This window comes from Streptomyces sp. NPDC059788 (assembly GCF_042732265.1).
GTDB lineage: Bacteria > Actinomycetota > Actinomycetes > Streptomycetales > Streptomycetaceae > Streptomyces.
Genome location: NZ_JBHWHY010000004.1, coordinates 115,344 through 228,602 on the forward strand (window position 1 = coordinate 115,344; position 113,259 = coordinate 228,602).

102 protein-coding genes and 2 pseudogenes (2 of these 104 running past the window's edge) are annotated in these 113,259 nt (G+C 73.1%); 49 read left to right on the plus strand and 55 right to left on the minus strand.

Going from position 1 to position 113,259, the window contains the following annotated elements; genetic code table 11:
* The 8 genes from cysC to ACFV57_RS05110 all read right to left on the minus strand — a co-directional run.
* A protein-coding gene (gene cysC / locus ACFV57_RS05075; protein ID WP_385225815.1) for an adenylyl-sulfate kinase crosses the window boundary here: on the minus strand, window positions 1-72 show its beginning. Its footprint begins 549 nt before the window's first position; only the first 72 of its 621 coding nucleotides appear in the window; it begins with the start codon at window positions 70-72; its stop codon lies beyond the left edge, outside the window.
* On the minus strand, window positions 54-761 hold the full coding sequence (locus tag ACFV57_RS05080) for a phosphoadenylyl-sulfate reductase (RefSeq protein ID WP_385225816.1): 708 nt from the start codon (window positions 759-761) through the stop codon (window positions 54-56). The genes cysC and ACFV57_RS05080 overlap by 19 nt, the downstream gene beginning before the upstream one ends.
* Window positions 758-955: a hypothetical protein gene (locus tag ACFV57_RS05085; protein WP_385225818.1), complete on the minus strand. Its 198-nt coding sequence runs from the start codon at window positions 953-955 to the stop codon at window positions 758-760. Before ACFV57_RS05085 ends, ACFV57_RS05080 begins: the two co-directional genes overlap by 4 nt.
* Window positions 952-2,649 (minus strand): nitrite/sulfite reductase, encoded by a 1,698-nt coding sequence (locus tag ACFV57_RS05090; RefSeq protein ID WP_385225819.1) that lies wholly within the window; start codon window positions 2,647-2,649, stop codon window positions 952-954. Before ACFV57_RS05090 ends, ACFV57_RS05085 begins: the two co-directional genes overlap by 4 nt.
* Window positions 2,650-2,842: 193 nt before the next feature.
* The gene (locus ACFV57_RS05095; RefSeq protein WP_312024626.1) at window positions 2,843-2,926 is read right to left on the minus strand and encodes a putative leader peptide; all 84 of its coding nucleotides are present in this window, start codon (window positions 2,924-2,926) and stop codon (window positions 2,843-2,845) included.
* A gap of 179 nt (window positions 2,927-3,105) precedes the next feature.
* Complete coding sequence (locus ACFV57_RS05100) at window positions 3,106-3,672, minus strand: GNAT family N-acetyltransferase (RefSeq protein ID WP_385225821.1); 567 nt, start codon at window positions 3,670-3,672, stop codon at window positions 3,106-3,108.
* A gap of 40 nt (window positions 3,673-3,712) precedes the next feature.
* Window positions 3,713-4,564 (minus strand): LLM class flavin-dependent oxidoreductase, encoded by an 852-nt coding sequence (locus tag ACFV57_RS05105; RefSeq protein ID WP_385225823.1) that lies wholly within the window; start codon window positions 4,562-4,564, stop codon window positions 3,713-3,715.
* 259 nt (window positions 4,565-4,823) lie between these two features.
* Window positions 4,824-6,101: a GAF domain-containing protein gene (locus tag ACFV57_RS05110; protein WP_385225825.1), complete on the minus strand. Its 1,278-nt coding sequence runs from the start codon at window positions 6,099-6,101 to the stop codon at window positions 4,824-4,826.
* Window positions 6,102-6,264: 163 nt separating this feature from the next.
* Here ACFV57_RS05110 and ACFV57_RS05115 point away from each other — a divergent pair, with 163 nt between their 5' ends.
* Entirely contained in the window at window positions 6,265-6,474 is a 210-nt protein-coding gene (locus ACFV57_RS05115) for a hypothetical protein (RefSeq protein ID WP_385225826.1), read from the plus strand.
* A 185-nt stretch (window positions 6,475-6,659) separates the two neighbouring features.
* Here ACFV57_RS05115 and ACFV57_RS05120 read toward each other — a convergent pair whose 3' ends face one another.
* On the minus strand, window positions 6,660-8,330 hold the full coding sequence (locus ACFV57_RS05120; RefSeq protein ID WP_385225828.1) for an acyl-CoA dehydrogenase family protein: 1,671 nt from the start codon (window positions 8,328-8,330) through the stop codon (window positions 6,660-6,662).
* 18 nt (window positions 8,331-8,348) lie between these two features.
* On the opposite strand from ACFV57_RS05120, the gene ACFV57_RS05125 reads away from it, so the two are divergent.
* Window positions 8,349-9,545 (plus strand): YihY/virulence factor BrkB family protein, encoded by a 1,197-nt coding sequence (locus ACFV57_RS05125; protein WP_385225830.1) that lies wholly within the window; start codon window positions 8,349-8,351, stop codon window positions 9,543-9,545.
* A 109-nt stretch (window positions 9,546-9,654) separates the two neighbouring features.
* Here ACFV57_RS05125 and ACFV57_RS05130 read toward each other — a convergent pair whose 3' ends face one another.
* A complete protein-coding gene (locus ACFV57_RS05130) occupies window positions 9,655-9,816 on the minus strand; it encodes a hypothetical protein (RefSeq protein WP_385225832.1) in 162 nt (53 codons plus the stop codon).
* Between the two features lie 210 nt (window positions 9,817-10,026).
* Here ACFV57_RS05130 and ACFV57_RS05135 point away from each other — a divergent pair, with 210 nt between their 5' ends.
* From ACFV57_RS05135 to ACFV57_RS05150, 4 genes are all read left to right on the plus strand, one after another.
* On the plus strand, window positions 10,027-10,608 hold the full coding sequence (locus tag ACFV57_RS05135; protein ID WP_385225833.1) for an XRE family transcriptional regulator: 582 nt from the start codon (window positions 10,027-10,029) through the stop codon (window positions 10,606-10,608).
* A 29-nt stretch (window positions 10,609-10,637) separates the two neighbouring features.
* Window positions 10,638-10,937 (plus strand): hypothetical protein, encoded by a 300-nt coding sequence (locus ACFV57_RS05140; RefSeq protein WP_385225835.1) that lies wholly within the window; start codon window positions 10,638-10,640, stop codon window positions 10,935-10,937.
* A 90-nt stretch (window positions 10,938-11,027) separates the two neighbouring features.
* The gene (locus ACFV57_RS05145; RefSeq protein WP_385226108.1) at window positions 11,028-11,717 is read left to right on the plus strand and encodes a restriction endonuclease; all 690 of its coding nucleotides are present in this window, start codon (window positions 11,028-11,030) and stop codon (window positions 11,715-11,717) included.
* 226 nt (window positions 11,718-11,943) lie between these two features.
* Window positions 11,944-12,912 carry a ribosome-inactivating family protein gene (locus ACFV57_RS05150; protein WP_385225837.1) on the plus strand — a complete coding sequence of 323 codons (969 nt, stop codon included), beginning with the start codon at window positions 11,944-11,946 and terminating at the stop codon, window positions 12,910-12,912.
* Between the two features lie 61 nt (window positions 12,913-12,973).
* Here ACFV57_RS05150 and ACFV57_RS05155 read toward each other — a convergent pair whose 3' ends face one another.
* Window positions 12,974-14,668 (minus strand): IclR family transcriptional regulator C-terminal domain-containing protein, encoded by a 1,695-nt coding sequence (locus tag ACFV57_RS05155; RefSeq protein ID WP_385225839.1) that lies wholly within the window; start codon window positions 14,666-14,668, stop codon window positions 12,974-12,976.
* 189 nt (window positions 14,669-14,857) lie between these two features.
* Here ACFV57_RS05155 and ACFV57_RS05160 point away from each other — a divergent pair, with 189 nt between their 5' ends.
* From ACFV57_RS05160 to ACFV57_RS05190, 7 genes are all read left to right on the plus strand, one after another.
* Entirely contained in the window at window positions 14,858-15,673 is an 816-nt protein-coding gene (locus tag ACFV57_RS05160; RefSeq protein WP_385225841.1) for a CoA transferase subunit A, read from the plus strand.
* Window positions 15,670-16,464 carry a CoA-transferase subunit beta gene (locus tag ACFV57_RS05165; protein ID WP_385225843.1) on the plus strand — a complete coding sequence of 265 codons (795 nt, stop codon included), beginning with the start codon at window positions 15,670-15,672 and terminating at the stop codon, window positions 16,462-16,464. Before ACFV57_RS05160 ends, ACFV57_RS05165 begins: the two co-directional genes overlap by 4 nt.
* Window positions 16,465-16,687: 223 nt before the next feature.
* On the plus strand, window positions 16,688-17,551 hold the full coding sequence (gene pcaH, locus ACFV57_RS05170; protein ID WP_385225845.1) for a protocatechuate 3,4-dioxygenase subunit beta: 864 nt from the start codon (window positions 16,688-16,690) through the stop codon (window positions 17,549-17,551).
* Window positions 17,551-18,243: a protocatechuate 3,4-dioxygenase subunit alpha gene (gene pcaG, locus ACFV57_RS05175; protein ID WP_385225847.1), complete on the plus strand. Its 693-nt coding sequence runs from the start codon at window positions 17,551-17,553 to the stop codon at window positions 18,241-18,243. The genes pcaH and pcaG overlap by 1 nt, the downstream gene beginning before the upstream one ends.
* On the plus strand, window positions 18,230-19,735 hold the full coding sequence (gene pcaB, locus ACFV57_RS05180) for a 3-carboxy-cis,cis-muconate cycloisomerase (RefSeq protein ID WP_385225849.1): 1,506 nt from the start codon (window positions 18,230-18,232) through the stop codon (window positions 19,733-19,735). The genes pcaG and pcaB overlap by 14 nt, the downstream gene beginning before the upstream one ends.
* A complete protein-coding gene (pcaD, locus tag ACFV57_RS05185; RefSeq protein WP_385225852.1) occupies window positions 19,732-21,006 on the plus strand; it encodes a 3-oxoadipate enol-lactonase in 1,275 nt (424 codons plus the stop codon). Before pcaB ends, pcaD begins: the two co-directional genes overlap by 4 nt.
* 5 nt (window positions 21,007-21,011) lie before the next feature.
* Window positions 21,012-22,271 carry a 4-hydroxybenzoate 3-monooxygenase gene (locus tag ACFV57_RS05190; RefSeq protein ID WP_385225854.1) on the plus strand — a complete coding sequence of 420 codons (1,260 nt, stop codon included), beginning with the start codon at window positions 21,012-21,014 and terminating at the stop codon, window positions 22,269-22,271.
* On the opposite strand, the gene ligD is transcribed toward ACFV57_RS05190, so the two are convergent.
* From ligD to ACFV57_RS05230, 8 genes are all read right to left on the minus strand, one after another.
* The gene (gene ligD, locus ACFV57_RS05195; protein ID WP_385225856.1) at window positions 22,217-23,293 is read right to left on the minus strand and encodes a non-homologous end-joining DNA ligase; all 1,077 of its coding nucleotides are present in this window, start codon (window positions 23,291-23,293) and stop codon (window positions 22,217-22,219) included. The two genes, ACFV57_RS05190 and ligD, sit on opposite strands and share 55 nt — an antisense overlap.
* Complete coding sequence (locus tag ACFV57_RS05200) at window positions 23,290-23,967, minus strand: DNA polymerase ligase N-terminal domain-containing protein (RefSeq protein WP_385225858.1); 678 nt, start codon at window positions 23,965-23,967, stop codon at window positions 23,290-23,292. The genes ligD and ACFV57_RS05200 overlap by 4 nt, the downstream gene beginning before the upstream one ends.
* A 15-nt stretch (window positions 23,968-23,982) precedes the next feature.
* A complete protein-coding gene (locus tag ACFV57_RS05205) occupies window positions 23,983-24,315 on the minus strand; it encodes a plasmid stabilization protein (RefSeq protein ID WP_385225859.1) in 333 nt (110 codons plus the stop codon).
* 180 nt (window positions 24,316-24,495) lie between these two features.
* Window positions 24,496-25,128, minus strand: a complete 633-nt coding sequence (locus ACFV57_RS05210; RefSeq protein WP_385225861.1) for a diguanylate cyclase — start codon at window positions 25,126-25,128, stop codon at window positions 24,496-24,498.
* Window positions 25,129-25,208: 80 nt separating this feature from the next.
* Complete coding sequence (locus ACFV57_RS05215; protein WP_385225863.1) at window positions 25,209-27,017, minus strand: thiamine pyrophosphate-requiring protein; 1,809 nt, start codon at window positions 27,015-27,017, stop codon at window positions 25,209-25,211.
* Window positions 27,018-27,141: 124 nt separating this feature from the next.
* On the minus strand, window positions 27,142-27,831 hold the full coding sequence (locus ACFV57_RS05220) for an HAD family hydrolase (RefSeq protein ID WP_385225865.1): 690 nt from the start codon (window positions 27,829-27,831) through the stop codon (window positions 27,142-27,144).
* A complete protein-coding gene (locus ACFV57_RS05225) occupies window positions 27,828-28,850 on the minus strand; it encodes an SDR family NAD(P)-dependent oxidoreductase (RefSeq protein ID WP_385225867.1) in 1,023 nt (340 codons plus the stop codon). Before ACFV57_RS05225 ends, ACFV57_RS05220 begins: the two co-directional genes overlap by 4 nt.
* A 55-nt stretch (window positions 28,851-28,905) precedes the next feature.
* Window positions 28,906-30,096 (minus strand): zinc-dependent alcohol dehydrogenase, encoded by a 1,191-nt coding sequence (locus ACFV57_RS05230; protein WP_385225869.1) that lies wholly within the window; start codon window positions 30,094-30,096, stop codon window positions 28,906-28,908.
* A 294-nt stretch (window positions 30,097-30,390) separates the two neighbouring features.
* Between ACFV57_RS05230 and ACFV57_RS05235 the strand changes: the two genes are divergently transcribed.
* On the plus strand, window positions 30,391-31,347 hold the full coding sequence (locus ACFV57_RS05235) for an LLM class F420-dependent oxidoreductase (RefSeq protein ID WP_385225871.1): 957 nt from the start codon (window positions 30,391-30,393) through the stop codon (window positions 31,345-31,347).
* A gap of 49 nt (window positions 31,348-31,396) precedes the next feature.
* Here ACFV57_RS05235 and ACFV57_RS05240 read toward each other — a convergent pair whose 3' ends face one another.
* On the minus strand, window positions 31,397-31,804 hold the full coding sequence (locus tag ACFV57_RS05240; protein ID WP_385225873.1) for an ANTAR domain-containing response regulator: 408 nt from the start codon (window positions 31,802-31,804) through the stop codon (window positions 31,397-31,399).
* Window positions 31,801-32,202 (minus strand): STAS domain-containing protein, encoded by a 402-nt coding sequence (locus ACFV57_RS05245; protein WP_385225875.1) that lies wholly within the window; start codon window positions 32,200-32,202, stop codon window positions 31,801-31,803. Before ACFV57_RS05245 ends, ACFV57_RS05240 begins: the two co-directional genes overlap by 4 nt.
* Before the next feature lie 55 nt (window positions 32,203-32,257).
* On the opposite strand from ACFV57_RS05245, the gene ACFV57_RS05250 reads away from it, so the two are divergent.
* On the plus strand, window positions 32,258-32,854 hold the full coding sequence (locus ACFV57_RS05250; protein WP_385225877.1) for a TetR/AcrR family transcriptional regulator: 597 nt from the start codon (window positions 32,258-32,260) through the stop codon (window positions 32,852-32,854).
* Window positions 32,855-33,450: 596 nt separating this feature from the next.
* Here ACFV57_RS05250 and ACFV57_RS05255 read toward each other — a convergent pair.
* A complete protein-coding gene (locus ACFV57_RS05255) occupies window positions 33,451-34,338 on the minus strand; it encodes an alpha/beta fold hydrolase (RefSeq protein ID WP_385225879.1) in 888 nt (295 codons plus the stop codon).
* Window positions 34,339-34,682: 344 nt separating this feature from the next.
* Complete coding sequence (locus tag ACFV57_RS05260) at window positions 34,683-36,161, minus strand: MFS transporter (RefSeq protein ID WP_385225881.1); 1,479 nt, start codon at window positions 36,159-36,161, stop codon at window positions 34,683-34,685.
* Between the two features lie 573 nt (window positions 36,162-36,734).
* Between ACFV57_RS05260 and ACFV57_RS05265 the strand changes: the two genes are divergently transcribed.
* Together ACFV57_RS05265 and ACFV57_RS05270 are read left to right on the plus strand one after the other, a co-directional pair.
* On the plus strand, window positions 36,735-36,935 hold the full coding sequence (locus tag ACFV57_RS05265; protein ID WP_385225883.1) for a hypothetical protein: 201 nt from the start codon (window positions 36,735-36,737) through the stop codon (window positions 36,933-36,935).
* Window positions 36,899-37,321, plus strand: a complete 423-nt coding sequence (locus ACFV57_RS05270; protein WP_385225885.1) for a zinc-binding dehydrogenase — start codon at window positions 36,899-36,901, stop codon at window positions 37,319-37,321. Before ACFV57_RS05265 ends, ACFV57_RS05270 begins: the two co-directional genes overlap by 37 nt.
* A gap of 35 nt (window positions 37,322-37,356) precedes the next feature.
* On the opposite strand, the gene ACFV57_RS05275 is transcribed toward ACFV57_RS05270, so the two are convergent.
* The 4 genes from ACFV57_RS05275 to ACFV57_RS05290 form a co-directional block, all read right to left on the minus strand.
* Complete coding sequence (locus tag ACFV57_RS05275) at window positions 37,357-39,567, minus strand: tetratricopeptide repeat protein (RefSeq protein WP_385225887.1); 2,211 nt, start codon at window positions 39,565-39,567, stop codon at window positions 37,357-37,359.
* 154 nt (window positions 39,568-39,721) lie between these two features.
* Window positions 39,722-41,635 (minus strand): phenylacetate--CoA ligase family protein, encoded by a 1,914-nt coding sequence (locus ACFV57_RS05280; protein ID WP_385225889.1) that lies wholly within the window; start codon window positions 41,633-41,635, stop codon window positions 39,722-39,724.
* On the minus strand, window positions 41,632-42,045 hold the full coding sequence (locus ACFV57_RS05285) for a hypothetical protein (protein WP_385225891.1): 414 nt from the start codon (window positions 42,043-42,045) through the stop codon (window positions 41,632-41,634). The genes ACFV57_RS05280 and ACFV57_RS05285 overlap by 4 nt, the downstream gene beginning before the upstream one ends.
* Before the next feature lie 26 nt (window positions 42,046-42,071).
* The gene (locus ACFV57_RS05290) at window positions 42,072-44,468 is read right to left on the minus strand and encodes a TIR domain-containing protein (protein ID WP_385225893.1); all 2,397 of its coding nucleotides are present in this window, start codon (window positions 44,466-44,468) and stop codon (window positions 42,072-42,074) included.
* A gap of 349 nt (window positions 44,469-44,817) precedes the next feature.
* On the opposite strand from ACFV57_RS05290, the gene rsgA reads away from it, so the two are divergent.
* Together rsgA and ACFV57_RS05300 are read left to right on the plus strand one after the other, a co-directional pair.
* Window positions 44,818-45,948: a ribosome small subunit-dependent GTPase A gene (gene rsgA, locus ACFV57_RS05295; protein WP_385225895.1), complete on the plus strand. Its 1,131-nt coding sequence runs from the start codon at window positions 44,818-44,820 to the stop codon at window positions 45,946-45,948.
* A 140-nt stretch (window positions 45,949-46,088) separates the two neighbouring features.
* Window positions 46,089-47,687 (plus strand): DNA-3-methyladenine glycosylase 2 family protein, encoded by a 1,599-nt coding sequence (locus ACFV57_RS05300; RefSeq protein ID WP_385226110.1) that lies wholly within the window; start codon window positions 46,089-46,091, stop codon window positions 47,685-47,687.
* Here ACFV57_RS05300 and ACFV57_RS05305 read toward each other — a convergent pair.
* Window positions 47,639-48,136: pseudogene (locus tag ACFV57_RS05305) on the minus strand (DUF456 domain-containing protein); the annotation flags it as partial. The gene ACFV57_RS05300 and the pseudogene ACFV57_RS05305 sit on opposite strands and share 49 nt — an antisense overlap.
* Here ACFV57_RS05305 and ACFV57_RS05310 point away from each other — a divergent pair.
* From ACFV57_RS05310 to ACFV57_RS05320, 3 genes are all read left to right on the plus strand, one after another.
* Complete coding sequence (locus tag ACFV57_RS05310) at window positions 48,135-49,436, plus strand: protein phosphatase 2C domain-containing protein (protein ID WP_385225897.1); 1,302 nt, start codon at window positions 48,135-48,137, stop codon at window positions 49,434-49,436. The pseudogene ACFV57_RS05305 and the gene ACFV57_RS05310 sit on opposite strands and share 2 nt — an antisense overlap.
* Before the next feature lie 130 nt (window positions 49,437-49,566).
* A complete protein-coding gene (locus tag ACFV57_RS05315) occupies window positions 49,567-51,309 on the plus strand; it encodes a pyruvate dehydrogenase (RefSeq protein WP_385225899.1) in 1,743 nt (580 codons plus the stop codon).
* Window positions 51,310-51,483: 174 nt separating this feature from the next.
* Window positions 51,484-51,942 (plus strand): ATP-binding protein, encoded by a 459-nt coding sequence (locus ACFV57_RS05320; RefSeq protein WP_385225901.1) that lies wholly within the window; start codon window positions 51,484-51,486, stop codon window positions 51,940-51,942.
* Between the two features lie 35 nt (window positions 51,943-51,977).
* Here the strand turns inward: ACFV57_RS05320 and ACFV57_RS05325 are convergent, their stop codons facing one another.
* Window positions 51,978-53,102, minus strand: a complete 1,125-nt coding sequence (locus tag ACFV57_RS05325; RefSeq protein WP_385225903.1) for a DUF2637 domain-containing protein — start codon at window positions 53,100-53,102, stop codon at window positions 51,978-51,980.
* A gap of 196 nt (window positions 53,103-53,298) precedes the next feature.
* Entirely contained in the window at window positions 53,299-54,138 is an 840-nt protein-coding gene (locus ACFV57_RS05330) for a (2Fe-2S)-binding protein (RefSeq protein ID WP_385225905.1), read from the minus strand.
* A 328-nt stretch (window positions 54,139-54,466) separates the two neighbouring features.
* Here ACFV57_RS05330 and ACFV57_RS05335 point away from each other — a divergent pair, with 328 nt between their 5' ends.
* On the plus strand, window positions 54,467-55,234 hold the full coding sequence (locus ACFV57_RS05335) for a GntR family transcriptional regulator (RefSeq protein WP_385226112.1): 768 nt from the start codon (window positions 54,467-54,469) through the stop codon (window positions 55,232-55,234).
* 109 nt (window positions 55,235-55,343) lie between these two features.
* On the opposite strand, the gene ACFV57_RS05340 is transcribed toward ACFV57_RS05335, so the two are convergent.
* The 3 genes from ACFV57_RS05340 to ACFV57_RS05350 form a co-directional block, all read right to left on the minus strand.
* Window positions 55,344-56,222 (minus strand): hypothetical protein, encoded by an 879-nt coding sequence (locus ACFV57_RS05340; protein ID WP_385225907.1) that lies wholly within the window; start codon window positions 56,220-56,222, stop codon window positions 55,344-55,346.
* 330 nt (window positions 56,223-56,552) lie between these two features.
* A complete protein-coding gene (locus tag ACFV57_RS05345) occupies window positions 56,553-57,386 on the minus strand; it encodes a hypothetical protein (RefSeq protein WP_385225909.1) in 834 nt (277 codons plus the stop codon).
* Between the two features lie 417 nt (window positions 57,387-57,803).
* Window positions 57,804-59,483, minus strand: coding sequence for a PucR family transcriptional regulator (locus ACFV57_RS05350; RefSeq protein WP_385225911.1), 1,680 nt, complete (start codon window positions 59,481-59,483; stop codon window positions 57,804-57,806).
* A 317-nt stretch (window positions 59,484-59,800) separates the two neighbouring features.
* Between ACFV57_RS05350 and ACFV57_RS05355 the strand changes: the two genes are divergently transcribed.
* The 5 genes from ACFV57_RS05355 (at window position 59,801) to ACFV57_RS05375 (ending at window position 66,572) form a co-directional block, all read left to right on the plus strand.
* Complete coding sequence (locus tag ACFV57_RS05355; protein ID WP_385225913.1) at window positions 59,801-60,688, plus strand: FAD binding domain-containing protein; 888 nt, start codon at window positions 59,801-59,803, stop codon at window positions 60,686-60,688.
* The gene (locus ACFV57_RS05360; protein ID WP_385225915.1) at window positions 60,679-61,296 is read left to right on the plus strand and encodes a (2Fe-2S)-binding protein; all 618 of its coding nucleotides are present in this window, start codon (window positions 60,679-60,681) and stop codon (window positions 61,294-61,296) included. The genes ACFV57_RS05355 and ACFV57_RS05360 overlap by 10 nt, the downstream gene beginning before the upstream one ends.
* A gap of 2 nt (window positions 61,297-61,298) precedes the next feature.
* Window positions 61,299-63,683: a xanthine dehydrogenase family protein molybdopterin-binding subunit gene (locus ACFV57_RS05365; protein ID WP_385225917.1), complete on the plus strand. Its 2,385-nt coding sequence runs from the start codon at window positions 61,299-61,301 to the stop codon at window positions 63,681-63,683.
* 164 nt (window positions 63,684-63,847) lie between these two features.
* Complete coding sequence (locus tag ACFV57_RS05370) at window positions 63,848-65,305, plus strand: NCS2 family permease (protein WP_385225919.1); 1,458 nt, start codon at window positions 63,848-63,850, stop codon at window positions 65,303-65,305.
* A 34-nt stretch (window positions 65,306-65,339) separates the two neighbouring features.
* Window positions 65,340-66,572, plus strand: a complete 1,233-nt coding sequence (locus ACFV57_RS05375) for an XdhC family protein (protein ID WP_385225921.1) — start codon at window positions 65,340-65,342, stop codon at window positions 66,570-66,572.
* Window positions 66,573-66,590: 18 nt separating this feature from the next.
* Here ACFV57_RS05375 and ACFV57_RS05380 read toward each other — a convergent pair.
* Window positions 66,591-67,910 (minus strand): annotated as a pseudogene (locus ACFV57_RS05380) (MFS transporter); the annotation flags it as partial.
* A gap of 115 nt (window positions 67,911-68,025) precedes the next feature.
* Here ACFV57_RS05380 and ACFV57_RS05385 point away from each other — a divergent pair.
* Window positions 68,026-68,517 (plus strand): winged helix-turn-helix transcriptional regulator, encoded by a 492-nt coding sequence (locus ACFV57_RS05385; protein WP_385225923.1) that lies wholly within the window; start codon window positions 68,026-68,028, stop codon window positions 68,515-68,517.
* A gap of 14 nt (window positions 68,518-68,531) precedes the next feature.
* Here ACFV57_RS05385 and ACFV57_RS05390 read toward each other — a convergent pair whose 3' ends face one another.
* Window positions 68,532-69,530: an endonuclease/exonuclease/phosphatase family protein gene (locus ACFV57_RS05390; RefSeq protein ID WP_385225925.1), complete on the minus strand. Its 999-nt coding sequence runs from the start codon at window positions 69,528-69,530 to the stop codon at window positions 68,532-68,534.
* Window positions 69,531-70,140: 610 nt separating this feature from the next.
* Here ACFV57_RS05390 and mgtA point away from each other — a divergent pair.
* The 4 genes from mgtA (at window position 70,141) to ACFV57_RS05410 (ending at window position 75,582) form a co-directional block, all read left to right on the plus strand.
* A complete protein-coding gene (gene mgtA / locus ACFV57_RS05395) occupies window positions 70,141-72,876 on the plus strand; it encodes a magnesium-translocating P-type ATPase (protein WP_385225927.1) in 2,736 nt (911 codons plus the stop codon).
* Between the two features lie 69 nt (window positions 72,877-72,945).
* Entirely contained in the window at window positions 72,946-73,839 is an 894-nt protein-coding gene (locus ACFV57_RS05400) for an MgtC/SapB family protein (RefSeq protein ID WP_385225929.1), read from the plus strand.
* 32 nt (window positions 73,840-73,871) lie between these two features.
* Complete coding sequence (locus ACFV57_RS05405; protein ID WP_385225931.1) at window positions 73,872-75,080, plus strand: GNAT family N-acetyltransferase; 1,209 nt, start codon at window positions 73,872-73,874, stop codon at window positions 75,078-75,080.
* A 154-nt stretch (window positions 75,081-75,234) separates the two neighbouring features.
* Window positions 75,235-75,582, plus strand: coding sequence for a PRC-barrel domain-containing protein (locus ACFV57_RS05410; protein ID WP_385225933.1), 348 nt, complete (start codon window positions 75,235-75,237; stop codon window positions 75,580-75,582).
* A 63-nt stretch (window positions 75,583-75,645) separates the two neighbouring features.
* Here ACFV57_RS05410 and ACFV57_RS05415 read toward each other — a convergent pair whose 3' ends face one another.
* Entirely contained in the window at window positions 75,646-76,488 is an 843-nt protein-coding gene (locus tag ACFV57_RS05415) for a response regulator transcription factor (RefSeq protein ID WP_385225935.1), read from the minus strand.
* 93 nt (window positions 76,489-76,581) lie between these two features.
* On the opposite strand from ACFV57_RS05415, the gene ACFV57_RS05420 reads away from it, so the two are divergent.
* Together ACFV57_RS05420 and ACFV57_RS05425 are read left to right on the plus strand one after the other, a co-directional pair.
* Window positions 76,582-78,411 (plus strand): AMP-binding protein, encoded by a 1,830-nt coding sequence (locus ACFV57_RS05420; protein WP_385225937.1) that lies wholly within the window; start codon window positions 76,582-76,584, stop codon window positions 78,409-78,411.
* Complete coding sequence (locus ACFV57_RS05425) at window positions 78,408-80,126, plus strand: AMP-binding protein (protein WP_385225938.1); 1,719 nt, start codon at window positions 78,408-78,410, stop codon at window positions 80,124-80,126. The genes ACFV57_RS05420 and ACFV57_RS05425 overlap by 4 nt, the downstream gene beginning before the upstream one ends.
* A gap of 40 nt (window positions 80,127-80,166) precedes the next feature.
* On the opposite strand, the gene ACFV57_RS05430 is transcribed toward ACFV57_RS05425, so the two are convergent.
* The 10 genes from ACFV57_RS05430 to ACFV57_RS05475 all read right to left on the minus strand — a co-directional run bounded on the left by ACFV57_RS05430 (window position 80,167) and on the right by ACFV57_RS05475 (window position 90,087).
* A complete protein-coding gene (locus tag ACFV57_RS05430) occupies window positions 80,167-80,541 on the minus strand; it encodes an MmcQ/YjbR family DNA-binding protein (RefSeq protein WP_385225940.1) in 375 nt (124 codons plus the stop codon).
* 62 nt (window positions 80,542-80,603) lie between these two features.
* Window positions 80,604-81,647: a CopD family protein gene (locus ACFV57_RS05435; RefSeq protein WP_385225942.1), complete on the minus strand. Its 1,044-nt coding sequence runs from the start codon at window positions 81,645-81,647 to the stop codon at window positions 80,604-80,606.
* Between the two features lie 112 nt (window positions 81,648-81,759).
* Complete coding sequence (locus ACFV57_RS05440) at window positions 81,760-82,293, minus strand: GNAT family N-acetyltransferase (RefSeq protein WP_385225944.1); 534 nt, start codon at window positions 82,291-82,293, stop codon at window positions 81,760-81,762.
* 148 nt (window positions 82,294-82,441) lie between these two features.
* Entirely contained in the window at window positions 82,442-84,190 is a 1,749-nt protein-coding gene (locus ACFV57_RS05445) for a hypothetical protein (protein WP_385225946.1), read from the minus strand.
* Window positions 84,187-84,891: an ABC transporter ATP-binding protein gene (locus ACFV57_RS05450; protein ID WP_385225948.1), complete on the minus strand. Its 705-nt coding sequence runs from the start codon at window positions 84,889-84,891 to the stop codon at window positions 84,187-84,189. Before ACFV57_RS05450 ends, ACFV57_RS05445 begins: the two co-directional genes overlap by 4 nt.
* A 71-nt stretch (window positions 84,892-84,962) precedes the next feature.
* The gene (locus ACFV57_RS05455) at window positions 84,963-85,697 is read right to left on the minus strand and encodes a hypothetical protein (RefSeq protein WP_385225950.1); all 735 of its coding nucleotides are present in this window, start codon (window positions 85,695-85,697) and stop codon (window positions 84,963-84,965) included.
* 495 nt (window positions 85,698-86,192) lie between these two features.
* Window positions 86,193-87,662: a catalase gene (locus ACFV57_RS05460; RefSeq protein ID WP_385225952.1), complete on the minus strand. Its 1,470-nt coding sequence runs from the start codon at window positions 87,660-87,662 to the stop codon at window positions 86,193-86,195.
* Between the two features lie 71 nt (window positions 87,663-87,733).
* Window positions 87,734-88,294 (minus strand): thiamine pyrophosphate-binding protein, encoded by a 561-nt coding sequence (locus tag ACFV57_RS05465; protein ID WP_385225954.1) that lies wholly within the window; start codon window positions 88,292-88,294, stop codon window positions 87,734-87,736.
* A gap of 4 nt (window positions 88,295-88,298) precedes the next feature.
* The gene (locus ACFV57_RS05470) at window positions 88,299-89,192 is read right to left on the minus strand and encodes a 2-hydroxy-3-oxopropionate reductase (RefSeq protein WP_385225956.1); all 894 of its coding nucleotides are present in this window, start codon (window positions 89,190-89,192) and stop codon (window positions 88,299-88,301) included.
* A gap of 49 nt (window positions 89,193-89,241) precedes the next feature.
* Window positions 89,242-90,087, minus strand: a complete 846-nt coding sequence (locus ACFV57_RS05475; protein ID WP_385225958.1) for a TIM barrel protein — start codon at window positions 90,085-90,087, stop codon at window positions 89,242-89,244.
* Window positions 90,088-90,277: 190 nt separating this feature from the next.
* Here ACFV57_RS05475 and ACFV57_RS05480 point away from each other — a divergent pair, with 190 nt between their 5' ends.
* From ACFV57_RS05480 to ACFV57_RS05515, 8 genes are all read left to right on the plus strand, one after another.
* Window positions 90,278-90,538: a hypothetical protein gene (locus ACFV57_RS05480; RefSeq protein WP_385226114.1), complete on the plus strand. Its 261-nt coding sequence runs from the start codon at window positions 90,278-90,280 to the stop codon at window positions 90,536-90,538.
* Window positions 90,535-90,915 carry a helix-turn-helix domain-containing protein gene (locus tag ACFV57_RS05485; RefSeq protein WP_385225960.1) on the plus strand — a complete coding sequence of 127 codons (381 nt, stop codon included), beginning with the start codon at window positions 90,535-90,537 and terminating at the stop codon, window positions 90,913-90,915. The genes ACFV57_RS05480 and ACFV57_RS05485 overlap by 4 nt, the downstream gene beginning before the upstream one ends.
* A 162-nt stretch (window positions 90,916-91,077) precedes the next feature.
* Complete coding sequence (gene uraD / locus ACFV57_RS05490) at window positions 91,078-91,620, plus strand: 2-oxo-4-hydroxy-4-carboxy-5-ureidoimidazoline decarboxylase (protein WP_385225962.1); 543 nt, start codon at window positions 91,078-91,080, stop codon at window positions 91,618-91,620.
* Window positions 91,617-92,033 carry a hydroxyisourate hydrolase gene (gene uraH / locus ACFV57_RS05495; protein ID WP_385225964.1) on the plus strand — a complete coding sequence of 139 codons (417 nt, stop codon included), beginning with the start codon at window positions 91,617-91,619 and terminating at the stop codon, window positions 92,031-92,033. Before uraD ends, uraH begins: the two co-directional genes overlap by 4 nt.
* A gap of 5 nt (window positions 92,034-92,038) precedes the next feature.
* Window positions 92,039-92,962, plus strand: a complete 924-nt coding sequence (gene pucL / locus ACFV57_RS05500; RefSeq protein ID WP_385225966.1) for a factor-independent urate hydroxylase — start codon at window positions 92,039-92,041, stop codon at window positions 92,960-92,962.
* An 86-nt stretch (window positions 92,963-93,048) separates the two neighbouring features.
* Entirely contained in the window at window positions 93,049-94,455 is a 1,407-nt protein-coding gene (locus ACFV57_RS05505; protein WP_385225968.1) for a nucleobase:cation symporter-2 family protein, read from the plus strand.
* A gap of 70 nt (window positions 94,456-94,525) precedes the next feature.
* Entirely contained in the window at window positions 94,526-95,929 is a 1,404-nt protein-coding gene (locus tag ACFV57_RS05510; RefSeq protein WP_385225970.1) for an 8-oxoguanine deaminase, read from the plus strand.
* A gap of 350 nt (window positions 95,930-96,279) precedes the next feature.
* Window positions 96,280-97,695 (plus strand): nucleobase:cation symporter-2 family protein, encoded by a 1,416-nt coding sequence (locus ACFV57_RS05515; protein WP_385225972.1) that lies wholly within the window; start codon window positions 96,280-96,282, stop codon window positions 97,693-97,695.
* A 73-nt stretch (window positions 97,696-97,768) separates the two neighbouring features.
* Here ACFV57_RS05515 and ACFV57_RS05520 read toward each other — a convergent pair whose 3' ends face one another.
* The 3 genes from ACFV57_RS05520 to ACFV57_RS05530 form a co-directional block, all read right to left on the minus strand.
* Window positions 97,769-98,635, minus strand: a complete 867-nt coding sequence (locus ACFV57_RS05520) for a chitosanase (protein WP_385225974.1) — start codon at window positions 98,633-98,635, stop codon at window positions 97,769-97,771.
* 102 nt (window positions 98,636-98,737) lie between these two features.
* A complete protein-coding gene (locus tag ACFV57_RS05525) occupies window positions 98,738-99,607 on the minus strand; it encodes a GNAT family N-acetyltransferase (protein ID WP_385225976.1) in 870 nt (289 codons plus the stop codon).
* A 69-nt stretch (window positions 99,608-99,676) separates the two neighbouring features.
* The gene (locus ACFV57_RS05530) at window positions 99,677-100,258 is read right to left on the minus strand and encodes a TetR/AcrR family transcriptional regulator (protein ID WP_385225978.1); all 582 of its coding nucleotides are present in this window, start codon (window positions 100,256-100,258) and stop codon (window positions 99,677-99,679) included.
* Window positions 100,259-100,453: 195 nt separating this feature from the next.
* Between ACFV57_RS05530 and ACFV57_RS05535 the strand changes: the two genes are divergently transcribed.
* The 3 genes from ACFV57_RS05535 to ACFV57_RS05545 all read left to right on the plus strand — a co-directional run bounded on the left by ACFV57_RS05535 (window position 100,454) and on the right by ACFV57_RS05545 (window position 104,075).
* Window positions 100,454-100,699: a hypothetical protein gene (locus ACFV57_RS05535; protein ID WP_385225980.1), complete on the plus strand. Its 246-nt coding sequence runs from the start codon at window positions 100,454-100,456 to the stop codon at window positions 100,697-100,699.
* 434 nt (window positions 100,700-101,133) lie between these two features.
* Window positions 101,134-102,495, plus strand: a complete 1,362-nt coding sequence (locus ACFV57_RS05540) for a M20/M25/M40 family metallo-hydrolase (RefSeq protein WP_385226116.1) — start codon at window positions 101,134-101,136, stop codon at window positions 102,493-102,495.
* Entirely contained in the window at window positions 102,492-104,075 is a 1,584-nt protein-coding gene (locus ACFV57_RS05545) for a YfcC family protein (RefSeq protein ID WP_385225982.1), read from the plus strand. The genes ACFV57_RS05540 and ACFV57_RS05545 overlap by 4 nt, the downstream gene beginning before the upstream one ends.
* 37 nt (window positions 104,076-104,112) lie before the next feature.
* Here the strand turns inward: ACFV57_RS05545 and ACFV57_RS05550 are convergent, their stop codons facing one another.
* The 4 genes from ACFV57_RS05550 to ACFV57_RS05565 all read right to left on the minus strand — a co-directional run bounded on the left by ACFV57_RS05550 (window position 104,113) and on the right by ACFV57_RS05565 (window position 107,932).
* Window positions 104,113-104,379 carry an SCO5918 family protein gene (locus ACFV57_RS05550; protein WP_385225984.1) on the minus strand — a complete coding sequence of 89 codons (267 nt, stop codon included), beginning with the start codon at window positions 104,377-104,379 and terminating at the stop codon, window positions 104,113-104,115.
* Window positions 104,380-104,471: 92 nt separating this feature from the next.
* A complete protein-coding gene (locus ACFV57_RS05555; protein ID WP_385225986.1) occupies window positions 104,472-105,263 on the minus strand; it encodes a VOC family protein in 792 nt (263 codons plus the stop codon).
* Between the two features lie 161 nt (window positions 105,264-105,424).
* A complete protein-coding gene (gene aceB / locus ACFV57_RS05560; protein ID WP_385225988.1) occupies window positions 105,425-107,053 on the minus strand; it encodes a malate synthase A in 1,629 nt (542 codons plus the stop codon).
* Between the two features lie 225 nt (window positions 107,054-107,278).
* Window positions 107,279-107,932 carry an NTP transferase domain-containing protein gene (locus ACFV57_RS05565; RefSeq protein ID WP_385225990.1) on the minus strand — a complete coding sequence of 218 codons (654 nt, stop codon included), beginning with the start codon at window positions 107,930-107,932 and terminating at the stop codon, window positions 107,279-107,281.
* A 222-nt stretch (window positions 107,933-108,154) separates the two neighbouring features.
* On the opposite strand from ACFV57_RS05565, the gene ACFV57_RS05570 reads away from it, so the two are divergent.
* Window positions 108,155-108,472 carry a DUF5955 family protein gene (locus ACFV57_RS05570; RefSeq protein WP_385225992.1) on the plus strand — a complete coding sequence of 106 codons (318 nt, stop codon included), beginning with the start codon at window positions 108,155-108,157 and terminating at the stop codon, window positions 108,470-108,472.
* A gap of 27 nt (window positions 108,473-108,499) precedes the next feature.
* Here the strand turns inward: ACFV57_RS05570 and ACFV57_RS05575 are convergent, their stop codons facing one another.
* Window positions 108,500-109,303: an IclR family transcriptional regulator gene (locus tag ACFV57_RS05575; protein ID WP_385225994.1), complete on the minus strand. Its 804-nt coding sequence runs from the start codon at window positions 109,301-109,303 to the stop codon at window positions 108,500-108,502.
* Window positions 109,304-109,743: 440 nt separating this feature from the next.
* Here ACFV57_RS05575 and allB point away from each other — a divergent pair, with 440 nt between their 5' ends.
* Window positions 109,744-111,081, plus strand: a complete 1,338-nt coding sequence (gene allB / locus ACFV57_RS05580; protein WP_385225996.1) for an allantoinase AllB — start codon at window positions 109,744-109,746, stop codon at window positions 111,079-111,081.
* A 50-nt stretch (window positions 111,082-111,131) separates the two neighbouring features.
* Here allB and ACFV57_RS05585 read toward each other — a convergent pair whose 3' ends face one another.
* On the minus strand, window positions 111,132-112,529 hold the full coding sequence (locus ACFV57_RS05585) for an inositol monophosphatase family protein (protein WP_385225998.1): 1,398 nt from the start codon (window positions 112,527-112,529) through the stop codon (window positions 111,132-111,134).
* Between the two features lie 149 nt (window positions 112,530-112,678).
* Between ACFV57_RS05585 and ACFV57_RS05590 the strand changes: the two genes are divergently transcribed.
* Window positions 112,679-113,259: the 5' portion of an RraA family protein gene (locus tag ACFV57_RS05590; protein WP_385226000.1), read on the plus strand. The gene runs 127 nt beyond the window's last position; only the first 581 of its 708 coding nucleotides appear in the window; its start codon is at window positions 112,679-112,681; the stop codon falls past the right edge of the window.

Below are 113,259 nucleotides of genomic sequence, written 5' to 3' on the forward strand. Positions count from 1 at the left end.
GTCCTGGTCGTCCTTGTGGTCCGGCGCCCGATGGCCGGACCCCCCGGGGCCGCTCATCCGTGCAGCCCGCATTCGGTCTTGTCGCGGCCGGCCCAGCGGCCGGCCCGTGCGTCCTCGCCCGCCGCCACCCGGCGGGTGCAGGGCGCGCAGCCGACCGAGGCGTAGCCGTCGCTCAGCAGCGGGTTGATCAGGACTCCGTGCTCTGCCACGTACGCGTCCACGTCGTCCTGCGTCCAGCGCGCGATCGGCGCGATCTTCACCTTGCGGCGCCGCGCGTCCCAGCCCACGACGGGGGTGTTCGCGCGGGTCGGCGACTCGTCGCGGCGCAGCCCGGTCGCCCAGGCGTCGTAGCCGCTCAGGCCCTCTTCCAGCGGCTTGACCTTGCGCAGCGCGCAGCACAGGTCCGGATCACGGTCGTGCAGCCGGGGCCCGTGCTCGGCGTCCTGCTCGGCCACCGTCCGCCGGGGGGTCAGGGTGATGACGTTGACGTCCATCACCTCGGCCACCGCGTCGCGGGTGCCGATCGTCTCCGGGAAGTGGTAGCCGGTGTCGAGGAAGACCACGTCGACGCCGGGGAAGGCGCGCGAGGCCAGGTGGGCGACGACCGCGTCCTCCATGGAGGAGGTGACGCAGAAACGCTTCCCGAAGGTCTCGGCGGCCCAGGTGAGGATCTCCAGCGGGGACGCGTCCTCCAGGTCGCGCCCCGCCCGCTCGGCGAGCGCCGCCAGGTCGTGCTCCGTGTGGTCCTGAGTGGTCGTCATATCTGGCTGCCCCCTTGGCCGTTGTCGTGCTGCCGGGCCGCGGCGGTGACGCCCTTGGCCAGCAGCCCGAGGAACGAGAGCCGGAACGCCCGGTTGCACGCCCCGCATTCCCACGCGCCGTGTCCTTCCTCGGAAGGGCGCAGGTCCTCGTCCCCGCAGTACGGGCAGTAGAACGGCGCGGCCCGCCCGCTCACTTCAGCGCTCCCTCGTCGGCACGGGCGGCCCAGGTGGCGAACCGCTCGCCCTCCTCGCGCTGCTCCTGGAAGTGGGTCAGCACCCGCTCGACGTAGTCGGGCAGTTCCTCGGCGGTGACCTTCAGGCCGCGGACCTTGCGGCCGAAGCCCGCCTGCAGGCCGAGCGCGCCGCCCAGGTGCACCTGGTAGCCCTCGACCTGGTTGCCGTCGTCGTCCAGCACCAGCTGGCCCTTGAGGCCGATGTCCGCGGTCTGGATGCGGGCGCAGGCGTTCGGGCAGCCGTTGAGGTTGATCGTGACCGGCTCCTCGAAGTCGGGCATCCGGCGCTCCAGTTCGTCGATGAGCGAGGCGCCGCGGGCCTTGGTCTCGACGATCGCCAGCTTGCAGAACTCGATGCCGGTGCAGGCCATCGTGCCGCGCCTGAAGGGCGAGGGGCGGACCTGGAAGTCCAGCGCCTCCAGCCCGGCGACCAGCGGCTCGACCTGGTCCTCGGCCACGTCGAGGATGATCATCTTCTGTTCGACGGTGGTGTTCAGCCGGTCCGAGCCGTGCGCGGCGGCCAGTTCGGCGATCTTGACGAGGGTGGCGCCGTCCACCCGGCCGACGCGCGGTGCGAAGCCCACGTAGAACCGGCCGTCCTTCTGGCGGTGCACACCCACGTGATCGCGCCAGCGGCTGCTGGGCTCGGCGGGCGCCGGGCCGTCGGTCAGCTTCCGCTTCAGGTACTCGTTCTCCAGCACCTCACGGAACTTCTCCGGGCCCCAGTCCGCCATCAGGAACTTCAGCCGGGCGCGGTTGCGCAGCCGCCGGTAGCCGTAGTCGCGGAAGATCCCCACGACGCCGGCCCATACGTCGGCCACGTCCGCCAACGGCACCCAGGCGCCCAGCCGTTCACCCAGGCGCGGGTTGGTGGACAGCCCGCCGCCCACCCACAGGTCGAAGCCGGGGCCGTGTTCGGGGTGCTCGACGCCCACGAACGCGATGTCGTTGATCTCGTGCACCACGTCCTGCACCGGCGAGCCGGAGATCGCCGACTTGAACTTCCGCGGCAGGTTGGAGAACTCCTTGCTGCCGATGAAGCGCCGCTCGATCTCCTCGATCGCGGACGAGCCGTCGATGATCTCGTCGGCCGCGATACCGGCGACGGGCGAGCCGATGATGACGCGGGGGCAGTCGCCGCACGCCTCGGTCGTCGACAGGCCGACGGCCTCCAGCTTCTCCCAGATCGCCGGGACGTCCTCGATGCGGATCCAGTGCAGCTGGATGTTCTGCCGGTCGGTGATGTCGGCGGTGCCGCGCGCGTACTCCTGCGAGACCTCGCCGATGGCCCGCAGCTGCGCGACGCTCAGCCGTCCGCCGTCCACCCGGACCCGCAGCATGAAGTGCTTGTCGTCCAGCTCCTCCGGCTCCAGGACCGCGGTCTTGCCGCCGTCGATGCCGGGCTTGCGCTGGGTGTACAGGCCCCACCAGCGCATCCGTCCGCGCAGGTCGCTGGGGTCGATCGAGTCGAAACCGCGCTTGGCGTAGATCGTCTCAATGCGTGTCCGCACATTGAGACCGTCGTCATCCTTCTTGAACTGCTCGTTGCCGTTCAGCGGAGTGAAGTGACCTACGGCCCACTGGCCCTCACCGCGATGGCGTCCGGCCTTGCGGCGGGTCGTGGCGGAACCGGTTCGTTCTGGGGTGGCGGCCATGGCGGTATGTCCTTCTGGGCGGCTCGGTGAGGGCGGGGGCGGGCAGCGGCAGCCCGCCGTGACCTGCGCGGACGCGCCTCGTCACACAGTGGCGCGAGGTGCTGGCACAGGAGTGCCCGGGGCAGGTCGGATCAGGGGTGCCCGCGCGTCCGCGACGATGGGGACGGCGAAAAAGATGACGTTGCTGAGACTGTCAGCCCGCCGGACAGATGGCGCTGGACATGCGGCCGAGGTCGACGTGCCGCCGACTCACCAAGGCAATTCCAGCTGTAGACATGACGGAAGCGTGTCACGGCGCTCTTGGGCCAGTCCACCGTCTTCCGAAATATGGACATGAGTGTCCCGCATCATGGGACGATGTGGTGCCGGTCACATGATGGTCGGGTGCCGCGAGGGCGGGGGAGCGGCCCCCGCCCTCGCCTCTTTCCGGCTGCCGGCGCAAACCGCCGCGCCCGGTCAGGCGCCCGGCCACGGACCCGGAGTCGCCACCTCCGGTTCCTCGGTCACCTCGGTCGCGAACACCCGGAAGCCGCGGCGCCGGTAGTTCTCCAGCGCGTACGGACCGTCCTTGCTGCACGTGTGCACCCACACCCGCCGGGTCTTCGGCCGCTCCGGCCACCGGTCGGCCAGGTCCCAGGCCCGCCCGGTGGCGTACGCCAGCAGATGCCCGCCCACCCGCCGCCCCCGGAACGCCGGCAGCAGCCCGAAGTAGCTGATCTCCACGGACCCTTCGGCCTGTGCGTCCAGCTCGACGTAACCGGCCGGCGTGCCCCGCTCGTACGCCACCCACGTCTCCACACCGGGCCGCCCGAGGAACTCCTCCCACTGCCCGTACGACCACCCCAGCCGGTCGGTCCAGGTGATGTCCCCGCCGACGGACGCGTACAGGAACCTGCTGAACTCCGGCGAGGCCACCTCCGCCCGGTCGATGCGCACCCGCTGCTCCTCCGGGGGAGCGGTCGCGGGAGCGAGATCGTCGGGGGCGGTCTGTTCGAGGTACCAGGTGGTCACGGTGACAGTCATGGGGCCAGCACATCACAGGCCCCCGCGCGGCCCGGCCGGGCTACAGCACCGCGTCCGCGATGCGGTCCACCTGGTCCGGGTCGGTGGCCCAGCAGTAGAGCATGACCTCGTCGGCGCCGACGGCGCGGAAGGCGGCCACCGCGTCGCGGATGCCCCCGGCCGTGGTGAGCAGGCCCTTGACGACGTGGTCGGTGTAGCCGAAGTCGCCGTAGTACGCGCGGACCTCGCGCCGGGCCTCGTCGAGGACGGACTCCGGGCCGAGCGCCACGTTCACCTGCGCCACCAGCCGCGGACGGCCGGACCGGCCCGCCGCGTCCCAGGCCGCCTCCACCTCGCGGAAGAGCCCGTCCATCCGCGGCGCGGGCAGCGCGGCACCGAGGAAACCGTCGCCCCAGCGGGCGACCCGCCGGACCACGGCCGGCACGAAGCCGCCGAAGAGGACCTCCGGGCCGCCGGCGCGGGCCGGGGCGGGGCCGACCGGGCCGACGTCCTCGCCGTACGGCTCACCGGCCCAGACCGACCGCAGCCGGGACATCTGGCCGTCCAGCCGGCGGCCACGGGTGCGCTGGTCGACGCCCGCAGCCGTGTAGTCGTCCGCGCGCCCGCCCAGCCCGATGCCGAGGGTGAAGCGCGCGTCGGAGAGCAGGTCGAGGGTGGCGGCCTGCTTGGCGAGCAGCGCGGTGCGGTGCAGCGGCGCGAGCAGCACCTCGGTCTGCAGCCGTACGCGGGAGGTGGCGCCGGCGAGGGCGGCCAGGGTGATCAGTGGTTCGGGGTTGCCGTACGCCAGCCGGTCGAGTAGCGCGATGCTGCGGAACGGGACGGCGTCGGCACGCCGGGCCCAGGTCAGCAGGGATGCGGGGTCGCCGATGGGCAGGCCGAGGCCGACAGACATGAGAGGTCCTCCAGGAGGGCAGCGTCGAACGCGAAAGGTCGTGTCGCCCGCTCACCCGGCCGCACGCGCGCCTTGGCGTGGGCTGCTCCCGTTCTGCGACGTCCTCCTGGGGAGCTGATATTCGAAGCGCTGTCACGGTACCCGGGTGGCGCGTGGGGCCGCACCGTATTTATGCGGAGCACGGTTCCCTACGCCGCGCGGCCTTGTGCGGCGCACGGTGCGCAGGCCCCGGACGGCCCGCGCACCGTACGCACCCGCGTCACCCGTGCCGCGCCGCCACCACCGCCGGCGCCGTCGAATGCGGCAGCAGGTCCACCGGGCGCTGCGGCAGGCGCAGCTCCACGTCCACCCCGTCGGCGAAGCGGTACGGGCGGTGCGCCAGCACACTCGCGAGATGGCGGCGCAGCCGGGACAGCTCGGCCCGCACCGTGACCGTACGGGCGCGGTCCCCGAAGAGGTCCTGCGCCAGATCGGCCGCGCTGCGCCCGCCCGGCCGGTGCGCCAGCACGAACAGCACCTCGGCGTGGCGCGGACTCAGCTCGTGCGACCAGCTGCCCGCCGGGCCGGTGACCGTGACCGCCGAGCGGGTACTGCTCAGATCCAGCAGCACCCGGCTGGCCCGGGGCTCCTCGCCCTGCGGCGCGCCGACGCGGATCAGCCAGCCGCCGGGCAGCGGCTCCAGTGTGCACATCCCGTAGCGCGGCAGCCACAGCGGCCCGGCCTCCGGGGACTTGGGCAGCGCGACCCGGTCCGGCGGGGCCAGCCCGGTGACCGCGGCCGTCCAGCCGTCCTTGTCGACGGCCAGTGCCCGCCCGCCGAGCCGGGCCAGTACGGGTGCGGCGCTCGCCCGCAGCCGGTCCAGCGTGCTGTGGTGCCGCTCGCGCAGCTCGCTCTCCGCCAGCCGGGCCACCGCGGAGACCAGCGACAGGGTGGTCGGGTGGAAGCCGTGCGCCGGGCCGCTCACGTCGACGATGCCCAGCAGCCGTCCGTCACGCGGGTCGTGCAACGGCGCCGCCGCGCACGTCCACTGATGGTGCGTACGGACGAAGTGCTCGGCCGAGTGCACCAGGACGGGGCGGCGGGCCACCAGCGCGGTCCCGATGGCGTTGGTGCCGACGACCTCCTCGGTCCAGTCCGCGCCCTTGTCGAAGCCGTGCCGGTCGGCCATCCGCCGGACCGGCGCACAGCCCTCCCGCCACAGCACCCGGCCCTCGGCGTCCGTGACCACCATGATCTGCTGCGCGGCCTCCGCGGCCGGCAGCAGTCCGCTGTTGAACAGCGGCAGCAGGGACGCGAGCCGGGAGCTGTGCCGCCGGTGCTCCAGCTCCTCCACGGACAGCGGCCGTTCGCGGCGGTCCCGGTCCGGGTCGACCCCGCGGTCCAGCACCCGGCGCCAGGACTCGCAGATCACGGCACGGGGGGCGGCGGCCGCCGGGCCGCCCAGGAGCGCGGCATCGCGCAGCGACGCGAGCCGCCGCGTCGTCTCGCGTATCTCCTGGGCCGACCAGATACCCATGTCGATCGGTCTGTCGCTCACGCTGTTCTCTCCGTCGTGCACTGTCCGTGGGTTGCCGCCCATGGTGCCGTCACCGGGCCGCTCCGAACGCGGGATTGCGCCAATTGGTTGCAACCAGCTGCAACTGTTGTGGCGTATGACCGCGGCGAGGAAGGTGACCGACAGGGCGAGAGGAGGCAACGTCATGGTGACCGGCACTCCTCGCGTCGTCGTGGCCGGCGCGGCGGACGGCGTCCCCGCGGTCCGCGCCGCGCGCCCCGCCCGCCGACACGCGGTCCCGCGCGCGACGACCGCCGCCCCCGGAGCCCGTACCGGCGGATGCCGCCGCACTCCGGCGGCCTCGCACGAGCCGCCGCGGCAGCGGGCGGCGACAGACCTCGCGGGCCGGTCCTGAGGACCGGTCCGAGACCGGGGAGCGGTGCCGGGTCGGCGCGGCACCGATCCCCGCCCACACGGTGGCGGGCCCCCGACCCCACCCCCCTCTTGAGGGAACGGGGCCCGCCACCGCGCACGTCCCGCAGCCCACCCCCGTGCGCGTCCCGGGGGAGAGGCCCGCCCCTGCATACGTCCCGGGGCCCGTCACGGCTCCGCCACCGGACGCGCCCGCTCCACGATCGCGCGCAGGGCGAGCGTGTGCGGCAGGGTGCCGAACAAGGCGCCGTGGTCGGTGCCCAGTCGCGAGCCGCAGAACGCGTCGGCGACCTCGGGCGGCGCGTACCGCACCAGCAGCGAACCCTGCAGGACCAGCGCCATCCGCTCCGCCAGCCGCCGGGCGCGGGCCTCGACGCCCTCCAGGTCGGCCAGCTCGGTCAGCAGCCCCTTGATCGCGGCGTCCAGCCGGTGGTCCGCGCCCCGGGCTGTACCGATCTCCGTCAGGAACGCGTGCAGCGCCGCGGGCTCACGGCGCAGTGCCCGCAGCACGTCCAGGGCCTGGACGTTGCCCGACCCCTCCCAGACGGAGTTCAGCGGCGACTCGCGCAGCAGCCGCGGCATCCCGGACTCCTCCACGTAGCCGTTGCCGCCCAGGCACTCCAGCGCCTCCGCGGTCACCGGCGTGCAGCGCTTGGTCACCCAGAACTTGGCCGCCGGGACCGCCAGCCGCAGGAAGGCGCGCTCCTGGTCGGTGTCCGCGTCGTACGCCGCCGCCAGCCGCAGCGCCAGCGTCGTCGCCGCCTCCGACTCCAGCGCCAGGTCCGCGAGGACGTTGCGCATCAGCGGCTGGTCCGCGAGCGGCCTGCCGAACGCCTCCCGGTACGCGGTGTGGTGCAGCGCCTGCGCCACCGCCTGCCGCATCACCGCCGCCGAGCCCGTCACACAGTCCAGCCGGGTCGCCGCGACCATCTCGATGATCGTCGCCACCCCGCGCCCCTCCTCGCCGACCCGCCGCGCCCACGTCGTCCCGTCGAACTCGACCTCGGCCGACGCGTTGGAGCGGTTGCCGAGCTTGTCCTTCAGCCGCTGGATACGGAAGGAGTTGCGGCTGCCGTCCGGCAGCACCCGCGGCAGCAGGAAGCAGCTGAGCCCGTCCCCGTCCGCCCGCCGCGACACGTCCCCCGACGTCCGGGCCAGCACCAGGAACGCGTCCGACATCGGCGCCGAACAGAACCACTTGTGCCCGGTCAGCACGTACTCCCCGTCGGCCGACAGCGGCTCGGCGACGGTGCCGAGCGCCCGTACGTCGCTGCCGCCCTGCTTCTCCGTCATCGCCATCCCCGCCAGCGCGCCCGGCTTTTGCGCCACCGGCCGCAGCCCCGGCTCGTACACCCGCGAGGTCAGCAGCGGCTCCCACTGCGCCGCCAGCCCGGGATCGGCCCGCAGCGCCGGCACCGCCGCGTGCGTCATCGACAGCGGGCAGCCGTGGCCCGCCTCGGCCTGCGTCCACACCAGGAACCCCGCCGCGCGCCGGACGTGCCCGGCCGGCCGCGACCAGGCGTCGGTGAGCCCGGCCGAGACGGCGTGCCCGAGCAGCCGGTGCCACGACGGGTGGAACTCCACCTCGTCCACCCGGTGGCCGTAGCGGTCGTGGGTACGCAGGACGGGTGGACTGCCGTCGGCCTGCGCGCCCCAGCGCTGCGCGTGGGCGGAGCCCGCCGCCCGGCCCAGCTCGCCCAGCTCCCCGCGCACCTCGTCCCGCAGGGCGGGCGGAACATGCCGCGCGACGCCCTCGCCGAGCGCCGCGTCCGCCGTGAACACGTCGTACCCGACCAGGGGCGGAGGCTGGTTCGTGACCGTATGAGTGGTTGCTGCCATGGCAGATACGGTAAGGAGGTGCAGCCAGTGAAAGAAGCAGCGCAGCGGCCGGCCGGCCGTCTGCACAGGGCCCGGGTCCTGTACCGGAACGTCTCCAAACGCCGCCTCGCCTGGCTGCTGCTGAAGGACACCGTCAACTCCTGCATGGAGTACCGCGTCACCGGGCTCGCCGCCGAGGCGGCGTTCTTCTGCCTGCTGTCGCTGCCGCCCCTGCTCCTCGGCTTCATCGGCCTGCTCGGCTACATGGAGCCCTGGATCGGCCAGGAGACCATCGACCACATCCGCGAGAACATCCTCAGCGCGTCCGACACGCTCCTGTCCAGCAAGGGCGTCAACGAGATCGCCCGGCCGCTGCTCGACGACATCTTCACCGGCCGCCGCCCGGACGTCATCTCCCTGGGCTTCGCCATCGCCCTGTGGTCCGGCTCCCGCGCCGTCAACGTCTTCGTCGACACCATCACGATCATGTACGGGCTGGACGGGCGGCGCGGCATCGTCCGGACCCGGCTGCTGGCCTTCGTCCTGTACCTGGCCGCGCTGGTCGTCGGCGCCGTCGCGCTGCCGCTGATGGTGGTCGGACCGGACACCGTCGTCAGCTGGATGCCCGCCAGCGAGACCGCCATCCGCATCCTCTACTGGCCCGTCGTCCTCATCCTGTCCGTCGCCTTCCTCACCACCCTCTACCACGTGTCCGTCCCCGTCCGCTCACCCTGGCGCGAGGACATCCCCGGCGCGGTCGTCGCCCTCGCCATGTGGGTGCTGGGCAGCCTGCTGCTGCGCGTCTACCTCACCCAGACCGTCGAGGGCCCCACCATCTACGGCTCCCTGGCCGCGCCCGTCGCCGTCCTGCTGTGGATCGGCGTCTCCGCCTTCGCGGTCCTGGTGGGCGCGGCCATGAACGCCGCCCTCGACCGGGTGTGGCCCTCGGTCGCCACCGCCGCGGGCCGCGCCGAGAAGGAACGCCGGGCCCGCGAGGTGGCGGCGGCCCAGCGCGCCGCCCTGGCCGCCGTCGGCCTCGGCGGCGCGTCCCTGGAGGAAGCCGCCCTCGCCGACATGCCACAGCCGGACGACGAGGACGACGGCGACGATGACGAGGACGACGACCCGGGCGCCCCCGCCCCCGCCGAATACCCCGAACGCTGGGCCCACTTCCTGCCACCGGACGACTTCCGGGCGCGCCTGCATACGTACGCGAAGCGGCACCGGCGGCACTGAGGGCGCCACGGAGCCGGCGCCGCTGCGGGGCACCCAGCCGCCCGGCACCGGCGGAGCGAGCAGTTGGGTTCGGTGCCGGGACCATGCGGCGGGCCCGGCACCGACCGGATCAGATACGGGCCAGCCGCCGCTCGAACAGATCCCGCATCCGGTCGACGTCGGCGGCCCCGGCCGCACCGCGCTTGGGCAGGATCGTCATGTCCGTGACGTTCCGGTCCCCGCCCAGGAGCACGAACATCCGGGGTGTCTCGGCATAAGGTGGGTTGCTCACTGGTGGCCCTCCGAGTGGCGTCGTAGGTGGACGTCGGGGAATGGGGCCGGTCGACGAGGGTGGACTGCTCACAAGGACGAATCTGTACTTGGTCGGGGGCAGTTGGACCCTCGGAGCCTTACGTTCGTGAGACGGTCGGCCGACGCCGAACTGACACCCCATGCAAGAAATCGCGAGGACGCCTGTCGGGCGTTGGGAGTGGGTGAAGAGATGATCTGGCCGCAGTCGGTCAAGGACCGCGTCAAGAGTGGGTACGACCGGGAATTGGTACACAGCTATCCGTACAGGTCCGCCTGTCCTTCCGATGCGTGGGGCGAGCTGATCCGGGGCGCGGACAGGGAACTGCTCTTCGCGGGGTACACGAATTACTTCTTGTGGTCGCAGGTGCCGGCGTTCTCCGAGACCCTGCGGCGGAAGGCCGGTGCGGGATGCCGGGTGCGGTTCCTGATCGGTGATCCGGAAGGGGACGCCACTCGGGGCCGGGAGCGCGCGGAGAAGGTGACGCTGACGGTCTCGACACGTATCCGTACCACGCTTGAGCAACTGGACCGTATGGGGCCGGTGGACGGTCTGGAAATCCGGTTCAGTGCCGCCGAGGACGCCATGTATCACCTGGGTCTCTCGGTGTTCCGCTTCGATGACGACGCCTTCGTGACGCCGCACCTTGCCCGGCTGGTGGGGCACGATGCGCCGCTGCTGCATCTGCGCAGGCAGGCGGACGGCGGAATGTTCGACCGGTTCGCCGGGCACGCCGAGGAATTGTGGGGGCAGGGGAGCCGCGTGCCCGCATAGCCCGCACAGGGCCGTTCGCAGGGGTCCGTGTGCTGGATTCGGGTGATCGGGCGCGTGGGGTGGCGGTGGTGAAGGGCGGGGCGGTGTGCGGTGGCGCATGGTGCTTTTCGGGGCTGGGGAATTCCGGCGCCTTTCGTCGCCTGTTCCTTGGGAGATCCGTGCATCCGGTGCTGATGTCGTCGGCCGCGCTGGTGGCGGTGGTGTGCGTCGTGGTGGCGGTCGTGCTGGCTGTGGCGCGGGATCTGGAGAATGCCCGGCGGCGGCGCGTGCGGCGCCTTGGTGATCATGGATCGGCTTTCGCGGGGCAGAAGACGGGCGAGGAACCATGACCGTCCCGCGGAAGTCAAGGAGCACCGCCTGTGGCCGCACCCCTGAGAGTTGACGGACCGTCGGCTCGGCGTCGTGTCCGTACGTATCCGATGCGGCGGACGGTGTTCGTCCTGGGTGTCCTCGGCGCTCTGGTGACGGGTGGGTTCCTCGTCGTGCGCGAGATGTTCCGGTGGGCGGTGGAGCATCCGGGTGCGGCCACCCTCGTGACCGTCGTCGTCCTCCCGTTCGTCGTGGTGTTGGTCGTGTTGGCGGTCCGGGGCATGCCGCGCCTGCGCGAGCTGCGGCGGGCGGCCCGGGCGGGTAAGGCGGAGGCCGAGGCCGAAGTGGTCGCAGCGGCGGAAGCCGCCCCGGCTCCCGTGGCCGACTTCGCACCCACGACCGTCCGCTGGAGCAGCGTCGAGGACTTCCTCGCCATGGACGCGTACGCCTTCGAGCAGGCGATGGCCGACCTCTGTGAACGGGACGGCTGCCGGGACGTGCAAGTCGTCGGCGGTGCCGGGGATCTGGGGGCGGACGTGCTGGCCACCACGTCCGACGGCCGGCGGATCATCATCCAGTGCAAGCGCTACTGCGCTACGAACAAGGTCGGCTCCCAGGACATGCAGCGCTTCGGCGGCACCTGCTACGCGGTGCACGAAGCCGATATCGCGGCCGTCGTCACCACCAGCGCCTTCACCGAACCCGCCTCCGACTACGCCGACACCTGCGGCATCCGCTGCTTCGACGGCGATCAGCTGGTCGCCTGGGCGAACGGGACCGGGGCCACGCCTTGGGCGTGAAGGCGGACACGGCGACCGTCCGGGGTACCGCTCAGTCCGCTGACCGCTGACCGCTGACAACCGGGGCCGGTGCCGCGTTACATGAGCGTAAGGATCACGTTAGGTCCGACGCGAAGAGTGGGGGATGCAGCCCGGTGCCATGCGGCTGCCGACCGCAGCCGTGCCGCGCCTTCAAGGGCGCCGTCCGGTCGTCTTCCGAGTCCACTCCACGCTTTGAGAGGTACGTATGCTGACTGGCACAAAGGGGGTGTGGTGGCGCAGCGCGCGCACGCTGCTGGTCACCCTGCTCGCCGCACTGGCCTTCGTGGGCGGAGGGCTTGTTTCGCCTCCGCAAGCTCACGCGGCGACCAACAACGAGTTCAGTCGCGTCTACTTCGACATAACGGGCTGGAACGCGGCCGGCGCGAATGCGGGCGACGCGTACGCGTCGATGATCAATGACATCCGGCACCTGGTCGGGCAGAACATGCCCAGGAGTACCGGTGCCGTCCAGGAGACCACCACGGGGAGAAACCGGCTCATCGAGGTACACGTCATGGACAATGGTGACCTCGCGAATCCGCACCGCCTCTCGCTCTTCTTCTGGGCCCACAATCTCTACATGATCGGGATCAGTTCGGAAGGGCGCAACTACTCGTTCCGGGACGTCAACGACGCGGACCGGGGGGCGGCTCAGAACATCATGCGACGCCAGCCCCAGACTCGGAACTTCGCCGACTTCGCGCCCTTCGCGTTCAATGGCAGCTATACGGGAAGCAGAGGGCTGGACCGCGCCGAGGAGCGGGGCGGGTACGTGCTCGATGTGCCCACCATCGTCAGCGCGGCCAGGGGGCTCGGCCGTCTCTCAAGCACCAACGATGTGCCGACGGTGCGCCGTCAGCTGACCGTGATGATCGCTGCCATCGCGGAGGGCGCTCGCTTCGGCTGGATATCGCACCGCATCGAGGCGATCGTCAGGAACGGGGCGGAGTACGACGCTTCGGGCCGCCCTCAGACCACCCTGGGAGGTTTCGGAGTGGGGATGGAAACCGATTGGTCGGACATGACCAGGTGGGCCCGGGGCAGCCTGAACGGCAGTGACCCCTCCTGGTACTACGTCGACGACACTGCGCCGTATCGGAATGTGGAGCACATGCTGAACGGCGCCGGCGAGCGGAACATGCACTACTTCCTCGGTCTCGGCGGCAGTCACTGACCGGACCGGTGTGCGCCTGTGCGGGACCACCTGCTGTCCGGGGTGGCCCGCACGGGCCTTTTCAGGTGAGCGGCACTCGCAGGTACCGCCCCGCCGTGTGCAGATCCGCCTCGATGCGAGCCGCGGCCGTCCGCAGCGGAGGCAGGAGGGCGTCGCGGTCCTCGGCGGGGGAGCGGCGGCCCGCGTGGGTGGAGACGTTGACCGCGGCGACGACGCGGCCGTGGCGGTCGCGTACGGGTGCGGCGATCGACCGCAGGCCCTCCTCCAGCTCCTCGTCCACCAGCGCGTAGCCGTCCCCGCGCGCCTGCTCCAGGAGGGTGGCGAGGCGTTCGGGGGAGGTGACGGTGTGGCGGGTGAGGGGGGTGAGGCCGTCCGCGGGGACGTGGGCGGTGCGTTCCGCCGGGGGCAGGTCCGCCAGCAGGACGCGGCCCATGGACGTGGGGTACGCGGGGAAGCGGGTGCCCACGGTGATGTTGACGCTCATGATCCGTACGGTGGGGACCCGTGCCACGTACTGGATGTCCGTACCGGACAGCACCGCCATCGACGCGGAGTCGTGCACCCGCTCCACCAGCGCGGCCAGGTGGGGCTGGGCGATGTCGGGGAGTGTCAGGCCCGACAGCGGGGCGAAGCCCAGTTCCAGCACCTTCGGTGTGAGGCGGAAGAGCCGGCCGTCCGAGGCGAGGTAGCCGAGGTGTTCGAGGGTGATCAGGGCGCGGCGCGCGGTGGCGCGGGCCAGGCCGGTGGCCTCCGCGACGGCGGTCAGGGGGAGTTCGGCCCGGCCGGTGCCGAACGCGGTGAGGGTGAGCAGGCCGCGGGCCAGGGACTCGACGAACTCCGGGCCCAGTTCCTGCTTGGAGGCGCGCATCCAGGAGGCGTGCCGGGAGGGGGCCGGGCCGGGGCCGGCCGCCGAGTCGGGGGTGGCCGGGCCGGTCAGGGACCGCTCCATTTCGGCGACGGTGGCGCGCAGTCGGGGGAGTACGGCGCCGGGCAGGTCTCCGGCGGACAGGCGGCTGGTGTGGCTGACCACGCTCAGCGCGCACACCGGCCGGCCCCCGGCGTCGCGTACGGGCACGGCGATGGCGACCAGGCCGGGTTCGATCAGCTGGTCGTCCAGTGACCAGCCGGCGGTACGGGCGGCCTCGACCCGGGAGGCGAAGTCGGCGGCGGGGCCGGCCGGCCCCGTGCCGTCGTCGCCGTAGCGGCGTGGCGGTACGGCCGGGAACCCGGCGTCGGTGGGGTCCGCCGCGCGCCGCTGCCGCCAGCGCCGCCAGGCGTCCGCGTCCCAGTCGGCGGCGAACAGCGCGCCGGGCGCACCCCGCTCGGCGGGCAGCAGGTCGCCGATGCGGAAGGCGAGGGACATCGCGCGCCGCCGCGTCGCCTGGTGGACGAAGCGCACGCCGTCGCCGTCCGGCACGGCGAGCGAGACGGACTCGTCGAGCGCGTCGGCGAGCCGTTCGGCGGCCGGGCCGAGCCGGTCGGGCAGTTCGGAGGCGGCCAGGTAGGCGTTGCCCAGTTCCAGCAGGCCGGGCGCGAGCACCGCGTCCCGGCCCTCGACGCGTACGTGGCCGAGGCGGCCGAGGGTGCTCAGGACGCGGTCGACGGTGGAGCGGGCCAGCGCGGTCGTACGGACGAGGTCGCCGACGGCCTGCCGTCCGCCGCCGGCGGAGAGCGCGCGCAGCACGGACAGGCCGCGCATCAGCGGGCCCACCGCCTCCCGGGGTGGTGGCGGTGCGTCGGTGGCGGGGTGCGTCATGGGCTCTCCACGGTGCGGAAATCTCGTCGGAACCGTACCCGTTGCCCCGTTGACAGGGCCGGGAGAGGGGGACAGACTCGGGGCGCATTCGATCTGAACTTTAGTTCACCTGGCGAACGGTGCGGGTGTGGCCGGGCGGTGCCAGGCTCCGCCGGACGCGGCGCACCGGGACGACGCGAGGGCGAGGACATGGCCGACATCCGTTCCCTGCACGACGCCGTCGGGGCCCTGGTCCACGACGGGGACACCGTCGCGCTGGAGGGCTTCACCCATCTGATCCCCTTCGCCGCCGCGCACGAGATCATCCGGCAGGGCATCACCGGCCTGACCCTGGCCCGGATGACACCGGACGTCGTCTACGACCAGCTCATCGGCGTGGGCGCCGCCCGCAAACTCATCTTCTCCTGGGGCGGCAACCCCGGCGTCGGCTCGCTGCACCGCTTCCGCGACGCCGTCGAGAACGGCTGGCCGCGCCCGCTGGAACTGGACGAGCACAGCCACGCGGGCATGGCCAACCGCTACGTCGCCGGTGCCTCGAAGCTGCCGTTCGCGGTGCTGCGCGGCTACCGCGGCAGCGGCATCCCCGGCCGTACGGCCACCGTCTCCACGGTCACCTGCCCGTTCACCGGTGAGGAACTGGCCGCCGTGGCCGCCCTCAACCCGGACGTCACGGTCATCCACGCCCAGCAGGCCGACCGCGACGGCAATGTGCAGCTGTGGGGCCTGACCGGGGTGCAGAAGGAGGCGGTGCTGGCCGCCGGGCGGGTGCTGGTCACCGTCGAGGAGATCGTCGAGGGGGCGCTGGAGCCCCGGCCCGGCTCGGTGGTGCTGCCCGGCTGGGTGATCGACGCCGTCGCGCCGGTGCCCGGCGGCGCCCATCCCTCGTACGCGGCCGGGTACTCCGTACGGGACAACGACTTCTACCAGGAGTGGGACGCCGTCTCCCGCGACCGGGACACGTTCTCGCGCTGGATCGACGACAACGTGCGGAAGGCGACGCGATGAGCGGTACGGACGAGGGTACGGACGGCGGCGCGCGCTGCGGCCGCGACGAGCTGATGGAGGTCAGCGCGGCCCGCGCGCTGGCCGGCGCGCGGAGCTGCTTCGTCGGGATTGGGCTGCCCAGCACGGCCGCCAACCTCGCGCGCCGCACCGTCAACCCGGGCCTGGTCCTGGTGTACGAGTCCGGCACCATCGGCTCCCGGCCCACCCGGCTGCCGCTGTCGATCGGCGACGGCGAACTGGCCGACACCGCCGACGCCGTGGTGTCCGTGCCGGAGATGTTCAACTACTGGCTGCAGGGCGGCCGGATCGACGTGGGCTTCCTCGGGGCCGCCCAGCTCGACCGGTTCGCCAACATCAACACCACCGTCGTGGACCGCGGCCCGGACAGGCCCGAGGGCCGGCTGCCCGGCGCCGGCGGCGCCCCCGAGATCGCCGCGAACTGCGGCGAGGTGCTCATCGTGCTGCGGCACACCCGCCGCAACCTCGTCCCGGCACTCGACTTCGTCACCACCCTCGGGCACGGCGCCGGGCCGGGCGACCGCGCCGCCCTCGGAATGCGCGGCGCCGGACCCACCGCCGTCATCACCGACCTGGGCATCCTGCGCCCGGACCCGGACACCGCCGAGCTCGTGCTGACCGCGCTGCACCCCGGCGTGACGGCGCGGCAGGCACGCGAGGCGACCGGCTGGGAGCTGCGCACGGCAGCGGACCTGACGGTCACCCGGGCGCCGACCGACGCCGAACTCGCCGCGCTGCGTGCACTCAAAGCGGCCGGTGAGCGGGCAGCATGAGCACATCGGCGTGGGCCGGGTGCGCGCGCCGGTGCCGGGACGGCGACCGGTCCGCACGCGCTGCTCCGTCCGCGCCGGTCCGTCCGCGTCGACCGGCCCGTACGCGCGGCCCCGCCCGCAACCCCGCGCGTACGGACCGGCCCGCAGCCCGGAACCCGCCGCCCCGCCCCGCAAGGAGAGCAGGCCCGAAGCCGCCACCGGCCCTACGTCTGGAGAACTCCCGATGACTCCACCGAGCGCATCCGCCGCCCCGGCGCCCCCGGCCGCCCAGGGGCCCGCCGACCCCGCGGCGGCAAAGGAGCCGCCGACCCCGGGCCCCGAACCGCAGTCCGTCATCGACCGTGAGATCGCCGCCCTGCACACCGCCGCCGCCCGTGCCCGCGCGGCGGGCGGCCCCGTACCGGCGCATCCCGGCCGCGACTTCGCCCCGTACCGCAGCACCCGCCTGCGCCACCCCCGGCAGCCCCTGGCCGCGATCGACGCGCTGCGCGACCCGGAGGCCGTCGAACTGGCCGGGCCCGCCTTCGGCGGCACCGACGTCACCGCCCTGGACGCCGACCTCACCCGCCAGCACGCCGGCGAGCCGCTCGGCGAACGCATCACCGTCGCCGGCCGGGTCCGGGACCGCGCCGGGCGCCCGGTACGCGGCCAGCTCGTCGAGATCTGGCAGGCCAACGCCTCCGGCCGGTACGCCCACCGGCTCGACCAGCACCCGGCGCCGCTCGACCCGAACTTCACCGGCGTCGGCCGCTGCCTGACCGACGACGACGGCCGGTACGCGTTCACCACCGTGCGGCCCGGCGCCTACCCGTGGCGCAACCACCACAACGCCTGGCGCCCCGCCCACATCCACTTCTCCCTCTTCGGCACCGCCTTCACCCAGCGGCTGGTGACCCAGATGTACTTCCCCGGCGACCCGCTGTTCCCGTACGACCCGATCCTCGCCTCGTGCACCGACCCGCGGGCCCGCGAGCGGCTCGTCTGCGCGTACGACCCGGACCTCGCCCGTGCGGAACGGTCCCTCGGCTACCGCTGGGACATCGTGCTGGACGGGCCGTCCGCCACCCGGACCGAGGAGGACCACTGATGTCCGCCGCACCGCACGAGCACGACGGCGTACCGCAGCAGCCCGGTGCCGCCACCGAGCCGTCCGGGCTCCTCGACCCCACCCCGTCCCAGACCATCGGCCCCTTCTACGGCTACGCGCTGCCGTTCCCGGGCGGCGGGCAGGCCGCCCCCGCCGGGCACCCCGACACCGTCACCCTGCACGGCCGGGTCCTGGACGGCGCGGGGGAGCCGGTGCCGGACGCGCTGCTGGAGTTCTGGCAGGCCGGACCGGACGGGAGCCTGCACGGCGCGCCCGGTTCGCTGCGCCGCGACCCGGCGACCGGCGCGGTCGTCGGCCGCGACGGGGTGGACTTCACCGGCTTCGGCCGGGTGCCCACCGACGCCGACGGCCGCTACGTGCTGCGCACCCTGCCCGCCACGGCCCCGGCGGGCCGCCCGGTCGCGGCCCCGTACATCGCGGTGTGCGTCTTCGCCCGCGGTCTGCTGCACCACCTGTTCACCCGCGTCTACTTCCCCGGCGACGCCGCCGCCCACGCGGCCGACCCGCTGCTGTCCCAACTGCCCGCGCACCGGGCGCGCACGCTGGTCGCGCGCGCCGACGGCGAGCGCCGGTACCGCTTCGACATCCGTCTCCAGGCCGCCGACGCCGGGAGCGGGGCCGCGGAAGGCGGCGAGGAGTGCGAGGAGACGGTTTTCCTTGAGTTCCGCTGACCAGCCCGCCGGGCGCCGGCCCGAAGCGCCCGCCGTGTGTCCGGAGAGCGCCGATGTCGGTCTGCTGTCCCCGGGCCGGGCGGACTCGGCGGTCGAGGCCGCCACCGGCGACGCCGCGTACGTACGTGCCCTGCTGGACGCGGAAGCGGCCCTGACCCGGGCGCAGGCGGCCGTCGGCCTCGCACCGCGCGCGGCGGCCGAAGCGGTCACCGCCGCCGTCCGCGACAGCGGCCACTACGACATCCGCGAACTCGCGGTACGGGCCCGCTCCGGCGGCAACCCGGTCATCCCCCTCGTCGCCGCGCTCACGTCCGCCGTGGCCGCGCGCGACGGCGCGGCTGCCGCGTACGTCCACCGCGGCGCCACCAGTCAGGACATCCTCGACACGGCCACGATGCTGGTCTGCGCCCGCGCCCTGGAGGCCGTTCTCGGCGACCTGGACGACACCGCGGCGGCCCTGGGGCGGCTGGCGGCCGAGCACCGCGACACCCCGATGGCGGGCCGCACCCTCACCCAGCACGCGGTGCCGACCACGTTCGGCCTCAAAGCCGCCGGCTGGCGCGGGCTGGTCCTGGACGCCCGGGACCGGCTCGCCGCCGTACGGTCCGCGCTGCCCGCGCAGCTGGGCGGCGCGGCGGGCACCCTCGCCGCCTTTCACGCCTTCGCGGAGGCCGACGCCGATCCCGGTCCCTCGGACGCGGTCCGGAACGGCACGGACGCTCTCGGACCACGGCTGCTCGCCGCGTACGCCGCGCAGACCGGCCTGGCCGAACCCGTGCTGCCCTGGCACACCCTGCGCACCCCCGTCGCCGACCTGGCCGGCGCGCTCGCGCTCACCGCGGGCGCCCTCGGCAAGATCGCCGCCGATGTGCTGGCCCTGTCCCGTACGGAGACCGCGGAGCTGAGCGAGGGCAGCGGCGGCGGCTCGTCGGCCATGCCGCACAAGTCCAACCCCGTACGGGCCACGCTGATCACCGCCGCGGCCCGGCAGGTACCGGCCCTGGCCGGGGTGCTGTACGGGTCCCTGGCCGCCGAGGACGAACGGCCGGCCGGCGCCTGGCACGCGGAGTGGCAGCCGCTGCGCGACGCCCTGCGCCTGGTGGGCGGCGCGGCCCGGGACGCCGCCGAACTGTCCGCCGGACTGCGGGCGCACCCGCGGCGGATGCGCGCGAACCTCGACGCCACCGGCGGGCTGATCGTCACCGAGCGCCTGGCGGCCGTACTCGGCGCCCACCTCGGGCGGGACACGGCCAAGCGGCTGCTCACCGAGGTGGCGCGCCGCGCGGCGGACGACGGCACCGGCCTGGACGGGGCGCTGGAGCGTGCCCTTCGCTCGGACCACCCCGCCGCCGCGGCGGCCTTCCCCGCCGCGCGGCTGCGCGAACTGACCGACCCGGCCGCGTACACGGGCTCGGCCGGGGCCCTCGTGGACCGGGCCCTGCGCCGCCCCGGCGCCCGTCGCCCCGCACCGAGCCCGCAGGAGCACGCATGACCACGCCGCCCGGCCGGCCCGGCACCGCACACGCCGGCACCGCCCGACCGCTCCCGCACCACCGTGAGGACGGGCCCGCCGAGGCGCCCCCGCTCGTGCTCGGGCCGTCCCTGGGCACCACGCTCACCGTGTGGGACCCCCAGGCGGAGGTGCTGGCGCGCCGGTTCCGCGTCATCCGCTGGGACCTGCCGGGGCACGGCGGGACACCGTACGACGTGCTCGGGGACGGTACGGACGGACGGCCCCGCACGGTCGCCGGTCTCGGCGGGCTCGTCCTCGGCCTCGCCGACTCCCTCGGCATCGACCGGTTCGCGTACGCGGGCATCTCCCTGGGCGGGGCCGTCGGCGCCTGGCTCGCGGCGCACCACCCCGAGCGGATCGCCTCCCTCGCCCTGGTCTGCTCCGCCGCCCGCTTCGGCGAGCCCGGAGCCTGGCACGAACGGGCCGCCCTCGTACGGGAACAGGGCCTCGCGCCGGTCGCCGCCACCACCGCCGGCCGCTGGTTCACCCCGGCCTTCGCCGGCTCCCCGGCGGCGGACGCTCTCGTGGCCGGGCTGCGGGCGGTGGCGCCCGAGGGGTACGCGGCCTGCTGCGACGCGCTCGCCACGTACGACCTGCGCGGCGACCTGGGCCGCATCGGCGCGCCCACCCTCGTCGTCGCGGGCCGCGACGACCCCGCGACGCCGCCCGCGCACGCCCGCGAACTCGCCGACGGCATCCCGGCCGCGAGCCTGACCGAGCTGGCCGGGGCCGCCCACCTGGCCAACACCGAACGGCCCGCGCAGGTGCTCGCCGCGCTCCTCGGCCATCTGGCGGCGTACCCGGGGGACCACGACGGGGCGGTTCCGGACGACATCCCTGGCTGCGACCGCACGCAATCGCCCACCGACGACCGCACCCGGTACGCCGCCGGCACCGCGGTCCGCCGCGCCGTCCTCGGGGACGACCACGTCGACCGCGCGGCCGCCCGCACCACCGAATTCACCGCCGTCTTCCAGGACTTCATCACCCGCTACGCCTGGGGCGAGATCTGGACCCGCCCCGGCCTGTCCCGGCACACCCGCAGCTGCGTCACTATCACCGCCCTGGTGGCCCGCGGCCACCACGAGGAGCTGGCGCTGCACCTGCGTGCCGCCCTGCGCAACGGGCTGACCGCCGAGGACATCCGGGAAGTGCTGCTCCAGTCGGCCGTCTACTGCGGCGTACCGGCGGCGAACTCCGCGTTCGTGCTGGCCGACCGCGTCCTCGCCGAGCACCGCGAAGGAAGGTGACCCCGATGCGCCCCACACCCCCCGTACCCCTCACCCGCGCCCCCGCCCCGGCACCCGCCCCCGCCACGACCACGGTCGGCATCGTCGGCGGCGGCCCGGCGGGGCTGCTGCTGGCCCGGCTGCTGCACCGCTCCGGCATCGACAGCGTCGTCCTGGAGAGCCGTGACCGCGCGTACGTCGAACGGCGCCAGCGCGCGGGCATCCTGGAGCAGGGCACCGCCGACACGCTGCGCGAATGCGGCGCGGGGGAGCGCATGGACCGGCAGGGCCTCGTCCACCACGGCATCCACCTGCGCTACGACGGGCGCTCGCACCGCGTGGACTTCCCGGCCCTGACCGGCCGCAGCGTGCTGGTCTACGCGCAGACCGAGGTGGTCAAAGACCTCATCGCCCTCCAACTCGCCGACGGCGGACCGCTGGTCTTCGGGGCGCGGGCGCTCGCCGTGCACGGCGCGGACACCGCACGGCCCGTGATCCGCTATGCGCACGGCGGCCGTGAACACACGCTGACCTGTGACTACGTCGTCGGCTGCGACGGATTCCACGGCGTCACCCGCGACGCGGTGCCGGGCCGGGCGCGGCGCACGTACGAGCGCGGCTATCCCTACTCCTGGCTCGGCGTCCTCGCCGACGTGCCGCCGTCCTGCGACGAGCTGGTGTACGCCCACTCCGCCCGCGGCTTCGCCCTGTTCAGCATGCGCTCGCCCACCGTCAGCCGCCTCTACCTCCAGGTCCCCAACGGCACCGACCCCGCCGACTGGCCCGACGAGCGGATCTGGGACGAACTCGACGCCCGCTCCGCCACCGACGGCCCCTGGGAGCTGGCCCGTGGCCCGATCACCGCCAAGTCGGTCCTGCCGATGCGCAGCGTGGTCACCGAGCCCATGCGGTACGGGCGGGTGCTGCTCGCCGGGGACGCGGCGCACATCGTGCCGCCGACCGGCGCCAAGGGGCTGAACCTCGCCGCCTCCGACGTCACCGAACTGGCCCGTGCCTTCGCCCGCCTGAAGGACACCGGTGCCACGGACCTGCTGGACGGCTGGTCCGCCGGCTGCCTGCGCCGGGTCTGGCGCGCCGAGCACTTCTCGTACTTCATGACGACGACCCTGCACACCGACCCCGCCCAGAGCGCCTTCGACACCCGCCTGCAGATCGCCCAGCTCGACCGCATCGCGTCCGCCCCGCACGCCGCCGCCGAACTGGCCGAGAACTACACGGGCCTGCCGCTCGCCCGGTTCGCTCCGGCGGCCGTCGCCCCGGCCTGAACCGGCCGCTGTCCGCCGCCGGGCCGCTCCCGCACCACTTCCGACGGCTTCTTGTCGTCGCGCAGGCCCAGGAACCGCGGATGGCGCAGCTTGCCGTCGCGCGTCCACTCCGTGAAGCCGATCTGCGCCACCAGTTCGGGCCGTACCCAGTGCACCCGCTGCTCGCGCACCTCGTCGGCGAACGGGGACCGCTTCGTCTCCAGCGCGTCCAGCCGACCGCGCAGGTCCCGCAGCAGACGCCGGTCGTAGCCCGTGCCGACCTTGCCCGCGTACCGCAGCCGCCCGTCCCCGCAGTAGCCGACGAGCAGCGCGCCGAAGCCGACCCGGCTCCCGGCGGGCTCGGTGAACCCGCCGACCACCAGCTCCTGGCCCGCCTCGCACTTGAGCTTGAGCCAGTCGGGGGAGCGGCGGGGCACGTACCGCCCGTCGGCCCGCTTGGCGATCAGCCCTTCCCAGCCGCGGGCGCACGCCTGGTCCAGCTGCTCCTGACCGCCCTGGTTGCGGTGTGCCGTCAGCCGCAGCGGGCTGCGGAACTCCAGCGCCCGCCGCAGCAGCGACTTGCGGGCCCGCAGCGGCAGCCGGGTGGTGTCCTGTCCGTCCAGGCGCAGCAGGTCGAAGAGGTAGTAGGTGACGGCGACGCCGCTCGTGCGTGCCTGGTCCGGGTCGGTGAGCTGTATCCGCTGCTGGAGGCGGGCGAAGTCGGTACGCCCCCGGTGGAAGGCGACGATCTCCCCGTCCACGGTGAAGTCGGCGCACGTCTGCCGTGCCAGCGCGTCGATGATCTCGGGGTAGGTGCGGTTCAGCGCGTTGCCGTTGCGGGACAGCAGCCGTACCCGGCCGCCGTCGCGTACGGCCAGCACCCGGATGCCGTCCAGCTTGCGCTCGAAGACCCAGCCGCCGTCGAACTCCCGCCGGTCGCTGAGGACCGCGAGCATGGGGCGGGCGGCGAGGTCGGCGCCCGGGGGCGCGTCGGCCAGCAGCCGGCGCTGGGTGTCCGGCAGCCCGTCGAGCAGCGAATTCACCCGCGCCTCTTGCTGCCGGGCTTGCTCTCGCCCGTGCTCTTGCCGGGGGCGGACCCGCCGGACTCCGCCGCCACATCGGCGGCGACCTGCTTGAGCGTGTGCCCGCTCAGCGCCGAGCGGGCCCGCCGGGGATCGGGCGTGCCCTGACCTCCGGCCTGCGCGTCGTCCGCCTTCACCAGCAGCCAGGATTCCCGCTCGTCGCTGTCGGTACCACCGCGGAACCGGGTGAGGGCATAACCGCCCCGCAGCTTCCTGCCCTCCAGCCGGAAGGTCGCATGGCCCTTTTCCAGCGATTCGGCGAACGGTACCGGACGGCCTTTCCTGTCGTGCGACATCGGGCGATAGTGCCCCTGGTCCCAGACGATGACCGTGCCGCCCCCGTACTCGCCCGCGGGAATGACCCCTTCGAAATCCCGGTAGTCCAGCGGGTGGTCCTCGGTGGGCATGGCCAGCCGTTTGTCCTTGGGGTCCGTGGAGGGGCCCTTCGGTACGGACCATGATTTGAGGACCCCGTCGACCTCCAGCCGGAAGTCGAAGTGCATGGTGCTCGCGTCGTGGATCTGCACCACGAACCGCGGATTCCCGGACGAGGCCGCCGCATCGCCGCCCCGCGGCTCGGAGGTCCGGTCGAAATGCCGCTTGGACAGATAGGTCCGCAGCGGTTCCCTGCTCATGGCGGGCCCGCCGGGTCAGCGGCCGAGGGCCTTGGCGAGCTGGTCCTTGTTCATGTTCGACCGGCCCTCCACACCGCGCTGCTTCGCCTCGTTGTAGAGCTGGTCGCGCGTGGGGCCCTTGGCGCCGGTGCGGTTGCCCGAGCGCCGGCCGCCGCGCTCGGGCGCCGACATGCGGTCCTTGGTCGAGGTCCTGCTCGCCGTGCCGGACTCGCCGGAGCGGGCGCGCTCCTTGTTCACGGTACGGGCCGCGATCTCCTTCGCCCGGCCCGTGGACGTACCGCGCTTCTCGGCGCCCTCCTTGATGTGCTCGTACTGACGCTCACGCTTCTTGTTCGACCCTGCCGGCATGGAAATTCCCCTTTTTCTCGCACCCGCCCCGGACGCATACGGTGCAGCTGCCCCGGGCCTGCCGTGTTCGGCTTTCTGGAACTACCGTTACCCGTGAATTCCGGCCCGTAACGAAAGCCCTCCGCCACTGCTCCGACGGGCCGAACGCACGGAACGCACTCAGCGCGCCCGGCCCTTTTCTCACGCCCCGGACCTGCGGGCCCGTACGCACCGGATGAACTCCTCCGCATACGGCAGGGCGACACACGCGCCCACCCCGGCCGCGATACCGGCCAGGTATTTCCCGGGCAGCGGATGTTCCTTGGGCAGCAGTTTCCAGGCGTCCGGCCGCCGCCCGCCGTGTGCGAGATCCCGTACGGACTCCCAGTGCAGGCAGGAGGTGATGGCCACGGCCGCCGGCGGCAGCACCTCCAGGAAGCTGTGGATGTGCTGCTCCACCGGACGCACCTCGCGGTCCTCGGTGGCCACCGTCACGTCCCAGACCGCGGTCGCGCCGTGCACGGCGGCGGCCCCGCCCATCATCGTCAGCACCAGCGGGTTGACGCGCGCGACCAGGCCGGCCAGCACCGGCACCCCGGCCTCGGCCATCATCAGCGCGTGGATCGCCGACTCCTTGACGCCGGTGGTCCGCTCGATGTGTGTGCGCCGGTGCATCACCCAGTCGGCGACGGCCGGCACGAACCACATGGGCAGCACGCCGTACATCAGGACGCGCCGCGTCGCGTTCTCCACGTCGTCCGCGCCGGGGACGGGCCGCAGCGCCCGCCCCCGCCGCCAGTGCCGCCAGTCCTTCAGCGCCGTCAGCCTGGCCATGGGTCCTCCTTCTCGCTTCGGCTCGGTCGGTGTCGGCCGGGGCCGGCCCCGGCGTCCGCCGCCGGCCCCGGCCCCGCCGGTCAGTCCCGGTGCTCCCCGCGGTCCTTGCCGCCCGGCAGGAACTCCTGGATCTTCGCCTTGACGCCCTGTTTGAGCACCCCGGCCGTCTCCGGGTCGCCCTTGAGGACCGCGCTCGCCGCCGCCTCGATCTGGTCCAGCGTGGCGTGCGGCGGGATCGGCGGCACGTCGGGGTCGGTACGGAAGTCGATGACGAACGGCCGGTCCGCGGCGAGCGCCTGCCGCCACGCGCCCTCGACCTCCTCGGGCCGCTCGACCCGGACGCCGCCGAGACCGATGGAGCGCGCGAAGCCGGCGTACGGCACGTCCGGGATGCGCTGCGACTCCTCGAACTGCGGCGCCCCCGACATGGCCCGCATCTCCCACGTCACCTGGTTGAGGTCCTCGTTGTTCAGGACCGCGACGATCAGGCGCGGGTCGCTCCACTCCCGCCAGTACTTCGCGGCGGTGACCAGTTCCGCCATGCCGTTCATCTGCATCGCCCCGTCACCGACGATCGCCAGCGCGGGCCGCTCGGGGTGGGCGAACTTCGCGCCGATCACGTACGGCACGCCCGGCCCCATGGTGGCCAGCGTCCCGGACAGCGAACCGCGCATCGAGCCGCGCAGCCGCAGGTGGCGCGCATACCAGTTGGCCGCCGAACCGGAGTCCGCCGCCAGGATCACGTCGTCGGGCAGCAGCGCGTCGAGCGCGTGCACCACGTACTCCGGGTTGACCGGGTCGGCCGCCACGGCGGCGCGCCGCTCCATGACCTTCCACCAGCGCTCGACGTTCGACTCGATCTGCTCCCGCCACTTGCGCGCCTTCTTCTGCTTCAACAGTGGCAGCAGCCGCTCCAGCGTCGCCGACGCTTCACCGACGAGGTTGACCTCGAAGGGGTAGCGCAGCCCGACCATGAACGGATCGATGTCGATCTGCACGGCGCGGGCCTGTCCGTACTCCGGCAGGAACTGCGAGTACGGGAAGCTGGAGCCGATCACCAGCAGCGTGTCGCACTCCCGCATCAGCTCGTAACTGGGCCGGGTGCCCAGCAGCCCGATGGCGCCGGTCACATACGGCAGTTCGTCGGAGAGCGCGTCCTTGCCCAGCAGGGCCTTCGCCACCCCGGCGCCGAGCAGTTCGGCGGTCTCCCCGACCCGCTCGCGGGCTCCGCGGGCGCCCTGCCCGACCAGGATCGCCACCTTCTCGCCCGCGTTGAGCACCTCGGCGGCGCGCTCCAGCTCCCGGTCGGCCGGTACCGGCGCGTACTCCGATACGCCCAGGCTGGACGGCACCATCTTGAACTCGTGCGTGGGCGCGCTGTACTCCAGCTCCTGCACGTCGCCGGGGACGACGACCGCCGTGACGGTGCGCTTGGCGTACGCGGTGCGTATCGCCCGGTCGAGGACGTTGGGCAGCTGCTCCGGGACGGTCACCATCTCGCAGAATTCCGACGCGACGTCCTTGTACAGGCTCATCAGGTCGACTTCCTGCTGATAGGAGCCGCCCATGGCGCTGCGCGCGGTCTGGCCCACGATGGCCACGACGGGTACGTGGTCCAGCTTGGCGTCGTAGAGCCCGTTGAGCAGGTGGATGGCGCCCGGCCCGGAGGTCGCCGCGCACACCCCCACCTTGCCGGAGAACTTCGCGTATCCGACCGCCTCGAACGCGGCCATCTCCTCGTGCCGGGCCTGCACGAACTTCGGCCGGTTCCCGGCCCGTCCCCAGGCGGCGAGCAGTCCGTTGATGCCGTCCCCGGCGTAGGAGAAGACGTGCTCGACATCCCATTCGCGCAGGCGCTGGAGTATGTGGTCGGAGACTTTGCTGGACATGCGGTTCTTTCCTTTCACACATCGCGACGACGGGTACCGGCCCGGCCTCCCGTGTGCCCGCCCCGGCCCCGGTGAATGCACCGCCGGGCGGACGGTTCCCGGACGGGCATACGGTTACCGGCCGTCATCCGGCGCGCCGGCCCGGTTCCGCGAGCAGGCTGCTGTCCAGGCGTTCCGCCAGGTCGGCCGGCCCGCCGTACACCTCGTACGCGCCCGCCTCCCGCAGGTCGCGCTCCGGAAAGCCGCCGCTGAGCACCGCCAGGCACGGCACGCCGGCGCGCCGGCTCGCCCGTACGTCCCAGACGGTGTCGCCGACGAACACCGCCGCCTCGGCGCGGACGCCGCTGTGCTCCAGGGCGCTTTCGACCAGGTCCGGCGCGGGTTTGCTCGCCGACACGTCGTCCGAACCGGTGACCGCGGTGAGGACGTCCTCCGCGTCCAGCGCGCGGCGCATGGCGTCCAGTTCCGGGCCGTGCGCCGAACTGGCCAGCACCACCGTCCAGCCGCGCTTCGCGCACTCCCGCAGCAGTTCGGCCGCACCGTCGAGCGGGGCCAGCCGCTCCCAGTACTGCGCGAAGAGCGTGCCGTGCGCCGCCCGGACAGTCGCGTCCCCGTCGCGGTCCCGGTCCCGTCCCTCGCCGAGCAGGTGGTCGATCAGGTGGTCGGACCCCATGCCGATGGCGCGATGGATGTCCGCCATGGGCACCCGGTGGCCGGACTGCCGGAACGCCTCCCACCAGGTGACCGCGTGCAGGTAGGTACTGTCGATCAGCGTTCCGTCGACGTCGAAGAGCGCGGCTCCGCGTGGGCTCACCCGTGTTTCCTTCCGCGAAGGCCGGACAGCGCTGCCCGGCCGCGTTGGTTGAAGCGCCCGGCGGCCCGGTCGTTGAGGGCGCCGAGCGCCTTGCGCAGCCATGAGACGGGAGCGGCGGACGTCCCGCCGCCGCGCACCGCGACGCCCTCGGTGACGCCCGGCTCGCCGACGGCGTCCCGCGGCAGGACCCGCGCCAGCGCCGACGACAGCCGGGTGGTGGTCACCGGGGCCACGCCGTGCGCCTTGGCGGCCACCCGGGCGGCCGGTGTCAGGACCACGCGGGGGCGGCGGCGCTGCACCCCGGACACGATGCGCTCGGCGGCGCGTTCGGCGTTCATCGACAGGACGGGGGCGCCCGCCAGCGCCGAGAACCAGGCGAACTCGCGCGCCGCGTCCCCGCCGAACTGCGCGTGCAGATGCGAACCCGTCCGCATCAGCCCCGGATGCACCGCCGTCACCGACACGCCGTACGCGCTCTCCTCCGCGTGCAGCCCCTCGGCCAGCGCGGCGACGGCCGACTTGGCGCAGGAGTACGGCAGCAGATGCGGCACGGCCAGCAGCCCGCCGACCGAACCGATCAGCGCCAGCCGCCCGCCGGCCGGGCTGCGCCGCAGGTGGGGGAGGGCCGCCAGGGACGTGTTCAGCGCACCGTCGAAGATCGATGCCATGGCGTCGTGGAACGCCTCGTGCCCCATCGAGGCGGACGGGCCCACCTGGATGACCCCCGCGTTGCCGATGACGATGTCCAGTCCGCCTTCCCGCGCCGCGATGTCCTCGACGGCGGCCTCGACCGCCGCCCGGTCGCGTACGTCGCACACCGCCGTACCGACCGGCGGCCCGCCGGGGCGGCGCAGCGACCGGGCGGCCTCGGCGAGTTCCCCGTCGTCGCGCGCCATGATCGTCACGCGGCAGCCACGCGCCCCGAGCTGACGTGCCATCAGCAGTCCCAGTCCCCGCGACCCGCCCGTCACCAGGGCGCTCAGCCCGGCGATCGGCGGCGCGGCGGTGAATTGCGGCATGACCGGTCCCTTCCCCTCGCTTCGTGCCTGCTCCGGCGTGCCCGGTGCCGTCCCGTCACGGGGTGAACAGCACCTTGATCGCGCCGTCGGTCTTCTTCTGGAACATCTCGTATGCCTCGGGTGCCTTGTCCAGCGGCAGCCGGTGCGTCGCGAAGTCGTCCACGCCCAGCGGGTCGTCGTCCGTGAGCAGCGCAATGATGTCGTCCGCCCAGCGCCGTACGTTGGCCTGCCCCATCCGGAACGTGAGCTGCTTGTCGAACATCACCAGCATCGGCATCGGATCGGTCATCCCGCCGTACACGCCGCTGATGGAGACCGTGCCGCCGCGGCGCGCCAGCGAGATGGCCAGGTGCAGGGCGCTCAGCCGGTCCACACCCGCCTTGCTCATCAGCTTCTCCGCCCACCGCGACGGCATCAGCCCGGCGGCCTGCTGCGCCAGGCGCTCGGCCGGGCTGCCGTGCGCCTCGGTGCCCACCGCGTCGATGACGGCGTCCGGGCCGCGGCCGTCGGTCACGTCCTTGACGGCGTCGAGCAGCCCGTCCTCACCGTCGAAGGCGTCCAGGTCGAAGACGGTCGCCCCGTCGCGGCGGGCCCGTGCCAGCCGTTCGGGCACATGGTCGATGCCGATCACCTGCCCGGCGCCCAGATGCCGGGCGATCCGGCAGGCCATGGCGCCGATCGGGCCGAGCCCGAGGACGGCGACGCTGCTGCCCTCGGTGACGTCGGCGTACCGCACGGCCTGCCAGGCGGTGGGCAGGACGTCCGACAGGTAGACGAAGCGGTCGTCGGCCGGGCCGTGCGGCACCTTGATCGGGCCGTACTGGGCCTGTGGCACGCGCAGGAACTCGGCCTGCGCGCCGGGCACCTGGCCGTAGAGCTTGGTGTACCCGAACAGCGCGGCGCCGCTGCCGTGCTCGCGGACCTGCGTCGTCTCGCACTGTGTCTGGAGGCCGTCGCGGCACATCCGGCAGGTGCCGCAGGCGATCTGGAACGGGATCACCACCCGGTCGCCGGGACTGAGGTCCGTCACCTGTGACCCGGTCTCCTCGACGATGCCCATCGGCTCGTGCCCCAGGATGTCGCCGGGCGTCATGTAGGGCGTGAGCACCTCGTACAGATGCAGGTCGGAGCCGCACAGACCGCTGGACGTGATCCTGATGACGGCGTCCGTCGGCTGCTCGATCCGCGGGTCCGGGACGTTTTCCACACGGACGTCACGCTTGCCGTGCCAGACGTTCGCTCGCATTGCGGATCTCCTGGTTCTGGCGCCGTACGCCGGACGGACGGGGCCGGTCGAGGACGGCGACCGCCAGCAGCACAAAGGCCGCTTTTCAGTCTAAAGCGGTGTTCTTCGCCGTGGCAGCTCCAGTACCCGCATCGCCCGGTCCGAATCGTTTCCGTACAGCGGTCACACGGGTCCCGGCAGCCGCGGCTCGGGTTTTCCCCGCCGGGAATCCGGATACCCGCCGCAGTACCCAAGGGGGCGACCCACCAGCCACCCACCCCGGCCCGCGGGCCGTCGAGACCGCACGGAGCCCCGATGACCGAGTACGGATACTTCCTCTCCTGCGAGGAGCACAGCCCGTCGGAACTGGTCGAACAGGCCCGCATGGCGGAACAGGCCGGCTTCACCAGCCTGTGGATCTCCGACCACTTCCACCCGTGGAACGCCGAACAGGGCCAGAGCCCGTTCGTGTGGTCGGTGATCGGCGCGCTCTCACAGGTCACCTCGCTGCCCGTGGAGACCGCGGTGACCTGCCCCATCATGCGGCTGAACCCCGTCGTGACGGCGCAGGCGGCGGCCACCAGCGGCGTACTCCTCGACGGCCGCTTCCGGCTCGGCGTCGGCAGCGGCGAGGCGCTGAACGAGCACGTGCTCGGCGGCCACTGGCCGCAGGCCTCGGTACGCCTGGAGATGCTGGAGGAGGCCGTCCAGGTGATGCGGCAGCTCTTCGAGGGCGGCGAGGTCAGCCACCACGGCAAGCACTACACCGTGGAGAACGCCCGGCTCTACACCGTGCCCGCCGAACCGGTGCCCATCGACGTCTCCGCGTTCGGCCCCAGCGCCACCGAACTCGCCGCCCGCGTCGGCGACGGCTTCGTGACCATGACACCCGACGCGGACGCCGTCGAACGCTTCCGGCGGGGCGGCGGTGGCAACAAGCCCGTACAGGGCGGGGTGAAGGTCTGCTGGGGCCCCGACCGCGACGAGGCCGTGCGCACCGCGCACCGCCTGTGGGCCAACGAGCAGCTCCCCGGCGAGCTGCCGCAGATCCTCCCCACGCCCCGCCACTTCGAGCAGGCCTCGCAACTGGTCACCCCCGAACGCGTCGCGGAGGCGGTCACCTGCGGCGACGACGTCGACGCGCATGTGTCCGCGCTGGGCGCCTACGGCGAGGCGGGCTTCGACACCGTCCACGTCAGCCAGATCGGCCCGGAGCAGCGGGGATTCTTCGACTTCTACCGTACGAAGGTGCTGCCGCAGCTGGTCGGGTGAACCGCGGCCGGGGGAGGAGTGCGACCCTCCCGGGGCCCGCCGCCGCCCGTCACCCGGCCCGCCGCCGCCCGGCGGCCCGGTGATGCCGCGCCACCGCTGCCCGCAGCTGCGTCCGCACCGGCCCCGGCCCGGTGGTCCCGGTGGCGCCCGCCACCACCTCACCGGCGACCTCGCGGACCTTGATGTTCGAGTGCTGCGAGGTCTGCCGCAGGATCTCCCAGGCCTGTTCGGCGGTGCACGCCTCGGTGGCCATGAGGACGCCGCGGGCCTGGTCTATCAAGGCCCGGCTGTCGAGCGCCCGCCGCAACTGCGCGTTCTCCGCCCGCAACCGCTCGACTGCCGACTCGACGTGGCCCGCTGCCGCGGCGTCAGGGCCGCCACCCGCCTCCGCCGGTTTCGTACGGGACCCACGTGAGCCCGCGCTGAGCCGCAGGGCCGCCAGGGAGCCCCGCCTCACTGCGGCTCCTGGACCGTCGGCGCCCCGGCCGGCGCCGCGCGGCCGAGAAACCTGACCGTCGGCGGCGCGTCGGGCCACTTGCGGTCCAGTTCCATCACACGCTGCGGCTGCCTGCGGAGGTTGAGGGCACGCACCGGAATCCGCTGCCGCAGCCCGTAGGCCTCCAGGCGCCGCAGGAAGTGCAGTCCGGCCGAGTCCATGAACGTGACTCCGGTCATTTCGAGCACCACGCTCCCCAAGCCGGACGGTAACGCGTCGAGCGCCTCGTCGAGCACCGGCACGGTGCCGTAATCGATCTCGCCCCGCACGGTCAGGACGGCACAGGAGCCGAACAGTCCGGTACGGACCCCGAGGGCGTCCGGACCGGCCAGGGAAGACCGGTCTGTCTGTAGGGACATGGCCCCATCGTGGCAGGAGTCAATCCGCTCTGTCCACGCCTACACTGGGGCCACCATGACAACGCAGTGCGCGCCGGCAGCGTCGCACGCCGGGGCCCGGCCCGGCGCGCGCGAGCGGGTGCTGAGCGCCGCCTACGACCTGTTCTCGCGCCGCGGCATCCGCGACGTGGGCGTCAACGAGGTCATCCACCGCTCCCAGGTGGCCAAGGCCACCTTCTACCGGCACTTCCCCTCCAAGGACGACCTGGTCCTCGCCTTCCTCGACCGCCGCGAACAGCAGTGGACCCACGGCCTGATCGAGGCCGGCGCCCGGCAGCGCGGCAGCACCCCCGAGGAACGCCTGCTGGCCGTCTTCGACATCTTCGACGAGTGGTTCCACCAGGCGGACTTCGACGCCTGCACCTTCATCAACGTCCTGCTGGAAATGGGCTGGCAGCACCCCCTGGGCCGGGCCAGCATCCGCTACCTGGACAACATCCGCGCCCTCGTCCGCACCCTGGCCGAGGAAGCCGCCCTCCGCGACTGCGACGCCTTCGCCCGCTCCTGGCACATCCTCATGAAGGGCTCCATCATCTCCGCGGCCGAGGGCGACCACGACGCCGCCCGCCACGCGCGGGGGATGGCCCGTAGTCTGATCGAGCGGCATCGCTGAGCCCCGGCAGTGGCACGGGCGGCGGGACGCGCAGGAGACGGCCGTGGTCCTGCTGCACGGCGCTCCGGGGCTGCCGGACTGTCTGGGCGCGGTCGCCCATGGTCGCGGATCTGGCGCCTGTGTACCGGTACGACCAGCGTGGCACGGGCCGATCCCCGCCGCGGTGCTCCTGATGTGCGGGCCGTTCGTCGGCGAACGGAAGGACACGCAGATCCGCTCGATGAGCACGTGGCCGAGCTGCGCACGTGCCTGCCCACGCGAGCTGAGCTCCTCGGCGGGTGCGACGATCCCCGCCTGTGTCGGCACGTACTTGAATCACTCACGCTACGGCTTGCACTGCCGCTGACGCGGATCGAGGACGCTGGGCATGAGCCCTGGTTGGAGGGGCCCGATGCCGTGCGTGCGTGCCTTCGGCGATTCGTGCAAAGCGCAGTAGGTACATGAGGACTTGACGCTCGGCGGCGCGGATTCCGCCAACGGCGCCGGGACCGTCGGACGAGGCCCCGCGCCGCGGGGCCTCGTCGGCGGCCTACCCCACTTGAGGCGGCGGGGACGGGAAACGGAGCGTCAGTCCGCGCGCCCGGTCCCGCCCCTGCTCAGAGCCAGCGCTTCACGAACTCGATCGCCGCGGAGTCCACCTCCGCGGGGTTCGAAGCGCTCAAAAAGTGCTGCCCGCCCTCGATGACCTCCAGGCGCGCCTCAGGGGAGCGGGTGAACATCCCTATCTCCTCCCGGGCGTGCGTCACGGAATACACCTGGTCCGCGGTGCCGTGCAACCACAGGACGGGGCAGCCCACCTCGTCCAGCCTGCCGTGGAGCCCGTCGCGGTCCCGCAGGTTCACCGTGCTCAGGCGCAACCGGCGGCGCCCGGCGTCGCCGGCGTAGTTCGCCCGGTAGGCGGCGAGCCAGAACGCGCGTTCCTCGGCTGAGACGCCGCCCAGGGCCGTGTCGAACACGGCGTCCACCACCTCGTCCGGCACGACCCAGTCCTCGCCGACCGGGTCGGCGAGGGCGTCGATGAGCGGTGTGTTGAACGCGATCCCGTCCCAGCACCCCAGGTCGCGGCTGCGCGGGCTTTCGAAGTCCATCGACGTGCCGAGCGTGATGAGGCCCTTCACGGTGTCCGGGGCGAGCAGCGCCATGCGGACCGCCACCCAGCCGCCCTGCGAGGTGCCCAGCACGAAAGCCTCGCGGATTCCGAGGGCTTCGAGGGCTTGCAGGTTCGCGACCGCGCTGTCCCAGTAGGTGAAGTGCTGGTACGTGGCCCGCGTACGGCCGTGCCCGTAGGGCTCCAGGGCGAGCAGATTGACCGCCGACCCGAGCTCCGGGTCGGCGAACTGCGGCCGGTACAGCTCTGCAGAGGTGGTGTACGAGTTGATCAGGACCAGCGTCGGGAGCGCGGGATCGTACGGCTTGCCGAAGGTGTACCCGACGGTCGACCCGCCGAGGTGCGGGATCTCGACGGTCTGCTCGGTCTTGCTCATGGACTACTCCTCCATCTGTACACGCAGCTGTACGCGGGAGACCTCCGGGGATCGATGTCGCAGCGGCGGCCCGGAGCCCGGAGACGCCCGACGCCGCTGGGTACACCCCACGGCCCTGGTCACTCCTGCCCGAACACGACCCCAGCCCGGCACATTCCTGAACGGCGTTTTCGACGAGCAGTAGTTCGGCCCGGCCGCCCTGCTGCTCCCGTACCCGTAGGTGGCCGCACGGCCGGGGTGTCGGACGTGGACGTGAGGCTTCATCCCTGGCGGCCGCATGAGGTGTACGGGGAGAGGACGAGGCGGCGGCACCGGGCCGGGTGCCGCCGCCTCGGGGAACTGATCTACCCGGTCTGGCTCTTCGTGCGCTTGGGCAGGCAGAACATCAGGGTCCACATCAGGGCGAGGAGGCTGCCGACCCACCACAGCACGCTGATGAACGCGTCGCGGTTGAGTCCGGCGTCGGGCGAGCCGCCGGTGGTGGCGGAGAACACCAGGGCGGTCAGCGCCGTACCGAGGGCGATGCCCAGGTGAATCGCGGTGTTGAACAGGCCCGAGGCGGCTCCGGCGTCCTCGTGCGGGATCCGGGCCAGCGACAGGTCGGCGAGCGGGCCGCCGACCATGCCGAGGCCGAAGCCGATCAGTACCACCGGAGCGGTCATCGCCAGCAGGGTCAGGTCCCCCTGGCCTGCGTCGACCTGGAGCCCGTAGGCGGCCGTCGAGGCGAGCGTGATGAGGGCTCCGGTCTGGGGAAGGCGGCGGGCGAAGCGCCCGGCGCTCTTCGCCGCGATGGTCGCGCCGGCCAGCTCTCCCAGGGAGAGCAGGACGAAGGCCAGGGCCGCGTGGAAGGGGCTCATGCCCAGGCCGCGCTGGAGGTAGAGGGTCCAGGTCATGAAGAACAGCCCGCACAGCAGGCCGTGCATCAGCTGCGCGGCCATGCCGCCGGAGAACTGCCGGCCCCGGAACAGGGGCAGGGGCACGAGCGGGGCGTTGTCCTGCTTGCGCCGCTGGTGACGCAGGAAGACGCCCAGCGCAAGAAGGCCTGCGGCGAGCAGGGCGAAGCACCACAGCGGCCAGTGATGCAGGTGCCCCTCGGAAAGGGGGAAGACGATCAGGACGATGGCCAGTGCGGACAACGCCATGCCGGTCAGGTCGGGCCGGTCGGCCTTCTTCACGGTCGACTCGGGGATGAACTTGCGTCCCAGGAGGAGCACGGCGAGGCCGACGGGCACGTTGACCAGGAAGATCGGCCGCCAGGACAGCCCGGACAGGTCCGCCTCGGTGAGCAGGCCGCCCAGCACCGGGCCCAGGACATTGGCGAGCGACATGACGGCCCCGTACAGACCGAACACTTTGCTGCGGTTCTGCCCCTCGAAGGTGACATGGAGGGTGGCCAGGATCTGCGGGATCATCAGCGCGGCTGCCGCGCCCTGGAGCCCGCGGGCGCCGATGAGCACGCCGGGCCCGGCGGCGAGGCCGCACAGCAGCGAGGCCGTGGTGAAGACGACGGTGCCGATGAGGAGGATCCTGCGTCGGCCGTAGAGGTCGCCGAGGCGTCCGCCGGTGATCAGCCCGACGGCGATGGGCAGGGAATAGCCGGTGGTCAGCCACTGCACCGTGTCCGGTCCGGCGCCGGTCGACTCCTGGATCGCGGGCAGGGCGGTCAGGACGACCGACTGGTCGATCATGTCCATCAGCTCGGCGCCCAGCAGCACCAGGAGGGCGATCCAGGCAGCCGGGCCCATCTTCGGCAGTCCAGGTGTGGGGTGGGTCGGGGGCTGGGTGGTGTGCTGCGGCTCGTTGCCGAGCGCGGAGGAAGACACGACGGGAAACTCCTGATCCAAAGGAATCGGGGAGCCCTGCCGGCAGCCGCACCGGGGCCGGAAACACGGAACCCGGGGCAGACGGCAGAGCTGCACCCGGGAAGGAAAACTGCGGGGAAGGGTGACGCAACTCAGGCCAGCGCGACGTCCGCCCCGGACACGTGCGACGACTCAGCACGTGGGGAACGCGGACGACTACATGGCCTGGTTAATAGGACGTCACCTCAAGATCGGACCAGCTGGAACAGGGAATTCGGTTGCTGTCACCGATACCTCGGCACAGGAATTCGTCCACGATACGACACCCCAGGCCCCCGGCGCACACCGGATAGCAGATCGGCCCCTGTCGGTCCGGCCGGCGGACGGTCAGCCTCCGCTGTCAGAAACGGTACTTTGCCCGGACCAGATCAAAGAGGGCCGCACGGATATCACGGAGCGCCGTTCCGGTTCGCAGAACCCGTTCTCACTCAAAGACGGGTTCGGGTACTTCTGAGAATCGTCTGTGACAGCGGTGTGCTCGAAGTCGTCGGTGCTTGTTTCCGAACTGGGAGTGTCAGAGGTCAGGTGTGATTCTTGACAGACTCGGCGGGCAGGGTGCCGGCGCGGGCGTCGTATTCCACCGCGATAGAGGTCGTCGAAACCGACGAACCGACGGCCGATGCCGAGTCGGTCGTCATCGACGTGCACGTCGCCGGCGTGACGTACCCGGAGGTTGCGCCGGCGCCGACGAGGTCGTCGTGGCAGACGCCTTCGAGGACGCGGTGCGGGAGCTGACCGGCGATCGGGGCGTGGACATCGTCGTGGATCCGGTCGGAGCCGACCGGGTCTCCGGCTCAGTGCGCATCCTCGCGCGTGAGGGCCGCCTTCTGGTCATCGGCTCGGTCGGCGGTGACGTCGCCCAGGTCAAGGTCGACAGTCTTATGCGCAACAACCTCGATGTCTCGGGAGTCGGCTGGGGCGCGTTCTGGAGCGAGGAGCCTTCCTACCTGCAGGAGCAGTGGGCCGCGCTACTGCCTCTCCTGCGGGCCGGTCATCTTCAGCCCGTGATGGGGCGGCGCTTCCCGCTTGAGCAGGCATCGCAGGCTCTGCTCGAACTCGATCAGCGCCGCGCGCAAGGAAAGGTGCTGCTGGACGTCCGGGCTCACCGATCCCACGAATGACCGGCGTGGGCCCGCGCCAGAACGGTAGGACAGGCTCAGACCTCCGGCACCACTGTCGCGATCAGTGCGCGGATCTCCGCTGCCTCGGGCGAGCCGAGGTCCGTGTAATGGCGTAGGGCACTCTTCCAGTGGTGGAGGGCGAGGTGCGGGGCGCGCGACCGGGTGACCGAGCCCAGGCCGCGGCGGGCGCGGGCTTCCTCGTACTTGCTGCCGCAGGAGCGGCTCGCACGGAGAGCACGCAGCAGGTGCAGTCTCGCTGTGGCGAAGTCCCCGGCCTTGGCGAAGGCCTCACCCAGACCGTTGAGCGTCATCGCCGAGTCGAGGTGGAGCCCCAGCCTGCTGAAGACCGCACTCGCCTCCCGTAGGTGGTCCACGGCCTCGATGAAGCGGTCGAGTTCCGTTTCCGCCAGTGCCATGCCCCGCAGGGTGATGGCGCGGTTGCGTTCCGCGCCCAGTTGCTCGTACAGCCGCAGCGCACGCTGGTGGTCGGCCAGGGCCCCCGAGTAGTCCTCGGTGTAGTGCAGCACCCATGCATGGTTCTCCGTCGCATTGGCGATGCCATGGGTGTCGCCCGCGATCTCGAAATGGTGGGCGGCGGCCGAGTAGTGTCCGGATGCGGCGGCCAGGTCACGTTGTTCCAGGAGGGCCAGCCCCAGGCTGTTGTGCAGGATGCCCTGCTCACGGTGGGCACCGGCAGCCTCTGCCGCGTCAAGGGCCGACCGGTGGGTGCTCTCCCACGGCGTCCACGCCTTGGCGAGGAAGAAGTAGCCGCGCAGTACGTCGGCGAGCAGCCAACTGCGCGCCGGCTCGTCGGACACCGCCGCGGCCCGGCAGACGGCTGTGACGTTGTCCACCTCGACGGCCAGCCAGGACTGGGCGGCGGCGGGGGTGCTGAAGTCCGGCGCGACCCCCTGGGGGGAGGCCAGCTCGTCCAGCAAGCGGTGACGGTGCGGTGATACCAGCCGGTCGGCACGGTCCGCCGTGGCCAGGTAGTGGTCGATCAGTCGGCTCACGGCCGCCTCCCGCTCCGGCGCGGGCAGGTCCGCGCCTGCCCGCTCCCGGGCGTAGTCGTGGAGCAGGCCGTGCATCCGGTAGCGCCCCCGGCCCTCCTCCTGCAGCAGGTGCGCGCCACACAGGCCTTCCAGCAAGCGGCGGAGCCGGGGGAGGGGGAGGCCGGTGAGGGCGGCGGCCGCGTGGAGCCCCAGCCGCGGCGTGGGGTGCAGGCCGCACCGCGCGAACACGTCTCGCTGCTCCGCTTCCAGGTCTCGGTAGGAAACCGAGAACACCGAGGTCATACGGCGCTCCCCGTCGTCGAGTTCGTGCAGTCCGGTCTGTTCGTCCGCCAGCCATTCGGCGAAGTCGGCAAAAGCGGCCGTCCGCTTCCCGAGGAGCCGAGCCGCCGCGATGCGGAGCGCCAACGGCATGCCACCACACCGCTCGGCGATCCGCGACACGTGCTGTCCCAGTTCGTCTGTTGCCGATGCGTCCGGCGTGCCGAGGGCTTCGGCCCGCCCCGACACGCCGAGCAACAGCCGGACGGCGGCTTCGTGCGGCAGTTCGCCGAGGGCGGTGCGCCGGACATCGTCCAGCCGGGGGAGCAGCCGTCTGCTCGATACCAGTGCCATGCTCCTGCTCCGGGGCGGCAGCATGGGGCGGACCTGCTCGCTGTCGTGCGCGTTGTCCAGAACGACGAGCAGCGGTTGCTCGGTCAGGCGCTGGCGGTAGGCGGCGGCCCGGTCCTCAAGGTGTGCCGGCATCGCCTCTGCCGGTAGACCGAGTTGATGCAGGAGATGCCCCAGCGCTTCCCCGGGAGACAGCGGAGGCACATGGGCGGTGTGCCCCTGCAGATCGACGAAGAGCACCCCGCCGGGAAAGAGCCGTTTGCGCAGCGCGGTGTGTGCGGCTTGGAGCAGAAGCTCGCTCTTGCCCACACCGCCGGGTCCCGTCACCAGGTGGACGGGCGAACCGGTCGGTTCGCCCGTGCGTTCCAGGGCGGCGAGGAGTGAGGCCAACTGCACTTCATGACCGACGTAGAACGATGACGGGGCGGGCAGCCCGCAGGCCGGCCGGTCCACGGTTCGGTCCGGGGTGTTCACCGTGACGCGATCCGCCTGGATCACCGTGCCGTGGAAGATTCCACCCGAGATGGTGTTCCGTACACCGGATGCAGGCTCCCGGGGCGCCGCGGAATCCCCCGGCTCCTGTAGCGACGGCCGACGGACGCCGTCGTCCGCGTTCGTGTTCACTCCGGCTCTTCCTTCCGCCATGCCGACCGTTCTCGACCGGTTGCCGCACAGGGCAGTGAGGACAGTGTCGCGCGGCGAGTCCCGTACGGCCCGGCTCCGGGGGCGATGCCCCGTGCCCTCCGGCTCGTGCGGTACCCGCGGACGGGCGTACGCATCACAGGAACCCTCCCGTCCAGCGCACGGCGGCAAGTGCGGTGCGCAGAAACCCGTCGGCTTCCGGCGACCCGGGCACGGGCGGCGGCCGGTGCTCCCGTCCGACGTCGAAGGCGTGCCGGATGCCGCGTTCGTCGGGTGCGCCGAGTTGCGGGGCCAGCCGCAGAACCTGGCGGGCCGCAGTAACCCGGCCGCCTTCACACAACAGCCGGTAGCGCAGCGCGTCGAGACAGAAACGGGAGGCGAGCCAGGCATCGCGCACCGGATCGGTGCGGCCCCGGTCGGCCGACGTAAGTCGCGTCCACAGCACGTTCTCGGCGTTCTGCGCCCAGAATCTGCCCTCGCTCGCCAGGTCACCGACGGCAGGCCAAGCCACTCCCGCCGCCTCCAGTGTTCCCACCACCGGGTGGCGCTCCGCAAGGAGCCGGCCGGCGACCAGCGGGGCTTTCGCCAGCCCGGCCGCCTGGCTCACGTTCACCCGCAGTGTGGCTATGTGCCGGTTCATGGCCGCGGCCAGCGTGAACCACTGTTCCTGGCAGGGGTCACCGTCGATGACGATCGTCATATCGATGTCGCTGAACCGGCTGAGGGTGGATGGGTCGAGCGCGGAGCCGGTCAGGACAGCAGCCAGAACACCCGGCCGGCCACGGAGCTCTTCCCGCGCCCAGGCCGCGATGTCCTGTGGCGGCAGAATGGCGGGAGGGACCGGGGCGGGAGCTGCGGCTGAGCCGGCCGCGGGCGAACCGGTCACCTGGACCGTGCGGACCGTCAGGCCGGGCCCGATCGCGGACCGCAGTGCCGCGCCGATTGCGGTCCGCTGGACGTCCGTGGCGGGGTGCTCGTCACGGTGTTCGACCACGAGCTCGTCGCCGTCGCGGGTGATTCCGCAAACCGCGAGGTCGAGTTGCCGGCAGAGTTTCGCCAGATCGATGCTTCGCACACCTCGGTTGCCCGGCCCCCTCACCAGAGCGTGCTGGGTGCGGGAACCCAGCAGCCTCAGCCGCGGGCCGGACTGCCCGCAGCCACACGGGTCGTCGACGAGGACGCCCCGGTCACCGATGACGTAGCGCAGAAGCGGCATGGCGCGGTTCATCAGCGGGGTCACCGCAATGTCGCCGGACTCCCCGGCCGGAAGCGGGGACCCGTCGTCGCCCACGACTTCCAGGAAGACTCCCGTCTCCTCCAGGTGGTAACTCCGGGTCTCCCCGCATTCGTAGGCAACGATGCCCGCCTCGGCGAGGGTGTACAGCGCCGTCACCGGGCAGCCGAACGTATCCTTGACGCGTTCACGCAGATGCTCGGTGAACTGCTCGCCGGACAGCACGATCAGCCGTGGCCTCACTTCGGCCTTCGGTCCGAGGCGGGCGCACAAGGCCGCGGCGACGCTCGGCATCACCGTGACGACCGTGCCTTGCAACTCTTGGGCCACCCGTCGGAACTCCGTGTCGGTCAGCTGCCATGCGCGGCTCAGATTCCACTTGACCAGTCGTGTTCCGGAGGGTTTCGGGCCGGCGGACGACCGGGAGGCCGACGCCAGGTGCAGGGTCAAGTGAGCTACCGACAGGCCGGTGCTCTGCTGTGCGCAGCGTGCGACGTGCCGCATCAGGGCGCCGAGTTCCGCCTGCTGCGCCGCCTGATCGACCACGACCTCCAACGGCGCGCCGGTCGTCCCCGTGGTGTGTACCTTTCGCCACTGGCGCGCGTCTCCGTCGGCAGACCACAGGCGCGGCCGCTCCCGCCGGACGTCCGTGCGGTGCAGCAGCGGCAGTCGGCGCAGCGTGCTGACTGCGTTCTCGGCGGTCAGCGGGCCCGGCGGCACAACCGTCTGGTAGTACGGGACGTGGTGGCGGGCATAGCCGAGGAGACCGGCGAGCGCGACATCCTGCGCGCTGTTACCCGGAGCGGCGCCGCTCATCCCGGCAGCCAATCGGCGCCTTCGTCGTCGACATCAGCCAGAAATCCTGACAACTCCTCGATATCGTGCCCGCCGGCCGCCCAGAACCTGGCGAGCGCGTCGGGACCGTTGTCCCCGTCCGGTTCGACGTCCGCGGGCGCATGGAGCGCATGGGCTCGGTAGTCCACCATTTTGACGAGCTTGAGCAGGTCCGCCGCGTTCCCGCCCTCGGCCGCCCAGCGGCTGCGCAGTTCCGCGAAGGAGTCCGCAGTGTCCAGTGGCGGACCGTCCGATCGCGCGGCATGGACGAGCAGCCGCAGATGGCCTTGGAGCAGTGCTCCGGTCCCCTTGCTCATCCGCTCGGGGGTGGCACGCACGAACGCCTTGCTCAGATAGCGTGGTATGCCGACGCCGCGGACGGCCGATCTCATGGCCCGCGACGGTGACCTCCGCCCGATCACCGCGGCTTGCCTTCCGGATCGGAAGGGCCGGCCGTGGGCCGGGGGGCCGACGGCAGGTTCTCAAGACGCCACAGCATACGCTCCACGGCCTTGCGTACGGCGGGGTCCCGGGCGGGCGTCGCGGCGGCCTGCCTGACCTGCTCCAGCGCCCGGGACACCAGCCCCAGACGCTCGTACGCGAGGGCGAGTCCGTGCAAGGCACGCGGCAGATCGATGCTCAGGCGCAGGGCGCGCATGTCACCCACCACTGTCTCCAGTCGCCGTGCGGCCGTCTCGGGAGAGCCGAGGCGCAACTCGCACATCGCCAGGTTCGCCTGTGTGTCGAGCCGGTGCCGGTCGTCGGCCCCGTCGCCGCCCGCGTCCAGGGCCGTGCGGTAGGCCTCGGCGGCATCCTCGTACCTCCCGCGCCGCAGATGCACATTGCCTTCCAGCTTGTGCGCGATGAGCAGGCCGGTGGCGTCGCCGGTACGGGTCCGCAGGCTGACGCAGAGGTTCAGCTCGTGCAGTGTCGACCGGTCGTCCTCCTGAAGGTAGGAGAGGAAGGCTCGCTGCCCCGCGAGGTCGGCACGCAGTGCGGAGGAACCCGCGACACCGGCGACCGACTCGCACTCGCGCGCCAACTGCCAGGCGGACCTGATGTCACCCAGCTGAGCGATCTTGCGTGACAGCCGGACCCGCAGGTGAACCCGGTCCGCGCCCTCGTCCAAATGGTCGGCCGCCTCGATGAGGGCCTTGGTGAGCAGGACGTACTCCTTCCAGAATCCGCGCGCGTTGAGCCGGTCGAGCAACGTGTCGGGGACGACCTTGCGCAGCGCCCGCCACTCGCCGACGCTCACCGAGGCGAGGGCCAGTGGCGCAAGCACCTGTGCGAGCGAATCCAGAGCGCCGGTCTCTGCTCCGGCCACCGGCCCGGCCAGGCGGGCGAGGATGTCGTCCAACGCGTCCCTGCGGGCCGTCGGCGCCACGTCGTCCAGCGCCTGGACGACGAGTTGCGGTACCTCGACACCGCCGGCGACCTGCATCACGAGACAGCGGGGAACCAGGTCGGGGAGGGAGGCGGTGAACCAGGGCGGCAGCGCCAGTCCGGCCGTCAGGAGGTGCGCGAGCGGTACGCCGTCGAGCACGGCGGAGTGGGCGAGAGCCTGGCGGTGCACGGCCGGCAGCCGGGCGACGATGGCGGCCACGAGTTTCCGGGCCGAGAGCACGTCGGAGGGCAGGTCGGGGGCGACAAGCAGCGCCGCGGGGACATAGGCGGCGTGCGCCAGGAGGGTGCGCAGGGCGAGGGGGTGCGAGAGTACGTCGGCCGGGAGCCTGCTCGCGAGTTCCTCGGCGTCGACCGGCAGGTCCATACTCTGTGCCAGGTGTGCGAGGAAATCGGTGCCCTCTGCACGAGACATCGGTGGCACCAATACGTATCGGACGCCGGCGCTGTCCGCGAGGTGCTCCGGTGCGGTGGCCAGGACGAGGCAGTCCCGGAGGCCGCTGAACAGCCGCAGGACGGCGCATCCTGAGCGATCCGTACCGAGACCGTCCAACAGCACCAGCAAGGGCTCGTCGGCGACTCGGTCCAGGAGCACGGCGAGTGCGTCCGGCCAGTCACGCCGGTACAGATCCGCGGTGGGCAGACCCCGGTCGAACGTCTGCTGCAGCCAGTTGTTGACCGCATCCACGAGGTAGCGCGGTTCGACGGCTGCCGTTCCCCCGGCGGGCAGGGCGAGGACGGCCCGGTCACCGCGTAAGGCGTCCGCTGCGTCACACAGCACATGGGTCTTGCCGACCCCCGGCAGTCCGCACAGCACCACCGCGTCACCGTCCGCCCTGACCGCGGCGCAAGCCGCCTCCACGATGGAGCGCCGCTGCCAGCCACTGGCCTCGGCGTGGAAGACCGACCGGAAGCCGGTTTCCGCCCGTCGATCCGGCAGGGCCGGTGATACGGGCCTCGGTGGGCCGGGCGCCTCGCCGCGGATTCCGGCACAGAGACGGTCGAACGAACGTGGCTGATCCAGCCCGCCACGGAAGTCGCAGTAGGTGTAGCGATCCAGGAAGGCCAGGTGTTCAAGGGCGGTGTCCGGCGCATCCGGGAGCAGAACGGGGATCACGCGCATGGTGCGGCCGCTGACCCGCCGGTCGACCGCAAGCCGGACTTCCTCGTTCTGCCATGGGCCCAGTCCGCGTGAGCCGCACATGGCGAGACAGCACGGACTGCCGGCCAGTGCCTCGTTCTGACGTTCCTGCCAGGGCTCTCCCGCCACCAGGCACCAGTCGTCGAGGAAGACGTGGAACCCCGCGGCGTGCAGCATCTCGGCGATGCGGTGCACCACGGCCAGGTCCCTGGCGTTGTAGCTGATGAACGCGTCGTACGTAGGCGTACGGTCGCGGGCTTCGCTCGCCAACCTGCCCCCTCAGAGCGTGCGTTGCGCCGGTCCGCGCGAGTGGCCGCGGACAGGGTCATGATTATGCCCGCCGACTGCGGGAGACTCGGGCGGAGCCTCCCCCAGGAAAATGGTTGGCGGCCCCGGGCAGGGGTGGTCTAGGGTCGCTCACGTTCCGGACGGCAGCCTCGGCTGCCGTCACCAGCTGTGGAAGAACCAGGAGGTGTGACCGATGGCTGTCATTGCGGTGGGCGCTGCCCGCATCCAGAAGACCATCAGTTCCGCTTCCGTGGTCTCCGGCTGATCCTTTCTCACTTTCCGTCGCGCGTCGGGCGCGTGGGGCCGGGGCCACCCTTGTGAAGGGTTTCCCTTGCAATCGTCTTCCGCTTTCTCCTCCGCCGCGCCGCGCTCTCTCGCCTCCTACGGGTGGGACGACGGCTTCGCGGAGAGTTTCACCGCTTATGCCGGGCAGGGGTACGTGCCCGGCCGTGTCGTCCGCGTGGACCGCGGGCGCCTGGACGCCGTGGTGGCCGACGGGGACGGTGTCCGGACCGTGCTGGCGGACACCGCGCTGGTGGCGACCGGTGATCCGATGCGGGTGCCGTGCACCGGCGACTGGGCCGTGATCGACCTCGGCGAGGTCGGCGCGGGCCGGGACGGGGCGGTGCGGGCGCTGCTGCCGCGGCGTACCGCTTTCGTGCGGTCCACTTCCTCCAAGCGGTCCGAGGGCCAGGTGCTGGCGGCGAACGTGGACCACGCCGTGGTCGCGGTCTCGCTCGCCGTCGGGCCGGACCTCGGGCGCATCGAGCGCTTCGTCTCCCTGGCCTGGGAGAGCGGGGCGCAACCGCTGGTCGCGCTGACCAAGGCCGACCTGGTCGGTGACCCGGACGGACTGGCGCACCTGGTCGCGGACGTGGCGGCGGCCGCGCCCGGGGTGCAGGTGCTGGCGGTCAGTTCGGCCGCCGGTGAAGGGCTGGACGTGCTCGCCGCGGCGCTGACCGGCGGCACGTCCGTGCTGCTCGGACAGTCCGGCGCGGGCAAGTCGACGCTCGCCAACGCGCTGCTGGGCGAGGACGTGCAGGACGTACGTGCCGCCCGCGACCGCGACGGCAAGGGCCGCCACACCACGACCAGCCGGGACCTGCTGGTCCTGCCCGGCGGCGGCGTGCTCATCGACACCCCGGGGCTGCGGGGCGTCGGCATGTGGGACGCCGACGCCGGGCTCGCGCGGGCCTTCTCGGACGTCGAGGAACTGGCCGCGAGCTGCCGTTTCCATGACTGCGCGCACCGGACGGAGCCGGGGTGCGCGGTGCTGTCGGCCGTCGACTGCGGCGACCTCCCGGAGCGGCGGCTGGAGAGCTACCGCAAGCTGCTGCGGGAGAACGAGCGCATCGTCGCCAAGACGGACGCCCGGCTGCGCGCGGAGATCCGCCGGGACTGGAAGCAGAAGCAGGCGCTGGGCCGGCACATGGGGGAGAGGAAGCGGGGGGCTCGGGGGTGAGGGGAGGGGGCTGGGGGGTGAGGGGCCGGTCCCCGGGGTGACGGGCTCGTACCGGGGGAGGCGGGCCGGGCCCGCCGCCGACCGTGGTGTCCGATTCCCGCCGGTGTGCGCCCGCGCCGTGGCGCACACTGGATCACGTGATGGATGACGAGACCAGGTACGAGGCGGTGTCCAGCCGGGACGCGCGCTTCGACGGGGAGTTCTTCTTCGCCGTCGTGACGACCGGGATCTACTGCCGCCCGAGCTGCCCGGCCGTCACCCCGAAGCGCGCGAACGTACGGTTCTACGCGTCCGCGGCGGCCGCGCAGGGCGCCGGGTTCCGGGCCTGCCGCCGGTGCCGCCCGGACGCCGTACCGGGGTCGGCGGAGTGGAACGTGCGGGCCGACCTGGTCGGCCGCGCCGTGCGCTTCATCGGCGACGGCGTGGTCGACCGGGAGGGCGTCGGCGGCCTCGCGCGGCGGCTGGGCTACAGCGCCCGGCAGGTGCAGCGGCAGCTCACGGCCGAGCTGGGCGCCGGCCCCGTGGCCCTGGCGCGGGCCCGCCGCGCGCACACCGCGCGCCTGCTGCTCCAGACCACCGGCCTGCCGGTCACCGACCTGGCCTTCGCCGCGGGCTTCGCCAGCATCCGGCAGTTCAACGACACGATGCGGGAGATCTACGCCAGCACGCCGAGCGAGCTGCGCGCGGCGGCGGGGGTGCGCGGCGGCACGCGGCCGGGCACCCGGCAGGGCGCGTCCGGCGCGGCGCGGCACGGCGCCCCCGCCGGGGTACCGCTGCGGCTCGCCTACCGGGGCCCGTACGCGGCTGCCGAGATCTTCGACTTCCTCCAGGCGCGCGCGGTGCCCGGCGTGGAGGAGGTACGCGGCGGCCGGGGCGCCCGCACGTACCGCCGTACGCTGCGGCTGACCCACGGCAGCGGCATCGCCGAGGTCGACGAGCACGCCGGGTCCCGGCAGCCGCGCCGGCCGCGCGCCGGACTGGTGTGCCCGGCGGCCCGGGGCGCGGCCGGCGGCTGGCTGGAGTGCCGCCTGCACCTGACCGACCTGCGGGACCTGTCCACGGCCGTCCAGCGGATGCGCCGCCTGTTCGACCTGGACGCCGATCCGTTCGCCGTCGCCGAGCGGCTGGGCGCGGACCCGCTGCTCGGCCCGCTGGTCGCGGCCCGCCCCGGGCTGCGGTCGCCGGGCGCCGCGGACCCCGAGGAACTGGCCGTAAGGACCGTCCTCGGCGGACCGCCGGAGCGCGCCGCCGAGCTGGTACGGACGTACGGCAAGCCGCTGGACGCCGCGGACGGCGCGCTGACCCACCTCTTCCCCGAGCCTGCCGCCCTGACCGGCGCCGAGGTGCCCGGCGCGGTGCGCGCGCTGTGCGTCGCCCTGGCGGACGGCGCGGTCGCGCTGGACGCCGGCGCCGACCGGGACGCCGCTGAACGTGCGCTGCGCGCCCTGCCCGGGGTGGGCCCGGCGACGGCCGCGTACCTCAGGATGCGCGCGCTGGGCGACCCGGACGTGGGGCCGCTGGACGGCGGCGGGGCCTCCCCGGACGCCTGGCGGCCGTGGCGCTCGTACGCCCTGCACCACCTGTGGCAGGCGGCGGGCACCGGGCCCGGCGGCGGTCAGCCCGCGATGACCGCGCCCGTCCAGGCACCGACCACCAGCAGGCAGGCGAACAGCTCGATCAGCACGCCGAGCCCGATGCACCGCATGACCGTACGGGTGGCGGCCCACGCGTCGCCGTGACTGCCCAGCCGTGACCGTTCCAGCAGGTAGAGCACGCCGACCGAGCCCAGGACCAGCCCCACGAGGGGCACGAGGAAGAAGCCGGCGATCCCCGCGACGCCCGACAGGAGCAGCGTGCGGTACGGCGCGCCCGCGGCCTGCACGTCGCGGGGCGGCAGCAGCCACTTGAGGGCCTGGTTGAGCAGCAGCACGGCACTCGCGCCGATCAGGACGTACCAGGCCAAGGCGGTCCGCTCGGCCATCGCCCACCACAGCACGCCCGCCCAGACGATCGGCGGCCCCGGAACCCCCGGGACGAGCACGCCGAGCAGGCCGAACAGGAAGACGAGACCGACCGCGAGCAACTGCCACACGCCCATGGCCCCAGCCTGCCGGAAGCGGCGCCGGCGCGCCCCTCGGCCGACAGCGCCCTGTTTCCGCGCCGCAGGCCGGTGGACAATGCGGCCCATGGACCCACAGGGGGATCGGCGCCACCACGAGGACTCCTGGTGGCGGCAGTTGTACGAGGACGACAGCGCAGCGGTACGGGACACCGGCCCCGCGACGGCCCCGGACTCGCTCGACGACCGTGTGGACTCGGCCTTCCGGGCGGCGGGCCGGGCCCCCGGGCCCGACCCCGAGCCGATGGCCCTGCCCGCCGCCGACCCGGCCGCGCTCGACGACCTCATACCGGACACGGAGCTGGACGGCGCCGGGTACGGCCCGCTCACCCTGCGCGCCGCCTCGCTGCGCGGCGAGGCCGCCCGCCACCGTGCCGAGCCGCGCGGGGACGCCCTGCTCACCGCCCGGTTCGGCACCGGGCAGCACGCGCTGATCCTGGTCGCCGTGGCCACCGCCGCCCACGGCCACGGCAGTTCGTACGGCTACGGCGGCGTCCACCGCGCCGCACGCGACGCCTGCCACTGGATCGGCGGCGCCGTCGGCCGCAGCTACACCCGGCTGGCCGAGGACGTCCGTACGGGCGACCGCTGCGCCCTGAAGTCCGGCCTGCAGCGCCTCACCGACCGCAGCTACGGCAGGCTTCGCGCGTACGCGGGCGAGCACGGCATGGAGCCCGAGCAGTACACGGCCGCGCTGCGCTGCGTCCTGCTGCCCGCCGACCCGGCCTGCCGTACCCGGGTGTTCTTCGGGGTCGGCGCGGGCGGGTTCTTCCGGCTGCGCAACGGCGTCTGGCAGGACCTGGAACCCCCGCCGCCCCGGGAGGACGAGGCGGGCGGCCCGGCCGTGGGGTTCGGGACCGAACCGCCGGGGGACGAGTTCGCCGCGGGCGACGTACGGGACGAGAAGCCGCCCGGCGGCACGCCGCCGTGGCCGGTCCCGGACGATCCCGCCCTGGACGCGCCCCGCCAGGGTTCCCCGGGGCCGTCCGACACCCGCCCCGACCTCCCCCGGCCCACGCTGGACCTGGGCGGCGCCGTGCCCGGCCTGCCCCGCGCGCCGTCGGGGCAGGCGTGGCGCCCGCCGTACGAGTCGGCGCCGCGGTCGTGGCCCGAGCCGTTCCGCTTCCGGGCCTGCGCGGCGCTGCCCGGCGACGTGCTGCTGCTGTGCAGTTCCGGGCTCGCGGCGCCGCTGGCCGAGGCGGCGGGCTTCGCGGGCCGGCTGGCGGCCCGCTGGGCGGGCACCGGGCCGCCGGAGCTCGCGGCCTTCCTGGCCGACGTCCGGCTGCGCGCGGAGGGGTACGGGCAGGACCGTACGGCCGTGGCGGTGTGGGAGGGGACGGGGGCGGCGGAGGCGGTACGGCCCGGGTGACGCGGCAGGCGTAGTCCGGACGGACACCGGCCCGGGGGAGTGGTAGAACCGGGAAGGAATGCCGCGAAACGGGTCATTGCCGGGTGGTGGTGCCCGCCCGCGGTCCCCCCTCCGGAGGAGCGACAGCGACATGGCGAAACAGACCGTGGCCGGGCAGTTCGTCGACATCCTGGTGCGCGCCGGCGTCCAGCGGCTCTACGGAGTCGTCGGCGACAGCCTCAACCCCGTCGTCGACGCGGTCCGCCGCACCGCCGCGATCGACTGGGTGCAGGTCCGCCACGAGGAGGTCGCCGCCTTCGCCGCGGGCGCCGAGGCCCAGGTCACGGGCCGGCTGGCGGCCTGCGCCGGCTCCTGCGGACCCGGCAACCTGCACCTGATCAACGGACTCTTCGACGCCCACCGCTCGATGGCCCCGGTGCTCGCGCTCGCCTCGCACATCCCCTCCAGCGAGATCGGCACCGGCTTCTTCCAGGAAACCCACCCGGACCGGCTGTTCACCGAGTGCAGCCACTACAGCGAGCTGATCTCCAGCCGCGACCAGATGCCGCGGGTGCTGCAGACGGCCGTCCAGAACGCCATCGGGCTCAGCGGCGTCTCGGTCGTCTCGCTGCCCGGCGACATCGCCGACCAGGAGGCGCCCGAGCGCTCCATCGAACACGCGCTGGTCACCTCGCGGCCCTCCGTACGCCCCGGGGACGCAGAGATCGACCAGTTGCTCCGGCTGATCGAGGACGCCCGCAAGGTCACGCTGTTCTGCGGCAGCGGCACCGCGGGGGCGCACGCCGAGGTGATGGAGTTCGCCGAGCGCCTCAAGGCCCCGGTGGGCCACGCGCTGCGCGGCAAGGAATGGATTCAGTACGACAACCCGTACGACGTCGGCATGAGCGGCCTGCTCGGCTACGGCGCCGCGTACGAGGCCACGCACGAGTGCGACCTGCTGATCCTGCTGGGCACGGACTTCCCGTACAACGCCTTCCTGCCGGACGACGTCAAGATCGTGCAGGTCGACGTGCGCCCGGAGCGGCTCGGCCGGCGCTCCAAGCTGGACCTCGCGGTCTGGGGCGACGTGCGCGAGACGCTGCGCTGCCTCAATCCGCGCATCCCGCACCGCAAGAGCCGCAAGTTCCTCGACCGGATGCTGAAGAAACACGCGGACGCGCTGGAAGGCGTCGTGAAGGCCTACACGCGCAAGGTCGACAAGCACACGCCGATCCACCCCGAATACGTCGCGTCCGTGCTGGACGAGGAGGCCGCGGACGACGCGGTCTTCACCGTCGACACCGGTATGTGCAACGTCTGGGCGGCGCGCTACATCAGCCCCAACGGCCGCCGCCGCGTGATCGGTTCCTTCACCCACGGGTCAATGGCCAACGCACTGCCGCAGGCGATCGGCGCGCAGTTCACCGACCGCCGCCGCCAGGTCGTCTCGATGTCCGGCGACGGCGGCTTCTCGATGCTGATGGGCGACTTCCTCACCCTCGTCCAGTACGACCTGCCGGTGAAGGTGGTCCTGTTCAACAACTCCTCGCTGGGCATGGTCGAGCTGGAGATGATGGTCGCCGGGCTGCCCGCGTACGGGACCGCCAACCACAACCCGGACTTCGCCGCCATCGCGCGGGCGGCCGGGGCGCACGGCGTACGGGTGGAGAAGCCCAAGGACGTGCGCGGCGCGCTGCGCGACGCCTTCAAGCACAAGGGACCGGCCCTGGTCGACATCGTCACCGACCCGAACGCGCTGTCCATGCCGCCGAAGATCAGCCGGGACATGGTCCAGGGCTTCGCGCTCTCCGCGGGCAAGATCGTGCTGGACGGCGGGGTCGGCCGGATGGTCCAGATGGCCCGCTCCAACCTCCGCAACGTCCCGCGTCCCTGACGGCGCCCCGAGAGCGCGCGTCCGGCGGCCGCGCCCCCGCCGCGCCGCAGGCACATGCCTGCGGCCTGCTGTTCCGCCGTCTCACAGGCCGAAGCATGGCACCGGGTCCGCTGGGAATGCATGACCGTGAAGCTGTTCGAGGCTACGGCACGGGAAGCGTACGGGGCGGGGAGGATGAAGCGTCAGACTGTGCGGCGCGAGGACAGAGCCGGGCTGGTGGCCGGACGCGCAGGCGTCCGCAACGGGACCCGGCTGCCGGGGAAGATGGAGCGCACACTGCGGCACGCGGACCTGACGGCGGTGGCCGGCGTACGCGCCGAACTGCGTCAGCTGCTGCGCCAGTGGGGGGAGCCGGTAGACGCCGACATAGCGGAACTGCTCATCAGTGAGCTGGTCACCAACGCCCTCGTGCACACGAACGGGGGCGCCGTCGTGACCGCGACGGTCACCGACCGGCTGCGTGTGGAGGTACGGGACTTCGTCGGGCGGCGGCCCAGGCTGCGCCCGCCGACGACGGACGGCACCTCGGGAAGGGGGCTGATGCTGGTGCACTCCCTCGCGGACGCGTGGGGAGTCAAGGCCCACGGTGTGGGCAAATGCGTGTGGTTCGAGCTGGGCGGCGGACCGGCCTGACATAGGCCGGGGGTGCGGGCTCGGTCCGCCGCCGGTCAGCCGAACTGCTTCTCGATCTGCGCCAGTTTCTCCTCCAGGGAGTCCAGCCGGGGCAGTGCCTGGGTGTCGTCCTCGGCGGTCAGGTCCACCGTCCGCGGGTGTCCGCCCGCGGGCTCGGTACCGGCGCGGTGCACGGCCTTCAGCGCAGGGCGGGCGGCCACCGGATGCAGTGGGTCGGACCCCGTGGACAGCGGTCCGGGCGACAGGGAATCCGGGTCGCCGGCTATCGCAGGTTCCGCGCCGGCCTGCTGCGCGGCGGCGGGGGAGCCGTGTGCCGTCGGGGCACCCGTCGTCAGCGGGATCTGCCGGCCGCCGCGGCCGCGGCTCCAGTGCCGGTGCTGGCGGTTGATGGCCTTGATGCGGGCGCGGTCCAGCTTGTCCCGCTCCCGCCTGCGGTGACGGTTCTGCTCCTTCTGCCGCCGGTCCTCACGGACCTCCTCGACCGCCTCGTCCAGCGTCCGTACGCCCTCCAGCAGCATCAGCGACCAGGCGCCGAAGGTCTCCCGGGGGGCCCGCAGCCACCGTACGACGCGGATCTGCGGCAGCGGGCGCGGCACCAGGCCCTGTTCGCGCAGCGCGGCCCGCCGGGTCTGCTTCAGCGCCCGGTCGAAGAGGACCGCCGCCGACAGGGACATCCCGGCGAAGAACTGCGGGGCGCCGTCGTGGCCGAAACCCCTGGGCGCGTGCACCCAGTTGAACCAGGCGGCGGCCCCCGCGAACAGCCAGACGAGCAGGCGCGAGCCGAGGGCCGCGTCACCGTGGCTGGCCTCGCGCACGGCGAGCACGGAGCAGAACATCGCCGCGCCGTCGAGCCCGAAGGGCACCAGGTACTCCCAGCCTCCGGAGAGGTTGAGGTTGGTCACGCCGAAGCCGACCAGGCCGTGGAAGGACAGGGCCGCCGCCACCGCGGCGCAGCAGAACAGCAGCAGGTACGAGGCGGTGCCGTACACGGCCTCCTTCCGGCGCCGGCGTTCCTCGCTGCGCTCCCAGGAGTCCTCGCCGCCCGGCGCCGCGTCGGCCGAGCGCCTGCCGCGCAGGATCACGAACACGGCGGAGAGGATGCCGACGAGCAGCAGGACCCCCGGAGCCAGCCAATTCAGCGGTATATCAGTAACTCTCACCCTGGGACCCCTTGCTTCGGCGAACGCGGTTTCGCGCGACATCCTGGCGGAATCCGGCCGCCCGTCCGGGGGTTTCCGGGCAAGAGGACGCCAAGGGAGGCGCAGGGGCCTACGGATAGGTGCGTTCGGTTCGAACTCCCGCCGGAGCGAGCCAGGTTGGGTTCGAATCCGGCAACCCGATCGGGTGGTGTGGGTGTCAGGTGGTTGCGGTGAGGCGCTTGATGCGATCCGCGTCGCACGTACGCGGGCAGGTCACACAGGTGTCCTCGGGGCGCAGCGTGTAGAACATGCAGCAGCTCGCCCGGTCCCGGGTGGGCAGCGCGGCGCCGTCCGGGCCGGTCAGCTCGCGGAAGGCGGCGCCGCCCGGGTACGGGGCCGTGCCGCCCGGCAAAAGCTGCTTCAGCTCGGCCACCGCGCGCGGCTCCTCGCCCAGCAGGTGGCCCAGGTACCACAGGCCCTCGGCGATCTCGTCCGACGCCATGCCCCACAGGGCGCGCGGCCCGCGCCGCAGCCGGGGCCGGAAACCGTCCAGGACGGGCCCGAGGTGCTCGGCGACCGCCTCCCGCACCTCGGCGCGCAGCGCCTCCTCGTCCGGCACCACCCGGGCCCCGGGCAGTTCGGCCGCCGGGTCGCCGGGCAGGCAGGCGAACGAGCGGACCCGTACGGCCATCCGGCCCTGCTCGCGGTGGTACGCGACGTCCTGGACGGGCAGCCGCGGCACCCGGCGGTGCAGGAACCAGGGGATGGTGATCAGCAGGCAGGCGGGCCAGGCGTAGCGGTGCAGGGCGAAGGCGGCGACGACGTCGGGGCGGGCCCGCTGCCCGTAGTCCCGCACCACCTGCGCGTCGTCCCAGGCCAGGAACGCGTCCAGGGCCGTGGGGTCGGTGGCCAGCGCGGCGGCGGTCACCCAGCCCTCGCCCTGCGGCGCCGCCGACTGCCACGCGGACACGCGCAGTCCGGGGAACACCTCGGTCAGCCGGGCGTATGCCCCGGCGACGGGTTCGGTGCGCGGCCGGTCGGCGAGCAGAGGGGCCATACGGGACACCACCGATATCACGTTCGTTGGCAGGTAAGCCTTACCTTACCGGATCTTCGTCGGTTTTGAGCCGGGTTTGAACTGTCACAGGGGGCGCCTATGGTGCAGGAGGACGTGAGGAGGAACCCGCATGGAGCAGGGCAGAGCGGAACCGGCGCGAAGACTGCGCGCGCAGGTGCCCGCGCAGGGCGGCTCGCAGCCCGTGCGGGGCGAGCACACCGGGCACGACGGGCCCGCGGGACACCCGCCCGCGCACGCCGGAGCCGACCCGTCGCCGGAGGCCGCGTTCGAGCACCGCCCCGGCGTACCGGACCCCGCCACGGCGTTCGTGCCCGCGCCCCTGTCCCCTCTCGCGCCCGCCCCGGAGGCGGTGCCGGTGCCGCCCGGCGGTGTACGGACCGCGGCGGCGCCCGGAGCGGGACCGCTCCCCGGAGCCGCTGCCGCCCCCGACGCCGTACCCCGCAAGCAGCTCCAGCGGCATTCCGTGCGGGGCCAGGTGCTGGCCGCGCTCCGCGAGGCCCTGATATCCGGCGAACTGCGCCCCGGCGAGGTCTATTCGGCCCCCGCGCTCGCCGTCCGCTACGGGGTCTCCGCCACGCCCGTCCGGGAGGCCATGCAACTGCTCGCCGGCGAGGGCGCGGTCGAGGTCGCCCCCAACCGCGGTTTCCGCGTCGCCGAGCGCACCCACCGCGACCTCGCCGAGCTGGCCGAGGTGCGCGCGATGCTGGAGGTCCCGGCGCTGCTGCGGCTGGCGCGGACGCTGCCGGCCGAGCGGTGGGAGGAGCTGCGCCCGCTGGCCGCCGCGGGCGTCGCCGCCGCCGCCCGCGGCGACCGCGCCGGTTACGCCGAGGCCGACCACGCCTTCCACCACGCGCTGCTCGCGCTCACCGGCAACCGTCAGCTCCTCCAGGTCGCCGACGACCTCCACCGTCGTGCGCAGGGGCCGGTGCCCGGCGGGCCCGCGCCCCGTACGGCCGAGCTGCTCGCCGCGGCGTCCGAGCACACGGCGCTGCTGGACGCCCTGATGGCCCGGGAGGACGCGATCGTCGAGCGGATCGCCCGCGAACACCTGTCCCCGGCCCGCCGCCCGCACTGACGCGCCGCGTTCCGGCGCGCCGCGCACGGCGGGGCCGGGCCCCTGGTGCGGGGCCGGGCCCCACGCCGTCCGCCGCCGTCCGCCCGCCGCCGTGCCCGGCCGGCGGTGCTCAGGGGAGCAGCCGCTCCAGGGGCAGCGCCGCCACGTCCGCCGCGGGCCGGGAGAGATAGAGGTCCGCGTGGTAGAAGCCGTCCGACTCCTTGCCGGTGGTGTCCAGGCCCCGTGCCTGGAGCGCGCAGAAGGCGGCCCGGCGCTCCGCGAGGTCGGCGAACCGGCGCTGGCGGAAGGTCCGCGCGGGCAACTGCTCGGTCACCAGGCCCGCCTCGGCGAGCAGCGCGGCGACCGGCGCGTACGACACGGTCCGCAGGACCAGCGCGGCGATCCACGGCGCGGTGGGCGTGCAGGAGAGCAGCCGGCGGAACGTGGTGGCGGAGATGTAGCCGACGCCGCCCGTCACGGTGATCAGGTCGGTACCGGCCAGGACCTGCCGCAGCCGCGCGGTGGGCTCCGCGGCCTCCAGGTTCTCGGCGAACCCGGCGTCCAGCAGGCCCACCCGCTCGGCGTAGGCGACCGCGTGCCGGGCCGCGTCGATGCCTATGGTCCGTACGGCCTCCGGGCGGCGCAGTTCGTCGAAGAACGCCCGGTCCTCGTCGGCCAGCCGGGCCGGCGGCAGGCCGCCGGTCTCCTGGGCGTCGGTGTACCGGTCGTACAGGTCGGCCAGGTTGAGCTTGTGGTTCAGCAGCGCGGCGTTGACGCCGTAGGAACAGCACAGGTCGACGACCTGGAGCGGCGGACGCCCGGTACGGCGCCGCCGTTGCAGGGACTCGGTGAGGGCGCGGAAGACCCCCTGGCCGTGGTGCGGGATCTGGTAGTCGAGCGGGCGCAGCGTCCGGAAGTACATACGGGGATCAGGGCAGTCGTAGATGGCCTCGAAATCCGCCTTTCCCCAGTCCGAGCCGGCCGATGGGTGCGGTGCTCCTGCTGCCAAGGTGTGGCCTCCTGAAAGGCGCTGCCGATGGTTGGGAGTCAACCGCACCAGCATCCAGGGCCAAGTTGCCTACGGACAGTGCGACTTGAGGCCAAATTCGGGGTGGGTGGGGCGGGCGGAGCGAAATATGCCCCTGTCGTGCGCCCGGCCGCCGGCGGCCTGCCGCCCGCCGCCTGCCGTACGACGCCTGCCGTATGTCCCCCGCGCGGCGTGCCCCGCGGTGCCCGCCGCCTGCCGTACGCCCCCGCCGGGCGGCATGCCCCGCGACGCCCGCCGCCCGACGGCCCATGGCCCGGCGACGGGCCGCCGGACGGCACGCGGGCCCACCGCCTACGAGGGCGAGGGCGCCGCCGGGACGTCCGCGAGGTGTTCGGCGAGCCAGGTCGGCACGCCGCCCATGAGCCGGAAGAGCCGCGCGGCCTCGGCCCGCAGCCCCTCCGCCTCGACGGGCGGGGCCGCGTCGGCGAGGGCGACCAGCGCCGGCGCCGTACCGACCAGGAAGCCCAGCTCCTCGCGGATGCGCAGCGATTCGCCGAACCCGTGCCGCGCCTCGGCCAGTTCGCCGTCGCGCAGGGCCAGTCCGGCGAGGTGGCGCCAGGTGGAGGACAGCAGCAGGGGGTTGCCGTGCGCGGTGGCGCCGGCGTGGGCGCGGCGGTAGGCGGCGCGCGCGGAATCCGGGCTGTCGGCGACGTGTTCGGCCATCAGGCCGCGCCGGAAGTCCAGCAGCGGGCGGCCGGGCGCCGACGGTGCCAGCAGCGCGGCGGCGCGGCCGAGCGCGGAGCGGGCCTCGTCGGCGCGGTCGCGTACGCCCAGGACCGTGGCGGCGTACGCGAGGTGGCCGCGCTCGCAGGCCGCGGCGCCGCGCTCGTCGTCGTCCCCCGCCAGCGCTTCGGCGGCGCGCAGCGCGTCCTCGGCGGTGGACCACCCGGTGGCGGTGAACATGCAGCGCTCCACGAGCAGCGCGGCGCGGCGGATCGCGTACGGGGGGCTCCCCGCCGCGTGTGGTTCCAGCAGAGCCGCCGCGTCGTCCCAGCAGCCGCGTGACCGCAGCCGCCACACGGCGCGGTCCAGGGCGTCCGCCCCCGCCGCCGATCTGGCCGCCGGGACTCCCGGCACCGATTCCACGGGGTCCGCGGTTCCCGCGGACTCTGCGGCTCCTGACATGGCGGTGTCCGCCACATTGCCCTCCCCGAGCGCACCGTTGAGCTGGAACTGAGAAGCAGTGGGCGCATCTCAGCACGAATTCCGCCGCCCGGCCAAGGGGGAAGGTGAATGATTTCACAATCTCTCCGGCGCCCTTCGGAGGGGACGACGCGGTGGGAGAACGGGCGGGGCGCGGCGCCGCCGGGGGAGGGGCCGGGATGTGCACGGTTGGGCGGGCCTGCCGGGATACGCCCGATCGGGTGACGCCGCTTCGCGGATCGGCGCCCTTGCTGACACAGAGTCAACTTACGCAGGGTGGCGACCCGTTGCGTGTCGGCCGCCGGATGGCGCATACGGGCCATTCAGGGTTGGCCGGAAGTGTCGCGTCCGTACGGCACCGCGGCGGATCCGGCCCGCGGGCGACGGGCGGGCCGCGCCTCAGCTCATCCGCAGCGCCAGGAAGAAGTCCAGCTTGTCCTCCAGGCGGGCCAGATCGCGGCCCGTCAGCTGCTCGATGCGGCCGACCCGGTAGCGCAGGGTGTTGACGTGCAGGTGGAGGCGGGTCGCGCAGCGGGTCCAGGAACCGTCGCAGTCGAGGAAGGCCTCCAGGGTGGGGATCAGTTCGGCGCGGTGGCGGCGGTCGTAGTCGCGCAGCGGGTCCAGGAGGCGGGCCGTGAAGGCGCGGCGTACGTCGTCGGGGACGAAGGGCAGCAGCAGGACGTGGGAGGCCAGCTCCTCGTGGCCCGCCGCGCAGACCCGGCCGGGGCGGGCGGCGGCGACCCGGCGGGCGTGCCGGGCCTCCTCCAGGGCGCCGCGCAGACCCTCCGCCGAGTGCACGGAGGCGCTGACGCCGATGGTCAGGCGGCCGTCGTCGGCCAGCCCGCGCGTCAGCGGGTCCTGGACGACGGACAGCAGGGTGTCGGCCTGGAGACCGGCGGCGGACGCGTCCCGGCCGTCCCGCGCCTCGCCGTCCTCCGACACGGCCGGCAGCGGCACCAGGGCCACGGCCTCGTCACCGGTGTGCGCGACGGCGATCCGGTCGGACGGGTCGGGTCCGAACGTGCCGGGGTCGACCAGCACCTCTTCCAGGAGCGTCTGGGCGACCGGTCCGCCGGGCACGTCCCCGCCCTCCCACTCGACACGGGCGACGACGACCTGCCAGTGCGGGGCGGTGCCCAGTCCGGGCAGCAGTACCGGGGCGGCCACCCGCAGGCGGGCTGCTATCTCGGCGGGGGCGGCACCCGTCTGGACCAGTTCGAGGACCTCCTGGGCGAGGCGTCTGCGCACCGTACGGGCCGCGTCGCGGCGGTCGCGTTCGACGGCTATCAGCTGGGTGACGCCGTGCAGCAGGTCCAGGCGCTCCTCGGCCCAGTCGCCCGCGTCCGCCTCGACGGCCAGCAGCCAGTCCGACAGGACGGTCTCGCGCAGGTCGCGGCCGGTGCCGCGGATGGGGAAGAGGGAGTACGTGGTGCCGCCGAGCGGGAGCCGGTAGGGGCCGCGGCGGCCGGTGCGGGTGGCGGCCAGGTGCTCGCCCGCCAGGCGGGCGCCGGTCTCGGCGGGCAGCTCGGGGCCCGATCCGGCCAGCGTGGACCCGGCGATCTGCCGGCCGGTGGGGGACAGGACCCAGGCGCGCAGGTCCAGGTCGGAGCCGAGCAGGTCGAGGACGACCTCGGGGCCGCCGCCGGTGGGCCCGGAGGTCATCAGGCGGCGGTGCCGGTCCACCACGGCGGCCAGGTCGCCCGCGCGCTCGCCGGAGACCTGCCGTACCACGTACTCGGTGATTGAGGCGAACGAGACGTCCTCGACGACGGAGAACAGCGGCAGGCGGTGCCGGGCGCAGGCCACCACCAGGTCGTCGGGCACCGAGCCCAGTTCGGCCTCGCCCGCGGCCAGCCCGGCGACCCCGGCCGCGGCCAGGATGCGCACGAACCGCTCGGAGTCCTCCGGCTCGCGCCGCCAGGCCAGTCCCGTCAGCACCAGTTCGCCGCCGGACAGATAGCGGCTGGGGTCGCGCAGGTCGGTGGTCATCACGCCGCGCACGGTACGGTCCAGTTCCTCCTCGCCGCCCAGCAGCCGCAGGCCGAGAGTGCCGGTGTCCAGGAGTGCGCGGAGCCGCATGGTCTCTCGCCCGCCGTTCTTTTCTGTCTGGTGTTGCCGGTGGAATAGCGCGAGGTTTCTGCGCCCCGCCTTTCGTTCGAATCTACAAGACATGCGCCGTGGCCAGCCAACCGCTTCATGGTTTCGGTGACTGCACCCGGCGGGTACGGGGCGCGTTCACTGGGCCCGACCGCGTAAACACGACATGAACAGCCCGGTGGACGCGAGGGCCGAAAGTCCTCGGTCCGGGCAGCGGACGACCTGGATTTCGCGAGTGGAACCGGAGCCGGCCGGCCCGGCGCCGCGACGCGCCGAAGAGACGTGGAAGAGAGCCCCGTATGGACTTCCTTCGCCCCGCCAGCTGGGAGGAGGCGCTCGCCGCCAAGGCCGAGCACCCCACCGCTGTACCGATCGCGGGCGGCACCGACGTGATGGTCGAGATCAACTTCGACCACCGCCGCCCGGAGTACCTCCTCGATCTGAACCGCGTCGACGACCTGCGGGAGTGGGAGGTGGGCGAGGAGACCGTACGGCTGGGCGCGTCCGTGCCGTACACGCAGATCATGGAGAACCTGCGGACCGAGCTGCCCGGCCTCGCGCTCGCCTCGCACACGGTGGCCTCCCCGCAGATCCGCAACCGCGGCGGCGTCGGCGGCAACCTGGGCACCGCCTCCCCGGCGGGCGACGCGCACCCGGCGCTGCTCGCCTCCGGCGGCGAGGTCGAGGCCGAATCCGTACGCGGCCGCCGCATGATCCCGGTCGACGACTTCTACCTGGGCGTCAAGCGCAACGCGCTGGAGCCGGACGAGCTGATCCGCGCGGTGCACCTGCCTAAGGCGGACGGCCCGCAGCAGTTCTCCAAGGTCGGCACCCGCAACGCGATGGTCATCGCGGTGTGTGCCTTCGGCCTCGCGCTGCACCCGCGCACCCGCACGGTACGGACCGGCATCGGCTCGGCCGCGCCCACCCCCGTACGGGCGAAGGCCGCCGAGGAGTTCCTGACGGCGGCGCTGGCGGAGGGCGGCTTCTGGGAATCGGGGCGGCCGATTCCGCCGTCCGTGGCCAAGCAGTTCGCCGAGCTGGCCACCGGTGCCTGCAACCCGATCGACGACGTGCGCGGCAGCGCGAAGTACCGGCGCCACGCGGTGGGGATCATGGCGCGCCGCACCCTCGGCTGGACCTGGGAGTCCTACCGCGGCAACGAGAGGAGCGCCCAGTGCGCGTGAAGTTCACCGTCAACGGCCGCGAACAGCAGGCCGACGACGTATGGGAAGGCGAGAGCCTGCTGTACGTGCTCCGCGAGCGGATGGGCCTGCCGGGCTCGAAGAACGCCTGCGAGCAGGGCGAATGCGGCTCCTGCACGGTCCGCCTGGACGACGTGCCGGTGTGCTCCTGCCTGGTCGCCGCCGGACAGGCCGAGGGCCGCGAGGTCGTCACCGTCGAGGGGCTCGCGGACTTCGCCGAGCAGCGCGCGCAGCGCGGCGGCTGCGCCACCGGGGCCTGCGGCACGGCCGCCGGTACGAGCATGGACACCGCGCAGCGCTGGCAGGCCAAGCCCGCGGGCGCCGACAGCCCAAGCGGCGAACAGGTACGGCTGTCGCCGGTCCAGCAGGCGTTCATCGACGCGGGCGCCGTCCAGTGCGGCTTCTGCACACCCGGCCTGCTCGTCGCCGCCGACGAACTGCTGGAGCGCAACGGCCGGCCGTCCGACGCGGACATCCGCGAGGCGCTGTCCGGCAACCTGTGCCGCTGCACGGGCTACGAGAAGATCCTCGACGCGGTCCGGCTCGCCGCCGCCCGCGGCGACGCGCAGACCACCGGAACGGGGGCCTGACCATGACCGGAGTCACCCGCACACCCACCCAGCTGACCCAGGGCGGCAAGACCGGCGCGGGCATCGGCGCCTCCACGCTGCGCCCGGACGGCACCCTCAAGGTGACCGGCGAGTTCGCGTACTCCTCGGACCTGTGGCACGAGGACATGCTGTGGGGCTTCACCCTGCGCTCCACCGTCGCGCACGCCGAGATCGTCTCCATCGACACCTCCGAGGCGCTCGCCCAGCCCGGTGTGTACGCCGTGCTCACCTACGACGACCTGCCCACGGACGTGAAGAACTACGGCCTGGAGATCCAGGACACGCCCGTACTGGCGCACGGCAAGGTCCGCCACCACGGCGAGCCGGTCGCGCTGGTCGCCGCCGACCACCCGGAGACCGCCCGCCGCGCCGCCGCCAGGATCAGGATCGAGTACGCCGAACTGCCGCTGGTCACCGACGAGGAGTCCGCGACCCGCGAGGGCGCGCCGCTGGTCCACGAGAACCGCGACGACTCCCACGCCGGACACGTACCGCACCCGAACATCGTGCACCGTCAGCCGATCGTGCGCGGCGACGCCGCCGCGGCGGCCCGCCGCGCCGATGTGATCGTCTCCGGCGAGTACGTCTTCGGCATGCAGGACCAGGCGTTCCTGGGCCCGGAGTCCGGACTCGCGGTGCCCGGCGAGGACGGCGGCGTCGACCTGTACGTGGCCACCCAGTGGCTGCACTCCGACCTGCGCCAGATCGCGCCCGTCCTCGGCCTGCCCGAGGACAAGGTCCGCATGACGCTGTCCGGCGTCGGCGGCGCCTTCGGCGGCCGTGAGGACCTGTCGATGCAGATCCACGCCTGTCTGCTCGCGCTGCGCACCGGCAAGCCCGTCAAGATCGTCTACAACCGCTTCGAGTCGTTCTTCGGGCACGTCCACCGGCACCCCGCCAAGCTCCGGTACGAGCACGGCGCCACCAAGGACGGCAAGCTCACCCACCTCAAGTGCCGCATCGTGCTGGACGGCGGCGCCTACGCGTCCGCCTCCCCGGCCGTCGTCGGCAACGCCTCCTCGCTCGCGGTCGGCCCGTACGTCGTCGACGACGTGGACATCGAGGCCGTCGCCCTCTACTCGAACAACCCGCCCTGCGGCGCCATGCGCGGCTTCGGCGCCGTCCAGGCGTGCTTCGCGTACGAGGCGCAGATGGACAAGCTGGCGAAGAAGCTCGGCATGGACCCGGTCGAGTTCCGGCAGCTGAACGCCATGGAGCAGGGCACCCTGCTGCCGACCGGCCAGGTGGTCGACTCCCCGGCGCCGGTCGCCGAACTGCTGCGCCGCGTCAAGGCGATGCCGCTGCCGCCGGAGAACCAGTGGGAGACCACCGAGGGCGCCGACGTCCGCGCGCTGCCCGGCGGACTGTCCAACACCACGCACGGCGAGGACGTCGTACGCGGTATCGGCTACGCCGTCGGCATCAAGAACGTCGGCTTCTCCGAGGGCTTCGACGACTACTCCACCGCCCGCGTCCGCATGGAGGTCGTCGGCGGTGAGGCGGTCGCGACCGTGCACACCGCGATGGCGGAGGTCGGCCAGGGCGGCGTCACCGTCCACGCGCAGATCGCCCGTACGGAACTGGGCGTCGACCAGGTCACCATCCAGCCGGCGGACACCCGGGTCGGCTCGGCCGGCTCCACCTCCGCCTCCCGGCAGACCTATGTCACCGGCGGCGCGGTGAAGAACACCTGCGAGCACGTGCGCGAGAAGGTCCTGGAGCTGGGCCGGCGCAGGTTCGGGACGTACCACCCGGCGTGGGCGACCGCCGAACTCCTCCTGGAGGGCGGCAAGGTCGTCACCGACGGCGGCGAGGTGCTCGCGGACCTCGTGGACGTCCTGGAGGGCGAGGCGGTCGACCTGGAGCTGGAGTGGCGGCACCGCCCCACCGAGGCGTTCGACCTGTGCACCGGCCAGGGCAACGGCCACGTCCAGTACTCCTTCGCCGCGCACCGCGCGGTCGTCGAGGTGGACACCGGACTCGGCCTCGTCAAGGTCATCGAACTGGCCTGCGCCCAGGACGTCGGCAAGGCGCTCAACCCGCTGTCCGTCGTCGGCCAGATCCAGGGCGGTACGACGCAGGGCCTCGGCGTCGCGGTGATGGAGGAGATCATCGTCGACCCGAAGACCGCGAAGGTGCGCAACCCCTCCTTCACGGACTATCTGATCCCCACGATCCTCGACACGCCGTCCATCCCGGTCGACGTGCTCGAACTCGCCGACGAGCACGCCCCGTACGGGCTGCGCGGCATCGGCGAGGCCCCCACCCTGTCGTCCACCCCGGCCGTCCTCGCGGCGATCCGGAACGCGACCGGGCTGGAACTGAACCGGACTCCGGTCCGCCCGGAGCACCTCACCGGCACCTGACCCGCGGCGGGCAGCCGTACGCGGTGCCGCTCACCGCCGTACGGCTGCCCGCCGCGGGCACCTGGGCCGTCCCCCGGGTCATACCGCCGATGTTCTGTCCCAAATCTCGCGACGCGGTGCGCGCGTGACGCGAGGGCCCCTATGAACCTTGGGAGTAAGGCACCATGACCCAGCAGTCCCTGGAGCCACCGACCATGGCGGAGGACGCGGGCGCGGGCACGCGTCAGCCCGCCGGCCGGTCCTGGCTCGACCGGTACTTCCACATATCCGACAGAGGGTCCACGGTCGCGCGTGAGGTGCGCGGCGGCATCACGACCTTCATGGCGATGTGTTACATCCTCCTGCTCAACCCCCTCATCCTGGCCACGCCGGACGTCGAGCGGCACACCCTGGGCAGCGCCGGCGTGGTGACGGCCACGGCGCTCGGCGCGGCGCTCTGCACGCTGCTCATGGGCTTCTTCGGCAAGGTGCCGCTGGCCCTGGCCGCCGGACTGAACGTTTCGGCGGCGCTGACCTCGCAGGTCGTCCCGTACATGACGTGGCCGCAGGCCATGGGGATGTGCGTCATGTACGGCGTCGTGATCATGCTCCTGGTGGTCACCGGCCTCCGCGAGATGATCATGAACGCCATTCCGCTGGCCCTCAAGCACGCCATCACCATGGGCATCGGCATGTTCGTCGCCCTGCTCGGCCTGGTGAAGGCCGGCTTCGTCGGCAAGGGCGCCGGCGGCCCCGTACAGCTCGGCCTGACCGGCGAACTCTCCGGCTGGCCGGTCCTCTTCTTCGCCGTCACCCTGCTGCTGATCTTCATGCTGCAGGCCCGCAACGTCCCCGGCGCCATCCTCATCGGCATCGTCGCCGGTACGGTCCTGTCCGTGCTCGCCACCACCCTCGGCGGCCTCACCGACAAGGACTGGGGCGGCGCCTCCCCCGAACTGCACGGCAGCGCCGTCGCCGCACCCGACTTCGGGCTCTTCGGGCACGTCGAGTTCGGCGGCTGGGACCGGATCGGCGCCCTGACCGTCGGCATGATCGTCTTCACGCTGGTGCTGGCCGGGTTCTTCGACGCGATGGCGACCATCATCGGCGTCGGTACGGAAGCGAAGCTCGCCGACGACAAGGGGCGGATGCCGGGCCTGTCCAAGGCGCTGTTCGTCGACGGTGCGGGCGGCGCGATCGGCGGTGTCGCGGGCGCGTCCGGCCAGACCGTGTTCATCGAGTCGGCCAGCGGCGTCGGCGAGGGCGCCCGCACCGGTCTGTCCTCCGTCGTCACCGGCCTGTTCTTCGCGGCCTGCCTCTTCTTCACCCCCCTCACCCAGCTCGTGCCCGCCCAGGTCGCCGCGGCCGCCCTCGTCGTCATCGGCTCGATGATGATGGGCGCCGCCAAGCATGTGGACTGGAGCGACCGATCGGTGGCCGTCCCGGTGTTCCTCACCGTGGCGCTGATGCCCTTCACGTACAACATCACCGCGGGCGTCGGCGCGGGCGTCATCGCCTACGCCGCCATCAAGACCGCACAGGGCAAGTGGCGGGAGGTCGGCGCCTTCATGTGGATACTCTGCCTGATCTTCCTCGTCTACTTCTCGCTGCACCCCATCGAGAACTGGCTGGGCGTCAAGTAACGCCCGGTCCGCCCCCACCCGTAAGGAGACCGACATGCTGGACATCGCCGACGAGCTGCACCGGTGGGCCCGGCAGGGGCGCCCCTTCGCGGTGGCCACGGTCGTGGCCACCAGCGGCAGCGCGCCCCGCCAGCCGGGCGCCGCACTCGCCGTCGACAGCGACGGCACGGCGGTCGGGTCGGTCTCCGGCGGATGCGTGGAAGGCGCGGTCTACGAGCTGTGCCAGGAAGCGCTGCGGACCGGGGAAACGGTTCTGGAGCGCTTCGGCTACAGCGACGAGGACGCCTTCGCGGTCGGCCTGACCTGCGGCGGCGTCATCGACATCCTCGTCACTCCGGTACGGCCGTACGGCACGGACGCACCGGAGGACGGCGATGCCGAAGGGGAGGCGGGAACGGAGCACGGTGCCCCCCGCACGCCCGCCGGACCGTCCCCCGCCACGGTCCTCACCACCGCCCTGGCCGCCGCCGCCTCGGGGGAGGCGGCAGCCGTCACCCGCGTCGTCAGCGGCCCGGCCCACCTCCTGGGCCGGGCCCTGCTCGTACGCCCCGACGGCGGCGTCACCGGCACCCTCGGCGGCCATCCGGAACTGGACCGCACCGCCGTCCACGAAACCCGCGCACTCCTGGACGCGGGCCGCACCGCCACCGTCGGGATCGGCGCGGACGGCTCCCGCTGCGGCGAGCCCGTCCTCCTCCTCGTCGAGTCCTCCGTCCCCCCGCCCCGCATGATCGTCTTCGGGGCCATCGACTTCGCCGCCGCGCTCGTGCGCGCCGGCAAGTTCCTCGGCTACCACGTCACCGTCTGCGACGCCCGCCCCGTCTTCGCCACCCGCGCCCGCTTCCCCGACGCGGACGAGATCGTCGTCGACTGGCCGCACCGCTACCTCGACACCCAGCACCCCGACCCCCGCACGGCGCTCTGCGTCCTCACCCACGACGCCAAGTTCGACGTCCCCCTCCTGGAACGCGCCCTGCGCCTGCCCGTCGCCTACGTCGGCGCCATGGGCTCCCGCCGCACCCACCTGGACCGCCTCGCCCGCCTGCGCGACGTCGGCCTGACCGAACTCGAACTCAACCGCCTGCGCTCACCCATCGGCCTCGACCTCGGCGCCCGCACCCCCGAGGAGACGGCCCTGTCCATCGCCGCCGAGATCATCGCCAACCGCCGCGGCGGCACCGGCACGCCCCTCACGGGCGCGCACACCCCTATTCACCATGACGCGCCGGCGCCCCTGGACCGCATCGGGCCGGTCCCGGCGGCGTGAGGGGGCGCGCCACCGAGGACTGACGACCACGGCGAGTACGGCGGACAGAAGGGGGACCAGAAGCGCGGTCCGGTAGGCGCTGAGGGGGTCCGGGCCGCCCAGGGACATGGCGGCGGTGGTCGCCGCCAGGCCGAGGGCCGCGCCGAACTGGAAGGACGTGTGGAGAAGGCCGCCGGCCAGGCCCTGTTCGCGGTGGTCGATGCCGTCCGTGGCGACGATGGTCAGGGGGCCGTAGGCCAGCGCGAAGGCGATGCCGATCAGCAGGAGGCTCGGGAACATCGCCGCGTACGCGAGGTCCGTGCCGAGCGGCAGGAAGGCGGCGTACGCGACGACCGTCAGCAGCAGACCGCCCAGGATCACCCGCGCGGTGCCGAACCGCCGGACGAGGCGGGGCGTCAGGACGGGGGCCAGCACCGCGTCGGCGCCCATCGCCAGCATCGCGAAGCCCGTCTCCAGCGCGGACCAGCCGCGCAGCTCACGCAGGTAGAGCACGACGACGAACTGGAACCCGAAGAACCCGCCGGTGAACAGCAGTCCGGTGAGGCCGGCGCGGACCAGGGAGCGCGTACGGAAGATGCCGGGCCGCACCAGCGGGGCGGGGGAGCGCCGCTCGATCCGTACGAACGCGAGCAGGAGGACCAGGGAAGCGGCGAAGGCGGCCAGGGTCTGCACCGGCGGGGCGTGCGTGGCGCGCTCGACGGCCAGGACGAACAGCAGGATCGCGCCGGTCACGGTGAGCGCGCCGGGCAGGTCCAGACGCGTGCGCGGTGAGCGGGAGACCTCCGTACGCGGAAGCAGCGGCAGCCCCGCGGCCAGGATCAGGGCCGCCAGCACGACCGGGGCGAAGAACACCCACCGCCAGCCGGCCGCCGCCAGCAGACCGCCGACGACCAGGCCGACCGAGAAGCCGGCGCCCCCGGTGCCCGAGTAGACCAGCAGCGCCTTGGTGCGGTGCGGCCCGGCGGGGAAGCCGGTGGTGATGAGCGACAGCCCGGCGGGGGTCATGAACGCGGCGCACGCGCCCGTCACGAACCGGGCGAGGACGAGCGTCCACCCGTCGCCCGCCAGGCCGCCCAGGCCGGAGAAGACGAGGAAGACCACGAGCGGCAGCAGGAACATCCGCCGCCGTCCGAACAGGTCGGCGGCCCGCCCGCCGAGCAGCATGAAGCCGCCGTAGCCGAGCGCGTACGCGCTCACCACCCACTGCAACGCGCCGGTGGACAGGCCGAGTTCGTCCCGGATCGACGGCAGTGCCGCGTTCAGCATGGCGACGTCGATCCCCTCCAGGAAGATCGCGCCGCACAGGACGAGCAGCACGCCCCAGGTGCGGCCGCTCATACGGGCGTCGTCCCCGGGCGGCCGGGCCGTGGTGGTGGGCCTCATGGCTCGGTTCCTTCCACGCAGGTCGGTTACCTCTTGTTACCGACCGCATCTTCCGGCACCGTGTTCGGCCATGGAAGAAGGCACTTCGAAGTCACCCGGGCACCCCGGAGTAACCCGTCCGCCCGAGCCGTGCGCCGACGGCGCGTACGGGGACGCCCCCGGCGCCGACTGTGACTACGACGCCCGGCAGTGGGACGTACGGGAGGGCTGCGAGGTCCGGCAGATCCTCGACCGCGTCGCCGACAAGTGGTCGCTGCTCGTCATCGCGCTGCTGGACCGCCGCACGCTGCGCTTCACCGAACTGCGCCGCGAGGTCGACGGCATCAGCCAGCGGATGCTGACGGTCACCCTGCGCCGGCTCGAACGCGACGGCCTCGTCCGCCGCACCGTGCACCCCGTCGTCCCGCCCCGGGTGGACTACGAGCTGACGCCGCTCGGCACGACCCTGCACGACACCATCCAGGCCCTGGTCACCTGGTCCGAGGAGCACCAGGAAGAGATCGCCGGGGCCCGCGCCGCGTACGACCGCCGCGAGCGGGACCAGCGGGAAGGGCAGGGCTGACGGAGGGAGAGGACTCAGCGCGCGGCGCGCAGCTCCAGGTCGACGAGGAGTGCCCGGTGATCCGTGCCGGTCAGGTCGAGGAAGCGCGCCGCGCCCGGGTGCAGGGTCTCGCTGACGAGGACGTGGTCGATCTGGGCGCCCAGCACGGGAGTGGTGCGGGCGGGCCAGGTCGGGGTGCGGGGGCGGCCCGCCAGGCCGGCGCTGTCGCGGAGGCCGGTGTCCAGGACGGCGCGGAAGGCGGCGTGGTCCTGGGAGGAGTTGAAGTCGCCCGCGACGATCAGCGGTTCGGGACCGCGGGAGGCGGCGAGGGCGCGCAGGCGGCCCAGTTCGGTGCGCCAGGTGTCCAGGGAGGCGGGCAGCGGGGGCATGGGGTGGGCGACCTGGAAGCGCAGACGGTGTCCCCGGACGGTGACGGCCGCGCGCGGCATGGCGAGTTCGCCGGTGACCCGGCCGTCCGCGGTGAGCGGGAACCTGCTCAGTACGGCGGAGCCCTCGGCGTCGCCGTGCCCGGCGAGCAGGCGGTAGGGGTAGGCGGCGCGTACTCCGGCGGATTCCAGGGCGGCGGCGCAGCGCAGCGGATCGCACTCCTGGACCGCGACGAGGTCGGGGCCCTCCCGGCGCAGCGTGGCCAGCAGCCCGTCCGTCGCCCGGCCGAACTCCAGGTTCGCGGTCAGTACGCGCAGGTGGGCGAGGACCGGGCCGTGCGATACGGGGGCGTCGCCGCCGTACGGCCGGACGAACGCGGCCAGCCCGAGCAGGACGGCGGCGGCCCAGAAGAGGCCGGGCCGCCAGCGTGCCGCCAGGGACAGCGCCAGGCCGAGCCCGGCGGGCACCGGCAACCACGGCAGAAAGGCCAGCAGTTGCGGTACGGGTGTCACACCGTCCGCGCCGGCGGCACGGAACGCCAGGGGAACGGTGGCGACGAGCAGGAACACGCCCGCGCCGGCCGGGACCGCCCGCGGCCGTCGTGGTGCCGTACCGGTCGCAGCGGCCGTGGTAATTCCCGTCGCCATAGGACGATGATGCCGTACCGGCCGGCGGGTGCGAGGTGAATCACACCGGTGCTTGGCGAATTCTTGGCCGAAAAGGGGAGAGGCCGGCGGGGCGGGTATGGCATTATTCGGGGAGCGGGTGCCGGAAGGTGCGGCACCCGGTTTGTGTCCGCGCGAGCAAGGAGGTGATCGGGATGAGTCCCGAAGGAAGTCCTTGCCGCAGCGTCGCAGTGTGCTGACCGCACTGCCCGAATTCATCGTGCGCAAGGCCGACACCGCGGCCCCCGCTGGGGCCCGGTGCGCCGCGCTGCGTGCAGCCACCGCTGAGCGGCGGCCGTTTCCTGTGCGTCCCCGCGGTGTGCGTCCGTACGCCGCTCCCGGCGCCGTCGGCGGCTGATTCCGCGCGTTCGGCCTTCCGGTACGTGTACGTGCCCTCCCGCACGTTTTTCCGCAGCGCCCTGCGCTGAATGCGCGCATTTTCGCCGCGGCGATTTCCCCTGCGCATTTCCCGTTCCGCTTTTCCTTTTCCGCAGTCTTTTTTCGTCCACATCCTCGTCGCGGGGCCGTGCGCCGCCGGGTCATGCCGTCATGCCCCGGTGCCGCCACGCCCCCGTACGGAGGGAGGCTTGTCATGACCGACCTGCTCACCCCCGAGAAGCTCGCGCCGCCCGGCCGCCGCCCGCGCCGCCGCGAGCAGAAGGCCGCCGAACTGGCGGCCCGTACCCGCGCCGCCGGCGAGTACCTGGCCGCGATCAGCGCACGCCCCGCCACCCGGGTCCTCCACGACCTGCGCACCGGCCGGGACGGGCTGCTGCACGAGGACGCCGTGGCGCGCCTGCACCGCGACGGCCCCAACGTCGTCGCGCACGAGCGCGCCCCGCGCTGGTACGTGCAGCTGGCCAAGGCGTTCTGGAACCCGTTCATCCTCGTGCTCGCGGCCCTGGCCACCGTGATGTACGTGCAGTGGCTCCAGGTCGCCGACACCGAGCCCTTCGACGCGAAGATTCCCATCCTCGGCGCGATGGTGCTGATCAGCGCGCTGCTGCGGTTCTGGCAGGAGTACCGCTCGGGCAGCTCCGCCGCCGCGCTGCGCGCCCTGGTCACCACGACCACCGCCGTACAGCGCCGGGCGGGCCGGGCCCAGGCGCCGGTCACCTCCGAGATCCCCGTGGCGGACGTGGTGCGCGGCGACGTCGTCGCACTGGCCGCGGGCGACCTCGTACCGGCCGACCTGCGGCTGCTGTCCGCCAAGGACCTCATGGTCGCCCAGGCCGCGCTGACCGGCGAGTCGCTGCCCGTCGCCAAGGCCGACACGCGGGCCGGCGACGACGGCCGGGACCTGACCGCCGACCCGGTGGAGGCGGACAACCTGGTGCTGGCGGGCACGTCCGTCACCTCCGGCACCGCGACGGGAGTGGTCGTGGCCACCGGCGCGGACACCTACTTCGGGTCGATGGCCGGCTCGCTGTCCGGCGAGCGCCCGGAGACCAGCTTCGACGCCGGGGTGAAGAAGGTCAGCTTCCTGCTGATCCGCTTCATGCTGGTGATGGTGCCGCTGGTCTTCGCCGTCAACGGTCTGACGAAGGGCGACTGGGCCGAGGCGTTCACCTTCGCGGTGGCCGTCGCGGTGGGTCTGACGCCCGAGATGCTGCCGATGGTGGTCACCACCAACCTGGCGCGCGGCGCGGTCGCCATGGCGAAGCGCAAGGTCGTCGTCAAGCGCCTGAACGCCATCCAGAACCTCGGCGGGATGGACGTGCTGTGCACGGACAAGACCGGGACGCTGACCGAGGACCGCGTCGTCCTGGACCGCTATCTCGACGTACGCGGCCACGAGGACGGCGAGGTGCTGGAGTACGCCTACCTCAACAGCCACTTCCAGACGGGGCTGCGCAACCTCATGGACCAGGCCGTCGTCGACCGGATGCATGAGGCCGAGGAGGTGGTCGTCGACGCCCGGTTCACGCTCGTCGACGAGGTCCCCTTCGACTTCGCGCGGCGCCGGATGTCGGTGGTGCTCCGCCGCAACGACCTCGAAGGACCGGCCGCCGAGCACCTCCTCGTCACCAAGGGTGCCGTGGAGGAGGTCCTCGCGCTCTGCACCCACCTCACCGACGGCGGGCAGCGCGTGGAGCTGACCGACGCGCTGCGCCGGCAGGTCACCCTGATCGCCGAGAACCACAACCGGCAGGGACTGCGGGTCCTGGCGGTGGCGACCCGTACGCTTCCGGCGGCCGGTGACGCGTACGGCGTCGCCGACGAGGCGGAGCTGACCCTGCGGGGTTTCCTGGCCTTCCTCGACCCGCCGAAGCAGGACGCCGCCGAGGCGCTGCGCGGCCTGGCCGGCAGCGGCATCGCCGTCAAGGTCGTCACCGGGGACAACGAGCTGGTCGCGGCGCGGGTGTGCGCCGAGGTCGGCATCGAGGTGGGCACCGTCGTCACGGGGCCCTACCTGGACCTCCTCGACGAGCCGGAGCTGGCCGGGCTGGTCCGTACGACCACTGTGTTCGCCAAGGTCAACCCCGTACAGAAGGCCCGGATCGTCCGCGCGCTGCAGAGCGCGGGGCACACCGTCGGCTTCCTCGGCGACGGCATCAACGACGCCGCGGCGCTGCGCGAGGCGGACGTCGGCGTCTCCGTCGACACCGCCGTCGACATCGCCAAGGAGTCCGCGGACATCATCCTGCTGGAGAAGGACCTCACCGTCCTCGGGCAGGGCGTGCTCCAGGGCCGCCGGACCTTCGGCAACACCATCAAGTACCTCAAGATGACGGCCTCCTCGAACTTCGGGAACGTCTTCTCGGTGCTGGCCGCCTCCGCGTTCCTCCCCTTCCAGCCGATGCTGGCCACCCAGCTGCTCGTACAGAACCTCTGCTACGACATCTCGCAGCTCGCCACGCCCTGGGACCGGATGGACGCCGAGTACCTGCGCAAGCCGCGTACCTGGGACGCCCGGGGCATCGGGCGGTTCATGCTCGTCCTCGGCCCGACCAGCTCGGTCTTCGACATCACCACGTTCCTGCTGATGTGGCACGTCTTCGGGGCGGACAGCGAGGCGCACCAGGCGCTGTTCCAGTCCGGCTGGTTCGTCGAGGGGCTGCTGACGCAGACGCTCGTGGTGCACATGCTGCGCACCCGCAAGGTGCCGTTCCTGCGGTCCCGGGCCACCTGGCCGGTGCTGCTGATGACCGGCCTGGTCATGGCGTTCGGCATCGCCCTGCCCTTCTCGCCGCTGGCCCCGGCCCTGGGGCTCACGGCCCTGCCGGTGAGCTACTTCCCGTGGCTGGCCGGGACGCTGCTGGCGTACTGCCTGCTGACCCAGGGCGTGAAGACCTGGTACGTCCGCCGGTTCAACACCTGGCTGTGAGCCGCCGAAGGAGAAAGGGGGCCGCCTGCGGGCGGCCCCGCGCGGGCACCTGGAGGAGGAGCGCGGATCATGGTCAACGAGTGGCAGCTGGCCGGCAACATCGCCGCCGGCCTGGGCTTCGGGGCGGTCATCGGCCTGGAACGGCAGTGGCGTGCCCGGATGGCGGGACTGCGCACGAACGCGCTGGTCGCGGCCGGTGCCGCGCTCTTCGTCCTGCTCTCGCAGTACGGCTTCGCGGCCGCGACCAGCACCACGGGCTACGACGGTTCGCGGGTCGCCGCGCAGATCGTCTCCGGCATCGGTTTCCTCGGCGCCGGCGTCATCATGCGCGACGGGCTGAACGTACGCGGCCTGAACACCGCGGCCACCCTGTGGTGCTCGGCCGCGGTCGGCGCCCTGGCCGGCACCGGGCTGTACGTGGTCGCGGGGCTCGGCACGGCCGGGGTGGTCGGCGCCAACCTGGTGCTGCGGCCGCTGGGCCGGCGGATGGACCGGGAGCCGGGCGGCGGCGCGGAGGTCGCCACCGACTACTACTTCGAGGCGGTGTGCGCCGAGCCCGAGGAGGCGCACATCCGGGCCCTGGTCGTACAGGCCGTCAGCCGTCCGGGCTTTCGGCTGCGGGCGGTGCACAGCCACGACGACGGCACGCCGGGGAAGGGCGACACGGCTTCGCCGCGGGTCACCGTCGCCGCCGAGCTGACCACCGAACGGCGCGACGACAGCCTGCTCGAAGAGGCGGTCAGCAGGCTGTCGCTGGAGCCCGCGGTGTCGGCCGTGAGCTGGACGGTCGTGAACAACCCGGACGGCGGCGAGGACGACTTCGACGGCACCTACGGTGACGGCTACCGCGACCGGCCGCCGCCCCGGCGCCGCCACCGGGTGCGGGACTTCTTCTCGGGGCCCGGCGGGCCGGGCTCCGGCGGACCCGGCGGCTCCGGCGGACCGCCGCCGAAAACCGGGTGACGGCGAGCCGGACCGGGGTTAGCGTCCTTGGGGTGACCACGGACATCCGGGACATCCCCGAAGCACATGTCGACCGTGCCCTCGACCTCGCCCACCTCGCCTTCCACGCGAAGGTCGGCGACGCCACCCGCAAGCGTCAGCGCGAACTGCTGCTGGGCTGCGAGCGGGTGGGCGCCTACGAGGACGAGGAGATCGTCGGCTTCACCGCGGCGCACCGCCTGGGGCTCTCCGTGCCGGGCGGCGAACTGCCCGTCGCCGAACTGGACTTCGTCTCGGTCGCGCCCACCCACCGGCGGCGCGGCGTGCTGACCGGCATGATCGGCGAACTGTGGCGCCGCTGCGCCGCCGACGGCCGGCCGCTGGCCTGCCTGTGGGCGTCGGAGGAGGCGATCTACGGCCGCTTCGGCTTCGGCCCCGCCACCGAGGCGTACAACGTCGAGATCGACTCCACCCGGCCGCTGGACCTGCGCATCACGCCCGACCGGCGCCCGCTGCGGCTGCTCGATCCGGCGGCGGCGGTGCCGGTGATCGCGCCGCTGTACGAGGCGAGCCGGGCGCGGCGCAGCGGGCGGCTCTCCCGCGACGAGGCGTGGTGGCGGTGGTCCGTGCGGTCCGACGGCGAGGACGACGACGACAACGACAACGACGGCCCGAAGCGCGTCGTCGTCCTCGGCGACAAGGGCGCCCCCGCCGTCGGCTACGTCACCTACCGGGTGGGGGAGAAGGGCACCGTGACCGTCGGGGAGCTGGAGGCGGCCGACGCACCGGCCGCGGCGGCCCTCTGGTCGTATCTGGCGTCCATCGACCTGACCCGCAAGATACAGGCCTGGACGGTGGCCCCCGACGACCCGCTGCTGCACTTCGCCGCCGACCGCGACCAGGTGCGCGTCACCGGCCAGTGGCCCGCGATGTGGCTCCGGCTGGTGGACGTGGCGCAGGCCCTGACCGCCCGGTCCTGGGCCGCGCCCGTCGATCTCGTACTGGAGGTGCGCGACGCCACGCTGCCCGCCAACGCCGGCCGCTTCCGGCTGACGGCGGACCCGTCCGGCGCCGTGTACGAGCCCGCCGACGGCCCGGCCGACCTGGCCCTGGACGTACGGGAACTGGCCTCCTGCTACCTCGGCGGCACCCCGCTGCGGCGGCTGGTGCGGGCCGGGCTGGCCGAGGAGCGTACGCCGGGCGCGGCCCGGCTGCTGGACGCCGCGCTGGAGACGGAGTACCTGCCGTTCACCGGCGACTGAGGGACGGCCGGCGCACCGGGGGCTGTTGCCCGGACGGGTGGCCGCGCGGCGCGGTGGCCGGAAGCGGCGCACCGGTTCGTACCGCCGTTTGGGTGGGGTGCGGCCGGGCACCCGGCGCCGTGTCCCGAGTCCCGATCGTGCGAAGGAGCGTTCCATGACCGACATCTGGGGCTACCCGGCCTCCGCCGGCCACACGGCCGGCACGGACCTCGTGGGGTTCAAGGTCGAGGCCACGGACGGCAGCATCGGCAAGGTCGACAAGCACTCCGACGAGGTGGGCTCCGCCTGGATCGTGGTCGACACCGGTGTATGGATCTTCGGCAAGCACGTCCTGCTGCCGGCCGGGGTCATCGCCTCGGTGGACACCGCCGAACGCAAGATCTACGTCTCCCGCACCAAGGCGGAGATCAAGAACTCCCCGGAGTTCGACAAGGAGAAGCACCTCGGCAACCCGGACTACCACCAGCAACTCGGCTCGTACTACCAGCCGCACCACAAGTGACACCCCGCACCGCGAGGGGGGCCGGCCGGTCGTCCCGGCCGGCCCCGCTCGTCCGCGCTCCGGTCACGGCAGCAGCCCCGCCCGGCGCGCCGCCACCACCGCTTGGAGCCGCGAGTGCACCCCGAGCTTGCGCATGGCGGACCGCAGATAGCTCTTGACCGTCTCAGGACGCAGCCCCAGCCGCTCCGCGGCCACCGCGTTGGTCGCGCCCGAGGCCACGCACGCCAGGACGTCCACCTCGCGCGGTGCCAGCGCCGGGCCGTCCGCCCTGCCGCGACCGGGAGCGGACGCCGCCGCCAGCCGCCCGCACGCCGCCAGCATCTCGTGGCGCAGCGCCGGGTCCGCGATCCGCTGCGCCAGCGCCCGCAGGTCGCCGTGCGCCTCGCGCACCTCCTCCCACACCGCCGGGTCGGCGGTCGCCGGCTGCCGGGCGACCGTCAGCAGCCGCTGGGCCTCGTCCTGGAGCAGCAGGGCCTGTTCCAGTTCGCGGGCGGCCTCCATCGCGGCGGACAGCGGGCGGTCACCGAGCCGTACGGGATGGCGCAGTGCCCCGTAGAGGACCCCGCGCACCCGGCGCCGCACCACGACCGGTACCGCGAGCACCGAGTACAGGCCCTCGGCCGCCACCGCCGCGTCGTACTCGTGGCTGATGACGGGGGAGGAGTGGTAGTCGGTCACCGCGAAGGGGCGGGTGAGCACGGCCGCCTTGCCGCCGAGGCCGTTGCCGTGCCGGATGGCCAGCCCGTGCAGCGCCGTGGTGGTGGTGCCCGACAGTTCGCTGATGCGATAGCGGCCCGGGCCGTACCGCAGCCCGCCGAACGCCACCGGCAGCCCGCTCGTCCGCCGCAGCCGCGACAGCGCCGCCCGTACGTCGACGGACCCGCCACACTCTGACTCGACCCGCACGTCGAAACCTCCGCTTCCCCCCGTTCGGGGGTGGTGAGACCTGCGTCACTGATTACACGATGGCGGTAGGCGGTGCGGCAATGAGGAGGACATATGGCGGACACGGATACGACAGGTGCGACGGGCGGTACGGACGGTATGGGCGGGGTTGTTCCTGTTGCGGAAGTGACGGGAGCGGCGGACGCCACGGCAGCGGATGACACCACGGCCGCGGCATCGCCCGGAACGGGCGCGGCGCCCGCCGACCCGACCGCGCAGTTCCGCGCGGCCCGGGACCACCTCCTGCGCCACCGCGAGGACTACGACGGCGCCCGCGCGGGCTTCGGCTGGCCCCGCCCGGCGCACTTCAACTGGGCGCTGGACTGGTTCGACCGCATCGCCGACGGCAACGACCGCACCGCCCTGCACATCGTCGAGGAGGACGGCACCCACACCCGCCGCACCTTCGACCAGCTGCGCCGCGTCTCGGACCGGGCCGCCAACTGGCTCGCCGCCCAGGGCGTACGGGCCGGGGACCGGATCGTGGTCATGCTCGGCAACCAGGCCGAGCTGTGGGAGACCGCCCTCGCCGCGATGAAGCTGCGCGCCGTCGTCATCCCCGCCACCCCGCTGCTCGGCCCGCTCGACCTCGCCGACCGCGTGGAGCGCGGCCGGGCCCGGCACGTGCTCGTACGGGCCGCGGACACCGGCAAGTTCGCGGACGTCCCCGGCGACTACACGCGGATCGCGGTCGGCGGCGACGCCAAGACGGCCGCCGCGGGCTGGCTCGCCTACGAGGACGCGTACACCGCTCCCGAGACGTACGAGCCCACGGGCCCCACCCGCGCCGACGAACCCCTGATGCTCTACTTCACCTCCGGCACCACGGCCCGCCCCAAGCTGGTGGAACACACCCACACCTCCTACCCCGTCGGCCACTTGGCCACGATGTACTGGATCGGCCTCAAGCCCGGCGACGTCCACCTGAACATCTCCTCCCCGGGCTGGGCCAAGCACGCCTGGTCCAACCTCTTCGCCCCCTGGAACGCCGAGGCCACCGTCTTCATCCACAACTACACCCGCTTCGACGCGGCCCGGCTGATGGCCGAGATGGACCGGGCGGGCGTCACCAGCTTCTGCGCCCCGCCGACCGTGTGGCGGATGCTCATCCAGGCCGACCTGACGGCGCTGAAGAACCCGCCGCGGGAGATCGTCGCGGCCGGCGAACCGCTCAACCCGGAGATCATCGAGCGGGTGCGGGAGGCGTGGGGCGTCACCATCCGCGACGGTTTCGGCCAGACCGAGACCGCCGTCCAGGTCGCCAACACCCCGGGCCAGCCCCTCAAACCGGGCTCCATGGGCCGCCCCACTCCCGGCTTCGAGGTCGTCCTGCTGGACCCGGCGACCGGCCGGCCCGCCGACGAGGGCGAGATCGCCCTCGACCTGTCGGCCCGGCCGGTGGGCCTGACCACCGGCTACCACGGCGACCCGGAGCGCACCGCCGAGGCGATGGCCGGTGGCTACTACCGGACGGGGGACATCGGCTCGCGCGACAGCGACGGCTACATCACCTACGTGGGCCGCGCCGACGACGTCTTCAAGGCATCCGACTACAAGATCTCACCCTTCGAGCTGGAGAGCGCACTCCTGGAGCACGAGGCGGTGGCCGAGGCCGCCGTGGTGCCCGCGCCCGACCCGGTCAGGCTCGCCGTTCCCAAGGCGTACGTGGTGCTGGCGGCCGGCTGGGAGCCCGGACCGGAGACCGCGGCGGTGCTCTTCGCCCATTCCCGCGCGGTGCTCGCCCCGTACAAACGCGTGCGGCGACTGGAGTTCGCGGACCTGCCCAAGACGGTGTCGGGCAAGATCCGCCGTGTGGAACTGCGCGAGCGCACCGCCGACGAGGGCGGCGGCGCCGCCGAGTACCGAGAGGAAGACCACCGATGACCGACATGAGCAGGCCGCCGAGCCACCCGCCGGGACCCCGGGAGACCGGGGAGAGTGGCGCCGAGGGCCACCGGGCGGCGTACGCGCGGGGCGAGACCGGCCGGCCGCTGCTCGACCGCACCATCGGCGCCGACCTGGAGCGTGCGATCAGCCGCTTCGGCGACCGCGAGGCGCTGGTCGACGTGGCGGGCGGGCGCCGCTGGACGTACGCGGAGCTGGGCCGGGCGGTGGACGAGGTCGCGCTCGGCCTGCTCGCCAAGGGCGTGCGCAAGGGCGACCGGGTCGGCATCTGGGCGCCCAACTGCCCGGAGTGGGTGCTGGTGCAGTACGCCACCGCCCGCATCGGCGCCATCATGGTCAACATCAATCCCGCCTACCGTGTGCACGAATTGGCGTACGTGCTCAAGCAGGCCGGGATGAGCGTGCTGGTCTCCGCCGTCGCGCACCGGAGCAGCGACTACCGGCGGATGATCGAGCAGGTACGGGCCGAGAGCCGGGCCCTGCGCGATGTGGTCTACATCGACGACCCGACCTGGGACGGCCTGCTGGCGGCCGGTGCCGGGGTGCCGCGGGAGAAGCTCGCCGCCTGCGCGAAGGAGCTGTCGCCGCACGACCCCGTCAACATCCAGTACACCTCCGGCACCACCGGCTTCCCCAAGGGCGCCACCCTCTCCCACCACAACATCCTCAACAACGGCTTCTGGGTGGGCGAGACGGTCGGCTACACCGAACACGACCGGGTGTGCCTGCCGGTGCCCTTCTACCACTGCTTCGGCATGGTGATGGGCAACCTCGGCGCCACCTCGCACGGCGCCTGCATCGTCATCCCGGCCCCGGCCTTCGAGGCGGCGGCCACCCTGCGGGCCGTCCAGGAGGAGCGCTGCACCTCCCTGTACGGCGTACCGACGATGTTCATCGCCGAGCTGGACCACCCGGACTTCGCCACGTACGACCTGTCGTCCCTGCGCACCGGGATCATGGCGGGCTCGCCGTGCCCGGAGGAGGTGATGCGGCGGGTCGTCTCCGAGATGCACATGGCCGAGGTCTCCATCTGCTACGGCATGACCGAGACCTCGCCGGTCTCCACCCAGACCCGGCGCGACGACGACCTGGCGCACCGCACCGGCACGGTCGGCCGGGTGCTGCCGCACATCGAGGTCAAGGTGGTGGACCCGGCGACCGGCGCGACCGTGCAGCGCGGCGAGCCGGGCGAGCTGTGCACCCGCGGCTACAGCGTGATGCTGGGCTACTGGGAGGAGCCGGAGCGCACGGACGAGGCGATCGACGCGGAACGCTGGATGCACACCGGCGACCTCGCGGTGATGAACGACGACGGCTACCTGCGGATCGTCGGCCGCATCAAGGACATGATCATCCGGGGTGGTGAGAACGTCTACCCGCGCGAGATCGAGGAGTTCCTCTACACCCATCCCAAGATCGCGGACGTGCAGGTGGTCGGCGTCCCGGACGAAAAGTACGGCGAGGAGATCGCCGCCTGCGTCATCCTGCGCGACGCCGCGGACGGGCTCACCCGTGACGAGCTGGCCCGGTACTGCCGCTCACGGCTGGCCCACTACAAGGTCCCGCGGTACGTGCACGTCCTCGACGCCTTCCCGATGACCGTCAGCGGCAAGGTCAGGAAGGTCGAGCTGCGGGAGCGGCTGGCGGCGCGGCTGGCGGCCGACGCGGGACCCGTCGAGGCGGCCCGGACGTAAGCGCCCGGACGGCGGTACGGCCGGGCCGCGCGCCCCGGAATCAGGCGCGGCCCGGCCAGTCCAGCACCAGCTGCTGCGCCCGCGGCAGCCGCGCCACGATGAGGTCGTACGAGTCCTCGATCATGTCCAGGACGAGCCGGTCGTCCAGCGCGCCCGCCAGCGAAACGGTGTTCCAGTGCCGCTTGTTGAGGTGGTAGCCGGGCACGATCTCGGGGTGCGCGGCACGCAGCCGCTCGGCCAGCTCCGGGTCGCACTTCAGACTCACGCTCAGCGGCTCGGCGTCCAGGCTGGTCAGCGCGAAGATCTTGCCGCCGACCTTGAACGTGCACACCTCCGGAGCACGGGGGAACGGGAACTCCTCGCTCGCCCCGTTGAAGTCCAGACAGGCCGCCCGCAGTGTCTTCGCATCGAACATGCGGGCATTATCGCGCGCGCCGGGGCCGCCCCATGGGCCCGTACGCCCTGCCGGAGCGCCGGTCAGACCGGCGCGGGCGGCAGCGGAACGGCGGTCAGAACGGCGGAAACCAGCACCACCGCCGCCAGCGCCACCACCTCCGCACGGGCCGGGCGGGTGGCCGCCCCCGGCACGGCCGCCTCCCGCCGCAACCGCCCGCGCGCGGCCAGCGCCAGCCCGCTCACGATCAGCACGAGCACCAGCTTGGCCAGCAGGACACGGCCGTAGCCCGACGTGAACGTCTCCGCGAGCGGCAGGCGGCGCAGCGTGCTGCACACCCCGGTCACCGTGATCGCCGCGAACAGCAGCGCCGCCGGGCGCGCATACCGCACCAGCAACTCCCGGCCGGCCGTCGCGTCGTGCCGCCACCGCCACCGGGTACGCAGCACGTGCAGCAGCCCGCCGGCCCACAGTGCCGTCGCCGTCAGGTGCACGAGGGTGAGCGCGGTGCCGATCTCCGGGCTGGTGGTCTCGGGGTGGGCCCGCAGTGCCTCGCCGCACACGACGGCCGCCAGCGGGACGGCGGCCCGCCCCGGGCGTCTGGCAGCGGCACACAGAGCGGCCAGCAGGAACGCGTTGGCCTCCAGGAGGGCCAGCAGGCCGGGCCGCGTGGCGTACGCGGCGACGAGCGCCGGACCGGACAGCCCGGCCACCGGCGACCCGCTCCCGGCCACCAGCAGCAGCTGCCCCACGGCCGCCGCCACCCCGGTCCACGCGGCCCGCACGGCCCAGCTCCGCGGCAGCTGCGCCGGAGCCCCGCCCACCCGCCGCGCGAGCCGCACTCCCGCCAGCTCACCGACGTGCACGCACAGGGCGGCCAGCAGCACCGCCCGCAGCAGGGCGGTGGCCCCGTCCCCGGGTAATCGGATCTCGTACGACTCGTCGACCGCAAGCCCCGTGCCGAGCAGCGGCACGAGCACCGCGACGCAGACGCCCGCGGCCACGGCGCACAGCCGCCGCGCCGACGGACGGCGCGCGGCCGTCCCGCCCGGACCGGCCGCCTCGCCGTCCGGGGCCGTCACGACAGGTCCGGGGGTGGGCCGGGAAGCCGGTTGGGGTGGATTCATCCGGCGATCGTCCCCGCGGCCGGAGCACCGGGCAAGCGGAACGCGTCGGCAGGTCACCCAACCAAGCCACCGGTCCGCCGGACGCCCGGACGCCCGGCTGCCGGGGCCCCGCTCAGCCGTCCCGCCGCATGCACACCCGCTCCCACCGGTCCAGCCCGAGCGCCGCCTCATGGCGCCGGATCGCGCGCAGACCCGGGGTCACTTCGGCGTCGGTCAGGACGCGGAAGCCGAGCCGGGCGTAGTACGGGGCGTTCCACGGCACGGCCGCGAAGGTGGTGAGGGTCAGCGCAGGCAGTCCGCTGTCCTGCCACGCCTGCTCGATGAGCAGCCGGCCGAGGCCCCGGCGCGCGCCGTCCGGATGGACGGAGACCTGCTCGATGTGCGCGCAGCCGTCGACCGGTTCCCAGAGCAGATACGCGAGCGGCGCCGCGTCCGGCACCCCGCCGCAGGCCACCAGGGCCCGGCCCGCGCGCTGGTAGCGGGCCAGTTCCGCGAGGGACGGCGGTTCGTCGTCGGCGATCCGGGCCATGCCCAGGTCACGGAAGGCCTCCCCGGCCGCGCGCTCGACGGCGCGCAGCGCGGGGAGGTCGCCGGGCGTGGCCGCGCGGACGACGGGGGTGGCGGGGCGGATGCCGGGTGTGTGCATGGGAGCACCGTCGCATGTCGTCCGGCGTACGGCAGCCGGTTTTCCGGGGCGGGGCCGCCGATCAGGCGGTACGGCCCTGGACGGCGTCCGCGTACGTACGGGCCAGGTCGGCGGCGGGAGGGGCGGATTGCGTCCCGGGCAGGGGAGTTCAGTGCTTGACGAGACGGTCCGCCGAGCGGGTCACGAAGAACAGCAGGCCGGCCGTGAGCAGCGCCGCCATGACGGCCACGGAGCCCGTGGTGCGCGCGTCGGGGCCGTGGGCGAGAGCCGGGTTCAGGACGAGGGTGAGTCCGGTGACCGACACCAGGGGCCCGGCGGCGTACCACGCGGCGAACAGGAACGGCCCCGGGCCGCCCATCGGGGTGGCGGCGCCCGCGAACAGCAGATCCGTGCGCGCCGGTCCGCGGCACGCGCCGAAGACCGCCGCCGCCGCGAACGGCACCGCGCACAGCGGCATCAGCAGGAGCGTCCACCCCGCTCCGGCCAGCGCGTACGGCACCGCCGCGAGCAGGCCCAGCAGCGCGCCGAGCACCGCCGGCACGATCGCGTGGTGCAGCATCAGCGTCCGCAGCCGGTACGGCGACCAGGCCGCCCGCCGCACGTCGTCGGTCTCCAGGCGGGCCGGCTCCGCGAGGGCGCCGACCGCGGCGTACCCGCACAGCAGCCCCACGACCAGGCCGAGTACGCGCTTCTCGCCCGCTGTCGCCGCGCCGAGCCCCGCCGCGGCGGCGGCCCCGGCCGCCCAGGTGACGGCCCGGCCCAGCCGACCGGGCGCGCGCAGCAGCGCCAGCAGATCGCGCCAGACGACGACCAGGTGCCGGTTCGACGGCGCCGGCAGCCGGAACCGGCGCTTCGGCTCGTCGCCGCCGGCCTCCATGACGGCCAGCTTCGCGGCCCGCAGCTCCAGCGCGAAGACACCGGACGTGACCGCCGTGGCCGTCGCCGCGCGGCCGCGCAGCTGGGCGTTGGGCACGAGCGCGGCGTCCCGGTGGGCGTACAGGACGGCCGCCGCGGTGACGGCCACGAGAAGCGCGGCGGCGACGGCCCAGCCGGGCGCCGTGCCTCCCGTCACGGACACGACCGGCTGTGCTGCCCAGCCCCACGGGCCGGACCACAGTTCGGCCTGCTCCAGGGGTGCCCAGCGGTGCCCGGCGCCGGCCAGCGCGGCCTGGCCCGCGCACAGCGCCAGCAGCAGCGCGACGGGCGCGGTCAGGCGCCGTACGTACCGCGCCAGGTGCGGCCGGCACTCCACCGCCATGCCGAGCGAGACGGCCAGCAGCGGCAGGCAGACCGCGGCCGGCAGCAGGGCCAGGAGCCCGGCCCCGAACGACGCCAGGTCGGTGACCTGGAGCACCACCGCCGCGGCCGACGCCACCACCAGTCCCGCGGCCACGGTCAGCCCGGCCGTGATCCGGAAGCCGGGCCGCAGCACCGCGCCGCGTCGTACGGGCTGCGCGAGCAGCCAGCCGACGGACGGCCCGGACACCACGACCGGCCCGCGCCACAGCGCGTCACGCGCGGCGAGCACGGCCAGCGCGAGGGTGACGGCGACGAAGGCGGCCGGCAGGGTGCGCTGGAGGTCGGCGCCGAGACTGCCGTGGTCCGCGCCGAGTTCGAGTTCCTTCAGGAAGCGGTGGGCATATCCACTGCCGTAGCCCAGGGCCGCGAGGACGACGCAGTAGGCGAGGACGGCCCGGTCGCGGCGCCGCTGCCGGTGGTGGGCGCGCCGCTTGTCGCGCAGCCAGCGCAGGGTCTCGTCGGTGCGGTCGTCGTCCTCCTCGCTCCAGACGGCCTGACCGGTGGCCTCCTCAGGAGGGAAGGCGTCGTCCTCCGCCGTCCCCGGCGCGTCCGAAGCCGGGGAAGTTCCCGGACCCTTTTGCGTATCGCGTGCCGTCATGAGCGCACGCCCAGCTTCTTCAGCACGTCCGCCGGAGCGCCCCGTCCGATCACCCGGCCGTCCTCCAGCGCGATCATGCGGTCGGCGACCTCCAGGGCCAGCTCCGCCTGGTGCGTGGCGAGCAGGACGGCCACCCCGTCTGCCTTCTCGGCGACCAGGAGGGCGGCCAGCCGCGCCCGCGCGTCGGGGTCGAGGCGCTGCTCGGGTTCGTCGAGGACGAGCAGGTCGCGCGGCCGCACCAGCGCGGCGGCCAGCAGCAGCGACTGCAACTGGCCGGACGAGAGCGAGCCCGGCAGCGCGTGGGCGTGCCCGGCCAGCCGGCGGTCGTCGAGCACCTGGTCGATCCAGGCCTGGGCGTCGTCCACGGCGTGCGCGACGGTGACGAGTTCCAGGTGCTCGCGGACGGTGAGGTCGGGGTAGCAGGCGACGCTGTCGCCGACCACCGCGACCCGCGCCCGTACCTCGGGGTCGTCCTCCGCGACCCGGCGGCCCGCGAACCGGGCGGTCCCGGCGGTCGGCGCGTCCCGCCCGCACGCGATGCGCAGCAGGGTCGACTTGCCGGACCCGTTGTGTCCGAACAGCGCCGTGCAACTGCCGGCGGCCAGGTCGAGGTCGATGGGATGCAGTGCCTGCCGCTCGCCGTAGCGGCGGCTGGCACCGCGCAGTTGCAGTAGCGCGTTCGCGCCGGTCCTGGCCTTCATCGGGGCTCTTTCGTACGCCGGGTGGGTCGCACCGACCTTAACCAGCGCCTGCCCGTCCGCCGCCCGGCGGCCTACTGCCCCACGCCGTCCCTGATCAGCTCGTCGGCCGGGTCGTTGACGGGCTGCGGGGTGCCCGTCAGGTCCATGACGAAGAGCGGGAGGTGCAGTTCGTCGGCGCGCGAGCGGGCGTCGCGGGAGTAGCCCGCCAGGGAGAAGCAGACGGCGACCGCGGATTCGTTGAGGCCGTTGAGCCACAGGCACTCGATCTCCCGCAGCTTGGTCGCCCGCGTCGTCGGGTCGACCTGGGCGACCACTCCGGTGCCGCGCAGGTCCACACCGGACGCGGTACGTTCCTGGGCCCGCGCGATGTCGGCGAAGCCCAGCCACTTCAGGTACTGCGCCGCGGCGGTGACGCAGTCGTGGGCCGTACGGATGGTGACCGGGCGGAAGGCGGGGCGCAGCACCGGCGGCCGGCCGGGCGGTGCGGCGGGTGCGGAGGAGGCGGGGCTGCCGGGGGTCGGCGGGGTGGGCGGCGGCGGGGTCGGTACCGGTACGACGGGGACGCGTACCACCGTTCCGCACACGCAGCCGGACTCCGGCGCCGGCCACTCGTCGAGCCGCCCGCAGGTGTCGCAGCGCACTTCCACCCACGAGCTCTGCCACGTGCGGTGCAGGATCTCCACCGGAACGCCGCCGCGCAGCACCGGCAGGGTCAGCGGAGCACCGCACGCGCACGGGAAGGTGGGCGGGGTGAAGGCGTTCTCGCGGCGGCACGTCGGGCAGCGCACCGGCACGCTGTCGGCCATGGCGGCTCCTGGCAGGTACGTCGGCAGGCTCTGCTGCCGTCCATGGTCCCTCCAGCGGCTGGCGTTGGGGGGAGGGTCACGGTGAGAGGCCGACATTACCGCAGGCGTATGCCAGTGGACCCGGTTTTCCCCCGATCCTGCCGGAAGCCGGGGCTGCGTACGGGGGTGGTACCGCCCGGCGGCACGGGAGACGGGCGCGACAGGACAGTCGTACCGCCGGGCGGGGCATGGGGGAGGGGTGAACTGCGGGGCGCAGGCAGGGCGCGGGCTCCGCGGCACCGTCGGGGAGACGGACCGTCCTTCCCTCGCGGACGGGCACGGCCACCGCACTGGTGTCTCCCGGGTGCCCGGCCCCGAAGGGCCGGCGGCGCCCCGTGACGGTGTCCCGCGGAGTCCCGCGCCTCCTTCCGCGCCGGCCGGCCACCCCTCAGCGGTCCGGCCGGCGCGGACGCGCGAGAGGCCGGACCTCCCGTCCGCCCTCGCGCCGATCCGGGGTCAGTCCTCGCGCAGCTCGTGCAGCTCGGCCTCGACGCGCTTGCCGTACTCCGCGTCGGCCGCGTGGAAGTGGGCGAGGTTCTTCTCGATCACGTCGTCGCGCGAGACCTGCGAGAGGCCTCCGGCGATGTTCGCCGCCAGACGGTTCTTCTCGTCCTCGGACATCAGCCGGTACAGCTCGCCGGCCTGGAAGAAGTCGTCGTCCTTGGTGTGTGCCGGAGCCGCGTGGGTACCGGCGTGGCCGGTGACGGCGAGCGGCGCGGACAGCGGCCGGTCCGACTGCACCGGGCCGCCGTAGGAGTTGGGCTCGTAGTTCTTCGCGTGCCGGTCGTAGGCGTTGGCCGCCATCAGGCCGTCCCGGCCGTAGTTGTCCGCCGCGGTCGCCTTCGGCGCGTTGACGGGCAGCTGGGTGTGGTTGACGCCCAGGCGGTAGCGGTGCGCGTCGGCGTAGGCGAACAGCCGTCCCTGGAGCATCTTGTCCGGGGACGGGCCGATGCCGGGCACGAAGTTGTTCGGCGAGAACGCGGACTGCTCGACCTCGGCGAAGACGTTGTCGGGGTTGCGGTCCAGGACCAGGCGGCCGACCCGCTGGAGCGGGTAGTCGGCGTGCGGCCACACCTTGGTCAGGTCGAACGGGTTGAAGCGGTAGTCCGCCGCCTCGGCCGCCGGCATGATCTGCACGTACAGCGTCCAGGACGGGTACACGCCGCGCTCGATGGACTGGAGCAGGTCGGTCTGGTGGCTGTTGGGGTCCTGGCCGGCCAGCTCGGCGCTCTGCGTGCTGCTCAGGCAGCGGATGCCCTGGTTGGTCTTGAAGTGGTACTTGACGAAGAAGGACTCACCGGCGGCGTTCGTCCACTGGTAGGTGTGCGAGCCGTAGCCGTTCATGTGCCGGTACGAGGCCGGGATGCCGCGGTCGCCCATCAGCCAGGTGACCTGGTGGGTGGCCTCGGGGGAGTGGGCCCAGAAGTCCCAGACGTTGTCCGGCTCCTGCTTGCCGGTGAATGGGTCGCGCTTCTGCGAGTGGATGAAGTCCGGGAACTTCAGCGGGTCCTTGATGAAGAAGACCGGGGTGTTGTTGCCGACGAGGTCGTAATTGCCCTCCTCGGTGTAGAACTTGACCGCGAAGCCGCGGGGGTCGCGGGCGGCGTCCGGGCCGCCGAGGTTGTCGGCGACGGTGGAGAAGCGGATGAACAGGTCGGTGCGGCGGCCGACCGCGCCCAGGAAGCCGGCGTGGGTGAAGCCGGTGACGTCGTCGGTCACCTCGAAGTACCCGTACGCGCCGGAGCCGCGGGCGTGCACGACACGCTCCGGGATGCGCTCACGGTTGAAACGGGCCAGCTTCTCCAGGAGGTGCTGGTCCTGGAGGAGCAGCGGGCCGCCGACGCCGGCGGTGGCGGAGTTCTGGTTGTCGGCGATCGGGGCGCCGGCTTCCGTGGTGAGACGGCGCGTCGTCGTGGGCTTCGGCATGGTGACCTTCCGTACGAGAGCGCGGAAGTCGGCTTCCGCATGTTGGAGCGTATGGAGCGCCCCCAGCGTCGTCAACACTTTGTTGAAAAGTTGCCGGGCGGTGCGCGAGGGGGGTGCGCCGGGCGGCTTCCGGGCGCGTTCGTGGTGTTCCCGGCGGCGGCGCCTGGGCGCGACAGGACAGGTGTCGGCGCCGCCGCCGGGAAGTGCAGGGGAGGCTCACGCCTCGGATGAGGTGCGCGGCTGCGGTACGCCCGGGAGGCTCTCCGCAGGTGCGGCGGCGCGCCCGGCGATCCCCAACAGGACCGGCCGGTCACGCACACCAGCGGGACCGCGTCCGCGCGGGCCGTGCGCAACCCGGTGAGCAGCCCTTCGACGCCGCAGCCGGGCCGGTCCGAGCGCCCTGGGGCCGCGACGACGACACCGGCACGCCCGGTCGTACGGGCCCAGCCGTCCGCCATGTGGGCCGCGCCCTGTTCGTGACGGACCGTCAGGTGAGCGATGCCGTCGGCCCGTTCCAGCGCCTCGTACCACGGGAGGGCCGTGGCGCCGGCGGAGCCGAAGACGAGGCCGACGCCCGCGTCCCGGAGGGTCTCGACGGCCGCCCGCGCGGCGGGAATCCGGGTCGCCGCCACGGTGTCAGCCGGTGGTGTGGCCGGAGAGCCGTTCTACGCCGCGCAGGAGGGCGGAGTGGTCGAGGTGGCCGTCGCCCTGGGCGCGCAGGGCGGCGACGAGGCCGGCGACGACGCCGCCGACGGGCAGGGCGGCGCCGACGGAGCGGGCGGCGTCCGTGACGATGCCCATGTCCTTGTGGTGCAGGTCGATGCGGAAGCCGGGCCGGAAGTCGCGGGTGCGGAAGTTGTCCTTCTTGCGGGTCAGGACGGTGGAGCCGGCCAGCCCGCCGTTCAGGACGTCCAGGGCGGCGGCGAGGTCGACGCCGGACTTCTCCAGGAAGACGACGGCTTCGGCGCAGGCCTGGAGGTTGACGGCGACGATCAGCTGGTTGGCGGCCTTGACGGTCTGCCCGGCGCCGTGCGGCCCGCACCGCACGATCGTCTTGCCGAGGGTCTCGAACAGCGGCCGGGCGGCGTCGAAGTCGTCCTGGTGGCCGCCGACCATGATGGACAGCACCGCCTCGACGGCGCCGGCCTCGCCGCCGGAGACCGGGGCGTCCAGGACGCGGATGCCGCGTTCGGCGGCGGCGCCCGCCAGGTCGACGGAGGTCTGCGGGGTGATCGAGGACATGTCGATCAGCAGGGTGTTCGGGCGGGCGTGGGCCAGGATGCCGTCCGGCCCGTAGGCGACGGCCTCGACCTGCGGGGAGGCGGGCACCATGGTGATGACGACGTCGGCCGCGCGGACCGCCTCGGCGACGGAGGCGGCCGGGGTGCCGCCGGCCGCGGCCAGCCGCTCCAGCTTGTCCGGTTCCAGGGTGTAGCCGGTGACCTGGTAGCCGGCCTTGAGCAGGTTTTCGGCCATGGGCGCGCCCATGATGCCCAGCCCGATCCACGCGATGTTGGGAAGAGTGCTCATACGGGGTGCCTTTCGGGGGCGGGGGACCGGCCGGGGGCCGGTGCGGGGTTCAGGGGCGGGCGCCGGCGCGCAGGGAGTGCGGCAGCCAGGCGAAGGCCTCGGCGCTGGGGCGGTCTCCGGGCTTGTACTCCAGGCCGGTCCAGCCGTCGTAGCCGTTGGCGCGCAGCCGGTCGAGGAGGTCTTCCAGCGGGAGGGTCCCGGTGCCGGGGGCGCCGCGGCCGGGGCTGTCGGCGATCTGGACGTGGCCGGTCTTCGCGGTGTGGCGGTCGATGACCTCGTGCAGGTCCTCGCCGTTCATGGCCAGGTGGTAGAGGTCCATCAAGAAGCGGGCGTTGCCCAGGCCGGTGGCGGCGTTGACCGCGTCGACCACCTCGATCGCCCTGGGCGCGGAGACGATCGGGCAGTGCGGCGACTCCGGCGCGTTGAGAGCCTCGACGAGCAGGGTGGCGCCGACGCGGTGGGCGGCGCGGGCGGCCAGCGTCAGGTTCTCCAGGGCCAGGGCGTCCTGGGCGGCCGGATCGGCGCCCTCGACACGGTTGCCGTACAGGGCGTTGAGCGCGGTGCAGCCCAGCGACTGCGCGAAGTCCGCGGCCACGTCCACATTGGCCCGGAAGCGCTCGGACTCCTCCCCTGGAACGGACAGGGCGCCGCGGTCGGGTCCCGGCAGCTGTCCGGCGTAGAAGTTCAGGCCGACCAGCTGGGTCTTCGCGTCGCACAGGGCGTCGCGCAGGGCGTCCAGCCTCCGCTGTCCGGGGTCCGGGGCGTCGGTCCACGGCCACCACAGCTCCACCGCGTCGAAGCCGGCGGCCGCCGCGGCCGCCGGGCGTTCCAGCAGCGGCAGCTCGGTGAACAGGATCGACAGGTTGACGTTGAAACGCGCATCCGAGAAACCCATGAGGGTGAGCGCCCTTCCGTATTGCGGAACTTTCTTTCTGCTGCTTGGAACATTGCCTGCGAATCTCGTGACCTGTCAAGAGGTGCGGACCGCGGGGGCGAAGCCGCGGCGCCGCTCGCCGCCGGGTGGGTGCGCGGAGTCTTGGGGCCCGGAGATGGGTGTGGGCGGGCGGCGCTAGTTTGGGGGCATGGTGCGATTGCGAGTGGAATTCACGACGGAACCGTTCGATCTGGACGAAGCGCCCGCCCACGCGGTCGTGGGGCGCGAGATCATCACGGGTGCCGGGCTGGACGCCGTCGACGTCGGTCCGTTCGGCAACACGGCCGAGGGGGAGGGTGAGAAGGTGCTCTCCGCGGTCGACGCGCTGCTGCGCAAATCCCTGGAGGCCGGTGCCACCCGGATCTCCCTCCAGGTCAACGTGATCGCGCCGGCCGGGGAGGACGCGACGTGACCGAGCCCGCCGATCACCCGTTCGTCCAGGCGGTGAAGCCGCTGGTGGACGCCATGGGCGCGGAGATGGTCGCGCCGGAGCAGGCGCAGGGTGACGATGTCGTCCTGGCCTGGGAGGGGCGGGACCGGGTGGCCGTACGGCTGCCGCACCTGTCCGACTCGCTGGATCACCTCCTCGCCGAGCTCCAGCGCCGGCACGGTATGCCGCTCAGTGAACTGGACCGCCGCACCAAGCAGTCGGTGGTGCGGATTCTGGAGGCGCGCGGCGCGTTTTCCGTACGGCACGGGGTCGAGACCGTCGCCGGTGCGCTCGGTGTCAGCCGCTTCACCGTCTACAACTACCTGAACAGGGACAACGCGGCGAAGGGCGCCGACTGACCCCGGTTCGGGGGGTTCTGGGACCGCCGCCGTCCGGGTGAACCGGACGGCGGCTTTCTTGTTGCCGAGTTTTCAACAAAGTGTTGACGTGATGTTGCCGGAGGTCTTAGCTGTTTCCAGCCACAGCAGAGCCCGTACAGCACCAGGCCACGGAGGCTTCCCGTGTCTTCGATTCCGACGCCGGGTCTCGCCCGGTTCAACGCCGCCGCCGACAGTGCGGCCCGTGCCGCACTGCGCGAGGCGTGCGCCAGCGAAACGTGGGGGAGCCTGCTCCTCGCCCGGCGCCCGTACGCCACCACCGACGCCCTGTTCGCCGCCAGCGACGCCGCCATGGCCGAGCTGAGCGCGGCGGACCTGGCCGAGGCGATGGCCGGACACCCGCCCATCGGCCGGCCCACGCCGGGCGACGCGACCTCCTCCCGCGAACAGCGGGGGATGTCCGCGGCCGGCGACGGCCTCAAGGCGGAGATGCTCGAACTCAACCTCGCCTATCAGGAGAAGTTCGGGCATGTCTTCCTGATCTGCGCCACCGGCCGGACCGGTGCGCAACTGCGTGACGCCGCCCGTAACCGGCTCGACAACACGCCGGAACAAGAACGCGAGATCGTGCGTAGGGAACTGGGCAAGATCAACCGCATCCGGCTGGGCCGCCTCGTCGACGACGCGACGGACCCGGCAGACGCCGCCGAAGGGGCACGACCATGAGCAGCGAGACGGCCCGGCACGAGACGTCGGTGTCCACGCACATCCTGGACACCAGCGTGGGCCGCCCCGCGGAGGGCGTCGCCCTCACGCTCTCGGTACGCTCCGGACACGACGGGGACTGGAGCGCGCACGGCGCCTCCGAGACCGACGCGGACGGGCGCTGCAAGGACCTGCCGGCGCTGCCGGCGGACACCACCCACGTACGCCTGGACTTCGCGACCGAGGCGTACCTCGCCGGCAAGGCCGTAACAGCCGACCAGCAAGCCGAGGAACAGCAGGACGCCCCCCGCGCAAGGGACAGCGGAGCTTTCTTCCCGGAGGTGGCGATCACCTTCGCCGTCAAACCGGGTGAGCACTACCACGTACCGCTGCTGCTCAACCCGTTCGGCTACTCCGTATACCGAGGGAGCTAGCACCGATGCCCACGATTCTCGGCCAGAACCAGTACGGCAAGGCGGAAAACCGCGTCGTCCGGATCACCCGGGACGGCGACACCCACCACATCAAGGACCTGAACGTCTCGGTCGCGCTCTCCGGCGACCTCGAAGAGGTCCACCTCTCCGGCTCCAACGCCCACTGCCTGCCCACCGACACGACGAAGAACACCGTGTACGCCTTCGCCAAGGAGCACGGCATCGAGTCGGCCGAGCAGTTCGGCATCCACCTGGCCCGGCACTTCGTCACCAGCCAGGAGCCGATCAAGAAGGCCCGCATCCGCATCGAGGAGTACGCCTGGGAGCGCATCGAGACCTCCGAGGCCGGCGCCAGGTTCATCGGCGCCGACGAGGTCCGGCACTCCTTCGCCCGCAAGAGCCAGGAGACCCGGCTGACGCAGATCACCTACGACGGTGAGCGCTGGCAGGTGATCTCCGGCCTGAAGGACCTCGTCGTGATGAACTCCACCCACTCCGAGTTCTGGGGCTACATCAAGGATCAGTACACGACGCTCAAGGAGGCCTACGACCGCATCCTGGCCACCGAGGTGTCCGGCCGCTGGCGGTTCAACTGGACCGACGACGACCAGCGGATGCCCAACTGGGAACGCTCCTACGCCCAGGTCAGGAAGCACCTGCTGCACGCCTTCGCGGAGACCTACAGCCTCTCGCTGCAGCAGACCCTCTACCAGATGGGCTCACGGATCATCAACAACCGCGCGGAGATCGACGAGGTGCGGTTCTCGCTGCCGAACAAGCACCACTTCCTCGTGGACCTGGAGCCCTTCGGCCTGAAGAACGACCATGAGGTCTACTACGCGGCGGACCGCCCGTACGGCCTGATAGAAGCCACTGTCCTGCGCGACGGTGTCGAAGCCGCGATCCCGATGGATCTGACCAACCTCTGACGGCTTTCGACGCAGCGCCGTGCCGCGCCCGTCCCTCCCCGTCCCGCAGCGGGGAGGGACCGCGAATCCTGAGGGGAACGCGACCCATGGCCGCACAGCCACCGCACGTTGAGAAACACCCCGTCCCACCGGTCCACCCGGTGGACGAGAAGCCGGCCCCCAAGCGGCTCGTCCCCGCCGCCCTCCAGCACATCGCCGCCATGTACGCCGGCGTCGTCACCCCTCCGCTCATCATCGGCCAGGCCACCGGCCTGGACACCCCCGGCCGCACCCGGCTGATCGCCGCCAGCCTGCTCATCGCCGGACTCGCGACCCTCCTGCAGACCCTCGGCGCCGGGAAGTTCGCCGGAAACCGGCTGCCGTTCGTCAACGCCGCCTCCTCGGCCGGCATCACCCCGATGCTCGCCATCGCCGAGACCACCGCCGAAGGCCACCAACTCCCCGCCATATACGGGGCGGTGATGGTCGCCGGGGCCTTCTGCCTGGCCGTCGGGCCGTTCTTCGGCAGACTGCTGCGCTACTTCCCGCCGCTGGTCACCGGCGTCGTCATCACGCTCATCGGCGTCACCCTGATGCCCGTACCGGTCGGCTGGGCGCAGGGCGGCGACAAGGGGGCCGCCGACTTCGGCTCCATGAAGCACCTGGCGCTCGCCGCGTTCACGCTCGCGGTCATCCTGCTGATCCAGCGCTTCACCCGGGGATTCGTCAAACAGATCGCGCTCCTTGCGGGCATGGTGGCGGGCACCCTCGCCGCGCTTCCGTTCGGCATGGCGAGCTTCGACGCGCTGCGCGAGTCGCCCGTCGTCGCGCTGCCCACCCCCTTCGCCTTCGGCGCGCCGGAGTTCCAGCCCGCCGCCGTGCTGTCCCTGTGCATCGTGATGCTGGTCCTGATGACCGAGTCGGCGGCCGGGATGCTCGCCCTCGGCGAGATCTGCGAACGGCCCACGACCGGGCGCACCCTCACCCGCGGCCTGCGCACCGACGGCCTCGCCACCCTCGTCGGGCCCGTCTTCGGCGGCTTTCCCACCAGCGCCTTCGCGCAGAACGTCGGTGTCGTCTCGCTGACCCGGGTACGCAGCCGCTACGTCGTCGCCGCCGCGGGCGCCACCCTGCTCGTCCTCGGCGCCTTTCCCGTCCTCGGCGCGGTCGTCAACCTCGTGCCGATGCCCGTCCTCGGCGGCGCCGGCATCGTCCTGTTCGGCTCGATCGCGGTCAGCGGCATCCGTACGCTCTCCGAGGCCGGCCTCGACGACAGCTCCAACATCATCCTGGTGGCCGTCTCGCTGGGCGCGGGCATCATCCCGCTCGCCGCCCCGAGGTTCTACGAGGACTTCCCCGCCTGGGCACAGACCGTGCTCGGCTCCGGCATCAGCGCCGGGGCGCTCGTCGCGGTCCTGCTCAACCTGTTCTTCCATCATCTCGGCACCCGGACCACCCAAGGGGCAGCGGTACTGTCAGCCGCCTCGCCCGGCTCCGGCACTCAAATCCCGTAGGGCCATGCCGTGCCCTCCCCGAGCTCCCGCGGAGCAGGGGGACCCCTGCCACCATCCTGGAGGAAGCACCATGGCAGCACCGGCAGCCTCTGACAGCGCGGCGACGCGGCGCGTCGTCATCGAGAACTGCGCCATCGCGACCGTCGACGCCGACGGCACCGAGTACGCCTCGGGCCATGTCGTCGTCGCGGGCAATCTCATCGAATCGGTGGGCGCGGGCCAGGCTCCCGAGGGCCTGCGGAACGTCGTCCGCCGTATCGACGGCACCGGCCACCTGGCCACCCCCGGCCTGGTCAACACCCACCACCACTTCTACCAGTGGATCACCCGCGGCCTGGCCACCGACCACAACCTCTTCAACTGGCTGGTGGCCCTGTACCCGACCTGGGCCCGCATCGACGCGCCGATGCTCGCCGCGGCCACCCAGGGGTCGCTGGCCACGATGGTCAAGGGCGGTGTCACCACCGCCTCGGACCACCACTACGTCTTCCCGCGCGGCTGCGGCGACCTGGTCGGCGCCGAACTGGCCGCGGTCCGCGAGATCGGCGCCCGGATGACGCTGGCCCGCGGGTCGATGGACCGCGGCGAGAAGGACGGGGGACTGCCGCCGGACTTCGCCGTCGAGACCACCGAGGGCGCGCTGAAGGCCACCGAGGAGGCCATCGACACCCACCACGACGGCTCCTTCGGCTCCATGGTGCACATCGCGGTGGCGCCCTGCTCGCCGTTCTCGATCTCCACCGAACTCCTGCGGCAGGGCGCCGAGCTGGCCCGCCGCAAGGGCGTGCGGATGCACACCCACGGCTCGGAGACGGTCGAGGAGGAGAAGTTCTGCCACGAGCTGTTCGGCATGGGCCCGACCGCCTACTTCGAGACCACCGGCTGGCTCGGCGAGGACGTGTGGATGGCGCACTGCGTCCACATGAACGACTCCGACATCGCCGCCTTCGCCCGTACGAAGACCGGCGTGGCGCACTGCCCGTCCTCCAACGCGCGCCTCGGCGCCGGCATCGCCCGCGTCCCCGACATGCTCGCGGCGGGCGTACCGGTCGGCCTCGGCGTGGACGGCACCGCCTCCAACGAGAGCGGCGAACTGCACACCGAACTGCGCAACGCGCTGCTGATCAACCGCCTCGGCGCGCACCGGGAAGCGGCCCTGGACGCCCGTAAGGCGCTGCGCCTGGGCACCTACGGCGGCGCCCAGGTGCTGGGCCGTACGGCGGAGATCGGCTCGCTGGAGGCCGGCAAGCTGGCCGACCTGGTGCTGTGGAAGCTGGACGGCCTGGCCCACTCCACCATCGCCGACCCGGTGACCGCGCTGGTCTTCGGCGCCGCGGCGCCCGTCACCCTGTCCCTGGTCGACGGCGCGCCGGTGGTCGAGGACGGCCGGCTGACCAACGTCGACGAGGACACCGTCGCCCGTACCGCGCGGGCCGAGGCCCGGCGCCTGGCCCGTATCGCCGCCGAGGGCTGATCCCCGCCCGGCGGCGACCCGAGAACTCGGCCGGGGGGACGGCCCCGGCCGGGAGCTTGTGGATCCGAGCGGGGTCCACAAGCGCCGGAACCCGGGGGCACGGAGGTCCCTTCGTGCCCCCGGCCCGGTAATGCTGCGCATTATTACCATCGTCACCCCCCATTGACGCCCATGCGCCAACCCATGCCCCACGCCGTGCAACGACCCGTGCACCCACCCAGGTGATGACCCGTCACCCCGCTCGACGCGCCACAAGCGCGGACCGCTGCCCCACCGCACCCGACGCATGCCCTCCGTGACAGCCTCGCGCCGCCGCCCCCCTGCGGCGCAGAAATCGAAGGAGGCCCGCAGTGGCCGCACCCTCCGGGCGGACGGCGCAGGGCGACCGGAAGCATCCGGTCGACGAGACCCTCCCGCCCTTCAAGATGTTCACCAGCGGCCTGCAGCACGTGGCCGCGATGTACGCGGGCGTGGTGGCCCCGCCGATGATCGTCGGCCCGGCCTGCGGGCTCGGCCCCACCGAGACCGCGTTCCTGATGGGCGCCAGCCTCTTCACCGCGGGCATCGCCACCCTGCTGCAGACCCTCGGCTTCTGGAAGATCGGCGCCAGACTGCCGTTCGTCAACGGCGTCTCGTTCGCCGGCGTCACCCCGATGGTCGCCGTCGGCAAGGCGCAGAGCCCGCACGACGCGCTGCCCGTCATCTTCGGCGCCGTGATCGTCGCCGGCGTCCTCGGCTTCCTGATCGCCCCCTACTTCTCCAAGCTGGTGCGGTTCTTCCCGCCGGTGGTCACCGGCACCGTGATCACCCTGATCGGGGTGTCCCTGCTGCCCGTCGCCTTCAACTGGTCACAGGGCGGCAATGCCGCCGCGCAGGACTACGGTTCGCTCACCAATATCGGCATGGCGGCGCTCACCTTCGTCATCGTGCTCGTCCTGCGCCGGGTGCTGCGCGGCTTCCTCCAGCAGATCTCCATCCTGCTCGGCCTGGTCGCCGGCACGCTGATCGCGATACCCGTCGGCATCACGGACTTCGGGTCGATCGCCGGGGCGGCCCCGGTCGGCTTCCCGACCCCGTTCCACTTCGGCGCGCCCCAGTTCGACGCGGCAGCCATCGTCAGCATGGGCATCGTCATGCTGGTGTGCATGACCGAGTCCACCGCCGACATGCTCGCCCTCGGCAAGATCGTGGACCGGCCCGCGGACGAGCGCACCATCGAGGGCGGCCTGCGCGCCGACACCCTCGGCACCGCCCTCAGCCCGCTCTTCAACGGCTTCGCCAACAGCGCCTTCGCGCAGAACATCGGCCTGGTCGCGATGACCGGGGTGCGCAGCCGGTTCGTCGTCGCCACCGGTGGCCTGATCCTGATCGTGCTGGGCCTGTCCCCGGTCGCCGCGTCGGTGATCTCCCTGGTGCCGCTGCCGGTCCTGGGCGGCGCGGGCATCGTGCTGTTCGGGTCGGTGGCCGCCAGCGGCATCCAGACCCTGGCCGCGGCCGCGATGCACAAGGGCGAGAACGCGCTGATCGTCGCGGCCTCCGTCGGCGTCGGGCTGATACCCATCGCGGCGCCGCGGTTCTACCACGACTTCCCCAAGGACATGCTGGTCGTCCTGGACTCCGGCATCAGCACCGGCGCTCTCGTCGCCATCGTGCTCAACCTCGCCTTCAACCACATCGGCAGGCGCCGCGGCGAGCCCCCGCTGGAGGTGATCCCGCGGCGGCCGGACCGGGGCGTGGGCGATCCGGAGACGGCACCGGCGCACTGAGCCGCGCGGGCCGGCGGGCCCGTACCGTGCCGGTTCCCCGGTACGGTACGGGCCGCCGAACTGCCCGCCCCGGTCACCCGATGTGGTACGAGTCCCCGTACACCTTCCAGTCCAGCGGCGGGTTCAGGTTCAGGTTGCCCTTCTTGAGGAAGACGCGCTGCGCGGTGTCCACGCGGCTGGTGTCGCTGTGCGCCTCCTCCTGCTTCATCGCCCATACCCGCGCGTCCAGGAAGGCGTTGAGGTACGTCTTCTCGTCGCCGCCCTGGGCCGGCGTCTTGGCCTTGGCCATGGCGCGCTTGCGGATGTTGGAGAAGCTGGTCTTGTCGCTGCCGTCACCGTGCATGACGGTCGCGTCGTAGTACGCGAACTGGCCCAGTACGCCGATCTTGTCGGCCTTGCCCTGCTTGACCGCCGGGTTGAAGTAGACCCGGTCCCGCTCGTCGTTCTGCGCCTGCTGGAAGGCCGGGTCCAGGGCGGCCTTCTCCCAGTCCTTCTTGTAGGTCGGGTCCAGGCCCGCGTGCGAGGCGCTGCCGTTGACCTTGCGCAGCGCGGGCAGGTACTTCGCCAGGATGTTGCCGGGCTTGCGCTTGGTGTACAGCTCGACGAGGTCCAGCATGTCGCCCGTACCGGAACAGAAGCCGATGATGCCCGCGGTGTAGCCGCGGCCGTCCTTGATGTCCTCGATGTAGTCGTACTTCTTCCGCCAGTCCAGCGTGGAGTTCTCGGCGCTGGCGACCAGTTGCATGGCGATCTCCTTCTTCGCCGGGTCGTCCAGACCGGCCGCGGCCTTGGCGGCGGCGTGGGGCGCGGCCGGTGCCCGGCCGGGGGCGGCGACGGCCGTACCGGCGATCGCCGTCGCCGGTACGGCGAGCAGGACCAGACCGAGGGTGATGCCGGTGGCGGGCTTGCGGACCGCCTTGGCTATGGATCGGGCACGCATGGATGTCCTCCAGTGGGGAGCGGGCCGGTCGGCCACGGAGCGGTGAGGGATCCCAATCGTTAGGAACCTTTCCTACCAGACTCCGGGGAGGACCGTAACCCGTCAGTTCCCGTCAACCCCATCCGCCCCGGCAGAGTTTGACCCGGTATCGGCGGGCGGCTGCCAGACGTACGGAACAGTTGTCGCGGCGCCGACCAGGCCCAGCCGGTTCAGAACGGGGCGGCTGGACTCCAGCGCGTCGACCTGCACGTACCGGAAGCCGCGCGCCGCGGCGAGCGCCGCCCGGTGCGCGACCAGGGCGCGGTAGACGCCCTTGCCGCGCCAGTTGGGCAGCGTCGAGCCACCCCACAGGGAGGCGAACTCGGTGCCCTGGTGGAAGCGCACCCACGCCGCCGAGACCACCTCGCCCGCCAGCGACTCGGCCACGGTCACCGTGCACGCGTCGCCGTCCCGCCCCGCCACCCACTCCTCCATGGCCGGCGCCAGCCAGCTCCGGTCGTCGGCCCAGACGGTGGCGGCCAGTTCCCCGATGCGGTCGAAGTCGGCGCGCTCGGTGACGTCCCGGAGCCGTACGCCCTCCGGGAGCGGCGCGTCCCCGGGGGGCCCGGCGATCTCCGCGGCCTCGCCGATCACGACCGTCTCCGGCTCGTCCGGCACGAACCCGGCCGCCGCCAGCCGGTCCGGCAGATCGGCGGGCAGGTCGTGACCGTGGTACTTCCACTCGACCGGCAGGCCGCGGGCCGCGAAGTGGTCGCGCTGGGTGGCGATGAAGGCGTCCAGCTCCGCCCCGTCCAGTCCGCCCAGGTCGCGGTAGAAGATCAGCCCACCGTGTGCGGGCAGGGTGCTGCGCAGTACGGGGCCGACCCGCTCGGTGCCCGGCGTGTCCGGGGCGAACCCGCGGTCCCGCATCTGCTCGTCGTACGCCGCGCGGTAGGCGGCGGCTCGTGCACGCTCGGTGTCTTGTCTGGTCACCGGCGTCACTCCACCACAGGCGGTGGGCCGCGGCCATCGAATTCGGCCGTGGCGTGGCGCTTCCGGAGGTCAGGGCGCCGCGGTCGGCTCCGCGGGCTCGCCGAGCAGCCGGGTGAGCAGTTCCGTGACGCCGGGCCCGGGGTCGAAGGATTCGACGGGGAAGGAGAGTTGGCGGAAGGTGATGCCGTCCAGGTAGTCGAAGAGGATCTCGCAGTGCCGCCGCGGCGTCGGCGACCCGAAGTGCCGCATCCACTCCGTGCCCCAGCCGACGACGGCCGCGCGCTCCTTGGCGAGCGCGGGGCGCAGCCCGGGCCGGGCCGAGGCTTCCAGGCGGAGCGCGTAGCGGGCGGCGGTCCTGGCGCGCTCCGGGCCGGTCGCGCAGCGGACGAACCGGGTCACGGCGTCCGCGAGTTCCGGCACGTCCGACGGGGCGGCCTGCCGGGCGAACTCCTCCCAGTCGTGGCGCTCCAGCGCCTCCAGATGGCCGACGATGCCGTCGATCAGGGCGGCGCGGTTGCGGAAGTAGTTGGAGGTGGTGCCGGACGGTACGCCCGCCGCCGCGTCCACCGCCTGATAGGTCAGCCGTCGCGGCCCTTCCGTGCCCAGCACCTCGATCGCCGCGTCCAGGACCTGGTCCCGCCGTCGTGCCACCCTGCGCACCCCTCGCTACTATGTCTGTAGTGCCGATCCACTATAAACATAGTAGCGTGTGGACAGGGGGCTGACCTCACGCACGGCGGCCGTCGTCGGCGGGCGCGCCACCGCCGTGCTCCACGGCGCACCGGTGGCATCGTCCGCCCGATATCCGTCCTGAACTGCTGACCCTCCTCTACGAGTCGGCCGACGGTGCGGGATCGGTCACCTTCGGCAGCACGGTTCGACGACATCCGGGAGCCGGAGAGCGCGTACGACGTGGTGACCGCGGCCGACGGCCTCAACAGTGCCGCGCGCACGACGCTGTTCGGGCCGCGGTGCCGCGCCCGGTGCGTCGGCGCGTCGTCCTGGCGCGGCGCGGTGGGCGGCGGGACCGGCGCCGTCACCGAGACCTGGGGCGTAGCGCGTGCGAAGCGCTGGTGGGCGACGTGGAGTTGACGCGGCCCCTGCGAGTGTCGCCCGGCGTCGGGACGGCCCTGCGTACGTATGATCATGAACGGCGTTCCGTGGCCCGGCGGCCGGCGCGCACGGCGCGGCCGATGAACCGGATGGCGCACGCGCGGCGGCTGACGGGCCTGCGGAACGCGGCGGTGCGGGCCGCGTCGGCGCCGGGTGGACCGCCGGCCTGAGGGGCGGCGCACACCGGAAGCGTCGGCGTTTTGCCCGATATGCTGCATTGAACCTGAAATGCCGTCAAGTGTGCGCCCGACGCCACGGAGAGGGGTTCCGCGGTGGACCCGAACGCCCAGCACCCACACGCCCGGCACCCGGACACCGGACCCTCGCGCAGAGCCGGTCCGCCGGCCGGTGCCGAACCTCCCGGCCGCGCCGGAGCGCCGGCCGCGGCCCCCGCGCCCCCGGCCGCGGACGACCTGGAAGCCACCGTGGACGGCCTGCTGCCCGGCCTGTGCGACGACCTGAAACGCCTCGCGGCGATCCCCTCGGTCGCCTTCCCCGGCCACCCGCCCGAGCCGGTCCTGGCGGCGCGCGACGAACTCCTCGCCCTGCTGCGCGCCGCCGGCGTCACCGACCTCGGCGAACTGGCCCTCCCCGACACCGCGCCGGTCATCACGGGCACCATCCCGCCGCCCGCCCCCGACGCCCCCACCGTCCTGCTGTACGGCCACTACGACGTCCAGCCCGCGGGCGACCTCCGGCTGTGGACGTCACCGCCCTTCGAGCCGACCGACTTCGACGACCCGCACGGCGGCCCCGCCATCCGGGCCCGCGGCATCGCCGACTGCAAGGCCAACCTCCTCGTGCACCTCGGCGCCCTGCGCGCCCACGGCGGCCGTCCCCCGGTCGGCATCAAGATCCTCTTCGAGGGCCAGGAGGAGTACGGCAGCGCCTTCGACGACTACCCGCCCACCGACCCCGGACGCTTCGCCTGTGACGCCATGGTCATCGCCGACGCGGGCAACCTCCGCGCCGGTACGCCCACGCTCGTCACCGGCCTGCGCGGCGCCGCCGAACTGACCGTCGAGGTGCGCACCCTCGACGAGGCCGTGCACAGCGGCGAGTACGGCGGCGCCGCCCCGGACGCGCTGCTCGCCCTCCTCAAGGCCCTGGCCACCCTGCACGACGTACACGGCGACGTCGCCGTCGAAGGGCTGCGCCGCGAACCGTGGTCCGGTACCGGCCTCACCGAGACCGAGTTCCGCGACCTGGCCGGCGTGCGGGACGGGATGCCGCTCCTGGGCTCCGGGAGCCTGGGCGAACGCCTGTGGAGCGGCCCGGCCGTCACCGTCATGGGCCTGGACGCGCCCTCCGTGGACGGCGCCGCCTCGGCCGTCGTGCCGTACGCCCGCGCCAAGCTCAACCTGCGCTGCCACCCCCGCCAGGACCCGCAGGAAGCGCTCGACGCGCTCGTACGGCATCTGGAGCGGCTGCGTCCGTTCGGCGTCCCGCTGACCGTGACGCCCGGCGACGCGGGCGCCGGCTTCGAGGCCCGTACCGGCGGACCCGCCTACCGCGCCGCCGAGGCCGCGATGCGCCGGGCCTGGGGCGCCGAGCCCGTGCACGCCGCGGGCGGCGGCTCCATCCCGCTCGTCAACGGCCTCGCACGGGCCGTCCCGGAGGCCGAAGTCCTGATCTTCGGCGCCGAGGACAAACAGTGCAACCTGCACGCGCCCGACGAACGGGTGCTGCTCTCGGAACTGCGCGGTGCCGTCCTGGCGGAGGCCGTCTTCCTGCGCGAGTACGCCGCCGCGTTCCGCAGCGGAGCCGCCGGATGAGCGCCCCGATGCCCGACGAGAACCCCCGGCCCGCCGAACAGCCCACGGCCGGCGAAACGGCCCACGCCGACGGCGGCCCGGAAGGCCCCCGGCGCGGATTCACCTTCCCCAGCGCCCTGACCGTCCTGGTCATCGTGACCCTCGCGGTCTGGGTCCTGGCCTTCTTCATCCCCTCCGGCGCCTACGACCGCGACGGCGGCGGCGCCCCGCAGCAGGGCACCTACCACCGCACACCCTCCGGCCAGTCCTTCACCGACCGCCTCAACGACCTGTTCCTGTCGCCCGTCAACGGCCTGTACGGAGTGCAGGACGCCAAGTCCGGGCAGGTCGGCCCCACGCTGGCGGGCGAGCTGTACGGCAGCGCGGGCGTGTTCCTGTTCGTGCTGGCCATCGGCGCGTTCATCACGGTCGTCTTCTCCACCGGCGCGCTGGACCGCGGCATCGGCCGGCTGGCCCACCGCCTCCGCGACCGCGGCGCCCTGCTGATCGTCGGCGTGATGGCGGTCTTCTCGCTGCTCGGCACGGTCGAGGGCTTCGCCGAGGAGACGCTCGGCTTCTACGGCCTGGTCGTGCCGCTGATGCTGGCGCTGGGCTACGACCGGATGGTGGCCACCGCGACGATCATCCTCGGGGCCGGCGTCGGCGTCCTGTGCTCCACCGTCAACCCCTTCGCCACCGGGGTCGCCTCCTCCGCCGCCGATATCTCGCTCGGCGACGGCATCGCGCTGCGGGTGGCGATGTGGCTGGTCCTGACCGGCGTGACCATCGGCTACGTGGTGCGCTACGCGCGCCGCGTACGGGCCGACCCGGACCGCTCGATCGTCGGGTTCCTGCCCGGCGACCGGGACCGCGCGCGGGCCGCCGATGACGACGCGGCGGAGCCGCCGCCGCTGACCGGGCTGCACAAGACCGTGCTGGTCACCGTGGCACTGGTGTTCGCCTTCATGATCTTCTCGGTGATCCCGTGGTCCGGGGCGCTCACCGGGGACGCCGACGCGGCGCCGTACGCCTTCGAACTGGGCTGGTCCTTCCCCCAGTTGGCGGCCCTGTTCGTCGCCGCCTCGATCCTCGTCGGGGTCATCGCGCGGATGGGCGAGCAGAAGCTCAGCTCGACCTTCGTGCAGGGCGTCGCCGAGTTCGTCTCCCCGGCCCTGGTGATCGTGCTGGCGCGCGGCGTCACGACGATCATGAACAATTCGCGCATTACGGATACCGTCCTGCACGCTGTCGAGGGCGCCGTCTCCGGCACCCCGTCGGCCCTGTTCGGCATCATGGTCTACGTCGTCAACCTGCCGCTGGCCTTCCTCATCCCGTCCACGTCCGGCCACGCCACCCTGGCCATGCCGATCCTGGCGCCGCTGGCCGACTTCGCGCACGTCTCGCGCGCGGTGGTCGTCACGGCCTGGCAGGCGGCCAGCGGCTGGATGAACCTGTGGGTGCCCACCACCGCCGTCATCATCGGCGGCGTCTCGCTGGCCAAGGTCGGCTACAACAAGTACCTGCGCTTCGTCTGGCCGCTGCTGGCCATCCTCGCCGTCCTCATCTGCGGATTCGTGGGGCTGGGGGCGGCGATGACCTGAGCGCGGGCCCGTCGGCGCGGGCCCGCGCGCCGCGCCGTCACAGGAGTGCGGACGGCTCGGCCGAAGCGGGCCTGGGCTTGCAGGTGAAGCCGAGCTGCCGCAGCGCCCGCACCATCTCCCCGGCGCTGAAGTCCCGCGGGTCCTGGCCGGTCACGATCCGCCCGACCTGCTTGACGGGGTAGGCGACGGACCCGACGAGCACGGAGTCGCCGCTGATGGGCTCCGGGTCGACCGCGCTCATCTTCTGCTCCACCTCGTTCGCCTGCAGGTAGAAGAAGACGCCGGCGATGGTGACACGCATCATGCCTCAACAAGGGGTGAGCAGGAATGGAGCCTGAGCCCTCAGCCTCTCACGCCCCGCCCGTCCAAGGGTCCCGTTCGCCACCCGAATCCGGGTCACCGCGAACGCGTGTGCCCTTCTTCCGTACCGCGTACCCGCAGTCCGGCGATCTCGGTACGCGGCGGCCGGTCACCCGACAGCAGCAGAGTGGTGATGCGGTCGGCCGGTCCGGCGGCGAAGTGCACCCGGCCGCCTTCGAGCGGTACGACGGTGCCGCCCTCGTCCAGCGGGATGCCGGTGAGCGCGCCGAGCCAGGCGGCGGCGCCGCGCGGGTCGGGTGTCTCGACGAGGAAACCGGCGAGGTCGAAGGCCCCGCGGTCGACGCGGCCGGAGGCCTCGTGCTCGCGGCGCAGCGCGGGGTCGGCGCGAACGGTGATGAAGAACGGGGCCCAGGGCGGCACCCCGGCGCCCGTCAGCATCACTTCCTGGAAGGTGACCCGGCCTTCCAGGAAGGAGAAGTCGTGTACGTCGACGGCGTGTCCCGCACGGCGCAGCCGCTCGGTGGTGGCGGCCGTGTCCGTCACATGGACCGCGAAGTTCAGCGGCCCGCCGCCGGCCGCCAGGAGCGCGTCGACGCGGGGCTGCCAGCCGGCCGTCGCCCGGCCGAACGCGGAGGGCGCGAACGCCGCGCGGTCGACGACGGTGAGGATCTCGACGTACCGGTCGTCCAGCCGCCAGGCGCCGTTCTGGAAGCCCTCGTGCACCGGGTTGGTGTGCGCGGGCAGTCCGGCCGCCGTGTAGTCCCGTACGGCCGCGGCCACATCCGGTACGCAGTGCAGCAGATGGTCGAAGCGCGGTGCTTCCGTCGTGCGGAGATCCGGGATGTGGATCGGCTGTGCGGCGGTCATGACACCCTCCCCGAGTTGGTTAGGTAAGCCTAACCGAAAGAGTGACAGGGAGCCGTGCGCCGGGCCCCGGGGCGAACGCCGTTCAAACAGAACGGCGTTCCCCGGACGGGCTGCCGGTCGGACCCGTACGCAGGCCTACAGGCAGGCGTACACGGCGCCGCTCAGTCCAGCAGCTCGTAGGCGGGCAGGGTCAGGAACGCCGCGTAGTCGGTGTCCAGGGAGACCTTCAGCAGGAGGTCGTGGGCCTGCCGCCACTTGCCGGCGGCGAAGGCCTCGTCGCCGATCTCGGCGCGCAGCGCGGCCAGTTCCGCGTCGGCGATCTTACGGACCAGGTCCGCGGTGGCCTTCTCGCCGTTCTCGAACACGACGCCCGCGTCCACCCACTGCCAGATCTGCGACCGGGAGATCTCGGCGGTCGCCGCGTCCTCCATCAGGCCGAAGATGGCGACCGCGCCGAGGCCGCGCAGCCACGCCTCGATGTAGCGGGTGCCGACCCGGACCGCGTCCACGAGCCCCTGGTAGGTGGGCCTGGCGTCGAGGGAGTCGACGGCGATGAGGTCGGCGGCCGAGACCGACACGTCCGCGCGCAGCCGGTCCTTCTGGTGCGGCCGGTCGCCGAGGACCGCGTCGAAGGACGCGCGGGCGACCGGGACCAGGTCGGGGTGGGCGACCCAGGAGCCGTCGAAGCCGTCGCCGGCCTCGCGGTCCTTGTCCGCGCGGACCTTGGCGAGCGCCGTCTCGTTGGCCTCCGGGTCGCGGCGGTTGGGGATGAACGCCGCCATGCCGCCGATCGCGTGCGCGCCGCGCTTGTGGCAGGTGCGGACGAGGAGTTCGGTGTAGGCGCGCATGAAGGGCGCCGTCATGGTGACCGCGTTGCGGTCCGGCAGCACGAACTTCTCGCCGCCGTCGCGGAAGTTCTTCACGATGGAGAACAGGTAGTCCCAGCGGCCCGCGTTCAGGCCCGAGGCGTGGTCGCGCAGCTCGTAGAGGATCTCCTCCATCTCGTACGCGGCGGTGATGGTCTCGATGAGGACCGTGGCGCGGACGGTGCCCTGCGCGATGCCCAGGTAGTCCTGCGCGAAGACGAAGATCTCGTTCCAGAGGCGGGCCTCCAGGTGCGACTCGGTCTTCGGCAGGTAGAAGTACGGGCCCTTGCCGAGGTCCAGCAGGCGCTGGGCGTTGTGGAAGAAGTACAGGCCGAAGTCGACCAGGGCGCCGGGGACCGGTGTGCCGTCGAGCCGGAGGTGGCGCTCGTCGAGGTGCCAGCCGCGCGGGCGCACGACCACGGTCGCCAGCTCCTCGGCCGGCTTGAGGGCGTAGGACTTGCCGCTGCCCGGGTCGGTGAAGTCGATCCGGCGCTCGTAGGCGTCGATCAGGTTCACCTGGCCGCCGATGACGTTCTCCCAGGTGGGGGCGGAGGCGTCCTCGAAGTCGGCGAGCCAGACCTTCGCGCCGGAGTTGAGCGCGTTGATGGTCATCTTGCGGTCGGTGGGCCCGGTGATCTCCACCCGGCGGTCGTCGAGCGCGGCGGGCGCCGGGGCGACGCGCCAGCTGTCGTCGTCGCGGACGGGGGCGGTCTCCGGCAGGAAGTCCAGGCTGCTGGTGCGGGCGATCTCGGCGCGGCGCGCGTCGCGGCGGGCGAGCAGTTCGTCGCGGCGCGGGGTGAACCGGCGGTGGAGTTCGGCGACGAAGGCGAGCGCGGCCTCCGTGAGGATCTCGTCCTGGCGGGCGGGGGCCTTGCCGGGGTCGACGTCGACGATGGCCAGCGGGGACGGCGCTGGTGCGGACATGAGCTGTCACTCCATTCAGCGGCGGTGCCCGGGCGGCCGCCGGGGCGGGTGCGCGGCACGGGGTGCCGTGGGCCGCGGCCGGCGGTGGCGGGCGCCGTAGGGGTTCAGGGCGCTTCTGACCAGTGGAGAGTAGTTTCCTTATCGCGGAACTTCAATGGTTTGTTGACGTCGAGATTCTCTCCGTCGACAGAAGCGGCGGCCGGATGACTCCGAGTGCCACCGCGGTCACCGCCCCTCGCCTGCCCGCGGCGCGCCCGGCGACGCCAGGCGGAACAGGTCCCCCGGCGTGTCGATGTCGTACGGCTCGGCCACGTCCGCGCACTCGACGAGCGTGAGGGCGTCCTCGTGCTCGCGCAGATAGTCGCGCGCCCCGCGGTCCCCGGCCGCGCCGGCCGCGACCGCCGCCCACCGCCCGGCCCCGAACAGCACCGGATGCCCGCGCCGCCCGCCGTACGCCGCCGCGACCAGCTCGGCCCCGCCCTCGTACGCGGTGATCACGCGCGCCACCGCCGCCGCGCCGATGCCCGGCTGGTCCACCAGCGAGACCAGCACCGCGCCCGCACCGGAGTCCGCCAGGGCGGCCAGTCCGACGCGCAGCGAGGAGCCCATGCCCTGTGTCCAGTCCGGGTTCTCGGCCGTCACGTACGCCGCGAGGTCGGCCCGCTCCCGTACGGTGCCGGCCGCCGCGCCCAGCACGATGTGCACCGGATCGCAGCCGCCCTCCCGCAGCACCCGGGCCGCGTTCTCGACCAGCGGCCGGCCGCGGAAGTCCAGCAGGGCCTTGGGGCGGCCGCCCAGCCGCCGCCCGCCGCCCGCGGCGAGCAGCAGCCCGGCGACCGGGCGGTGGGCGGAAGAAGCGGCGGAGGGGGTGTGTGCCATGGGGCCTGCTTACCTCATGACGGGGCGCGGCGGAGCGGTGCGGGGTCCGGCGTGGCGGGCGGGGGCGGGGCCGGACCAAGGACCGTATCGCAGGACGGCGCCCGGCGCGCGTCGGAATTCGGTGATCCTGATTTCGCTCTCCGTGTGGCGCGGACCGCGCAGGGTGGCGTTAACTGGCCCGCATCGCGGAGCGGGTCAACGGCCTTGGAGGGTGCCGTAGTTGTGGAGCAGAGGCAGAAGTACAGGCGATTCGCAGGAGCCGGGGGCGATCCGCGGGCCGTCGCCCTGTGCGGCGCGGTGGCCCGGCTGCGCCGGGAACTGGCGCTGCACCCGGCGGAGTTGCCCGATCGTGCGACCGCCGACGACGAACTGGCCGCCCTGTACGCCGTGGTGAGCGCCGGTGACCCCGAGGTCTCCCGGCTGCGCCGCTCCCTGCTGCTGATCGCGGGCGCGGTCGGCTCGGTCAGCGCGCTGGCGCCCGCGCTCACGGACCTGCGCGAGCTGATCGGCTTGTACGGGGAGGTGCCGCGCCGCTTCTGATCCCCGGCCGGGGTCCGCGCCGCGGTGCTACGCCGGGTTCTGGTTGGCCAGCGCCACCGAGAGCTCGGCCGAGATCTCCTGGAGCACCGGCACGATCTTGTCGATCGACGCCTCGGTCACCCGGCCGGTCGGGCCGGAGATGGAGATGGCCGCCGCGGTGGGGGAGTCGGGTACCGGCACCGCGATGCACCGGACGCCGATCTCCTGTTCGTTGTCGTCCATCGCGTACCCGAGTGCGCGCACCTCTTCGAGGGCGTTCAGGAAGCGGTCCGGGTCGGTGATGGTCTTCTCGGTCGCGGCGGGCATGCCCGTACGGCCGAGCAGCGCGCGCACCTCCTCCGGCGGATGGCCCGCCAGCAGCGCCTTGCCCACGCCCGTCGAGTGCGGCAGCACCCGGCGGCCGACCTCGGTGAACATCCGCACCGCGTGCCGGGACGGCACCTGCGCCACGTACACGATCTCGTCGCCGTCGAGCAGCGCCATGTTGGCCGTCTCGCCGGTCTCCTCGACCGCGCGTGCCAGATACGGCCGGGCCCAGGTGCCGAGCAGGCGCGAGGCGCTCTCGCCGAGGCGGATCAGCCGGGGGCCGAGCGCGTACCGGCGGTTCGGCTGCTGGCGGACGTAGCCGCAGGCGACGAGGGTGCGCATCAGCCGGTGGATCGTCGGCAGCGGCAGCCCGCTGCTCGTGGACAGCTCGCTCAGGCCGACCTCGCCACCGGCGTCGGCCATCCGCTCCAGCAGGTCGAAGGCGCGCTCAAGGGACTGGACGCCACCGCCGGCGGCTGCGGGCTTGGCTGCGGCGGCGGAAGTGCTGGCGCTGGACGGCGGCACGACGCGTTCCTTTCGGGGCGGGTGGTGGCGGGCTCGGCGCAGGGCTTGGGTGTACGGGTGCCGGGACCGACCCGCAGAAGCCTACCGGTCTCCGCTGCCGGACACACCGCCTGTCGCACACTCGTTCTGGCCGGTCAGGGCCCGTGCTCCGGCCGTGCCCGGCCGCTAGCCGCGATCACCCCGGCCCGGCCACTGGCCATAGCTACGTTCTGCTGAGCGGAACTTCGTATCCATTCTGTGGAATCCTCCAATCGCCCATGGAGGCTGTTTTCCCGTCAAGCAATCCGCGCGCGCGGTTTTCTCGACCGGCGCGATCCGTGCCACGGCGGCGCGGGAAGAGGGGTCTTGACGGGGTGCGGACCCATAGGAAGACTCCTTCAACAGAAAGTTGAATTCCGTGGTGCGGAAGCCCACGGGCCGTACACGAGGAGGGAGACCGGGTGTCCGGGATCGATCTGGTGCTGCGCTCCACGCGCGTCGTCACCCCGCAGGGGACGCGCGCGGCGGCCGTCGCCGTACGGGACGGCAAGATCGCGGAGCTGCTCCCGCACGACGCCCCCGCACCGGCCGGGGCGCGGGTCGAGGACTTCGGCGACGACGCGCTGCTGCCCGGCCTCGTCGACACCCACGTACACGTCAACGACCCCGGACGCACCGAGTGGGAGGGGTTTTGGACCGCCACCCGCGCGGCGGCGGCCGGCGGCATCACCACCCTCGTCGACATGCCCCTCAACAGCCTGCCGCCGACCACCACCGAGGCGAACCTGCACACCAAGCGTGAGGTCGCCCGCTCCAAGGCGCACATCGACGTCGGCTTCTGGGGCGGCGCCGTACCCGGCAACGTCAAGGACCTGCGCCCCCTGCACGACGCGGGCGTCTTCGGCTTCAAGTGCTTCCTGTCCCCGTCCGGCGTGGACGAGTTCCCGCAGCTCGACCAGGCGCAGCTGGCCGCCGCGCTCGGCGAGATCGCCGGCTTCGGCGGCCTGCTGATCGTGCACGCCGAGGACCCCGGCCACCTGGCCGCCGCACCGCAGCCGCACGGCCCCAAGTACGCCGACTTCCTCGCCTCCCGCCCCCGGGCGTCCGAGAACGACGCCGTCGCCGGGCTGATCGCGCTCGCCCGGCAGACCGGTGCGCGGGTGCACATACTGCACCTGTCCTCCTCGGACGCGCTGCCGCTGATCGCCGGCGCCCGCGCCGAAGGGGTACGGATCACCGTCGAGACCTGCCCGCACTTCCTGACCCTGACCGCCGAGGAGATCCCGGACGGCGCCACCGAGTTCAAGTGCTGCCCGCCGATCCGCGAGGCGGCCAACCAGGACGCGCTGTGGCGGGGCCTGGCCGACGGCACGATCGACTGCGTCGTCTCCGACCACTCGCCGTCCACCGCCGACCTGAAGACCCCGGACTTCGGCGACGCCTGGGGCGGCATCTCCTCCCTCCAGCTCGGTCTGCCCGCCGTCTGGACCGCCGCCCGCGGGCGCGGCCACACCCTGGAGGACGTCGCCCGCTGGATGGCCACCGCCCCGGCCGCGCTCGTCGGCCTGCACCACAAGGGCGCCGTCGCGCCGGGCCGGGACGCGGACTTCGCGGTGCTCGACCCGGAGGCGACGTTCACCGTGGACCCGGCCGGGCTCCAGCACCGCAACAAGATCACGGCATACGCGGGACGGACGCTGCACGGCGTCGTACGGTCCACCTGGCTGCGCGGCCGGCGGATCAACGACGGCGGGACGCTGACCGCGGCGTCGGGGGAACTGCTGGACCGACGGCCGTAAGATGCCGGGGAACGTGCCGGGACGGCCGCCGTGCGGCGCCCGGCGCGCCCTCAGGGCCGCCAGCCGGTTTCCGCCGCCCACGCCTCCGCGACCTCGGCCACCAGGTCCACGACCGGGTCCTTGACCTCCGCGTAGCTGCCGATGTCCGCCGTCCGGTGGGCGAGTTCGCGCTTGAAGCGGGCGTACGCCGGGACCGCCCCGGGGTGCGCCCGGAACCAGTCGCGGAACAGCAGGGCCAGCCGCTCGTTCGGCGAACCCGCGCACCGGACATGGAGGTTGACGTCCGGTCCGGGCCCGCCGCGCCGCGTCCACAGCCGCTTCGCCCAGCGGGCCGGATCGTCGTCCCGGCCCGCCGGTACGTGGTCCCGCTCGTGCCGTGAGCGGACGAAGCCCCGTGCCGCCAGCGGAGCGTCGAACGCGGCGTCGGCCGCCGCCAGGTCCGTCACGCTCACCTGGAGGTCGAAGACGGGCTTGGCCGCCATCCCGGGGACGGACGTGCTGCCGATGTGCTCGGCGCGCGTGGCCACCGGCGCGAGCGCGGACAGCAACTCCCCGGTGAGCGAGACCCCTTCGGCCGCCCACCCCGGATGGGCGTCGACCAGCAGGGCCCGCGCTTCATGGCTCTCCCCGGACTCCGCCACGACCTCCAGGAACGCGTCGTGCAGCGCCCCGTTCGTGATCAGCACCGAGCCGTCCCCCGCCAGGACGGGCGCGCCGGTAAGATCCGTGATCCGGCCGCCGCCCTCCGCGACGATCACCGGCAGCGGGGCGAGATCGTGATATGCCATCGCGGGGCCCGCGATCACCCAGGCGTCCGCCCGCCCGGCGAGGACGTCCACCACACCGCCGCCGGTCGGTACGAGCAGCACCCTCCGGTGCAGCGCCGTCAGCAGCGACTCCGGCCACCCCGCGATGTTGTGCGCCTGCGTCCTGGCGCCGCTCAGCTCCGTCCGGCCGCCGGCGCGCAGCCGCCCGTGGCCCGTCCGCAGCGCCTCCAGCGGGTCCGGGTCCTCGCCGGGCAGCAGCCAGCAGCCGAGGCCGCGACCGGCCGCCACCGTCTGACGGCTCATCGGGAGGTGCACCACACCGATCGCGGGCCCGTGCTCGTCCTCGTACGCCAGGTCGCAGGAGAACGTCGGCACCCGGTCGGTGAACTGCCGGGTCCCGTTCACGGGGTCGATCACCCAGCGCCGCCCGGACGTCCCGGCCCGCGGCCCGGCTTCCTCCCCGAGCACCGCGTCCGCGGGGAACGCGGCGGCCAGTTCCTTGCGTACGAGGTCCTCGACGGCGAGGTCCACCGAGGTCACCTCGGTCCCGTCCACCTTGCGTTCGGACGTCAGGTCACCGTGGAAACCCTCGGCGGCCAGCCGCCCGGCGCGTGTGGCGAGCCGGACGGTGAACGCGAACAATTCCGGGGAGACGGGCGGGGCTTCGGTGGCAAGATCCATGGCCCGAGCCTGCCACAGGCCCTCCCGGGCCGGTGCGGCGGCGCTACTGTCTACGGAGTCCACGTGGCACCGTCCCCGGAGTCCGTGCGGCCCGGTGCGCCGGGTGCCGGACGTCACCGGGCGCCTGCCTCGCCCTGGGGAGGAGCGGCATGGAACACGAAGAGCTGCTACGGCGCTTCGCGACGCTGACCACGGCCCACCTCGCGGACGCGTGTCTGCGCACCCGGACGCCGGTGCGCTGCGCGCCCCCGCCGCTGCGGGCCCTGACGCCGGGCAGCCGGCTCGCCGGCCGGGTGCTGCCCGCCCGGCACGCGGGCAGTGTCGATGTCTTCCTCGAAGCGCTGGAGGCCGCCGCCCCCGGTGACGTGCTGGTGGCCGACAACGGCGGCCGGACCGACGAGAGCTGTGTCGGCGACCTCGTGGCCCTGGAGGCCAGCGCCGCCGGGCTCGCCGGCATCGTCGTCTGGGGCCTGCACCGCGACACCGCCGACCTGCGCGAGATCGGGCTGCCGGTCTTCAGCCTGGGCGCGACCCCGACCGGCCCGCTGCGCCTGGACGCCCGCCCGGACGGCGCCCTGGACAGCGCCGCGGTGGGGGAGTGGACGGTCGGCCCCGCGGACCTGGTGCTGGGCGACGACGACGGCGTGCTCTTCCTGCCCGCCGCCGACGCGGCCGGACTCCTCACGTGCGCGGAGACGATCCGCGACACCGAACGCCGCCAGGCCGACCG

Bases quoted from the DNA above. Each gene is read 5' to 3' on its own strand.
- ACFV57_RS05080 (WP_385225816.1), bottom strand. From the start codon at position 761: ATGACGACCACTCAGGACCACACGGAGCACGACCTGGCGGCGCTCGCC.
- ACFV57_RS05090 (WP_385225819.1), bottom strand. From the start codon at position 2,649: ATGGCCGCCACCCCAGAACGAACCGGTTCCGCCACGACCCGCCGCAAG.
- ACFV57_RS05095 (WP_312024626.1), bottom strand. From the start codon at position 2,926: ATGTCTACAGCTGGAATTGCCTTGGTGAGTCGGCGGCACGTCGACCTC.
- ACFV57_RS05100 (WP_385225821.1), bottom strand. From the start codon at position 3,672: ATGACTGTCACCGTGACCACCTGGTACCTCGAACAGACCGCCCCCGAC.
- ACFV57_RS05105 (WP_385225823.1), bottom strand. From the start codon at position 4,564: ATGTCTGTCGGCCTCGGCCTGCCCATCGGCGACCCCGCATCCCTGCTG.
- ACFV57_RS05115 (WP_385225826.1), top strand. From the start codon at position 6,265: ATGGTGACCGGCACTCCTCGCGTCGTCGTGGCCGGCGCGGCGGACGGC.
- ACFV57_RS05120 (WP_385225828.1), bottom strand. From the start codon at position 8,330: ATGGCAGCAACCACTCATACGGTCACGAACCAGCCTCCGCCCCTGGTC.
- ACFV57_RS05135 (WP_385225833.1), top strand. From the start codon at position 10,027: ATGATCTGGCCGCAGTCGGTCAAGGACCGCGTCAAGAGTGGGTACGAC.
- ACFV57_RS05145 (WP_385226108.1), top strand. From the start codon at position 11,028: ATGCGGCGGACGGTGTTCGTCCTGGGTGTCCTCGGCGCTCTGGTGACG.
- ACFV57_RS05150 (WP_385225837.1), top strand. From the start codon at position 11,944: ATGCTGACTGGCACAAAGGGGGTGTGGTGGCGCAGCGCGCGCACGCTG.
- ACFV57_RS05155 (WP_385225839.1), bottom strand. From the start codon at position 14,668: ATGACGCACCCCGCCACCGACGCACCGCCACCACCCCGGGAGGCGGTG.
- ACFV57_RS05160 (WP_385225841.1), top strand. From the start codon at position 14,858: ATGGCCGACATCCGTTCCCTGCACGACGCCGTCGGGGCCCTGGTCCAC.
- ACFV57_RS05165 (WP_385225843.1), top strand. From the start codon at position 15,670: ATGAGCGGTACGGACGAGGGTACGGACGGCGGCGCGCGCTGCGGCCGC.
- pcaH (WP_385225845.1), top strand. From the start codon at position 16,688: ATGACTCCACCGAGCGCATCCGCCGCCCCGGCGCCCCCGGCCGCCCAG.
- pcaG (WP_385225847.1), top strand. From the start codon at position 17,551: ATGTCCGCCGCACCGCACGAGCACGACGGCGTACCGCAGCAGCCCGGT.
- pcaD (WP_385225852.1), top strand. From the start codon at position 19,732: ATGACCACGCCGCCCGGCCGGCCCGGCACCGCACACGCCGGCACCGCC.
- ACFV57_RS05190 (WP_385225854.1), top strand. From the start codon at position 21,012: ATGCGCCCCACACCCCCCGTACCCCTCACCCGCGCCCCCGCCCCGGCA.
- ACFV57_RS05200 (WP_385225858.1), bottom strand. From the start codon at position 23,967: ATGAGCAGGGAACCGCTGCGGACCTATCTGTCCAAGCGGCATTTCGAC.
- ACFV57_RS05205 (WP_385225859.1), bottom strand. From the start codon at position 24,315: ATGCCGGCAGGGTCGAACAAGAAGCGTGAGCGTCAGTACGAGCACATC.
- ACFV57_RS05210 (WP_385225861.1), bottom strand. From the start codon at position 25,128: ATGGCCAGGCTGACGGCGCTGAAGGACTGGCGGCACTGGCGGCGGGGG.
- ACFV57_RS05215 (WP_385225863.1), bottom strand. From the start codon at position 27,017: ATGTCCAGCAAAGTCTCCGACCACATACTCCAGCGCCTGCGCGAATGG.
- ACFV57_RS05225 (WP_385225867.1), bottom strand. From the start codon at position 28,850: ATGCCGCAATTCACCGCCGCGCCGCCGATCGCCGGGCTGAGCGCCCTG.
- ACFV57_RS05230 (WP_385225869.1), bottom strand. From the start codon at position 30,096: ATGCGAGCGAACGTCTGGCACGGCAAGCGTGACGTCCGTGTGGAAAAC.
- ACFV57_RS05235 (WP_385225871.1), top strand. From the start codon at position 30,391: ATGACCGAGTACGGATACTTCCTCTCCTGCGAGGAGCACAGCCCGTCG.
- ACFV57_RS05245 (WP_385225875.1), bottom strand. From the start codon at position 32,202: ATGTCCCTACAGACAGACCGGTCTTCCCTGGCCGGTCCGGACGCCCTC.
- ACFV57_RS05250 (WP_385225877.1), top strand. From the start codon at position 32,258: ATGACAACGCAGTGCGCGCCGGCAGCGTCGCACGCCGGGGCCCGGCCC.
- ACFV57_RS05255 (WP_385225879.1), bottom strand. From the start codon at position 34,338: ATGAGCAAGACCGAGCAGACCGTCGAGATCCCGCACCTCGGCGGGTCG.
- ACFV57_RS05280 (WP_385225889.1), bottom strand. From the start codon at position 41,635: ATGAGCGGCGCCGCTCCGGGTAACAGCGCGCAGGATGTCGCGCTCGCC.
- ACFV57_RS05285 (WP_385225891.1), bottom strand. From the start codon at position 42,045: ATGAGATCGGCCGTCCGCGGCGTCGGCATACCACGCTATCTGAGCAAG.
- ACFV57_RS05300 (WP_385226110.1), top strand. From the start codon at position 46,089: ATGGATGACGAGACCAGGTACGAGGCGGTGTCCAGCCGGGACGCGCGC.
- ACFV57_RS05310 (WP_385225897.1), top strand. From the start codon at position 48,135: ATGGACCCACAGGGGGATCGGCGCCACCACGAGGACTCCTGGTGGCGG.
- ACFV57_RS05315 (WP_385225899.1), top strand. From the start codon at position 49,567: ATGGCGAAACAGACCGTGGCCGGGCAGTTCGTCGACATCCTGGTGCGC.
- ACFV57_RS05320 (WP_385225901.1), top strand. From the start codon at position 51,484: ATGAAGCGTCAGACTGTGCGGCGCGAGGACAGAGCCGGGCTGGTGGCC.
- ACFV57_RS05330 (WP_385225905.1), bottom strand. From the start codon at position 54,138: ATGGCCCCTCTGCTCGCCGACCGGCCGCGCACCGAACCCGTCGCCGGG.
- ACFV57_RS05345 (WP_385225909.1), bottom strand. From the start codon at position 57,386: ATGTCAGGAGCCGCAGAGTCCGCGGGAACCGCGGACCCCGTGGAATCG.
- ACFV57_RS05350 (WP_385225911.1), bottom strand. From the start codon at position 59,483: ATGCGGCTCCGCGCACTCCTGGACACCGGCACTCTCGGCCTGCGGCTG.
- ACFV57_RS05355 (WP_385225913.1), top strand. From the start codon at position 59,801: ATGGACTTCCTTCGCCCCGCCAGCTGGGAGGAGGCGCTCGCCGCCAAG.
- ACFV57_RS05365 (WP_385225917.1), top strand. From the start codon at position 61,299: ATGACCGGAGTCACCCGCACACCCACCCAGCTGACCCAGGGCGGCAAG.
- ACFV57_RS05370 (WP_385225919.1), top strand. From the start codon at position 63,848: ATGACCCAGCAGTCCCTGGAGCCACCGACCATGGCGGAGGACGCGGGC.
- ACFV57_RS05375 (WP_385225921.1), top strand. From the start codon at position 65,340: ATGCTGGACATCGCCGACGAGCTGCACCGGTGGGCCCGGCAGGGGCGC.
- ACFV57_RS05385 (WP_385225923.1), top strand. From the start codon at position 68,026: ATGGAAGAAGGCACTTCGAAGTCACCCGGGCACCCCGGAGTAACCCGT.
- ACFV57_RS05390 (WP_385225925.1), bottom strand. From the start codon at position 69,530: ATGGCGACGGGAATTACCACGGCCGCTGCGACCGGTACGGCACCACGA.
- mgtA (WP_385225927.1), top strand. From the start codon at position 70,141: ATGACCGACCTGCTCACCCCCGAGAAGCTCGCGCCGCCCGGCCGCCGC.
- ACFV57_RS05400 (WP_385225929.1), top strand. From the start codon at position 72,946: ATGGTCAACGAGTGGCAGCTGGCCGGCAACATCGCCGCCGGCCTGGGC.
- ACFV57_RS05410 (WP_385225933.1), top strand. From the start codon at position 75,235: ATGACCGACATCTGGGGCTACCCGGCCTCCGCCGGCCACACGGCCGGC.
- ACFV57_RS05420 (WP_385225937.1), top strand. From the start codon at position 76,582: ATGGCGGACACGGATACGACAGGTGCGACGGGCGGTACGGACGGTATG.
- ACFV57_RS05425 (WP_385225938.1), top strand. From the start codon at position 78,408: ATGACCGACATGAGCAGGCCGCCGAGCCACCCGCCGGGACCCCGGGAG.
- ACFV57_RS05430 (WP_385225940.1), bottom strand. From the start codon at position 80,541: ATGTTCGATGCGAAGACACTGCGGGCGGCCTGTCTGGACTTCAACGGG.
- ACFV57_RS05435 (WP_385225942.1), bottom strand. From the start codon at position 81,647: ATGAATCCACCCCAACCGGCTTCCCGGCCCACCCCCGGACCTGTCGTG.
- ACFV57_RS05440 (WP_385225944.1), bottom strand. From the start codon at position 82,293: ATGCACACACCCGGCATCCGCCCCGCCACCCCCGTCGTCCGCGCGGCC.
- ACFV57_RS05445 (WP_385225946.1), bottom strand. From the start codon at position 84,190: ATGACGGCACGCGATACGCAAAAGGGTCCGGGAACTTCCCCGGCTTCG.
- ACFV57_RS05450 (WP_385225948.1), bottom strand. From the start codon at position 84,891: ATGAAGGCCAGGACCGGCGCGAACGCGCTACTGCAACTGCGCGGTGCC.
- ACFV57_RS05455 (WP_385225950.1), bottom strand. From the start codon at position 85,697: ATGGCCGACAGCGTGCCGGTGCGCTGCCCGACGTGCCGCCGCGAGAAC.
- ACFV57_RS05460 (WP_385225952.1), bottom strand. From the start codon at position 87,662: ATGCCGAAGCCCACGACGACGCGCCGTCTCACCACGGAAGCCGGCGCC.
- ACFV57_RS05470 (WP_385225956.1), bottom strand. From the start codon at position 89,192: ATGAGCACTCTTCCCAACATCGCGTGGATCGGGCTGGGCATCATGGGC.
- ACFV57_RS05475 (WP_385225958.1), bottom strand. From the start codon at position 90,087: ATGGGTTTCTCGGATGCGCGTTTCAACGTCAACCTGTCGATCCTGTTC.
- uraH (WP_385225964.1), top strand. From the start codon at position 91,617: ATGAGCAGCGAGACGGCCCGGCACGAGACGTCGGTGTCCACGCACATC.
- pucL (WP_385225966.1), top strand. From the start codon at position 92,039: ATGCCCACGATTCTCGGCCAGAACCAGTACGGCAAGGCGGAAAACCGC.
- ACFV57_RS05505 (WP_385225968.1), top strand. From the start codon at position 93,049: ATGGCCGCACAGCCACCGCACGTTGAGAAACACCCCGTCCCACCGGTC.
- ACFV57_RS05510 (WP_385225970.1), top strand. From the start codon at position 94,526: ATGGCAGCACCGGCAGCCTCTGACAGCGCGGCGACGCGGCGCGTCGTC.
- ACFV57_RS05520 (WP_385225974.1), bottom strand. From the start codon at position 98,635: ATGCGTGCCCGATCCATAGCCAAGGCGGTCCGCAAGCCCGCCACCGGC.
- ACFV57_RS05545 (WP_385225982.1), top strand. From the start codon at position 102,492: ATGAGCGCCCCGATGCCCGACGAGAACCCCCGGCCCGCCGAACAGCCC.
- ACFV57_RS05550 (WP_385225984.1), bottom strand. From the start codon at position 104,379: ATGATGCGTGTCACCATCGCCGGCGTCTTCTTCTACCTGCAGGCGAAC.
- ACFV57_RS05555 (WP_385225986.1), bottom strand. From the start codon at position 105,263: ATGACCGCCGCACAGCCGATCCACATCCCGGATCTCCGCACGACGGAA.
- aceB (WP_385225988.1), bottom strand. From the start codon at position 107,053: ATGTCCGCACCAGCGCCGTCCCCGCTGGCCATCGTCGACGTCGACCCC.
- ACFV57_RS05565 (WP_385225990.1), bottom strand. From the start codon at position 107,932: ATGGCACACACCCCCTCCGCCGCTTCTTCCGCCCACCGCCCGGTCGCC.
- ACFV57_RS05585 (WP_385225998.1), bottom strand. From the start codon at position 112,529: ATGGATCTTGCCACCGAAGCCCCGCCCGTCTCCCCGGAATTGTTCGCG.